Genomic DNA, 113,816 nt, shown 5'->3' with positions numbered 1-113,816 from the left:
AGGCCGACTTCGCCACCGTCTTCGCCCGGACGACCCGGGGCGCCGGAGCGCGCGGCGTCACCGCCTTCCTCGTCCCCGCCGACCGGCCCGGCCTCTCCGGCACACCCCTGGACATGCTCGCTCCGCACGCCATCGGCTCCCTGGTCTTCGACGGCGTCCCGGTCGGCCCGGCGGACGTCCTCGGCGAGACCGACCGGGGCTTCCGCGTCGCCATGACCACCCTCAACCGCTTCCGCCCCAGCGTCGGCGCCTTCGCCGTCGGCATGGCCCAGGCCGCCCTCGACGCGACCCTCGCCCACACCGCCGCCCGGCCCGCCTTCGGCGGCGTCCTCCGGGACCTCCAGGCCGTCTCCCACCAGGTCGCCGAGATGGCCACCCGCACCGAGGCCGCACGCCTGCTCGTGTACGCGGCGGCAGCGGCGTACGACGCGGGCGCGGCCGACGTGCCCCGGCGCTCGGCAATGGCGAAACTGCTGGCGACCGAGACGGCGCAGTACGTGGTCGACGCCGCCGTCCAACTGCACGGCGCACGGGCGCTGCAACGCGGCCACCTGCTGGAACACCTCTACCGGGAGGTGCGTGCCCCACGCATCTACGAAGGAGCGACGGAGGTCCAGCGCACCATCATCGCCAAGGAGCTGTACGCCACGGCCGAGGCGGTCGCGGGCCCGCCGCCACCCGTGACGCCCGGCCCGCCCGCCGAGGTGCCGCGTGCCGGAGGGTCGCGCACCGAGCCCGTCGTCGCCGCCGAGCCGAAGGAGCCGTCCCGATGAGCCTGCACCGGCACAACCCCGCGCAACTGTCCCCGCCCACCGGCTTCTCCCACGCCGTGACCGCCGTCGGCACCAGGCTCGTCTTCCTCGCCGGCCAGACCAGCCTGGACCGCGACGGCAAGATCGTGGGGGAGACCCTGCCCGAGCAGTTCGAGACCGCGCTCACCAACCTCCTCACCGCCCTCCGGCACGCCGGAGGCACCGCCCGCGATCTCGCCCGCGTCACCGTCTACGCCACGGACGTCGCCGACTACCGCGCCCACGCCCCTGAACTCGGCGCCATCTGGCGGAGGTTGGCGGGCCGCGACTACCCGGCGATGGCCGTGATCGGAGTCGTACGGCTGTGGGACGATCAGGCTCAGGTGGAGCTGGACGGCTTCGCGGTGGTGGAGTAGGCCGGGCGACAGGGGGGCCATGCCGGAGATCGAGCTGACCGCGGGAACCATCGCGTACGAGGACACCGGCGGCCCGGGCCCGGTGCTCGTCCTGCTGCACGGGCTCGTCCACGACGCCACCGTCTGGCGCGAGGTGATCGCCGAACTCGCCCCGGACCACCGGGTGGTGGCACCGACCCTCCCGTACGGCTCCCACCGCACCCCGATGAACCCCGAGGTGCCGCTCTCGCCCGACAGCGTCGTCGACCTGATCGCCGAACTCCTCGACCGGCTCGACCTCACCGACGTCGTCCTCGTCGAGAGCGACTGCGGGCGCGCCCAGACCGTGGCCGTCCGGCACCCCGAACGCCTCGCCGGGCTCGTCCTGATCTCCTGCGAGGCGTTCGACAACTACCCGCCCGGCACGCCCGGCAAGATGATCGACCTGGCCTGCCGCATCCCCGGTGGCGTCCTGCTGATGGCCCGTGTCCTCGGCCTGAAGCCGCTGCGCCGACTGCCCGTCGGCCTCGGGGCGCTCACCCGCCGACCGGTGCCCGAGGCGATCGCCGACGCCTGGCTGCGGCCCCTGCGCACCGACCCCGCGATCCGCCACGACTTCCGCCGCTACTGCCTCGCCGTCCGCAAGGACGAACTCCTGCGGGCCGCCGAGGGACTGCGGACGTTCGACCGTCCCGCGCTCGTCGTCTGGGCCGTCGACGACCTGATGATGCCGCGCGAACACGGCCGCCGACTCGCCGAACTCCTGCCCCGGGGGCGGCTCGTCGAGATCGCGGACAGCAGGACGCTCGTCGCCGAGGACCAGCCCGAACGGCTGGCGAAGGAGCTGCGCGCCTTCGTCGCGGAGACCTCCGCGGGCGGGTCTTGATCAACTGGTCAGCCGCCGGACCCGGGCTTAGTGTCGAAAGGGTGGACTGACCGGCCCACGGCTCCCCCACACCAGGCGAGGGGGCGCGATGCGCCATGAGTACCCCGAAGCCGACGTCTCCAGCGGAGACCACAGCGTCAAGGAAGGGCGGTGACGGCAAGGGCATCGCCCTTTTCGTGATCGCGTCCTGTCAGCTGATGGTCGTGCTCGACATCACGATCGTCAACATCGCGTTGCCGCACATCCAGAGCTCTCTCGACTTCTCCACGACCAGCCTGTCGTGGGTGGTCAACGCCTACACGCTGACCTTCGGCGGACTGCTGCTCCTCGGTGGACGAGCCGGCGACATCCTCGGCCGCCGCCGCGTCTTCATGTTCGGCATCCTGCTCTTCGGATTCGCCTCGCTGCTCTGCGGATTTGCCCAGAACGACTGGCAACTCCTCGCGGCGCGGGCGCTCCAGGGCGTCGGCGGAGCGATCGCCTCCCCGACCTCGCTCTCCCTGATCACCACGAACTTCGACGAAGGCCCGGAACGCAACCGGGCGTTCGGCGTGTTCGCGGCGGTCTCGGCCGGCGGCGGCGCGATCGGGCTCGTCGCGGGCGGACTGCTCGTCGAGTGGCTCGACTGGCGCTGGATCTTCTTCGTCAACGTGCCGATCGCGCTGCTCATCGCGTTCCTGACGCCCCGCCACATCAAGGAGTCCGAGCGGCACCCCGGCCACTTCGACTTCACCGGAGCGTTCACCTCGACCCTCGGCATGGTGGCGCTGGTGTACGGCTTCATCCGGGCCTCCCAGGAGGGCTGGCGCGACCCGTGGACGCTCGCCTCGTTCGGCGCCGCGGTCGTCCTGCTGCTCCTGTTCATCCTGGTGGAGCGCCGGTCCCGGCAGCCGATCACTCCGCTGCACATGTTCGCCGACCGCAATCGGGCGGGCACGTACGCGATCATGCTCTGTCTGGCCGCGGCGATCTTCGGCATGTTCTTCTTCCTGACGCTGTGGGTGCAGGGAGTCCTGCACTTCAGCCCGCTGAAGACCGGCCTCGCCTTCCTGCCCGTCAGCGCGATCATCGCGGTCGGCGCCGGCTTCGCCTCCCAACTGCTGCCCAAGTTCGGTCCGAAACCCTTCATGGTCGTCGGCTCGCTGCTGTCGGCGGCCGGCCTGTCCTGGCTGACCCTGACCAACGTCGACTCGACCTATCTGGGGAGCATCCTGGGCCCGATCCTCGTCTTCGGCCTGGGCATGGGCCTGATGTTCGTCTCGCTGACCATCATGGCGCTGTCCAACGTCGAGCAGAGGGAGGCGGGCGCGGCGTCCGGCCTGCTCAACGCCACGCAGCAGGTGGGCGGTTCGCTGGGTCTCTCGATCCTGGTGACGGTCTTCGGCACGGCCAGCCGCAACGAGGCGCAGGAACAGATACCGATCTTCCTGTCCCAGGCGGGCCCCCTGGAGAAGGCCCGGTTCGCCGAGACCGGCCAACTGCCCCCGCCCTACGCGGACGAGGTCCTCACCTCCGGCGTCTCGTCCGGCTTCATCACGGCGGCGGCGTTCGCCATCGTGGCGTTCTTCATCGCCCTGTTCGTCATCCAGGTCCGAGCCTCGGACATCGAACGCCTCAAGGGCGGCATGGGCCCCCCGGGCGTCGGCTGACCCGCATCCCGGGACGGGCACGCCGGACACCCGCCGTGCCCGCTCCTGGCTGCTCGTGGGGGATCGGACGGGGTGAGCGCCTGGAGGCTCGGTCAGTCCCTGCCGTACTTGCGGTGGTAGTCGTCGTCGTTGTCGTAATCGCCGTCGTAGTACTCGTCAGGGTTGCCGTGATCGCGGTGCCACTCGTCGTCGTTGTCGTAGATCCCGTCGTAGTAGCTGTCGTTGTCGCGAGAGTCGCGAGGCCGGCCGCCTTCCGTGTTCGGGGCGTTCCCGGGCTCGGGGGTGTACGCGGGGGACGAGGAGTCGAGAGGCGGCGGCGTCGTCGTGGTGGAGCCGGCCTCGGGTTCGGTGATCGAAGCGGTGGACGACTCGGAGGGGCTGCTCTCGGGCTCGGGGGCCAGGCCGGTGGACGACCCCGAGGGGCTGCGGTCGGGCTCCTCACCCCAGCTGACGGGAAGGGCGACGATGGCGACGGCCATCACGAGACCGGCGACGAGGTACAAGAGGGTGCCCGAGGGAGCCCGCCTCTCGGTCTTGCCGGTCTTCCTCACCGTTCCCTTGCCGGGGCGAGCAGCGCTGCTTTCCGACAGGCCGACGGAGTTGTGACGGGAGGCCGAGGCGCGTTCCGATCGGTCCGCGCGCTCGGACGGCGTGAGCCATGTCTGCTCGACGCCGGCGGCAGGTGTCCGCCGTGCACCGGTCCACGCGTGAACGGCTTCGCGCGAGTGGCGGCGCGTGGCGTCGCCCATCGACTCTCCGTCGGCGAACGTGATCGGCTTCTCGCACTTGGCGCACTGCCAGTCCATCGACTCCCCCGCTTCTGCCGGTGCCGACCGAGCTTACGGCTGCTCGAAGGGCCCGGATGGGCCCTTCGAGCAGAGAGGCTCGGGCGGACGTGGGGGAGGGGCGCGCGGCTCGGCTCCGAGCCCCGGCTTTCTAGATGTCCCGGAAGATCTCGATCTGCGCGCCCACCGAGTTCAGGCGCTCCGCCAGTTCCTCGTAGCCGCGGTTGATGACGTACACGTTGCGCAGGACCGACGTGCCCTCCGCCGCCATCATCGCGAGGAGGACGACCACCGCCGGGCGCAGGGCCGGGGGGCACATCATCTCTGCGGCGCGCCAGCGGGTGGGGCCCTCGACCAGGACGCGGTGGGGGTCCAGGAGTTGGAGGCGGCCGCCGAGGCGGTTGAGATCGGTGAGGTAGATCGCGCGGTTGTCGTAGACCCAGTCGTGGATCAGGGTCTTGCCCTGCGCGGTCGCCGCGATGGCCGCGAAGAAGGGGACGTTGTCGATGTTGAGGCCCGGGAACGGCATCGGGTGGATCTTGTCGATCGGCGCCTCCAGCTTGGAGGGGCGGACCGTCAGGTCGACCAGGCGCGTACGGCCGTTGTCCGCCGGGTACTCCGGCGAGCGGTCGTGGTCGAGGCCCATCTCCTCCAGGACCGCGAGCTCGATCTCCATGAACTCGATCGGGACCCGCCGGATCGTCAGCTCCGACTCGGTGACGACGGCCGCGGCCAGCAGGCTCATCGCCTCGACCGGGTCCTCGGAGGGGGAGTAGTCCACGTCGACGTCGATCTGCGCGATGCCGTGCACGGTGAGGGTCGTGGTGCCGATGCCCTCGACCCGTACGCCCAGGGCCTCCAGGAAGAAGCACAGGTCCTGGACCATGTAGTTGGAGGAGGCGTTGCGGATGACGGTCACGCCGTCGTGGCGGGCGGCGGCCAGCAGCGCGTTCTCGGTCACGGTGTCGCCGCGCTCGGTCAGCACGATCGGGCGGTCGGGGACGACGGACGACTCGACCCGCGCGTGGTAGAGGCCCTCGGTGGCGGTGATGTCCAGACCGAAGCGGCGCAGCGCGATCATGTGCGGCTCGATGGTGCGCGTACCGAGGTCGCAGCCGCCCGCATAGGGCAGCTTGAAGCGGTCGAGGCGGTGCAGCAGCGGGCCGAGGAACATGATGATGGAGCGGGTGCGGATCGCGGCCTCGGCGTCGATCGAGTCCATGTCCAGCTCGGCCGGCGGCACGATCTCCAGGTCGACGCCGTCGTTGATCCAACGGGTGCGGACCCCGATGGAGTTGAGGACCTCCAGGAGCCGGAAGACCTCCTCGATCCGGGCGACGCGGCGCAGGACCGTGCGGCCCTTGTTGAGGAGCGAGGCGCAGAGCAGGGCGACACAGGCGTTCTTGCTCGTCTTGACGTCGATGGCACCGGAGAGCCGGCGGCGGCCGACGACCCGCAGATGCATGGGGCCGGCGTAACCCAGAGAGACGATCTCGCTGTCGAGCGCTTCACCGATGCGTGCGATCATCTCAAGACTGATGTTCTGGTTGCCGCGCTCGATCCGGTTGACCGCGCTCTGGCTGGTGGCCAGGGCCTCCGCGAGCTGCGTCTGGGTCCAGCCGCGGTGCTGGCGGGCGTCACGGATGAGCTTGCCGATGCGTACGAGGTAGTCGTCTGCCATGCCGTCACGTTATCTCAGATATGAGATGGGTCCTGCGAGGGGGTGGGCCATCAGGGTGACGGAGTGTGCGCGGTGGGGTGGCGCGGTTCATAGAGCGGCAGTTCGGCGCCGCTCGGCATGCGTACGGCGGCGAGGAGTCCCCAGCCCTGGTCGCTGATGGGCCGTGAGACCTGCACCCCGCGGTCCTCCAGGGTGGTCAGCGTGCCGGTGATGTCCTCGCACATCAGGTAGAACTCGTGCTTCGGCCCGCCCTCCGTGGGGTGGACCGCGAGCTCCGCCGGAGGCAGCCGGAAGATGAGCCAGCCGCCGCCCGCGTCGACGTGGTCGAAGCCCAGGACGTCCTTGACGAACGCCCGGTCGGTCTCCGCGTCCGGGGTGTAGAGGATCACATGCGCGCCGCTGAACATGGTTCGATCCTCGGCCTCCCGTACGGCCCCGGCAATTCCTCCGCGGCCGTACGGGGGCCGGTGCGACCCGTCAGTTCTCGCCGCAGCCGCACGCCCGGTGGCGGCCGCCGTGGACCGCCGCGTACGCCGAAGGGCGCGGCGCCGACACCGCGCGGGCCAGGCCGGCGGCCGCGGTCCGGCCCGAGGCCGAGTCCGCGTCGTGGACCACGCGGCCCCCGACCAGCGTGAGCCGCACCTCGGTGTCGCTGATGTCCGCGACCGGACAACGTGTGACATCCCGGTCGAGAACCACCAGATCGGCGGCCCGTCCCTCCCGCACCGTCCCGGTCTCCCCGTCCATGCGCAGCTGCCATGCCGTGCCGTACGTGTGCATCCGCAGTGCCGAGGTGCGGCTCAGGCCCTCCAGCTCCCGGTAGAGCGGCCCGTCGCCGTGCGAGCCCTGCCGGTCGATCGCCGTCCGGATCTGGTTCCACACCTGGAGCGCGTCGACCGGCCAGTCCGAGCCGCCCGAGAGCAGGGCGCCGTGACGCTCCAGCGAGCGCGCCGGGTACATCCAGCGGTGCCGCTCGGGCCCGATGTGCGGCAGCAGCGCCTCCATCGTCCAGGTGTCCCGGGCCGCCCACTGCAGCTGCATGCAGGCCGCCACGCCCAGTTCGGCGAAGCGCCGCAGGTCGGCCGGGTCGACCAGCTGGAGGTGGGCGACGGCGTTGCGCGCGTCGCGCAGCCCCGTCGCGCGGCGGGCGTAGGCGTAGCCGTCGAGCGCGGTGCGCACCGCGCGGTCGCCGAGACCGTGGGCATGCAGCTGCCAGCCGGCCCGGTTGAAGGCGGCCGTCAGTCGCCCGTAGTCCCGACCGGAAACATAGAGTTCGCCCCGATTCGTCGTCGGGCGCCCTTCCCCGTCCAGATAGGGTTCGAGCAAGGCCGCGGTCTGCGCCGGGTACTCGATCACCCCGTCCAGGAACACCTTGATCATTCCGAACCGCAGCCCCCGCACGCCGCCGAACTCCCGGCGCAGCCCCCGCGCGTACGCGAGCGCGGCCGCCGGGTCCTTCGCCTGCTCCGAGTCGATCCGGATCGCCGGGACGATCCGCTGCGGCAGCTTCCCCGCCGCCGACAGGGCCTGATACGTGCTCAGCTCCCCGCGCCCGACCCAGGCGTCCATCATGGTGGTGACGCCGGAGGCCGCCGCCCGGCCGAGAACCCGGGCGCACGCCTCGACCAGCTCGGCCTCGCTCGGCTCCGGGATGTGCCGGGTCACCAGCGGCTGGGCGTCGTCCTTGAGCACCCCGGTCGGCCTGCCGTCCGCCCCCTTCACGATCTTCCCGCCCACCGGGTCCGGCGTCGTGGCCGTGATGCCGGCGATCTCCAGGGCGCGGGCGTTGACCCAGATGTTGTGGCCGTCGCCGCCGACCAGGGCGACCGGGCGGCGGGTCGGCAGGGAGTCGAGCAGCGCGTGGTGGGGCAGGGTCCCCTGCGGCAGCAGACCGACCGGATTCCAGTCCTCCACCACCAGCCAGCCGTCCGGCTCCTGGCCCGGGGTGTCCTTCAGGAACCCGGTCAGGATCGCCAGGAGCTCCTCCTTCGTCGTCTCCGCGCCTTCGAGGGAGGGCCGCAACGAGCGGCTGCCGGCACCCAGCGGATGGACGTGACCGTCGTGGATGCCGCTCATCACGGTCGCCCCGCGCGCGTCCACGACCTCGGTGTCGCGGCCGACGAGGCGGAGCAGCTCGGTGCCGCGCCCGGTGGCCAGGATCCGGCCGTCGCGCCCGACGGCCACGGCCTCGACGGGCCGGGCGCCGGGCCGACCGGTGAACACCCGCGCGTTGTGCACGACCAGGGCGGCGGACCGGGGGCGGGAGCCCGCCGCCGCGGGGCCGGCGGCGACCCCGACGAGCCCCGCCGCACCGGCGGCGGCGAGAACGGTGCGCCGGCTCAGGGAAGAAGTCATGACCACTCCAAACATTGGCTGTGGCCGGACGTTCGCTGATTAACGTCGTAACCAGTAGCCTCCCCGGGCCGCGAAATCCGTACGATGGCGCGCATGTCAGGGCCCACCCTCACCGACATCGCCCGCGCCGCCGAGGTGTCCACCGCGACGGTGTCGCATGCCCTCAACGGGACGGGCCGGCTCGGCGAGTCCACGCGCCGCAGGGTCCGCGAGGTCGCCGCGGCCCTCGGTTACGGATCGCGCCGTACGCCCCTGAGCCGCACCGGAACGCTCGGCCTCGCCGTCACCACCTTCGCCGGCGAGCCCTGGAACTACCTGGAAGTCCCCTACTTCTCCCGGCTGCTGACCACCGCCACCGCCACCGCGCACGCCCATGGCTACGCCCTCACGGTGCTGCCCGCGGCGCGCGGTGGGGAGACCCTGTGGCACACCCTGACCGTCGACGGCATGCTCCTGCTGGACAGCCCCGACGACGATCCGGTCCGGCGCGCCCTGCGGGCCCGGGGCATCCCCGTGGTCTTCGACGGCCGCCCCGCCGACCCGTGCCCCGACGACGTCTGGGTCGACAACGACCACGCCGCCACCACCCGCGAGGTCCTCGACCACCTGGCCACCGCCGGCGCCCGCCGGATCGCGCTGCATGCCGGGTTCGGCCGCGAGTACTACACCGGCGCGGTGACCAGGGCCTATGAGGAGTGGTGCCGGGAGCACGGGCACGACCCGCTGGTGATCCCCTTCGACCCGGACGACGCGCCCGGCCACGCCTTCGACCGGGCCTTCGCCGACCGCGCCTGCGACGCCGTCCACGCCGTCTACGACCCCGGCGGCCGCCAGGCCCACGCGGCCGCGGCCCGGCACGGCCTGCGGATCCCCGACGACCTGCTCCTCGTCTGCGCCAGCGAGGATCCCGCCTACGCCGAGACCGACCCGCCCGTGACCACCGTGACGCTGCGGCCGGAGGCGATCGCGGAGGCGGCCGTCACGACCCTGGTCGCCCGTCTCGACCCCGCCCTCCCCGATCCCGCGCCGGGCGGCCGGACGATCCCGGCCCGGATCCGCCCCCGCGCCTCGTCCCGCCCGAGGGGCGGGTGAGGGCCTACACCGTCGCCCGGGCCGCCGCGCGGTGCTGGGTGGGACGGATTCCGTACACGCGGTGGAAGGCGACGCTGAGTCCGAAGGCGCTGCCGTAGCCGACCTGTCGGGCGATCGACTCCACGGTGGCCTCGGTGCGCGCCAGCAGATCGGCGGCGAGGGCGAGCCGCCAGCCGGTCAGATAGGTCATCGGCGGCTCGCCGACCAGCTCGCCGAAGCGACGCGCGAAGGTCGCCCGGGACACACCGGTCTCCTCGGCGAGGGCGGTCACGGTCCACGGGCGGGCGGGACGGTCGTGGATCAGACGCAGCGCCCGGCCGGCGACGGGGTCGCCGAGTGCGCGGTACCACCCGGGCGGATCGGCCTCGGGGCGGGTGAACCACTCCCGCAGCGTGGAGAGCAGGAGCAGATCGAGGAGCCGGTCGAGGACGGCCTGCTGCCCGGGTTCGTCCCGGGAGACCTCCTCGGCGGTGAGGTCCAGGATCGGGCCGGGCCGCCCGTCGTTGCGCACCACGAGCACTCGGGGGAGCGCGCTCAGCAGCCGTTCCGAGACCCGGCCGCCGACCTGGTAGCTGCCGGTGAGCAGCACGGTCGGGCCGTCCAGGCTGTTCCGCAGGTGCGCATCCCCAGGACGATGTCCTCGCTGATCTCCTCGCCGTCGGCCGTGGTGCACCGGTCGGGACCCGCCAGGACGTACAGCGGCGGAGCCGTCGAGTCGGCGCTGTCGGCGAAGGAGAACGGCTCCGGGCCGACCACGATCGCCACATCGCCCCGCTCCAGCGGGACGGGCCCGCCGTCGGGCGTGCCGGAGGCGCCGTCGCCGGGGAGGACCCAGCCCGAGCCGCGCAACATGGTGACCAGGGTGATCGGTCGGCGGTCCGCGAACCGGATCGACCACGGCGGCGTGAGCACGTTCCGGCTGAACAGCGCTCCGTCGGACCGCACCTCGTACAGCAGACTCGCCAGCGCATCCATGGCGGCAAGGTTAGACGCTGAGACATCGGAATGAGCCGACAGGCCATTCCACGGCTCAGGGGGGAGCGGTTTGACTCCTCCCATGACGATCAACAACGTGATCACGACGAACGACACGACGAAACCGGTCCTGGTCCTCGGCGGCACGGGCAAGACGGGCAGGCGCGTCGCCGCCCGCCTCCGGAGCCGCGGTCACGAGGTGCGCGCCGTCTCCCGCGGCGGGCCGGTCCGCTTCGACTGGACGGACGAGAGCACCTGGGAGCCGGTCCTCACGGGAGCCCGTGCCGCCTACCTCGTCGACTCGCAGCGCGCCGACGCCGGGACGTCGATGCGTGGCTTCGCGAAGCTCGCCGCCTCCCTGGGCGTGGAGCGCCTGGTGCTCCTGTCGCACAGCGACTGGGTGGCGCCGGAGGGAGAGGAGAAGCTGCCGTGCGAGCGCGCGGTGCGGGAGTCCGGCGCGCGCTGGACGATCCTGAAGCCCGCCTGGTTCGCGCAGAACTTCAGCGAGGACCCCTTCTTCCTGCGTCAGGTCCTCGACGGTGACGTGGTGAGCTCGACCGGCGAGGGCGTCGAGCCGTGGCTCGACGTGGAGGACATCGCCGACGTCGCGGTGGCGGCCCTGACCGAGGACGGCCACGACGAGCAGGCGTACGCGCTGTCCGGGCCGCGGCTGCTGAGCATGGCGGAGGCGGTCGGCGAGATCGCCCGCGCCACGGGCCGCGATGTCGTCCACCGGGCCGTGTCGCCGGCCGACTTCGCCGCCCACGCCGCGAGGCAGGGGGTGTCGGAGGAGCACGTGGAGCTGCTGAACATGCTCTACGGCTGGATCAGGGAAGGCCGCTTCGCCCGGCTCGGCGACGGCGTCCGGCGCGCGCTCGGCCGCGAACCGCGCGACTTCACCGACTATGTCCGGACAGCGGCTGCTACCGGGGTCTGGCTCGGCTGACCGGACGGACATCAGGATGATGCCCGTCACAGTCATGCCGGGCATGACCGGGCCGCGGTGATGCACTAGAGTTATCTCGACATCGAGATAACTGCTTACGGCGCACCGCGGCCGCCCACCCGGTAAGGGTTACCTAACTAAGTCTTACCTTAGCGGATCGGCGAGGAGTCGTGGCGGCAGCATGGCGGTAGTACGCGCACATTGATGAAGGAGACTGTCGTGTCGGCGAACAGCTTCGACGCCCGCAGCACGCTGCGCGTGGGCGACGAGTCGTACGAGATCTTCAAGCTGGACAAGGTCGAGGGCTCCGCGCGCCTTCCCTACAGCCTGAAGGTGCTTCTGGAGAACCTGCTCCGCACCGAGGACGGCGCGAACATCACCGCCGACCACATCCGGGCCCTCGGCACCTGGGACTCCCAGGCCCAGCCGAGCCAGGAGATCCAGTTCACGCCGGCGCGCGTGATCATGCAGGACTTCACCGGTGTGCCCTGTGTCGTCGACCTCGCCACCATGCGTGAGGCCGTCGCCGCGCTCGGCGGCGACCCGGCGAAGATCAACCCGCTCTCCCCGGCCGAGATGGTCATCGACCACTCCGTCATCGCCGACAAGTTCGGCACCAACGACGCCTTCGCGCAGAACGTCGAGCTGGAGTACGGCCGCAACAAGGAGCGCTACCAGTTCCTGCGCTGGGGCCAGACCGCCTTCGACGACTTCAAGGTCGTCCCCCCGGGCACCGGCATCGTCCACCAGGTCAACATCGAGCACCTGGCCCGCACGGTCATGGTCCGCAACGGCCAGGCGTACCCCGACACCCTCGTCGGCACCGACTCGCACACCACCATGGTCAACGGCCTCGGTGTGCTCGGCTGGGGCGTCGGCGGCATCGAGGCCGAGGCCGCCATGCTCGGCCAGCCGGTCTCCATGCTGATCCCGCGCGTCGTCGGCTTCAAGCTGACCGGCGAGCTGCCGACCGGCACCACCGCCACGGACCTGGTCCTCACGATCACCGAGATGCTGCGCAAGCACGGCGTCGTCGGCAAGTTCGTCGAGTTCTACGGTGAGGGCGTCGCCGCCACCTCTCTCGCGAACCGCGCCACCATCGGCAACATGTCCCCGGAGTTCGGCTCCACCGCCGCGGTCTTCCCGATCGACGACGAGACCCTGAACTACCTCAAGCTCACCGGCCGCTCCGAGCAGCAGGTCGCGCTCGTCGAGGCGTACGCCAAGGAGCAGGGCCTCTGGCTGGACCCGTCCGCCGAGCCCGACTTCTCCGAGAAGCTGGAGCTCGACCTCTCCACGGTCGTCCCCTCCATCGCCGGCCCGAAGCGCCCGCAGGACCGCATCATCCTGGCCAACGCCGCCCAGCAGTTCGCCCAGGACGTGCGCAACTACGTCTCCACCGCCGACGAGGCCGGCGAGGAGTCCTTCCCGGCCTCCGACGCCCCCGCCGTCAGCAACGGCGTCCCGTCGAACCCGGTCCAGGTGACCGCCCCCGACGGCAGCACCTACACGATCGACCACGGCGCCGTCACCGTCGCCGCGATCACCTCCTGCACCAACACCTCGAACCCGTACGTCATGGTCGCCGCCGCGCTCGTCGCGAAGAAGGCCGTGGAGAAGGGCCTGACCCGCAAGCCGTGGGTCAAGACCACCCTCGCCCCGGGCTCGAAGGTCGTCACCGACTACTTCGACAAGGCGGGTCTGACCCCCTACCTCGACAAGGTCGGCTTCAACCTCGTCGGCTACGGCTGCACCACCTGCATCGGCAACTCCGGCCCGCTGCCGGACGAGGTCTCCAAGGCGGTCAACGAGCACGACCTCGCGGTCACCTCGGTCCTCTCCGGCAACCGGAACTTCGAGGGCCGTATCAACCCCGACGTCAAGATGAACTACCTGGCCTCCCCGCCGCTGGTCGTCGCGTACGCCATCGCGGGCTCCATGAAGGTGGACATCACCAAGGACGCGCTCGGCACCGACACCGAGGGCAACCCGGTCTTCCTCAAGGACATCTGGCCGACCGAGGCCGAGGTCAACGACGTCGTCGCCAACGCCATCGGCGAGGACATGTTCTCCAAGTCCTACCAGGACGTCTTCGCGGGCGACGCCCAGTGGCAGGCGCTGTCCATCCCGACCGGCAACACCTTCGAGTGGGACGCCGAGTCCACCTACGTCCGCAAGCCCCCGTACTTCGAGGGCATGACGATGGAGACCACGCCGGTCACCGACATCACCGGCGCGCGCGTCCTGGCCAAGCTGGGCGACTCGGTCACCACCGACCACATCTCCCCGGCCGGTGCCATCAAGGCCGACACCCCCGCCGGCAAGTACCTCACCGAGCACGGTGTGGAGCGTCGTGACTTCAACTCCTACGGCTCGCGCCGAGGCAACCACGAGGTCATGATCCGCGGCACCTTCGCCAACATCCGCCTGCGCAACCAGATCGCGCCGGGCACCGAGGGCGGCTACACCCGCGACTTCACCCAGGCCGACGGCCCGGTGTCGTTCATCTACGACGCCTCGCAGAACTACCAGGCCGCCGGCACCCCGCTGGTCATCCTGGGCGGCAAGGAGTACGGCTCCGGCTCCTCCCGCGACTGGGCGGCCAAGGGCACCGCGCTCCTCGGCGTCAAGGCCGTCATCACCGAGTCGTACGAGCGCATCCACCGCTCGAACCTCATCGGCATGGGCGTCCTCCCGCTCCAGTTCCCGGCCGGCCAGTCGGCCGACTCGCTCGGCCTGACCGGCGAGGAGACCTTCTCCATCGCGGGCATCACCGAGCTGAACGAGGGCACCACCCCGAGCACGGTCAAGGTCACCACCGACACCGGTGTCGAGTTCGACGCGGTCGTCCGCATCGACACCCCCGGTGAGGCGGACTACTACCGCAACGGCGGCATCATGCAGTACGTGCTGCGCAACCTGATCCGCGGCTGACGGATCCGGTAGCAGCGAAGGGCCGCACCCCCCTCACGGGGAGTGCGGCCCTCTCGCGTCCGCGCCTCGCTAACCGAGCAGCTCGACCTCCGCGAGCGTGCCGGGCGCGGCGGCCACCAGCCGGTACTTCGCGTACGAACCGGGTGCGGCGACCGAGAAGACCCGGGTCTGCCGGTCCCAGGCGAAGGACTCGCCGGCACGCCGGTCCAGGTCCTTCCAGGTGGTGCCGTCGGCCGAGCCCTGCAGGACCCAGCCGGCCGGAGCCTTGTCCCGCACGGACGAGGTCAGCGTGTACTGGACCGCCCGGACCGGCTTCGCCACCGGCAGCTCCACCGTGGCGACGGCGCCCTCCGTGGCCGAGGTGTCGTCGAAGAGCGGCCCGGCGCCGGTGATCGCGTCCGTCCGGGGGGAGGGCGTCCCGCCCACCGGAGTGAGGGAGACCGGGCCGGCGTTCGCGCCCGTGCCCCATGCCGAGGGCCTCGGCCCCATCTCGAACCGCAGCGTGCCGCCCTCGGCGAGCAGCTCGTGCGGCAGCGCGGTGGAGTTCCACCGCTTGCCGTCGACGGTCACGCCCTGCACGTACAGGTTCTTCGCGCTGTTGCGCGGGGCCTCGACGACCAGCTTGCGGCCGTTGTCCATGCGGACCGTCACCTTGCTGAACAGCGGCGAGCCGATCGCGTACTCCCCGCTGCCCATCACCAGCGGGTAGAAGCCGAGCGCGGAGAAGAGGAACCAGGCGGACTGCTCGCCGTTGTCCTCGTCACCGTGGTAGCCCTGCCCGATCTCGCTGCCGGTGTACAGCCGCGACAGCACCTCGCGGACCTTCTCCTGCGTCTTCCAGGGCTGCCCGGCCGCGTTGTACATGTACGGGACGTGGTGGGCGACCTGGTTGGAGTGCCCGTACATGCCCATCCGGACGTCCCGCGCCTCGGTCATCTCGTGGATGACGCTGCCGTACGAGCCGACGAACTCGGGGCTCGCGGTCTCCGGGGTGGAGAAGTACGTGTCCAGCTTCTGCCCGAGGCCCTTGCGGCCGCCGTACAACTGGGCGAGCCCGCGCGAGTCCTGCGGGGCCGTGAAGGCGTACCCCCAGCCGTTCGTCTCGGTGTAGTCGTACCCCCAGATCCTCGGGTCGTACTGGGCCGAGGGAACCCGCCAGTCGCCCTTCAGGTCACGGCCCTGGAAGAAGCCCGCCTCGGAGTCGAAGAGGGAGACGTAGCTCTGCGCGCGGGAGAGGAAGTACGCCGCCTCCTCCTGGTACCGCTTCTTGCCGGTCTTCTTGTGCAGCGCCTGCGCCATCTTCGCGATGCCGTAGTCGTTGAGGTAGCCCTCCAGCGACCAGGACAGGCCCTCGTGGGTCTCCGTCGACGCGTAGCCGAGGAAGGGAGAGGTCTCCATGCCCTTGCGGCCCACGCCCCGGCTCGGCGGCACGACCGTCGCGTTCTTCAGCGCCGCCTCGTACGCCGCCTCGGCGTCGAAGTCCACGCCCTTCACGAACGCGTCGGCGAACGCGACGTCCGAGGAGGTGCCGGTCATCAGATCGGCGTAGCCGGGGGAGGACCAGCGGGAGATCCAGCCGCCGTCCTTGTACTGCTGCACGAAGCCGTCGACCAGCTCACCCGCCTTGTTCGGGGTGAGGAAGGAGTACGCCGGCCAGGTCGTGCGATAGGTGTCCCAGAAGCCGTTGTTGACGTACACCTCCCCGTCGACGATCTTCGCGCCGGTACGGGTCGGGGTGTCCGGGCCCGTCATGGGGGAGAAGGGGCTGGCGTACCGGTTCTTCCCGTCGACCTTCTCGAAACCGGAGTTGGGGTACAGGTAGAGCCGGTAGAGGCTGGAGTAGAGCGTCACCAGCTGGTCGTGGGTCGCGCCCTCGACCTCCACCCGCTCCAGGATCCGGTCCCAGGCGGCCTGCGCCCGCTCCCTGACCTGATCGAATCGGGTCCCCTCGCGGATCTCCGCGGCGAGGTTGGCCTTCGCCTGGTCCACGGAGATCAACGAGGTCGCGATCCTCAGGGTGACCGTGCGGTCGGCGCCCGCGTCGAAGCGGAGGTGGCCCTTCACACCTTGTGCGGAGGAGCCGGTGACCGGCGCGTCGAAGACGCCGTACACGAACATCCGGGTGGCGCCGGTCGAAAGGCCGCTCTTCACGTCGGAGAAGCCGGTGAAGGAGCTCGTCGCCGGGTCGAGGGTCAGTCCGCCCTCCTCGGTGACGTTGTCGAAGACGACGCTCGCGTCCTCACCCGGATAGGTGAAGCGCATCATCGCCGCGTGGTCCGTGGGGGTGATCTCGGCCTTCAGACCGTTCTCGAAGGTGACGCCGTACAGATGGGGCTTCGCCGTCTCCTTCTCGTGGCGGAAGGCGAGGGCACGCTCGACCCGGCCCGTCGCCGGAGTGCCGGCCGCCGCCGAGGGCATGACCTGGAAGGTCTGTCGGTCGCCCATCCAGGGACTCGGCTCGTGGCTGACGGCGAACGCCTGCACGGTCGGCAGGTTGTCCGCGTTGTTGGCGCGGGCGTACTCGTACAGCCAGCTCTTGGAGGCGGCGTTGGTGACCGGCGTCCAGAAGTTGAAGCCATGCGGGACAGCCGTCGCGGGGAAGGTGTTGCCGCGCGAGAACGAACCGCTGGAGTTGGTGCCACGGGTCGTGGAGGCGTAGTCCGAGAGCCGGTCGAGGCGCTTCTCGGGAGCCTTGGCCTTCAGCGCGATGTCGTCGATCCAGCCCTGGAACTTCGCCGGACCCTTGGGGGAGTCGTACGCCACCAGGATCCGGTCCACGGTCTTCCCCGCCGCGACCGCGCCGATCCGGGAGCTCACCTGGTTCCACTGGTTCACGTACAGCCGCTTGGCGTCGCCCTGGCCCTGCGGGGTCAGCAGCCCGCCGTGGGAGTCGACGGCCCGCAGATCACTCAGATAGGTGCCGTCGGTGAAGGCCAGGTCCACCGAGACGTGCGTGGCGGGGTAGGTGAGGTCCGTCTCCGGCAGGGACGGGAAGACCCGGTACGACAGCTCGGTGTCCCGGGCGATCCGGGTGTCCACGTCGAAGATCTTGTTGTACGAGTACGCCCGGCCGTCGGCCTTGTGGGTGCCGGCGTAGCGCAGCGCCCGCTTGCCGGTGAAGCCGGCGTTCGCCTTGGCGGTGGGGGAGCCGCCGGGGCCGCGGTCGACCTGGCTGCGCATCTCCTCGGGTACGGGGGTCGAGGTGTTCCCGTCGGAGAACTGGACGTCCGCCAGCTGGGTGAGGCCCGCGCCGCCGTTCTTGGTGATCTCCAGGCGGTAGTGGGCGTAGGCCGTGTCGTTCGCGAAGTCGAAGGTCCTCGTCTCGAAGCGCTTGGCGAAGGTCTGCCCCGCCCGGCTGTCGAGGACCTTCCACTCCTTGCCGTCCGCCGAGCCCTTGAGCGTCCAGTCCCGGGGGTCGCGCTCGGCGGCGTCGTTCGCCGAAGTCAGTGCGTACGTCACCACCTTGACCGGCGCGTCCAGGTCGAACTCGATCCAGGCGGTCGGCTCGAAGACCAGCCATTTCGTGCCGGACTGGAGGTCGACCAGGTTCTCCTTGGTCTCACCCGAGCCCGCGTTCTCGCCGCTGGCCCGCAGCTCCGTCACCCGGTCGGTGACATTGCCCGGTATTCCGCTCGCGAAGCCGCCGTCGACCCCTGATGTCCGCTTGGTGCCGTCCGCGCCGACCTCCACCGTGTTGCGCCATGTGGGTTGAGTTTCGTCGGCTTCGAAGGAGGTGGTGAACTCCTGTGCGCGTGTGTCCGTTTGGCCGGGAAGTGCCTGTGCCACCGAGGGCACCGAGCCCAGTACCAATGCCGACGCGGCCATCAGGGAGACGGCCGCGAGGGGGTGGTTTCTGGACCGTGAACGGGTGCGAATTCTGGGCTCCATGCCGTGTCGCCGCTCCTGCCACTGGATCTAGACAACGTTGTCATCCGAATGAAGCACATCCAGTAGGGGGCCAAGTGGCCGATGGTGTCAAGGGTGTTGACGACAAGTCGGGGGATGAAACGGTACAGATACAGCGGGGGTATCCCCGAGGTCTCAACTCGGGAAAGACTGCCGCTCAAACCTGCTTTCGATCTTGCTCAGTCGAAGGGAAGTGGACTATACCTGTCGGCGTCCAGCCCGTCGTCCCACACACGCGACGGCACGACGCCTGTACGACCCAAGCTGCATTCGAATGCGGTGGCGGGGCCCTTCGCCTTGGCGAGCAGATAACGGGCGACCGGTACACCGCCTGAGTCCTGAATGAAGGCGAGGACTTGAGCATGGGATCCACCTCCGCGCACAACCACGAAGGCCCCGGCCGCCGCGATCTGATCAAGCGCTCCGCCGCTCTCGGTCTGCTCTCGGTGCCGACGATGAGCTTCCTCTCCGCCTGTGCCAGCGGCGGCACCGCCGAGGGCGGGGGCAAGGTCGAGAAGGGGACCAAGACCGAGAAGAACCCGCTCGGTGTCAACGAGTCGGCCCCGCTCGACTTCGTCCTCTTCGACGGCGGCTTCGGCCAGCAGTACGCCAAGGACGCGGTGAAGATCTACGAGGGCACGTATCCGAAGGCCAAGGTCAAGTTCACCGCCACCCAGAAGATCACCACCGAGCTGCAGCCGCGGTTCAACGGCGGCAACCCGCCGGACCTCATCGACAACTCCGGCGCCGAGCAGATGGACATGGGCGTCCTCGTCGGCCAGAAGCAGCTGGCCGACCTCACCGCGCTGCTCGACGCCGCGTCGATCGACGACCCGAGCAAGAAGGTCCGCGACACCCTGCGCCCGGGCATCGTGGAGATGGGCCAGTTCGACGGCGCCCCGGTCTGGATCCTCTACTACGCCTACACGGTCTACGGCGTCTGGTACTCCCAGAAGCTGCTGGACTCGCTCGACGCGAAGTACCCCGAGACCTGGGACGAGATGCTCGCGGTCTGCGAGAAGGCCAAGAAGAAGGGCATCGCGGGCTGGACGTACGCCGGCAAGCACCCCTACTACGTCCCCTTCTCGCTCTACCCGATGATCGGCAAGGTCGGTGGCCGCGAGGTCCTCGACGCCATCGACAACCTGGAGCCGAAGGCCTGGGAGCACCCGGCCGTCAAGACCTGCTTCGAGGCGTACTACGAGCTCCAGCGCAAGGGCTACATCCTCCAGGGCACCCCGGGCCTGGACCACATCCAGTCGCAGACGGCCTGGACCGAGGGCAAGGCGCTCTTCATCCCGAACGGCTCGTGGGTGGAGAACGAGGCGGCGAAGACCATGCCCGCCGACTTCAACCTCGCCGTCTCCGCCCCGACCGGCATCGACTCCTCCGACAAGATGCCGTTCGGTACGATCTGGGCCTCCGGCGGCGAGCCCTTCATCGTCCCGGCCAAGGCGAAGAACATCGAGGGCGGCATGGAGCAGCTGCGCATCATGCTCAGCGAGGCCTCCTCGAAGAACTTCACCAAGTCCGTGAAGTCGCTGACCGCGTTCAACGGCGGCACCGACGGCATCGAGCTGACCCCGGGTCTGAAGTCCGGTGTCGCGGCCCTCGACAAGGCCGGACAGAACGTCGTCAACCCGCGTCTGCAGGACTGGTACGTGGCGCTGCAGAAGGAGAAGATCGGCGTCGCCGGCATCGGCGAGATGATGGCCGGCCGGGCGACCCCGGCCGAGACGATCAAGAAGATCCAGAAGTTCGCCGACGAGGCGGCCAAGGACTCCTCCATCAAGCACTACAAGCACCAGTGAGCTGTGCCGGGGCCCCTTCCCGCCGACCGGGAGCGGGCCCCGGCTCCTTGCGTACGGCACTCACCGCACGCACGGCACCAGCGGCTACTCCGCGGGAAGATCGGGGTCGGTAGGAATGCAACACGGCAAGTACCGTTTCATCGTGGGGTTCCTGGCGGTTCCCCTGGCCATGTACGCGTTGTTCGTCATCTGGCCCTTCATCCAGTCCATCTACTACTCGTTCACGGACTGGAGCGGTCTCAGCCCCGAATTCCGGATGGTCGGTTTCGACAACTACAGCCGGATGCTCGACGACGAGGTGTTCTGGAAGTCGCTCCAGCACAGCCTGACCTTCGCGGTCGTGCTGCCGCTGGTCACCGTCGGCCTGGCGCTGTTCTTCGCGTTCATGCTCAATGTCGGCGGTCGGCGTCGCCGGGGAGCGGCCGTGGCCGGTGTGCGCGGCTCGTCCTTCTACAAGATCGTGTACTTCTTCCCGCAGGTGCTGTCCATCGCGATCGTGGCGCTCCTCTTCCAGTTCGCGTACAACCCCAACAGCGGCGCCATCAACTCGGTCCTCAAGGGGGTCGGACTCGGCAGCGTCCAGCCCGACTGGCTGGGCGACCCGAACCTGGCCCTGATCTGTGTGATGGTCGTCCTCGTCTGGTCCACGGTCGGCTTCTTCGTGGTCCTCTTCTCGGCGGGCATGGCCTCCATCCCGAAGGACTTCTACGAGGCGGCGCTCCTCGACGGCGCCAACCGCTTCACCACCTTCTTCAAGATCACGCTGCCGCTGCTCTGGGACACCGTGCAGTCCGGCTGGATCTACATGGGCATCCTGGCGCTCGGCGCCGAGTCCTTCGCGGTGGTCCAGATCATGACGGTCGGCCCCAACGGCGGCGGACCGGACTACTCCACCATCGTGATGCCGCTGTACGTGTACCAGAAGGCCTTCCGCGACGGTCAGGCCGCGTACGCGACCACGATCGGTGTCGCGCTGCTCGTCGTCACCCTGCTCTTCGCGGCGGTCGTGATGCGGTTCGGCCGGCGCGAGCGGCTGGAGTACTGATGCGGTGTCTTCCCGGGGGACAGCCCCCGGACCCCCAGCAGGAAAGCAGCTCGGTCGCGGTGGCCGGCACGACAGCACGAGGTGACCTCCGGTGAAAGCCATCGACACCCCTCCGGCCGGCGCGGCGCTGCCCGAGCCGCCCGAGCCCGGCGTCACGCAGGTGACGAAGCGCGCGCTCCCGGCTCCCCGCACGGAGAAGAGGGAGGGCGCGGTCCTCAACGTCTTCTCCCACGGCATCCTGATCATCTGGGCGATCATGGTGGTCATGCCGCTGCTCTGGGCGGTGATGACCTCCTTCAAGACCGACCGGGCGATCTTCACCTCGCCGTGGTCGTTGCCCGACAAGCTGCACTTCGAGAACTGGTCGCGCGCCTGGACCGAGGCGCACATGAGCGACTACTTCCTGAACACCATCCTGGTGGTGGGCGGATCGCTGATCGGGACGCTCCTCTTCGGCTCGATGGCGGCCTACGTGCTGGCCCGCTTCGAGTTCCCCGGCAACCGCTTCATCTACTTCCTCTTCATCGGCGGGATGAGCTTCCCGATCATCCTGGCGCTCGTGCCGCTCTTCTACGTGCTGCAGAACATGGCCCTGCTCAACACGCTGCACGGCCTGATCCTGGTCTACATCGCGTACTCGCTGCCCTTCACGGTCTTCTTCCTGACCGCGTTCTTCCGCACGCTGCCGACCTCGGTGGCGGAGGCGGCCTTCATGGACGGCGCCTCGCACACCCGGACCTTCTTCCAGGTGATGCTGCCGATGGCCAAGCCCGGCCTCATCAGCGTCGGCATCTTCAACTTCCTGGGCCAGTGGAACCAGTACCTGCTGCCCACCGTGCTCAACACCGAACAGGACCAGAAGGTGCTCTCGCAGGGCCTGGTCCAGCTCGCGGTCAGCCAGGGGTACAAGGGTGACTGGTCGGGTCTGTTCGCCGGCCTGGTGATGGCGATGCTCCCCGTCCTCGCCGCGTACATCGTCTTCCAGCGTCAGGTGGTCGCCGGACTGACGGCAGGCGCCGTGAAGTAACGGTCCCGTACACCTTCGAGGGCGGCCCCGAGCAGGGGCCGCCCTTCTGCGCATCATCTTCACGCCCCGGCCGTGATGCGGGATGATCGAGGAGACGGCGGCATCGCCGCGGGGCGGCGCTGGGCGCCCGTACCCACCGTGACCTGCGTGTTCACCTGCGGAGCCGGATGCCGAGGGCGCCGCCCGGAGCGTCGGTGTCCGCCCGTCCCGGCCGGAAGGGGTGGGTGTGCGCGCGGGGCTCATCCGAGCAGCCTCTGACTCAAGGTCTTGACGAGCGACCACCCCGAAGGCTCAGCTTAGAGTTCACAAGTTGGAGAAGCAGCCGGGGTCTCCATGGCATGGCCCCGGTCGGGGGCGGCGGACACGCCGTCCATCGCAGGCGGGAGTGGATGAGTCGATGGAGACTCCGGGGTCGCAGACATCTCTGCACAGGGCCAATCTCGAACGGGTGGTCCGTGCGGTACGCATGGCCGGCTCGCTCACCCAGGCGGAGATCGCCCGAGCGACCGGGCTGTCCGCCGCCACGGTCTCCAACATCGTGCGGGAGCTGAAGGACGGCGGGACCGTCGAGGTCACCCCCACCTCCGCCGGCGGGCGCCGGGCCCGCAGCGTCTCGCTCTCGGGCGACGCGGGCATCGTCATCGGCGTCGACTTCGGCCATACGCACCTGCGGGTCGCCGTCGGCAACCTCGCCCACCAGGTCCTCGCCGAGGAGTCCGAGCCGCTGGACGTCGACGCCTCCGCCGCGGAGGGCTTCGACCGGGCGGAACGGCTGGTCACCCGGCTGATCCAGGCCACCGGAATCGGCCGGGACAAGGTCGTCGGCGTCGGCCTCGGCGTACCGGGTCCGATCGACGTCTCCTCCGGCACGCTCGGCTCCACCTCGATCCTGCCGGGCTGGAGCGGGATCAATCCGGCGGACGAGCTCTCCGGCCGGCTCGGCGTGCCCGTGTACGTCGACAACGACGCCAATCTCGGCGCGCTCGGCGAGCTCGTCTGGGGCAGCGGGCGCGGGGTCAAGGACCTGGCGTACATCAAGGTCGCCAGCGGCGTCGGAGCGGGCCTCGTCATCGACGGACGGGTCTATCGAGGCCCCGGAGGCACCGCGGGCGAGATCGGGCACATCACGATCGACGAGTCGGGCCCTGTCTGCCGCTGCGGCAACCGGGGCTGTCTGGAGACCTTCACCGCCGCCCGGTACGTCCTGCCGCTGCTCCAGCCCGGCCACGGCCCCGATCTGACGATGGAACGGGTCGTCCAGCTGGCGCGCGAGGGCGACCCGGGCTGCCGGCGCGTGATCGCCGACGTGGGCCGCCACATCGGCAGCGGTGTCGCCAACCTGTGCAACCTGCTGAACCCCAGCCGGGTGGTCCTCGGGGGCGACCTCGCGGAGGCCGGTGAGCTGGTGCTCGCGCCGATCCGCGACTCCGTCTCGCGCTACGCGATCCCCAGCGCCGCGCGCCAGCTGTCGCTGGCTCCCGGGGCGCTCGGCGGACGGGCCGAAGTGCTGGGCGCGCTGGCGCTCGCGCTGAGTGAAATGGGCGATTCGACCCTGTTGGAGGGGGCCCTTCCCGGGGCCGCTCCCGCGGCCGCCCCGGCCTCGGTCCATGCCTTCACTTAGATAACGGATGGCACCGTTGTCATCTCGTTAAGGATTTACTCCTTGACGCCGGGGTTGCGGCCGAGTTGACTTCCAGCCACCTCGGCCGCAAAGTCGCGGCCTCGTCAGGGAGGCAACCCCACATGAACGCAATGACGCGTCGCGTCGTCATAGGCACGGCCGCGGTTTCCATGGCCCTCTCCCTCGCCGCCTGTGGCAAGGCGGGCGACAGCGGCTCGGGTTCGGGCGACGGCGCCGCTGGGAGCGGCGGCGACGGCAAGACCATCGGTCTGCTGCTGCCGGAGAACAAGACCACGCGTTACGAGACCTTCGACCGCCCCATCATCGAGGCGAAGATCAAGGCGCTCTGCTCGGACTGCGAGGTCAAGTACAACAACGCCGCGCAGGACACCGAGACGCAGAAGAAGCAGTTCGACGCGCTGGTGACGCAGGGCGTGAAGGTCATCATCCTGGACTCGGTCGACTACAAGGCCACCAAGTCCTGGGTCCAGCAGGCCAAGGAGCAGGGCGTCGCGGTCGTGGCCTACGACCGCCTGGCCGAGGGTCCGATCTCCGCCTACGTCTCGTACGACAACGAGAAGATCGGCCGCCTCCAGGGCGAGGGCCTCGTGAAGGCGCTCGGCGACAAGGCCAAGGACGCCAACGTTGTCATGATCAACGGCTCGCCGACCGACCCGAACGCCCCGCTGTTCAAGAAGGGCGCCCACAGCGTCCTGGACACCGGCGTCAAGAAGGTCGTCTACGAGCAGGACATCCCGGACTGGTCCCCGGACGAGGCCAACAAGAAGATGGGTGCCGCCATCGACTCGCTGGGCAAGGACGGCTTCCAGGGCGTCTACTCGGCCAACGACGGCATGGCCGGCGGCATCATCACCGCCCTCGCCAAGCAGGGCATCAAGGTCCCGGTCGGCGGCCAGGACGCCGAGCTCGCGGGTCTGCAGCGCATCCTGAAGGGCGACCAGGCCTTCACGATCTACAAGCAGATCAAGCCGGAGGCCGAGACCACCGCCGAGATCGCGGTCCGCCTCCTCAAGGGCGAGAAGATCGACGACCTGGTTCCCACCAAGGTCACCAGCCTGACCGGTGAGTTCAAGGACATCCCGGCGAAGCTGTACGACGCGCAGGTCGTCACCAAGGGCGACATCGCCGGAACGATCATCAAGGACGGCGTCTACAAGGCCGCCGACATCTGCACCGCCGAGTACAAGGCGGCCTGCGAGGCGGCGGGCATCAAGTAACACCCGCTGCCGGTACGGCCCTTCGGACCCACTGACCTCCCACCGAAGCGGCCCCCGGTCCGGTCCGGCGCACCCCGCCCCGTTCAACGCCCCGCAAGCGGGGGCGGGGCGCCGGACTCCTCTCACAGCCCCCTCTGTGCTCTTCGCACCACCATCCCCGCCGGTCAGGCGGCGAAGGAGATGATTCACGTGTCCGCTACGCCCGTGCTGGCGTTGCGCGGAGTCTCCAAGCGGTTCGGCGCCGTCCAGGTGCTCACCGACGTAGAACTGGAGATCCACGCCGGTGAGGTCGTCGCCCTGGTCGGCGACAACGGAGCCGGCAAGTCGACCCTCGTCAAGACGATCTCGGGCGTCCACCCGATCGACGAGGGCGTGATCGAGTGGGACGGCAGCCCCGTCCAGATCACCAAGCCCCACGACGCCCAGAACCTCGGAGTCGCCACCGTCTACCAGGACCTGGCGCTCTGCGACAACCTCGACGTCGTCGCCAACCTCTTCCTCGGCAGCGAGCTCCGCTCCGCGTCCGTCCTGGACGAGATCGCGATGGAGAAGCGCGCCAAGGAGCTCCTGGACACGCTGTCCATCCGCATCCCGTCGGTCCGCATCCCCGTCGCGGCGCTCTCCGGCGGTCAGCGCCAGGTCGTGGCCATCGCCCGCGCCCTGATCGGCGACCCCAAGATCGTCATCCTGGACGAGCCCACCGCCGCCCTCGGCGTCGAGCAGACCGCACAGGTGCTCGACCTCGTGGAGCGACTGCGCGAGCGCGGCCACGGAGTCATCCTCATCAGCCACAACATGGCCGACGTCCGCGCCGTCGCGGACAAGGTCGCGGTCCTCCGCCTGGGCCGCAACAACGGTGTCTTCGACGTGAAGGACACCAGCCACGAGACGATCATCGCCGCCATCACCGGTGCCACGGACAACGCCGTGACCCGTCGGCAGGCCCGTACGGCCTCGGCCACGGCCACGAAGGAGGACGCCAAGTGAGCGACCTCGCCAAGACCCCCGAGACGCCCGAGGCGGCCGGCACCGCGGCGGCCGAGGCCACGGGCACCACCGCCCCCGAGGCCGCGAGCACCCCGGCTCCCGAGGCCGCCGTGCCCGCCCAGGCCGCCCCCGTCGAGGGCTCCGCGGCCCCGATCCCCGCCGTCGACCCGCGCCTGCTCGTCCGCGAGCAGGGCATCAAGGGCTACTGGACCGAGTTCAACCGCAAGATCCGCGGCGGAGAGCTCGGCTCCCTCCCCGTCGTCCTGGGCCTGATCGTCATCGCGATCGTCTTCCAGGTCCAGAACGGCAACTTCCTCTCCGCGAGCTCCGTCGCCAACATCGCGGTCTACTCCTCCGGCCTCGGCATCATGGCCGTCGGCATCGTCTTCGTCCTCATCCTGGGCGAGATCGACCTGTCGATGGGCTCGGTCGCCGGTGTCGGCGCCGCCGTCTGGGCCGTGCTCAGCGTCACCAACGGCATGAACGACCTGCTCTCGGTCGTCGTCGCCGTCGCCTCCGGCCTCCTCATCGGCCTGCTCCACGGCTTCTTCTTCGCCAAGATCGGCGTCCCGGCCTTCGTGGTCACCCTGGCCGGCTTCCTCGGCTGGTCCGGCCTGCAGATCTGGCTGATGGGCAAGGAGGGGTCGATCAACGCCCCCACCGGCTCGATCGTGGAGAACCTCACGGCGTACTACTTCGAGGACAAGGCCGCCGCGTACGGTCTCGCCCTGGTCGCGGTCCTCGCCTACGCCGGCTCGCTGCTCCTCGACGCCAGGCGCCGCAAGGCCGCGGCGCTGCCGTCCCGCCCCACCAGCGAGATCGTGCTCCGCACGGCCGTGGTCGCGGTCCTCTGCTTCGTCGTCGCGTACGTCCTGAACGAGCCCCAGGGCGCCCGCGGCCTGCCGCTCGCCCTGGTCCTCTTCCTCGCCGTCCTGGTGATCGCGGACTTCGTCGCCCGCCGCACCCTCTTCGGCCGCAAGGTCTTCGCGGTCGGCGGCAACGCCGAGGCCGCCCGCCGCGCGGGCATCAACGTCGACCGGATCCGGATCCTGGTCTTCGGCCTCTCCGGAATGCTCGCCGCCTTCGGCGGCCTCTTCGTGGCCAGCCTCTCCGGCGGCGCCACCAAGAGCCTCGGCAGCGGCAACACGCTGATGCTGGTCATCGCGGCGGCCGTCATCGGCGGAACCAGCCTCTTCGGCGGCCGCGGCAAGGTCTGGTCGGCACTCCTGGGAATGATCGTCATCCAGTCGATCCAGCAGGGCCTGAACATGATCGGAATGGCCAACGAGATCCAGTTCATGATCACCGGCGCGGTGCTCCTCGCCGCGGTCGTGATCGACTCGGTCTCGCGCAGGACCCAGAAGACAGCGGGCCGCGCGTAGCCTCTGTTACGTACTGCACAGTGCTCGGCGCCGGAGAACCGGCGCCGGGCACTGCTGCGTCTGGCCCTGTGCACCGCCCGTAGGCTCAGCGGTGTGTCGGCCACAAGCGTGACGCGAACCCCGCCGCCCGATGACCACGGTCGGGGGCGGAACATTAGACTCGACAAATCGGCAAGCTCGACCAGCTCAATGGCAAGGAGGCACGGGTGGCATTGCTGACCCGTATCAGGGGACCGCGCGATCTGGACCGGCTCTCCCCGGAACAGCTGGACCAGCTGGCCGCGGAGATCAGGACGTTTCTCGTGGACGCCGTCTCCAAGACCGGCGGCCACCTCGGCCCCAACCTCGGCGTGGTCGAGCTGACCATCGCCCTGCACCGGGTGTTCGACTCCCCGAAGGACAAGGTCCTCTGGGACACCGGCCACCAGAGCTACGTCCACAAGCTCCTCACCGGGCGCCAGGACTTCTCGAAGCTCAAGATGAAGGGCGGCCTGTCCGGCTACCCCGCGCAGGCCGAGTCCGAGCACGACGTGATCGAGAACTCGCACGCCTCGACCGTCCTCGGCTGGGCCGACGGCCTCGCCAAGGCCAACGAGGTCCTGCGGAAGGACGACCACGTCGTCGCCGTGATCGGCGACGGAGCCCTGACGGGCGGCATGGCCTGGGAGGCGCTGAACAACATCGCCGCCGCCAAGGACCGCCCGCTGGTCATCGTCGTCAACGACAACGAGCGCTCCTACGCGCCCACGATCGGCGGCCTCGCCAACCACCTGGCCACGCTCCGCACCACCGACGGCTACGAGCGCTTCCTCGCCCGCGGCAAGGACATCCTGGAGCGCACCCCCGTCGTCGGGAAGCCGCTCTACGAGACCCTGCACGGCGCCAAGAAGGGCCTGAAGGACTTCATCGCCCCGCAGGGCATGTTCGAGGACCTCGGTCTGAAGTACGTCGGCCCCATCGACGGCCACGACATCGAGGCCCTGGAGTCCGCCCTGACGCGCGCCAAGCGCTTCGGCGGCCCGGTGATCGTCCACTGCCTCACGGAGAAGGGCCGCGGCTACCAGCCGGCCCTCCAGGACGAGGCCGACCGCTTCCACGCCGTCGGCAAGATCCACCCCGACACCGGCCTGCCGATCTCCTCCTCGGGAGCCGACTGGACCGGCGTCTTCGCCCAGGAGATGGTCGAGCTCGGCAAGGAGCGCGAGGACATCGTCGCGATCACCGCGGCCATGCTCCAGCCCGTCGGCCTGGACAAGTTCGCCAAGGAGTTCCCCGAGCGCGTCTACGACGTCGGCATCGCCGAGCAGCACGCCGCCGTCTCCGCCGCCGGCCTCGCCACCGGAGGACTCCACCCCGTCTTCGCGGTGTACGCGACCTTCCTCAACCGCGCCTTCGACCAGGTCCTGATGGACGTCGCGCTGCACAAGTGCGGTGTGACCTTCGTCCTGGACCGGGCCGGCATCACGGGCACCGACGGCGCCTCCCACAACGGCATGTGGGACATGTCGATCCTCCAGGTCGTCCCCGGCCTGCGGCTCGCCGCCCCGCGCGACGCGGACCAGGTCCGTGCCCAGCTGCGCGAGGCCGTCGAGGTCACCGACGCGCCGACCGTCGTCCGCTTCTCCAAGGGCGCCGTCGGCCCCGCCGTACCGGCCCTGCGCCGTGTCGGCGGCATGGACGTGCTCCGCGAGCCGGGCACGGACACCCCCGACGTCCTCCTGGTCTCCGTCGGCGCGCTCGCGCCGATGTGCCTGGAGATCGCCGACCTGCTCGACAAGCAGGGCATCACCACCACCGTCGTCGACCCCCGCTGGGTCAAGCCGGTCGACGAGGCGCTCGCCCCGCTGGCCGAGCGGCACCGCGTCGTCGTCACCGTGGAGGACAACAGCCGGGTCGGCGGTGTCGGTTCGGCCGTCGCCCAGGCCCTGCGCGACGCCGGGGTGGACGTACCCCTGCGCGACTTCGGCATCCCGCCGCGCTTCCTCGACCACGCGTCGCGCGCCGAGGTCATGGCCGAGATCGGCCTGACCGCGCCGGACATCGCCCGCCAGGTCACCGGCCTCGTCGCGCGCCTGGACGGCCTCACCGAGGACAGCGGCAAGGCCGTGGAGCCCGCCCGCGACTGACCACCGTCACCGCGCGTCACCATTGGGCCGGTCGGACCACCCCACGAGGTGTTCGACCGGCCCATTCGTGTGAACTCCGTTCCCTCGACAGGCGCCGACGCGCCCGGGTCTCGATCATGGGTGCTGGGACTGACGGCACGGAGGTACGAAGGTGAGTACGGACCAGCAGCCAAGCAGGTCGTCCGGAATGTTCCGGACGAAGACGGTCGAGCAGTCGATCCGGGACACCGAGGAGCCCGAGCACGCGCTCAAGAAATCGCTCTCCGCCTGGGACCTGATGGTCTTCGGCGTCGGCGTCATCATCGGCACCGGCATCTTCGTGCTCACCGGCAAGGTGGCCAAGGAGAACGCGGGGCCCGCCACCGCGCTGGCCTTCATCGCGGCAGGCATCGTCTGCGCCCTCGCGGCGCTGTGCTACGCGGAGTTCGCCTCGACGGTGCCCGTCGCCGGTTCGGCCTACACCTTCGCGTACGCCTCCATCGGCGAACTCCCGGCCTGGATCATCGGCTGGGACCTCGTCCTGGAGTTCGCGCTCGGCACGGCCGTCGTCGCGGTGGGCTGGTCCGGCTACGTACGCTCCCTGATGGACAACGTGGACTGGCACCTACCAGCCGCGCTGGAAGGGCCTGACGCGCCGGGCGGCACCTTCGACATCCTGGCCTTCCTCCTGGTCCTCGTGCTGACCGTGGTCCTCGTCCTCGGCATGAAGCTGTCCGCCCGCATCACGGCGCTCGTCGTGGCCATCAAGGTCACGGTCGTCATGATCGTGATCATCGCGGGTCTCTTCTTCATCGTCGGCGACAACTACGACCCGTTCATTCCTCCCGCGGTCACCCCGGAGGGCGGCGGCTCCGCATGGGACGCCCCGCTGGTTCAGACGATCTTCGGGTACGAGGCCACCAACTTCGGCGTCATGGGCATCTTCACCGCCGCCTCCGTCGTCTTCTTCGCCTTCATCGGCTTCGACGTGGTGGCCACCGCCGCCGAGGAGACCAAGCTTCCGCAGCGCGACATGCCCCGCGGCATCCTGGGCTCGCTCTTCATCTGCACCGTGCTCTACGTCGCCGTGGCGCTGGTCGTGACCGGCATGCAGCACTACTCCGAACTGTCGGTCAGCGCACCGCTCGCCGACGCCTTCAAGGCGGTCGGACATCCCTTCTACGCCGGTGTGATCAGCTTCGGCGCCGCCGTCGGCCTCACGACGGTCTGCCTGATCCTGCTGCTCGGCCAGACCCGGGTGTTCTTCGCGATGAGCCGTGACGGGCTGCTGCCGCGGTTCTTCTCCGTCACGCACCCGCGCTTCAAGACGCCCTACCGGCCGACCATCCTGCTCGGCGTGATCATCGCGATCGTGGCCGGCTTCACCAGCATCAACGAGCTGGCGACCCTGGTGAACATCGGCACGCTCTTCGCCTTCGTCGTCGTCGCCTTCGGCGTGATCGTGCTGCGCCGCACCCGCCCCGACCTGCACAGGGCCTTCCGCACGCCGTGGGTGCCGGTGCTCCCCATCCTGTCCATCGCCGCCTCGCTCTGGCTGATGCTCAACCTGCCCGGCGAGACCTGGTTCCGCTTCGCGGTCTGGATGGCCCTCGGCGTCATCGTCTACTTCCTGTACGGCCGCTCCCACAGCCGCCTGGGCCAGGCGGGCCGGGACGCGCAGTACTAGACCGTGTTGCTTGTCGGCGACGGCTCGGACCGCGTGGTCGGGGCCGTCGCCCTGTTGTCGGCCGACGCGGGTTCCGGCTCGGGCGGGGGGCGTCGGATCACGTCCGGGGGAGAGTAATGCCTGGCCCGGTGGAGTCCGGCCCGGCATCATCGCGGCATGGGCAAGGACATCTGGGGCTTCATCGAGTGCCACCGTGACTATCGAGACCATGAGGCAGACTCGTTCTGGCACGCCACCATCGACCTGGACCACCTCAAAGTGCCGCGGAACTACGACGCCTTCGGCTGTCTGTTCGGCGTCTGTGACAACGAGCAGTTCGTGCCCGTGGCCCCTGTCCGTGGGCTGCCGGCCGATGTGTCGAACCGTGTTCGGGACGGCCAGGAGACGACAGCCGGGCGAAGTGCGAGCTGGGTCAGCTGGGCAGAGATCAAGCGGGTCGACTGGGATGAGGAGTCCGCCGAGCCGGATGCCTGCATCCGCGAGTACTACCGTGATCAGCGAGGCGACTGGCAGTTTCTCCAGCGGCACCACTCCGCTCCCCAGCAATTCGTCGACCTCTGCGGACAGCCGGCTCATATCGCGGTCCGGCCCAGGAAGAACTTCCCGGAAGGCTCCCAGTGGATCGATGGAGACCAGATGTTCCGCGTTGAGCGCCTCAGGCGCCGCGACGCCGTGCCGGACCATGAGTGGGGCCCGGTCTGGACCGTCATGCGTACCCTCGCCGACCTGCACGGCGACGACGACGTCAGGCTGGTCGTCTGGTTCGACGACTGACGTCGCCTTCCGCCAAGAGCACGCGCGGGGTTGTACGGGTCGACCGTGAGCACGAGGCACTCGCAAGCGCGGCAGCACCCGAAGACCTTCTCCCCGGTCCCGTCGGAGGCCCACTTCCGCGGCCGGTCGTGGGCGCCCTTCCACGAGCCGAAGCACTCGGGCAGGTCCATCCACGGCGTCCCGGTGCGGTACGTGAACGCGACCGCGTCGATCGCCTGCCGGTGATCACGCCACACCCCGCCGAGGTGTCCGGTCCGGCAGCAACGGCTCGATCCTCGCCCACTGGGCAGCAGTCAACGACACACATCGCCCAGCGATCGGATGATCCGAGGGAAACGACCTAGGGCTCCGGCAGCGCGCGGGGGCCCACGCAGTGGGCCCCGTGCTCGCCCACCCGTCGACGCAGTTCACGGTCGGCCGTGACCACCAGGCACGGCCGACCTGCCGCGCTTTCGGCCAGTTCCACGACGAGGTCGTCCCCGCTGCCGGGCGCCTCCTCGACCCGTACCCCTGGCACGGAATCGACGCCGCGGGCCCGTCCCTCGACGACCAGCACGATCTCGAAGGGACCGCCCTCCGGCCCGCCCCCGGCCGCGAGCCGGTCCCGCAGCCGCTCCGCGGCCGCACGCCGGTCCCGCCACCAGCCGTCGGGCCGGGAGCCCACCACGTTGGCGCCGTCGACGATCAGCAGAGGCAGTGCGGGGTCCATGCGGACAGGATGTCACCCACCGGTCGCGGGAGACTTCTTCGCCGACTCGGGGATCGGGGAGTCCTCCCGGATCGCCTTCCACAGCTGCGCCGCGTTGGGCTCGTGGGCCACCACGCGGTTCGGGTCCTTCTTGTCGTAGGCCACCGGCAGCATGATCGTCTCCATGGTGCTCGGGTTCACCCCGTTCATCGACCGCGCGAAGTCGCTCAGGGCCGTCAGCGAGTCCAGCTCCGAGTCGGTGGTGAGCGCCTTGGTCGCCGAATCGGCGATCTCGTAGGTCTTGGCCGGGCTGCTCAGCAGGTCCTGCTTCTTGATCTCCGTGAGCAGCGCCATCAGGAACTTCTGCTGGTTGCCGATGCGGCCGAGGTCGCTGCCGTCACCGACGCCGTACCGGGTCCGTACGAAGGCGAGGGACTGGGTGCCGTCGAGCTTCTGCGGACCGGCCGCGAGGTCGAGTCCGGCCGCGCCGTTCCTGATCGGCTCGTCGAGGTCGACGGTCACTCCGCCGATGGCGTCCACGAGGTCCTTGAACCCGGCGAAGTCGATCTCCAGGTAGTGGTCGAGCCGCACACCGGACATCTTCTCGACGGTCTTCACCACACAGGCCGGACCGTGCTGGGCGTAGACCGAGTTGAACATGACGCGCTGGGCGGAGGGGGCGGTGCCGCCGCCCTTCCGCGGGCACTCGGGCCGGGTCACCAGGGTGTCGCGGGGAATGCTGATCGCGACGGCCTTCGTCCGGCCCTCGGGTATGTGGACCACCAGCGCGGTGTCCGACCGGGCGCCGGACACCTTGCCCCCGTCGAGCGTCGCGTTGGCCCCCGCCCGTGAGTCCGAACCGAGCACGAGAAGGTTCTGACCGCCGGCCGGCGGCTTCTGCGGCCGGTCGTCCCCGAGTTCCTTGTGCAGGTCCACGGCCTTGATGTTGCCGTCGATGCTCGTGTACATCCAGTACACGGTGCCGCCGGCGGCGAGGAGGAGGACGAGCAGCGTCAGCAGGACGATCCGCCCGGTCCGGCGCCGGCGCTTCGGGGCGGCGCTGCGCGCGGGCGCGGCGGAGCGATCGGAATCGCTGCCGGATTCCGGCGTGAATCTGTCCTGGTTCATCCTGCCTCAGTTCTCTGCTCCGTAGGGCGTGCAGTATAGGCAAGACGGTCGGACTGGCGTACGAGTTCGCCGGGTTGACGCCGTGTGAACGACGACTGCCGGCGGCGGCACCCGAAGGTGCCCCCGCCGGCAGTCGGCTGTCGCGTCGTTACGCGGGGACGCTCGCCACGCCCTGCGCGAGGAACGGCTTGCCGTTCACCCGCTGGGAGACGCCCTCACGGTCCAGGTACGGCGTGATGCCGCCCAGGTGGAAGGGCCAGCCCGCGCCCGTGATCAGGCAGAGGTCGATGTCCTGCGCCTCGGCGACGACACCCTCCTCCAGCATCAGGCCGATCTCCTGCGCCACCGCGTCCAGGACGCGGTCGCGGACCTGCTCCTCGGTCAGGACGACGTCGCCCTGCTTCAGGAGCGCGGCGACCTCGGGGTCCAGCTCCGGCTTGCCGGAGTCGTAGACGTAGAAGCCGCGCTTGCCGGCCTTGACCACGGCCGCCAGGTTCGGGGAGACGGTGAAGCGCTCCGGGAAGGCGCGGTTCAGGGTCTCGGACACGTGCAGACCGATCGCCGGGCCGACGAGCTCCAGGAGGACCAGCGGCGACATCGGCAGACCGAGCGGCTCGATGGCCTTCTCGGCCGTCTCGACCGAGGTGCCCTCGTCGATGACGTTCTGGATCTCGCCCATGAAGCGGGTCAGGATGCGGTTCACGACGAACGCCGGGGCGTCCTTGGTGAGGACCGCGGTCTTCTTCAGCTTCTTCGCGACACCGAACGCGGTGGCGAGAGAGGCGTCGTCCGTCTTCTCGCCGCGCACGATCTCCAGCAGCGGGAGGATCGCGACCGGGTTGAAGAAGTGGAAGCCGACCACGCGCTCCGGGTGCTGGAGCTTGGAGGCCATCTCCGAGACCGACAGCGAGGAGGTGTTGGTGGCGAGGATCGCGTGCGCCGGGGCGACCGCCTCGACCTCCGCGAACACCTTCTGCTTGACGGACATCTCCTCGAACACGGCCTCGATGATGAAGTCCGCGTCCGCGAAGCCCTCGGCCTTGTCCAGGACGCCGGAGACCAGGCCCTTGAGACGGTTGGCCTTGTCCTGGTTGATCCGGCCCTTGCCGAGCAGCTTCTCGATCTCGGCGTGGACGTAGCCCACACCCTTGTCGACGCGCTCCTGGTCGATGTCGGTCAGGACGACCGGCACCTCCAGGCGGCGCAGGAAGAGCAGGGCGAGCTGGGAGGCCATCAGACCGGCGCCGACGACGCCGACCTTGGTGACCGGGCGGGCCAGCGACTTGTCCGGGGCACCGGCGGGGCGCTTGCCGCGCTTCTGCACCAGGTTGAAGGCGTAGATGCCGGAGCGGAGCTCGCCGCCCATGATCAGGTCCGCGAGGGCCTGGTCCTCGGCGTCGAAGCCCTTCTGCAGGTCGCCGTCCTTGGACGCCTCGATGATGTCCAGGGCGCGGTACGCGGCCGGGGCCGCGCCGTGCACCTTGGAGTCGGCGATGAACCGGCCCTTGGCGACGGCCTGGTCCCAGCCCTCACCGCGGTCGATCTCCGGACGCTCCACCGTGACCGAGCCGTTGAGGACCGACGCGGTCCAGATCAGCGACTGCTCCAGGAAGTCGGCGCCCTCGAAGATCGCGTCGGCGATGCCGAGCTCGAAGACCTGCTTGCCCTTGAGCTGACGGTTCTGGTTCAGCGAGTTCTCGATGATGACCGTGACGGCCTTCTCCGCGCCGATCAGGTTCGGCAGGATCGTGCAGCCGCCCCAGCCGGGGACCAGACCGAGGAAGACCTCGGGCAGCGAGAAGGCCGGCAGGGCCTTGGAGACGGTGCGGTAGGTGCAGTGCAGACCGACCTCGACACCGCCGCCCATCGCCGCGCCGTTGTAGTACGCGAAGGTCGGCACGGCCAGCGCGGACAGACGCTTGAAGACGTCGTGACCGCCCTTGCCGATGGCGAGCGCGTCGGAGTGCTGCTTGAGCAGCTCGACGCCCTTGAGGTCGGCGCCCACGGCGAAGATGAACGGCTTGCCGGTGACACCGACGCCGACGATCTCACCGTTCGCGGCCTCGGCCTCGACCTGGTCGATCGCCTTGTCGAGGTTCGCCAGGGACTGCGGACCGAAGGTGGTCGGCTTGGTGTGGTCGAAGCCGTTGTCCAGCGTGATCAGCGCGAACCGGCCCGCACCCGCGGGCAGTTCGAAGTGCCGTACGTGGGCGCTGGTGACGACCTCGTCCGGGAACAGCTCGGCCGCACCCTTCAGAAGCTCGGCGGTGGTGCTCACTTGCCCTCCCAGTGGGGGTTCTCCCAGATGACGGTCGCGCCCATGCCGAAGCCGACGCACATCGTGTTGAGGCCGTAACGGACCTGCGGGTTCTCCTCGAACTGGCGGGCCAGCTGCGTCATGAGACGGACGCCGGAGGAGGCGAGCGGGTGACCGTACGCGATCGCGCCGCCGTACTGGTTGACGCGGGCGTCGTCGTCGGCGATGCCGTAGTGCTCCAGGAACGCCAGGACCTGGACCGCGAAGGCCTCGTTGACCTCGAAGAGGCCGATGTCCTCGATCGAGAGGCCGGCCTGGGCCAGAGCCTTCTCGGTCGCCGGGATCGGGCCGTAGCCCATGACCTCGGGCTCGACGCCGGCGAAGGCGTACGAGACGAGGCGCATCTTCACCGGGAGGTCGTTCTCGCGGGCGAAGTCCTCGGAGGCGATGATCGAGGCGGTGGCGCCGTCGTTGAGACCGGCCGCGTTACCGGCGGTGACGTTGCCGTGGACGCGGAAGGGCGTCTTCAGGTTCGCCAGCGACTCCAGGGTGGTGCCCGGGCGCATCGGCTCGTCGGCGGTGACCAGGCCCCAGCCCGTCTCGCCGCCCTCGGGGGAGGTGCGGCGGACCGAGATCGGCACCAGGTCCTGCTGGATCTTGCCGTCGGCGTACGCCTTGGCGGCCTTCTCCTGCGAGCGCACGGCGTACTCGTCGGCGCGCTGCTTGGTGATGCTCGGGTAGCGGTCGTGCAGGTTCTCGGCGGTCATGCCCATGAACAGGGCGGACTCGTCGACCAGCTTCTCGCTCACGAAGCGCGGGTTCGGGTCGACGCCCTCGCCCATGGGGTGGCGGCCCATGTGCTCGACGCCACCGGCGATGACGGCGTCGTACGCGCCGAAGGCGATGGAGCCGGCGACCGAGGTGACGGCGGTGAGGGCACCGGCGCACATGCGGTCGATGGAGTAGCCCGGGACGGACTGCGGCAGACCGGCGAGGATGCCGGCGGTGCGGCCGAGGGTCAGACCCTGGTCACCGATCTGCGTGGTCGCCGCGATGGCGACCTCGTCGATCTTCGCGGGGTCGAGGCCGGGGTTGCGGCGCAGCAGCTCCCGGATGGCCTTCACGACGAGATCGTCGGCGCGGGTCTCGTGGTAGATGCCCTTCGGGCCCGCCTTGCCGAACGGGGTGCGGACGCCGTCGACGAAGACGACGTCCCTGACGGTACGAGGCACGATGGCTCTCCTCCAGGGTGCGGGATGGCACTGCTGCGGCACGCGGCTAAGCGCGCGCTTGCTGCCCCCATGCTACTTGCGGGTAACCATGCTGCCCAGCCCCGGGGGCCGGAGCGGTGAAGGTCACACTGCGGGGAGGGTACGCCGAAGCGCCGGCCGGGGCGCGGGGGTGCGTGTGTGCGCCCGGCGCACGCCCGTCCGATCGGCGTGCTGCGGCTACCCGATCGTGTCGACGGCGCGGTCGACACGGTCACGTCAACCATGCGGGGCGTGGTTCCGAGCGGACGCTGATCGCACCCCGGGCGAACCGTCCCGGGACCGATCCGGAGAACGGAGCACCCCCATGGCTGTCACCGACCTCTATGTGGACCACGTGTCGTCCATCCCCGCGAACAAAGGGCTGAAGGTCAAGCTCTTCGTGCGGGAGCACGAGGCCAGGAACCCCGGCACTCCGCGCCGGCCCGTCCTCATGCTCCACGGCCGCAGCGTCCCCGCCGTGGCCGGCTTCGACCTGCCGTACAAGAAGTACAGCTGGGCCGCCGAGCTGGCGAAGGCCGGCTTCGACGTGTACCTGATGGAGCTGCAGGGCTCCGGACTGTCCACCCGGCCGCAGATGGACGACCCGCACAACGTCAGCCCCGCCCCCGCCCAGCAGCAGCTCCTCGTCCCCAACCCGAACGGGACCCTCTACAACGGCCCGGTGCCCTACCCGTCCCAGCTGAACAACTCCCGGAGCGACTGGGACGAGGTCGACACGGTCGTCGACTTCGTCCTCCAGCGCACCGGCACGACGAAGGTCGACCTGATCGGCTGGTCCGCGGCCGCCCAGCAGCTCGGGCCCTACAGCATCCAGTACTCCGACAAGGTGCGCAGCCTCCTCCTGGTGGCCCCGATCTTCCCGCCGGAGGGCAGGCAGAGCGCGCCAGGTACCGACTTCGACCCACCCGTGGCGCTGCCGGTGTCCACACCGGCCGGCGCCTTCGGCTTCCCGATGACCGTCGGCACCAAGGGCGGTCTCAACACCTCCTGGGAGAAGGACCTGGGCTGTCCGGACCAGCGCGAGGCCGGGATGGTCGAAGAGGTGTGGAAGGCGATCATGGCGGTCGACAAGGAGGGCGTGAAGTGGGGCGGCACCGTGCCCGGATCCCCCGAGGGGCTCAACCGGATCCGGAACTCCTACTGGTGGGGCTGGAACTCGACCACCGTGCCGCTGCACGGAATCCTCGGTGACAAGGTGCCCGTGTGCATCGTGTACGGGGAGCACGACACGATCATCAACACCTCGCCGGGTCTCGGACTCCTGTACTTCTCCACGTCCGAGCTCTACAAGAAGATCCCCGGGCCCAAGAAGCTGATGTTCCGGCTCTCCTGCGCGGGGCACCAGATCGTCTGGGAGCGCAAGGCGAAGCTGCTGCACACGATGTCCGAGCACTGGCTCAAGGACGGCAAGGTCTTCGGCGAGACGAAGGGCAGCTTCTACCGGGACGAGGACGAGATCCTCACGCCGATGGAGTGAGGATCCCGTCACGGGGCCCGGCGGAGCGGGTCAGGCCCCCGCGGCCAGCGCCGTCACCAGGAGCGGGGTCACCAGGCCCACCTGCCAGGGCCGGGCTCCGTGGCCCGTGAGTGCCTCGGCGACCGAGTCCTCGGTCGCCGGGGCCGGCGGCTCCCAGCAGACGCGGCGGACCGTGTCCGGCGTGATCAGGTTCTCCTGCGGGAGGTTCAGCTCCTCCGCGAGGGCCGAGATCGCCGTGCGCGCCGCCGACAGGCGGGCGGCCGCCGCCGGGTCCTTGTCCGCCCAGGCGCGCGGCGGAGGCGGGCCCGCGACCGGCTGGCCGGGCTGGGGGAGCTCGTTGTCCGGGAGGGCCTTGGCGCGGTCCACGGCCGTCTGCCACTGCTCCAGCTGGCGTCGGCCCATGCGGTGTCCGAAGCCCGGCAGCGCGGTCAGCGCGGCCACGTTCGCGGGCACGGCGAGTGCCGCCTCCACGATCGCGGTGTCACTGAGCACCTTGCCGGGCGAGACGTCCCGCCGCTGCGCGACGCGGTCCCGGGCCGTCCACAGCTCCCGTACGACCGCCATCTGGCGGCGGCGTCGCACCTTGTGCATCCCGGACGTCCGCCGCCAGGGGTCCTTGCGGGGCGGCGCGGGCGGGGCCGCGGCGATCGCGTCGAACTCCTGGCGGGCCCACTCCAGCTTGCCCTGCCGGTCGAGCTCCTTCTCCAGTGCGTCACGCAGGTCGACGAGCAGCTCGACGTCCAGCGCGGCGTACCGGAGCCAGGGCTCGGGCAGCGGGCGGGTGGACCAGTCCACCGCGGAGTGCCCCTTCTCCAGGGCGTAGCCGAGAACGGACTCGACCATCGCCCCGAGCCCGACCCGCGGGAAGCCCGCGAGGCGGCCGGCCAGCTCGGTGTCGAACAGCCGGGTCGGCACCATGCCTATGTCGCGCAGGCACGGCAGGTCCTGGGTCGCCGCGTGCAGGATCCACTCGGTCCCGGCGAGCGCCTCGCCGAGTCCGGAGAGATCGGGGCAGCCCACGGGGTCGACGAGCGCGGTGCCCGCGCCCTCGCGGCGGAGCTGGACGAGATAGGCGCGCTGTCCGTAGCGGTAGCCGGAGGCGCGCTCGGCGTCCACGGCGACGGGGCCGCGGCCGGCGGCGAAGGCGGCGATCACCTCCGCGAGCGCCTCCTCGGTCTCGACGACGGGCGGAATGCCCTCGCGGGGCTCCAGCAAGGGGATCGGCAGCCCGTTCGCAGGGACGTCGTCGTCCGGGGGAGCGCCCCCGGTGGTTCGCAGTGCTGTGTCTGCTGCGGTCTCTTGGGCGTCGGTCACGTGTCAAGGGTATCTGTGAACGGCAAGCGCCTGCCGACGGAACGTTCCGTCGACAGGCGCCGATCTTTCGTCAACCGTTCAGGGATCGCCGTGGGCCCGGTGACGCGGCTCGTCCGGGGCCCGCTTCCGGTCCGCTTCCGGTCCGGCGCGGCCTGCCAGGGTCAGTGGATGATCCCGGTGCGCAGCGCCACCGCGACCATGCCGGCCCGGTCACCCGTGCCGAGCTTGCGCGCGATCCGGGCGAGGTGGCTCTTCACGGTCAGCGCGGACAGGCCCATCGAGACGCCGATGGCCTTGTTCGACTGACCTTCGGCGACCAGCCGGAGCACCTCGACCTCACGGCCGGAGAGCTCGCGGTAGCCGCCCGGGTGGCTCGGGGCACCCGGGGGGCGGCGGTGGCCGAGACGGGCGGCCGCGGAGCCGATGGGGGCGGCGCCGGGGCGGGTGGGGTGCCCGATGTTCGTACGCGTACCGGTGACGACGTAACCCTTGACGCCACCGGCCAGTGCGTTGCGCACCGCGCCGATGTCGTCGGCGGCGGAGAGGGCGAGGCCGTTGGGCCAGCCCGCGGCGCGGGTCTCGGACAGCAGCGTCAGGCCGCTGCCGTCGGGGAGGTGGACGTCGGCCACGCAGATGTCACGGGGATTGCCGACGCGGGGACGGGCCTCAGCGATGGACGACGCCTCGATGACGTCACGTACTCCGAGGGCCCACAGGTGGCGGGTGACGGTGGAGCGGACGCGCGGGTCGGCCACGACGACCATGGCCGTCGGCTTGTTGGGGCGGTAGGCGACCAGGCTTGCGGGCTGCTCGAGGAGAACGGACACACGGCCTCCTGGGGAGATGCGGGACGGAGCCGGCTCGGGGAGAAGCCGGGGGCGAACCCGTGCGGTGAAGGGGTCAATGACTCCTTCGGCAGCTCGGGCGCCCGCCTTTAGAGAAAGATCACGATTTGGTGAGTAACAATTCGGGCAATTCGGACGAGTGATCGATCATCCTACGAGTGAGCCTCCGTCCGGACGGTCCCGGACGCGCCGTCACGGCTGCTGCGGACCCCGGCGCTGGGGCAGCGAGACGACCCCCGCACCCGAGATCGTCCCCGCCCCCGGATCGGGTGCGGTCGGCGGCAGACCGGCGATCTGGCACAGCAGATCGCACCAGGCCGTCAGGTGCGCCGCGGTGTCCGGCACGCCCCCCAGGCCCTCCTGCGGCGTCCACGAGGCCCGGATCTCGATCTGGGTCGCGGGACGGCGTTCGGCGAGCCCGCCGAAGTAGTGCGAGCCCGCCTGGGTGACCGTACCGCTCGCCTCCCCGTACGGCAGCCCGCGCGCCTCCAGCGCACCGGTCAGCCAGGACCAGCAGACCTCCGGCAGCAGCGGGTCCGACGCCATCTCCGGCTCCAGCTCCGCCCGTACCAGCGTCACCAGCCGGAAGGTGCCCTTCCAGGCGTCGTGGCCGGCCGGATCGTGCAGCAGGACGAGCCGGCCGTCGGCCAGATCCTCCTCGCCGTCCACGACCGCCGCCTCCAGTGCGTACGAGTACGGAGCGAGCCGCTGCGGCGGCCGGGTCGGATCGATCTCGACCTCCGGCCGCAGCCGGGCCGAACGCAGTGCCTCGACCGCCCGCCGGAACGCGGGCGGCACCGGGTTCGTCTCCGGTTTGCCCGCCGTGTCGCCCGCCTGTTCGTCGCCGTCGGAATGATCGGAAAAATGTCCCTGAGCCGCAGCCATGCGGGGAAGAGTAGGCGGAACGGGGGCCTCGCGCAGGGAGGGACACCCGGCCCGGACGAGCGGCTTCCCGCCACATGCGAAGATTCTGGGCGTGAGTGCCAATGACAGCCCCGAGGGCCAGCAGACGAAGCACCAGCCGCAGACGTACGACTCCGCGTTCCTGAAGGCGTGCCGGCGCGAGGCCGTGCCGCACACGCCCGTCTGGTTCATGCGGCAGGCGGGCCGCTCGCTGCCCGAGTACCTGAAGGTCCGCGAGGGCATCCCGATGCTCGAGTCCTGCATGCGGCCCGAGCTGGTCACCGAGATCACGCTGCAGCCCGTGCGCCGCCACAAGGTGGACGCGGCGATCTACTTCAGCGACATCGTCGTCCCGCTCAAGGCCATCGGCATCGACCTCGACATCAAGCCGGGCGTCGGCCCGGTCGTCGCCGACCCGATCCGCACCCGCGCCGACCTGGACCGACTGCGCGACCTGACCCCCGAGGACGTCCACTACGTCACCGAGGCCATCGGGATGCTCACCGGCGAGCTGGGCTCCACGCCCCTCATCGGATTCGCCGGCGCGCCTTTCACTCTCGCGAGCTACCTCGTGGAGGGCGGCCCGTCCCGCAACCACGAGCACACCAAGGCGTTGATGTACGGCGACCCGCAGCTGTGGGCCGACCTGCTCGACCGCCTCGCCGAGATCACCTCGGCCTTCCTCAAGGTCCAGATCGAGGCCGGCGCCTCCGCCGTACAGCTCTTCGACTCCTGGGTCGGAGCCCTCGCCCCCGCCGACTACCGCCGTTCGGTGATGCCGGCCTCCGTGAAGGTCTTCGAGGCCGTCGCCTCCTACGGCGTCCCCCGGATCCACTTCGGTGTCGGCACGGGTGAGCTGCTCGGCCTCATGGGCGAGGCGGGCGCGGACGTCGTCGGCGTCGACTGGCGCGTCCCGATGGACGAGGCCGCCCGCCGCGTCGGCCCCGGCAAGGCGCTCCAGGGCAACCTGGACCCGGCCGTGCTGTTCTCCACCCGCGAGGCCGTCGAGGCCAAGACGGACGAGGTCCTGGCCGCCGCGAGCGGTCTCGAAGGGCACGTCTTCAACCTGGGTCACGGCGTGCTGCCGACGACCGACCCGGACGCCCTGTCGCGCCTGGTGGAGTACGTCCACACCAAGACGGCCGTCTGAGCGACGCCCTCGGGTGACCGCGCCGTCGTTCCCCATGGGGGAGCGACGGCGCTCGCGCTCGCGCCGGGGAGCGCCGCACGCTCCCGGCGCACGCGCGCGTCCCGGTTCAGCCCGCCGCGCGCACCGCCGCCACCGCCTTGCGTGCCGCGACCAGCACCGGGTCCCACACCGGCGAGAACGGCGGCGCGTACCCCAGGTCCAGGGCCGTCATCCGCTCCACCGTCATCCCGGCCGTCAACGCCACCGCCGCGATGTCCACCCGCTTCCCCGCCCCCTCACGGCCCACGATCTGCACCCCGAGGAGCCGGCCCGTACGGCGCTCCGCGAGCATCTTCACCGTCATCGGCGCCGCGCCCGGGTAGTACCCCGCCCGGCTGGTCGACTCGATCGTCACCGTCACGTACCGCAGTCCGACCTCGCGGGCGTCCTTCTCCCGCAGACCGGTGCGCGCGATCTCCAGGTCGCACACCTTGGACACCGCCGTGCCGACCACACCGGGGAACGTGGCGTAACCGCCGCCCACGTTCGAGCCGATCACCTGCCCGTGCTTGTTGGCATGCGTGCCCAACGCGATGTGCCGCTCCCGGCCGGAGACCAGGTCGAGCACCTCGACGCAGTCGCCGCCGGCCCAGATGTTCTCGTGCCCCCGCACCCGCATCGCCAGATCGGTGAGGAGACCGCCGTACGTCCCGAGCGGCAGCCCGGCCGCACGCGCCAGGGTCGTCTCCGGGACCACGCCCATCCCGAGGACCACCACGTCCGCCGGATACTCCGCGTCCTCCGTCGCCACCGCCCGGACCCGGCCGTCCTCACCTGTGAGGATCTTCGTGACCGCCGAGGAGCCGATCGTCCTGATGCCGAGACCGTCCATCACCCGGTGGACCAGGCGCCCCATGTCCGGGTCGAGCGTCGCCATCGGCTGCTCGCCCCGGTTGAGCACCGTCACCTCGTAGCCCCGGTTCAGCAGCGCCTCGGCCATCTCCACGCCGATGTACCCGGCGCCCACGACCACCGCGCGCCGGCCCTGCGTACGCTCCAGCGAGTCCAGCAGCGCCTGCCCGTCGTCCAGCGTCTGCACCCCGTGCACCCCCGGTGCGTCGATCCCCGGCAGCGGCGGCCGCAGCGGCCGAGCACCGGTCGCGACCACCAGCTTGTCGAACCCCGTCCACGCCTCCGTACCGGACTCCAGGTCGCGCGTCCGCACCCGCTGCCCCGGCACGTCCACCTCGGTCACCTCGGTCCGCATCCGCAGATCGATGTCCCGAGCCCGATGCTCCTCCGGGGTGCGCGCGATCAGCTCGTCGCGCTCCTCGACGTCTCCGCCGACCCAGTACGGGATGCCGCAGGCCGAGTACGAGGTGAAGTGACCGCGCTCGAAGGCGACGATCTCCAGCTCCCCGGGCGTCTTGAGCCTGCGTGCCTGCGACGCGGCGGACATCCCCGCCGCGTCGCCGCCGATGACCACCAGTCGTTCGCTCATGACAACACGCTACGTCGGCTGGGCGGTTCAGTCCGTGGATGTGTCAGGTCCCTGCGCCGCCTCCGCCTGCGCCGCCTCCGCCCGTGCCCCGGTCGTGCGACGCCGCAGCCGTGGGCGGACGAGCAGGCGCCACAGCAGGTACAGGGCGAGGGCCACCGCCAGCCAGGGTGCCACCGCCGCCAGGACGATCACCACCCAGGCCAGCGCCGTCACCAGCGCGTTCCAGCCGCCCGCGAGCGCGTCCAGGAAGTCCGGACGGTCCTCGGAATCCGACGCCTTCTCCGTCTCCCTCTCGGTGAGTTCGAGGGTGATCGTCGCCAGCGTCGTACGGTCCTTCAGCGAGGACTGCTGGGCCAGCAGCGACTCCAGATCCGCCTGACGGCGGCTCAGCTCGCCCTCCAGGGTCACCACATCGCCCAGCTTCTCCGCCCGGTTCATCAGCGCGCGGACCCGTTCGACGCTCGCCCGCTGGGTGGCGATCCGGCTCTCCACGTCCACCACCTGCTCGGTGACGTCCTTCGCGTCCGCCTTCCGGGACAGCAGCCGTCCCGTGCCCGCCAGCTCCCCGAGCACCGCGTCGTACGAGCCCTGCGGCACCCGCAGCACGATCCGCGAGGTCAGATGCGTGTCGTCGATCCGCTCGGTCGACTCGCTCGCGACCTGACCGCCCGCGCCCTCGGTGACCCGGCGGGCGGTCGCCAGCGCCTCGGACGCGTCCTCGACCTCCACGCTCAGCTCGGCGGTACGGATGATGTGCTGCCGCGGGGCCGTGGGCGCGGCCGGCTTCTTCGCGGCCTCGTACCCCTGGTCCGCCGCGCCCGCCGCGCCCTCGGCGGGGCGCGCCGCGCTCTGCCCCTTGCTGTCGGCCGCCCGGTCGGCCGCGCCCCCGGCGCAGCCGGCCAGCGCCAGCGAGACCGCGAGCACCGCCACGGCCGCTCTCCGTGCCCCTCGAACTCCGCGCATGGGATCCCCCCTGGGGTGGTGGTGAGTGTCGCCGGTTCGACGTACGGGGAGGGGGCGCGGGTTGCCCCCCGGGCGGTAGCGAAGCGGTCACGTTCCGGCCTCGGAACGGGTTTTGAGAGAGTGGAGCCATGAACGCGCACGTTGTCGTAGTCGGAGGCGGCATCGCCGGCCTCGCCGCCGCCCACCGGCTGCTCTCCGCCGGAGCACGGGTGACGCTGCTCGAAGGCGGCGACCGGATCGGCGGCAAACTGCTCGCCGGGGAGATCGCCGGCGCCCCCGTCGACCTGGGCGCCGAGTCGCTGCTCGCCCGCCGCCCCGAGGCGGTGGCGCTCGCCCGCGCCGTCGGCCTCGGCGACCGGCTCCGGCCGCCCGCCACGACCACCGCGTCCGTGTGGACCCGGGGGACGCTGCGCCCGATGCCCAAGGGGCACGTCATGGGCGTCCCCGGCGACGCCGCCGCGCTCACCGGCCTCCTCTCCGAGGAGGGGCTCCACCGGGTCGAGCGGGACCGCGAACTGCCCCCGGCCGAGATCGGCGAGGACATCGCCATCGGCGCGTACGTCGCCGACCGGATGGGCCCCGAGGTCGTCGACCGGCTGGTCGAGCCGCTGCTCGGCGGGGTCTACGCGGGCGACGCCTACCGGATCTCGATGCGGGCCGCCGTCCCCGCGCTCTTCGCCGCCGCCCGTGCCCACGACACGCTCACCGACGCCGTCCACGCCGTCCAGCGCGCGGGCGCCGCCACCCCCTCGGACGCGGCGGGCGCGGCCACCGGACTCGGCGGCTCCCCCTTCATGGGCATCGAGGGCGGCATCGGCACGCTGCCCGACGCGGTCGCCACGGCGATCCGGGCCGCGGGCGGCGAGATCCTCACCCACGCTCCGGTGACGGAGCTGCGGCGGATCGCGGGACCGGAGTCCGCCGCCGCGTCCGCCACCCGGTGGCGTGTCGTGACCGGGGGGCGGGCCGTCGAGGCCGACGCGGTCGTCCTCGCGACCCCCGCCTGGGCCACCGCCGAGCTGCTCGGCCACGAGGCGCCCCGCGCCGCCGACGAGCTCGGGGCCGTCGAGTACGCCTCCATGGCGCTCGTCACCCTCGCCTTCCGCCGGACCGACGTCCAGGGCCTGCCCGGGTCCGGGTTCCTGGTGCCGCCCGTCGACGGGCACACCATCAAGGCGTCCACCTTCTCCAGCCAGAAGTGGCAGTGGGTCTCCGACGCCGCCCCCGACCTCTTCGTCCTGAGGACCTCGGTCGGCCGCTACGGCGAGGAGGAACAGATCCTCCGCGACGACGCCGACCTCGTCGAGACCTCGCTCAAGGACCTCGGCGCGGCCATCGGCCTGACCGCCCGCCCCGTCGCCACCACCGTCACCCGCTGGACCGGCGGCCTCCCGCAGTACCCCGTGGGCCACCTCGCCCGCGTCGACCGGATCCGCGAGGCCGTCGCGCACCTGCCCGGACTGCGCCTCGCCGGGGCCGTGTACGAGGGCGTCGGCATCCCCGCCTGCATCGCCTCCGGCCACCGCGCCGCCGACGAGATCGCCGACGAGATCATCGCCACGTCGGAAAGCACCCACCCTGGTGCGGGGCACTGTCCGTGACGGGCGAGAATAGGCGTATGAGTGCGCCCGAAAAGATCCCGAACGCCGGTAAGAAGGCGAAGGACCTCAACGAGGTCATCCGCTACACCCTGTGGTCCGTGTTCAAGCTGCGCGACAACCTGCCCGAGGACCGCGCCGGATACGCGGACGAGGTCCAGGAGCTGTTCGACCAGCTCGCCGCCAAGGACATCACCATCCGCGGCACGTACGACCTCTCCGGTCTGCGCGCCGACGCGGACGTGATGATCTGGTGGCACGCCGAGACGAGCGACGAGCTCCAGGAGGCGTACAACCTCTTCCGCCGCACCAAGCTGGGCCGCGCCCTGGAGCCGGTCTGGTCGAACATGGCGCTGCACCGCCCCGCCGAGTTCAACAAGTCGCACATCCCGGCCTTCCTGGCCGACGAGACGCCCCGCGACTACGTGAGCGTCTACCCCTTCGTGCGCTCCTACGACTGGTACCTGCTGCCGGACGAGGACCGCCGCCGGATGCTCGCCGACCACGGCAAGATGGCCCGCGGCTACCCCGACGTCCGCGCCAACACGGTCGCCTCGTTCTCGCTCGGCGACTACGAGTGGATCCTCGCCTTCGAGGCCGACGAGCTGCACCGCATCGTCGACCTCATGCGCCACCTGCGCGCGTCCGAGGCGCGGATGCACGTCCGCGAGGAGGTCCCCTTCTACACCGGCCGCCGCCGTTCCGTGGCGGACCTGGTGGCGGGCCTGGCCTGACGGCCCTACGAACTCGGTGACAGCCCGGCGACCGGCCGGACCGTCACCCCTCGACCCGGAAGATCAGACGGCGGACGGAGTTCCGTACGCCGCTCCAGCGACACCGGGTCCGGCTCCGGGTGCGGCGCGCACGACGCGCGCCGCACCGGCGTCCCTCCGGGCACGGCCCCGGTCAGCAGATACGTCTCCAGGTGCTCGTTGACGCAGGCGTTCGGGCCGCCCCCGATGCCGTGCGTCCCGGCGTCCCGCTCGGTCACCAGCGCGGACCCCCACAGCCTGCGCTGCAGCTCCAGCGCCCCCTCGTACGGTGTGGCCGCGTCCCGCTCGGCGGCCAGGATCAGCACCGGCGGCAGGACGCCGGGACCGCTCCGCACGTCCAGCGGCTCGCGCCGGGGTGCCTTCCAGTACGCGCACGGCAGGTTCAGCCACGCGTTGTCCCAGGTCTCGAACGGCGCGGTCTTCGCCAGCCGGGTGTTGTCCCGGTCCCAGACGGCGAAGTCCTCCGGCCAGGGAGCGTCGTTGCACTCCACCGCCGTGTAGACCGCCCTGGCGTTCCCGTCGTCCGGGGACGGCTCCCGTGCCGGCGCGGCCTGCTCGGTCAAGGGCCGCGGATCGCCCCTCAGATAGCGCGACAGCGCGGTGGCCCGCAGCGCCCAGAATCCGTCGTGATAGCCCACGTCGAGCATCGCCGCGTGCAGCTGGCCCTGGCCGACCCTCCCGCCCGCCGGGCTCGCCGCGAGTCCGGCGCGGACCTTCTCGTAACTCGCCTGGACCTCCCGCGCCGTGGCGCCCAGACCGTACACCTCGTCGTGCTCGGCGACCCAGGCGCGGAAATCCGCCCAGCGGCGCTCGAACGCGGGCGACTGGTCCAGGTTGTTGACGTACCAGATCTGGCGCGGCGCGGGGTTGACGGGCGCGTCGAAGACCATCCGGCGCACCCGGTGCGGGAAGAGCGTGGCGTACAGCGCCCCGAAGTACGTGCCGTACGAGGCGCCCATGTAGGTCAGCTTCGGCTCGCCCAGCGCCGCCCGCAGCACCTCCAGGTCACGGGCGTTGTTGAGCGAGTGGTAGTGGCGCAGGGCCGGGCCGGTGCGGGTGGCGCAGCCCTGGGCGTACGTCTTCGCGCGGGCGATCCGCTCCCGCTTGTAGACCTCCGAGGGGTGGGTGGGCGCCGGTGTGGGGCCCGTGGCGCGGTCCGCGGGGTCCTGGCAGGAGACGGGTGCCGAGCGGCCGACCCCGCGCGGCGCGTAGCCGACCAGGTCGTACGCGGCGGAGATCCGCTTCCAGGCGGGGAGCTCCGCGGCCAGCGGGAAGGACGTCGAGGAGGCGCCGGGGCCGCCCGGGTTGTGGACGAGCGCGCCCTGGCGGTCCGCGGCCGGGCCCGACGCCTCGACCCGGCTCACCGTCAGCGGGATCGAGGCGCCGTCCGGGTCGGCGTAGTCGAGCGGGACCCGGACCGTGCCGCACGTGACGTGCGGCGGCAGCTTCTCCTCCACCGGGCAGGTGGTGAAACGGATGCCCTCGACCGCCGCGCGCCGGGCCGCGAGCAGGGTGCCGCGCGCCTCGGAGGGCGGGGCGTCCAGCGCCCGGCCGGGCGGGGCGGCGAGTGACGTCAGGACGAGCGAGCCGACGACTCCGGACAGCACGAGGGCGTTCACGCCGGGATCGTCGGCACGCGTCGCGGGACCTGTAAAGGACCTTCGCGGGGTGTCGGGAGCAACCACCCGATCAGCCGCTGGAACCTCCGCAACTGGAACCGCCGCTGCTGGAGCTCCCGCAGCTGGACCCGCTGCTGCTGGAACTCCCGCAGCTGGACCCGCCGCCGCTGGAGCCTCCGCAGCCGCCGCCCCCGCCCCCACCGGAACAGGCGCTCGCGGAACAGCCACCGCCACCGGCACCGCTGTCGGACCCGCCGCCCGACCCTCCGGGAGCGCCACCGCAACCGCTCGGACTGCCGGGGGTGCCCGCGCACCAGTGCAGGGCCGCGAGCGTGAGCGCGTCCGTCCCCGCGGTGTGGGAGGAGTGCGCAGGGGACGGCCTGGGCATCCGGGCCGCCGCGATCAGCTGCGTCCGCAGCTCCGTGTCGGGCACGCCGCGCAGGCCGCGCAGCCCGACCTGGTGTCCGGCGTCGGGGAAGTAGACGTGGGCGGCCCGGTACTCGGCGGCGGCGCGACGGCCGGCCCGGGTCGTCCGCCCGGCGTTGTACGCGCCGCAGACGAGGGCGACGACGATGCCCGCGAACAGGACGGGCACGACCTTGAAGACGAACGGGACCTCGAACGCGTCGCGCGCGACGCCCACGGACAGGGCGATCGAGACGATGAGCAGAGCGAACGAGCCGAAGCCCAGGGCGAGGCAGGCCCGCTTGCCGGAGCGCCTGGCCTCCGGAGCCACCATCAGACCGCGCGCGGCCAGACTGTCGCCGATCTCCTGGACGGCGGGGCTGCGCATCACCGCGAGCCGCAGCTCGTGCAGGGCGCCACTGGGAGCGGCCGCGAGCTGCTCCAGGACGGCACGGCCGACATGGTCCCGGGCCCGCAGGTCCGGGCGGAGCACGACGACGAGGCCGGGGCCCCCGACGCCGATGAGTCCGTCGGCGTGCAGGGTCGCCAGGGTGGTGTCCACGACGCGGGGCGGTCCGCCGAGCAGGAACGCGGCCTCGGCGAGGTCGTGGACGGAGCCGCCGTGGTCGGCGCGGGCGGCGCGGAGCCGGGCGATCGTCAGGAAGAGGGCGACGAGGACGGCGGCCCAGACGATCAGGGCGAGGAGGTTCATGCGGCCCTCACTTTCCGTACGAGCGTGGCGCGGGCGGCGCGGATGAGCCGGGTCGCCCGGCCGGGCGGGCGGGTGTCGGCGCGCTCCTGCCACCAGCGGGTGAGCCGGCGGCGGGCGTCCGGGTCCTCGGGGCGGCCGGTGACGAGCAGGTTCTCGACGAAGGCGAGGGCGTCGCGGCGGTAGCCGCCGGTCATGGGGCGGGTCCTGGCGTACGCGAAGAACGCGCGGCGGTAGTCGGTCCCGAGGATCTCGGGCAGCTCGGGCGCGATCTTGGCGATCACGTCGGCCCGCTTGCCGACGAGGGCGCGGCTCTGCACGCCGAGCCGCCGCGTGTCGAACCCCTCGGGCGCGGGTGTCCCCGCGACGAGCGCGGACAGCAGCGCGGCCTGCGCCACGGCGACCCGCCCGCGGGCCCGCTCCGGATGGTCCCCGGTCGGCGGGGCCGGGAGCCGGCCGAGGGCCGCGTCGGGCGAACCGGGGGTGGACCCGGCCGTGACGGGCCCGCCCGGGGCCGCTCCCGCCGTGCCGTCCTCGGCCCGGCCGGCGGAGGATGCGTCGCTCTCGGCCACAGGAGCCGTCTCCGCCGGCTGCGGCATCGGGCCGCCGGAGACGCGAGCCCCCGCGCCGATGAGCAGCGGCCGCCCGACACCGGCGTCCTCGGCCTCGACGGCCTCGACGGCCTCGACGGCCTCGACGGCCTCGACGGACGGCGCCCCGGTCCCGGCGGACAGCGCCGCGGCCTCGGCGTCCTCCGTGATCCCGGTGGCCCCGGTCCCGGCCTTCTCCGTGAACCCGGTGGCCCCGACCTCCGTGGAGCGTGTTCCCGTCACGCCGTCCAGGCGTGCGCGGATCGTCGCGAGTTCCGACGACAGTTCCGCCTGGGGCGGGAAGCGGTCGTCCCGTTCCAGCAGGACGCCCGGCGGGGTGGTCCTCGACACCAGGTCCGAGAGGATGTCCAGGACCGGCTCGGGCACCGGGTGGGCGTGGGTGTCGTGCCAGACGCCGTCGCGTTCGAGGCCGCCCGCGACATGGACGTACGCGATCGCCTCGACCGGGAGTTCGGCGAGGGCCTTCGACGGGCACTCGCCACGGTTGACGTGGTTCGTGTGGAGGTTCGCCACGTCGATCAGGAGCCGTACCCCCGTGCGCTCCACCAGCTCCGCCAGGAACTGGCCCTCCGTCAGCTCCTCGCCCGGCCACGAGATCAGCGCCGCGATGTTCTCCAGCGCCAGCGGCACCGGCAGCGCGTCCTGCGCGATCCGTACGTTCTCGCACAGCACGTCCAGCGCGTCCCAGGTCCGGGGCACCGGCAGCAGGTGGCCCGCCTCCAGGACCGGCGTCGCCGTCAGGGCGCCCCCGGCCCGTACGAACGCGATGTGCTCCGTCACCAGCGGCGCACCCAGGGCCTCCGCCTTGGCCGCCAGCTCCCTCAGCCGTCCCGCGTCCGGCCGGTCCGCGCCGCCGAGGCCCAGGGAGACCCCGTGCGGCACGACCGTGACCCCGCGCGCCCGCAGCCGGTTCAGGGAGTCGGGGAGGTGGCCGACGCACACGTTCTCCGCGACGACCTCCACCCAGTCGATCCCGGGCAGCGCCTCGATCGCGTCCGCGATCTCCGGCCGCCAGCCGATCCCGACCCCGAGCGCGGTGCCGGGGCCCGTGCCGGGCGTCGTCGCGCGTGCCGTGCCGAGCGTCGTGCGGTGTTCCTTCATGTCCCCCTCCTTCGGTCCCCCAGGTGATGGCCCGGCCGGAGACGTTCGAATCCGGTCGGAGGGACGTTCAGAGGTTGATTTGAGGTTCCGGCGCCGCTACGGCTCCGAGTGCGGGGTCACGATCCCCGCCTCCGGGACGGGGCGCGAGGTGAACGACTGGTCCGTCCCCGAGGGCACCACCGGCGAGGGCGCCGCCGGCGAGGGCACGACCGGGGGACCGGTCGGCGGCGAGGTCTTCCGGCCCGCGGCCTCGTTGGCCAGCGCGTCGTGGTCGACCATTCCGGTCGCCTCCAGCATGGTGATGTGGTCGAGCACGGTCTGGTTCGCGTCGCTCGCCAGCTGCCGGATCAGCGTGTTGCGCGTGGTGTGCCGGACCTCGGCGATCAGCGCGAACACCTTGCCGTGCGCGTTGCGCAGCAGGTTCGCGAACTTGCGCTCGTACTCCTCGCCGCTCGCGGCCGTGAGCTCGCGCAGCCATCCCTGCTGCTGTTCGGTCGGCTGGTTCGGCAGCTCCACGCCCAGCTTCGCGGCCACCGTACGGGCCCGTCGGTCCAGGTCCGTGTGGCCGACGACGAGATGGTCGCCGCACTCCACCATCGCCTTGCTGGGGGCGCGCTCGATGGCCTGCTGGCCGGCCGGGAGCTCCCAGAGACCGGCCAGCCGCACCTTGACGAGGAAGTCACGGTCCGTGGCGGACAGCGGTCCCCACTGGGTGGCCACGCTCGACGCGTTCAGATTCGCCTGGCCCGTTCCGGAGCGGTCGGCGTAGGACCAGACGGGGAAGGCGAGCGCGCCGACCGTGGCGACGAGCGCCGCGATGATGAGGGCCGTCCCGTTGACGCGTAGCGACAAGGTGTCTCCCGTACGTTCGAAATTTCGGTCACCGCAGACTGAACCGGTAAGGAGGCTTCCGTTCAACCCACTTGGCGGTATCGGGAGATACGTACGAGAGGACGGGCGCGTTCAGTCGCCGTTCGGAACGAGCGCGGGGAATTCGGACACGACCGTGCACGAACCGGGCGCGATCTCCGTGAATCCGGCGTCCCGCACCACCGGCAGCCCACTCGTCGTCAGCTCCGTCCAGCGGGCCGGATCGGCCGTCCGCACGGCCAGCGGGAAGCCGGCCCCGCGCCACGTCTCGCGGTCCGCCGCCGACATCGCCCACCACGCCAGCTGCGCCCCGTGTCCCGCCTGGGCCATCGCCTTGCCCGCGGACATGTCCAGGTCCGGGTTGAGCCACAGCATCGCCGCGCCGGGCCGCGGCGCGCCCGGCGCGGCCGGGTCCTCCAGGTCGGTGCCCGACACCTGGAGCTTGGCCAGCTCCTTGGGCCAGCCGTCCAGCGGGATCGGCGGGAACACCCGTACCTCCGCGGCCTCACCCGTCACCGTGATCCCCGGGAGTGCCTCCGCGCGCCGCCACTCGGAGCCGCGTGCCCGTCGCACCACCTTGCGGATGCGGGCGTCCTGCCAGTCGGACATGGCCTGCGCCCACTCGCCTTCGCCGTGCGCCCGCTCGTCGGCGAGGATCGTCAGGACGGCGCGAGCGGCCGTCTCCAGGGCGTCGGTGCGCGCCGGGGGCCCGGCCTTCTCGATCCGCACCACCAACGGGAGGACGAATTGGGGCTTCTCATCGCGGATATCGGTTTCGTTGCTGCTCACGCGGCAAGTCTGCCACCGTCCCGAGAGGCGCTTCTTGTAGGAATCGGAGGTTCCGGGACAGGATGCCTGTCATGAAGAGCGATCTTTTTGCCAGCGAACACCTCGCCGAGACCGCGCCGTTCCCCGGTATGACCCTGCAGAACGCCAAATGCGTCAAGTACGCCGTCAACGGGGAGATGCAGGCGCGCCAGGGTTCGATGATCGCCTTCCGCGGCGACCTCCAGTTCGAGCGCAAGGGTCAGGGCATCGGCGGCATGCTCAAGCGCGCCGTCACCGGTGAGGGCCTGCCGCTGATGGCCGTCAGGGGCCAGGGCGAGGCGTGGTTCGCGCACGAGGCGCAGAACTGCTTCATCGTCGAGATCGAGCAGAACGACGCCTTCAGCGTGAACGGCCGCAACGTCCTCTGCTTCGACTCCACCCTGAGCTATGAGATCAGGACGGTGAAGGGCGCAGGGATGACCGGCGGCGGCCTCTTCAACAGCGTCTTCACCGGCTACGGCAAGGTCGCCCTGATGTGCGAGGGCACCCCGATCGTCATCCCCGTCACCACACAGGCCCCGGTGTGCGTCGACACCGACGCCGTCGTCGGCTGGAGCGAGCAGTTGCGCACCTCGCTGCACCGCTCGCAGTCCGTCGGCTCGATGATCCGCGGCGGCTCGGGCGAAGCCGTCCAGCTGAGGCTGGACGGCGAGGGCTTCGTCATCGTCCGGCCCAGCGAGCTCACCCCGCAGAAGACGTCGAACTGAACCTGGAACGGGTGGGGCGCCGGTACGGCCTGCGGGGACCCTGGGTGCTGCGCGAGGTCGGCCTCGCCCTGCCCGCCGGGGCCCTCGTCCGGATCACCGGCACCAACGGCACCGGGAAGTCGACGCTGCTCCGGCTCGTCGCGGGCATCGACGCGCCGAGCGAGGGCCGGATCTCCGGGCGGCCTCGGCGCACGGCGTACGTCCCCGAACGCTTCCCGGCCGCCCTGCCGTTCACCGCGCGGGGCTATCTGACGCACCTCGGGCGCGTTCAGGGGCTCGGCGGTGCGGACGCGGCCGCGAGGGCGGGGGAGTGGCTGGAGCGGTTCGGCGCGTCCCCCTACGCGGACACCCCGCTCGCCGAACTCTCCAAGGGCAGCAGCCAGAAGGTCGCCGTCGCCCAGGCGCTGCTCGCCGGCCCCGAGCTCCTGGTCCTCGACGAGGCGTGGACCGGCCTCGACTCCGGCGCGCGCCAGGAACTGGACCGCGCGGTCCGCCAACGCGTCGCGGCGGGCGCGACGGTCGTCTTCGTCGACCACGACCCGCGCCGGCTCGCGGGCGAGGCCGACGCCGTGTTCACCGTGGAGGCGGGGCGCGTACGGCCCGGGAGCACCCGACGCGACGACGGGGCACGGACCCGCGTGCGGATCGTGGCCTCCGGGGGCCACCCGCTCCCCGTGGGCCTGACGGGTTCCCCGTCGTACGAGCCCGGGTCCGACGGCACCACCACCGTGTACGCGGTCGACGCCGCGCACTCCGACGGGCTGCTCCGGGCCCTGCTCGACGCCTCCTGGCACATCCACGAGCTGAGCACCGAAGGCATCCGGGCAGGACGGGCATGACCTCACTGCTGCGCTATCAGACCGGCCTGCTGTTGCGCTCCCAGCGCTGGCTCGCCCCGCTGCTGCTGTACGCCGTGTTCCTCGGGGTCGGTGTGCGCAGCGGCGAGCCCGTGCTCGGCGCCCTCGGGTACGCGGCGGCCGCGCTGCTCCCCGTCACCGCGTGGGTGGTCCGGATCTGCCTGAACCAGGAACCGCCCGCCGCGCGCGACGTCGTGGCCGCCGCGGCCGGACGGGAGCGGGCCCACCACGCGGCGGTCCTGGCCGCCGTGGCCTGTGCGGCGCTCCTGGGCGCCGTCACCGTCCTCGGGGTGACGGCGGTGAGCGACCTGCGCCGGGTCGGCCCGTGGGAGGCCGGGACCTCGGGGCTCCTCGCCGCCGCGGCCTGCGTCCTGACGGGTGCCGCCGTGGGGGCCCTCACGACCCGGCCGCTCGTGCGGTCCCGTGGCTGGTCCCTCGCCGCGCTCGTCCTCGGCTCGCTCCTCGCGCTCGTGACGACCGGCTCACCGGCGCAGTTCGCGGTGCGGGCCCTGATCACCGGAGCCCGCACCGCGACCGTCACCCTGCCCTGGCTCGCCCTCGCGGGCGCCCTGGCCCTCGTCGCGGCCGCTTCGGCCCTGAGCGCCAAGGCCACGGCGTGGCGGGAATGAGTACGCTCGACGACATGGACGAGGACACGTCGTACCGCGCGCCCGCCGAGGCGGAGGCGACGGCTCCGGCCGCCGAGGAGCCGTACGCCGAGTGCGTGCTGTGCAGGAAGCCGACCGAGTACCCGGAGTCGACCCGGGGGATCACCCTCTGCCCGGTCTGCGCATGGCAGGAGGGCCAGCGAACGGCCTGCTCCGGTTAGGTTGGTGACACGGCGTCATGTACGCGCCGGGAGACACGGGGGGCACGATGGAACGACTGGGACCGCTCGAACTGGTCGGTGACCGATGGATCGTCGGAGACCCGAAACGGGCCGACGGCTCCTGCCTGGTCCTCACCGCCGACGGCATGGAGCACCACCGGAACGCGGTGGCCGAACCGCGGGCCGTCGTACCGTGGTCCAGGTTCATGCGGATGACGATGCGCGCCACCACGAAGGCGTGGATGGCGAGCCGGACCGTGACCGTGCTCGACACCGTGGCCGGCGGCCCCTTCTCTCCGCAGGGCCGCGACGGCTGCGCCGTCGTCGCGCTGCTGCGCCATCCGTACGAGGACTGGTCCGCGCGCTACAGCCACCATGAGCGTCCCTACACGTCGGCGGAGGTCTTCTGGCTGGGGCATCTCTTCCAGCAGACGGTCAAGGCGAAGGCGGCCCACCGGCTCGGCGACCGGGAGTGGATGGGCGCGGCGGTCGCCCGGCTGGCGGCGCTCCGCCCGATGTGGGGCTTCACGGTGAACCGGCGGGCCGCGGAGGTCATCGCGGACCTCCACGACGTCGCCGTCTAGGACGCCCGCTCCGCCATCAGCTCGGAGACCTTCACGAAGCGGTAGCCCTTGGCCCGCAGCTCCGGGACGATCCGGCGGATCGCGCGCTCCGTGGCGGGCGCGGCGCTGCGGGTGCAGTGCATGACCACGAGCGAGCCGGGCCGCACCCCGTCGAGGACCTGCCGGGCCACCGCGTCGCCGTCCTCGGCGAAGGCGTCGCCGCTGACCACGTCCCACTGCACCGCGGTGACCTTGGCGGGGGCCAGCGCCCGCAGCGCGTCGTCGTCGTAGCAGCCGCCGGGGAAGCGGAAGTACGGCACCACGTTGCGTGCCCCGGCCTTGTGGAACGCCGCGAACGCCCGTCGCACGTCCTTCGCCATGTCCTGTTTCGCCACCGTCGGCAGGCCGTAGCAGGGCGAGGCGAAGGCGTAGTGGCTGTACGAGTGGTTGGCGATCTCGAAGCGGGGGTCGGTGCCGATGGAGCGCGCCTGGTCCGGGTACTCCTCTGCCCAGCGGCCGGTCATGAACACCGTCGCGTCGACCTGGAGCCGCCGCAGCGTGGCGATCAGCCCGGGGTTGTCGAAGCGTTCGCCGCCCGCCGCCCGCGCACCCTGGTCGGCCGTCATGTCGGCGTCGAAGGTGAGGGCGACGATCTTGTCGCCGCCCTTGCGGGCCCGCTCGAAGACGGGAGTGAGTCCCTCCGGGCCGGGCGCCATGGTGGGGGGTGCCTTGCGCACGGTCGCCGGGCCGGCCGCGGCGCTCACGCTCGGCGCCACGCGCCCCGGAGCGCCGGTCGCGCCGGACGGGGTGTCAGGAGCCGTCGGCGAGCCGGCCGTGCCCCCGCCACAGGCGACGAGGACGGCGCCCAACAGCGCGAGCGCCGACATTCTTCGTGCAGAAATGGTCACTCACGGAAACTAACCGATCAGGAAGCGAGCAGCTGCCTCCGGCACTCGGCCACGTCGAAGTCGCCCGGCGGGTACCGCGGATCGAGCGCCTCCAGATGCTCCATGAGCAGCGTGCTGATGGCCCAGTTGCGGTACCACTTGCGGTCGGCGGGGACGAGGTACCAGGGCGCCTCCGACGTCGAGCAGCGCTCCAGCGCCAGCTCGTACGCCTCCTGGTACGCGGGCCACAGGGCGCGCTCCTCGATGTCGCCCGCGTTGAACTTCCAGTGCTTGTCCGGGTTGTCGAGCCGCTCCAGGAGCCGTGCGCGCTGTTCCTCGTACGAGATGTGCAGGAAGACCTTGACGATCGTGACGCCGTCGTCCGCGAGGGACTCCTCCCAGCGGTTGATCTGGCCGTAGCGGCGGCCGAGGTCCCGGCGGGGTACGAGGTCGCGGACCCGGGCGATGAGCACGTCCTCGTAGTGCGAGCGGTCGAAGATGCCGATCTCGCCCGGCACCGGCAGGGCGCGATTGATCCTCCAGAGGAAGGGGTGGCCCCGCTCCTCGGTCGTCGGTGCCTTGAAGGCCCGGATCCGGCAGCCCGACGGGTTGAAGTGGCCGATCACGTGTTTGACCGTGCCGCCCTTGCCGCTGGTGTCCATGCCCTGGAGGACGAGCAGCAGCCGGCGCCGGTCACCGGCCGTGCTCGCCGCGTAGAGGCGCTCCTGGAGCTCGGCGAGGCGCGGGGCCAGCCGGGCCGTGGCCTCGATCCCGGCCGCCTTCCCCGACGGGCCGGCCGGGATCTCCGAGGCGGAGTACGAGGAGAGGTCGACCGGCTTGCCGACGGGGACGCGCAGCAGCTCCCGCAGAGCCGCGGACCGCACCGGCGGGGACCCCCGCCGCTTCTTCCCGGACCCCTTGGCCGCCTTCCCGTCCTTCTTGTCGTCCTTCTTCTCTTTCGCCCTGGCCATCTGCGCCCCTTCGGGTCCGTCGCTCGCCTTCTCCGATCCTGCGACGGAATCGACGGACCCGCGAACGCTGCGACCGGGCGGCTAGCTCAGCACCACGGCCCCGTCACCGCGAACGTCGTCCCCGGGGTGTAGCAGTTGACGTACATCGTCGCTCCGTCCGGCGAGAACGTGACGCCCGCGAACTCGCCCCACTCCGGGGCCTGAGGAGTGCCGATGTTCTGGGCCCCGCGGGCGACCGCGTACACCTCGCCCTTCCGGCTCACGCCGTAGACGTGCTGGCCGCCCTCGCCGTCCTCGCTGACCATCAGACCGCCGCTCGGGGCGAGACAGATGTTGTCCGGCGACTCGCCAGGCAGCTGGATGTCGGTGCTCGGGCCGAAGACGACGACGAGCGTGAGCCGGCGCCGGTGCGGCTCGTACTTCCACACCTGGCCGTAGTGCGTGGCCCCCGAGCCGTCCGAGGCGCGGGCGAAGGACGAGACGAAGTACACGGCCCGCCCGCCCCAGTAGCAGCCCTCCAGCTTCTGCGCGTGCGTGATGCCCTTCGGCCCGAAGTCCTGGAGCCGGATGGGCGTCTCGACGGCCTGCGGATCCGGCACGGGGACCCACTCGACGCCGCCGAAGCTCGCCCCGGTCTCCTGCACCACGGAGAGGTCCGGCACGCCCGGCACCCGCATCGCCTCCAGGGCGCCGCCCGCGCGCAGCGAACCGTGGCCGCCCAGGGGCTTCTCCGGCAGGAAGCGGTAGAAGAGCCCGAAGGGCCGCTCGAAGGCGTCCTCCGTCTCGTACACGATCCCGCTGTGCGGGTCGACGGCGATCGCCTCGTGCTGGAAGCGGCCCATGGCGGTGAGCGGGACGGCTCCGGTGCGGTGCGGGTCGGCACCGTCGACCTCGAAGATGAAGCCGTGGTCCTTGGTGTAGCCGTTGGTCCCGGCCTTGTCCTCGGTCTCCTCGCAGGTCAGCCAGGTGTCCCAAGGGGTCGGCCCGCCCGCGCAGTTGACCGCGGTGCCGGCGATGGCGACGCGCTCGCCGAGGACGTTGCCGCGGCCGTCCAGCTCGATCGCGGTACAGCCCCCCTTGGCCGCGGGGTCGTACGTCAGGCCCGGCACGGTCGGGACGCCGATCTTGCCGGTCACCCGGTTCTCGTGGTTGCGCACCAGATGGACGCGGCCCCGGCGGCCGGCGAAGGCGGCCATGCCGTCGAAGTTGCTGGGGACCGGGCCCTCACCGGAGCGCAGGGGGTCGCCCTGGCGGGAGAGCACCTTGTAGCGGAAGCCCCTGGGGAGGTCGAGGAGCCCGGCGGGATCCGGGATCAGCGGGCCGTAGCCCGCGTGACCCCGGGCGGCCGCCGTACCGGCGAAGAGCTCGGAGAAGGCGCCCGCGAAGGCGATGCCGGCGACGGACGCGCCGGTGCCGGAAAGGATCTGACGTCGTGTTGCGGACATGAGGCAACCCACTTTTCCTGTTGGCGGACAGGTGTGTGCTGTGACGTGTGACCCGCATGTGTGTATCACGCACCCTGGTGGCAGGTGAACCATGCGGGGCACAACGGCCTCATGTGGCGTGAGCGATCAGGCGAGTTCGGCGGTCAGCGTGATCGTCGTGCCGGTCAGCGCCTGGCTGACGGGGCAGTTCTTCTTGGCGTCCTCGGCGGCCGCCTTGAACTGCTCGGCGTCCAGGCCGGGGACCTCGCCGCGCACGGTCAGGTGGATGCCCGTGATGCCCTCGCCGGGCTGGAACGTGACATCGGCCTTGGTCTCCAGCCGGGTGGGCGGGTTGCCCGCGCCGGCCAGACCGTGGGACAGCGCCATCGAGAAGCAGGAGGAGTGCGCGGCGGCGATCAGCTCTTCCGGGCTGGTCCTGCCGTTCGGCTCCTCGGCACGCGACGGCCAGGAGACCTGGTACTCGCCGAGGCCGGAGGAGTCGAGGGTGACGACGCCCTTGCCCTTGAGGAGGTCGCCCTCCCAGACGGTGTGGGCGTGACGGACGGTGGCCATGGTGAATCCCTTTCGATCGGGTATGGCCCCCAACCTACTGCTCCACCAGACCCTTTGCGTCCCGCGCCAGGGCGGTGAGCCGGGAGATCGCCCGGAAGTACTTCTTCCGGTACCCGCCCTTCAGCATCTCTTCACTGAACAGCCGGTCGAAGGGGAGCCCGGAGGCGAGCACCGGGACCTCACGGTCGTAGAGCCGGTCGGCGAGGACCACGAGCCGCAGCGCGGTCGACTGGTCCGGGACCGCCTGGACGTCGGTGAGGCAGACCGCGGACAGCCCGTCGGTCAGCGCGCCGTAGCGGCTGGGGTGGACCTTCGCCAGGTGGTCGAGGAGGTGCGGGAAGTCGTCGAGCGAGGAGCCGGGCGTCGCGTACGCGGCCTTCGTCACCTGCTCCTCGGAGTACGGCGCGGGCGCCTCGGGCAGTCCGCGGTGACGGTAGTCCTCGCCGTCGATCCGCAGCGGCCGGAAGTGGGCGGAGAGGCCCTGGATCTCGCGCAGGAAGTCGGCGGCGGCGAACCTGCCCTCGCCCAGCTTGCCGGGCAGCGTGTTCGAGGTGGCGGCCAGCGCCACGCCCTCCTCCACGAGCCGGCTGAGCAGGGAGGAGACGAGAACGGTGTCGCCCGGGTCGTCCAGCTCGAATTCGTCGATGCAGAGCAGCCGGTGTCCGCTGAGCGTCCGCACGGTCTGCTGGAAGCCCAGCGCGCCCACCAGGTTCGTCAGCTCCACGAAGGTGCCGAAGGCCTTGAGCCCCGGCTCGGCGGGCGTGGCATGCCAGAGGGAGGCGAGCAGGTGGGTCTTGCCGACGCCGTAGCCGCCGTCGAGGTAGATCCCGCGCGGGCCCGCGGGGGCGGCGGGCTTCCTGGCGAACCAGCGGCCGAGCGCCGGGCGCTTGCCCGCGCCGGTGGCGTGGGCTCCGCCGAGCCCCTCGGCGAACGAGCTCAGGGCCTTGACCGCGTCGGTCTGGCTGGGCTGGTTCGGGTCCGGGATGTACGTGTCGAAACGCACCGAGTCGAAGCGCGGCGGCGGGACCATCTCGGCGACGAGCCGGTCCGCGGGGACATGGGGCTCCCGGGCGCAGAGGGAGACCGGAGCGGCTTCGGCGGAAGAGGCTTCGGTTATGGCACGGGAGGTGTGGGAGGCACGGGTCGACACAGTTCCCCACTGTAAGCGCCGTGTCAGACTGCGAGGATGCGACGCCTGTTCCCTGTGACGGACATGACAGCCGACGACGCCCTCGCCGGGGACCGGGAGTGGTCCCTCGACGAGCTGGCCGACCTCTACGCGTATCCGGAACCGGTCCCGGACGGCGTCTGGCTGCGCGCCAACATGGTCTCCTCCCTCGACGGGGCCGGTCAGCACGACGGCCGCTCCCAGCCCCTCTCGTCCGATGCCGACATGCGGATCTTCGGCACGCTGCGGGGACTGGCCGACGTGATCGTGGTGGGGGCGCAGACCGTGCGCCAGGAGGGGTACCGGCCGGCCCGCGCCCGTGAGGCGTTCGCGGCCCGCCGCGCGGCCGCCGGACAGGGGCCGGCGCCGGTGATCGCGGTGGTCAGCGCCTCCCTCGACCTGGACTTCTCGGCTCCGCTCTTCGCCGAGCCGCTGGTGCCGACCCTGGTCCTGACGGGGGCATCGGCTCCCCCCGACCGCGTGGAGGCGGCCGTGAAGGCCGGTGCGGAGGTGGTGATCGCCGGCGACGGGCCCGGCGTGGAGCCGGACCGCGCCAAGGCGGCCCTCGTGGAGCGGGGCCTGCGGCGGCAGCTGACCGAGGGCGGGCCCCGGCTGCTGGGCCAGTTCGTGGCGGCGGGCGTGCTCGACGAGCTGTGTCTGACGGTGTCGCCGACCATGACGGCGGGCGCCGCGCAGCGGATCGCGGGAGGCCCCTCGGTGGACGTCCCGAAACGGTTCGCCGTGGCGTCGGTGTTGGAGGAGGCCGGGTTCCTTTTCACCCGCTACCGTCGGATCTGACAATCAAGCGGATTTTGTCGTTCCGGTTAGCTTCCGCTGGGCACACTTACCCCCGTAGACCCCGTGTGGGCACGGGGAAGGATGGTTTCCGCAGAAGGGCTCCTGAGGTGTTCACAAGCGTTCTGATGATCGAGAAGCCCCTCACGTCCGTCGACGTGGAATTCGTCACCACCCTGCACGGCGAAGAGGCGGTGTCCTTCATCGTGCTGATGCAGCCCCGTGGTGACCAGGCCGATGTACTGCTGCGTGCCATCGACGACGTCGCCATGGGCGAGCTGAAGGAAGCGACCAAGGAGGGCGGGGAGCCCGAGGGCAAGGAGGCCCGCGTCCCCGCCGAGCAGGCGCTGGAGTACTCCCTCCGGGCTCTGCGGAAGGCCGGCTGCGAGGCGGTCGGACAGGTGGTCGAGGACCACCCCCTCGACAAGATGAAGTCCGTCGTCGAGGAGTCGGACGCCGACGAGGTGATCGTTCTGACGGCCCCGCACTACGTGGAGGAGTTCTTCCACCGGGACTGGGCCTCACGGGCCCGCCACAAGGTCGGCGTCCCGGTCCTGAAGCTGTTCGCGCACAGCGAGTGACGGCGGCCGTCCGGACGGCCCCGGGCGCCATGCCCGGGGCCGTCCGGACGAGCCACTAGGCTGGGGCCTCCTGAACGTCGCACCCCGGGGAGAGATCCGCATGGCACCCGCCATCCCTGCCGCCATGGACCGGCCGCACTTCATCGGCATCGGCGGTGCCGGAATGTCGGGCATCGCGAAGATCCTGGCCCAGCGCGGGGCCAAGGTCGCCGGCAGCGACGCGAAGGAGTCCGCGACCGCCGAGGCGCTGCGCGCCCTCGGCGTCACCGTCCACATCGGACACGCCGCCGCTCACCTCGCCGACGACGCCACCGCCGTCGTCGTCTCCAGCGCCATCCGCGCCGACAACCCCGAGCTCGCCCGCGCCGCCGAGCTGGACATCCCGGTCGTCCACCGCTCCGACGCCCTCGCCTCCCTGATGGACGGCCTGCGCGCGATCGCGGTCGCCGGTACGCACGGCAAGACCACGACCACCTCCATGCTGGCCGTCGCCCTCACCGAGCTCGGCCTGGACCCCTCGTACGCCATCGGCGGCGACCTGGCGGGCCCCGGCACCAACGCCCGCCACGGCGCGGGAGAGGTCTTCGTCGCCGAGGCCGACGAGAGCGACCGCAGCTTCCAGAAGTACGACCCCGAGGTCGCGATCGTCCTCAACGTGGAGCTGGACCACCACGCGAACTACGCGTCGATGGACGAGATCTACGAGTCCTTCGAGGCGTTCACCGCCAAGATCCGCCCCGGCGGCACCCTCGTCGTCGGCGAGCACTCCGGCGCCCGCGAACTGGCCGCACGGGTCTCCGGCCGCGACGACCTGAGCATCCTCACCGTCGGCGAGGCCGAGACCTCCGACGTGTGGATCCGCTCGATCGTCCCGAACGGCATGACCAGCGAGGTCGTGGTCGTCCTCGACGGAACCGAGCACACCTTCACCGTCTCCGTCCCCGGCCGCCACTACGCCCACAACGCCGCCGCGGCCCTCGCCGCCGGTGCCCGTGTCGGCATCGACCCCGCCGAGCTGGCCCGGGCCCTCACCGCGTACACCGGGGTCGGCCGGCGCCTCCAGCTCAAGGGCGAGGCCGCGGGCGTCCAGGTCATCGACTCCTACGCGCACCACCCCACCGAGATGACCGCCGACCTCGAGGCCATGCGCGGCGCCGCCGGCGCCTCGCGCCTCCTGGTCGTCTTCCAGCCCCACCTCTTCTCCCGCACGCAGGAGCTGGGCAAGGAGATGGGCGACGCCCTCGCCCTCGCCGACGCCTCCGTGGTCCTCGACATCTACCCGGCCCGCGAGGACCCGATCCCCGGCGTCACCAGCGAGCTGATCATGTCGGCGGCCCGCGCGGCCGGTGCCGACGTGACGGCGGTGCACGACAAGGAGACCGTCCCGGAGGTGATCGCGGGAATGGCCAAGCCCGGTGATCTCGTTCTCACGATGGGCGCGGGCGACGTCACGGACCTCGGACCGCGGATCCTCGCCCACCTGTCGAAGTAGAGGGAGAGAGCCAATGTCGTACGACGTCGAGAAGCCGGACGAGCAGTGGCGTGCGGAGCTGACCCCGGCGGAGTACCAGGTGCTGCGCCAGGCGGGCACCGAGCCCGCCTTCCGGGGTGAGTACACCGACACCACGACCCAGGGCGTCTACTCCTGTCGGGCCTGCGGCGCCGAGCTCTTCACCTCGACCGAGAAGTTCGCGTCGCACTGCGGCTGGCCGTCCTTCTACGACCCGAAGGACAGCGACGCCGTCGAACTGATCGAGGACCGCTCGCACGGAATGGTCCGCACCGAGGTGCGGTGCTCGCGCTGCGGCTCGCACCTGGGCCATGTCTTCGAGGGCGAGGGCTACCCCACGCCCACCGACCAGCGCTACTGCATCAACTCGATCTCGCTCCGGCTGACGCCGGACGCGGACGCGTAGCCTTCGGGCGACACTCCCGGGTGCCCCCGGTCGACACGGTCGGCCGGGGGCACGTCCGCATCCGTTCGCGCGCCCCGGTGATCGCTCGGCGATCGCGCACGGTGTTCACGCGGGCGGGCCCGGAAACCGGCGGAAGGGGAGGGACCCGTGACCCACGTCCATGTCGTCCACGCGCACCCGAGCGCGCGGGGCTTCACGCGGGAGGTGCTCGACGCCTTCCTGGGCGGACTCGCCGACGCCGGGCACACGCACACCCTCTCGGACCTCGACGCGATGGGGTTCCGCTCCGAGCTCACGCGCGACGAGTACGAGCGCGAGTCCGGGCGCCGTGCCGACGCGCCCGTTCCCGACGACATCGCCGCCGAGCAGGCAAGACTCGCGGTCGCCGACGTGTGGGTGTTCGTCTACCCCGTGTGGTGGGCCGACTGCCCGGCGCGGCTCAAGGGCTGGTTCGACCGGGTCTGGACGGTCGGCTTCGCGTACAAGCCGGCCGGGATCGCCGTGGCGCGGAAGGCGCTCGTGCTGTGCACGGCCGGATACACCGTCGCCGAACTCGACGCCTCGGGATGCTACGAGGCGATGAGGACCGTCATGCTCACCGACCGGATCGGCGCGCGGGCGAGGACGAGCGAGTTCGTCGTCCTGGGCGGGTCGGCGGGGAGCGGGGAGGAGTGGGCCACGCTCAGAGACCGACACCTCGCCCGGGCGGCGGAGCTGGCGCGGTCGCTCTGAGGCCGTCCGGGGCTCGTCGCTGCTGAGGCTCGGCGATCCGGGGCCGGTTGTTCCGAGGCACAGCGGGGCCTGCGCCTCAGGGGATCGGTGCTCTGAGGCTGTCCGGGGCGGCCGGCGTCTTCGGCGGGGCCGGTCGCCCTCAGCGGGCCTTCGCCTCCTCGGCCGTCTCCCGGTGCGGCTCCTCGCCCGCCTTCCTCCGGGACCGGCGGGCGACGTCGCCGACGGCGAGCGTCACGACGCCCGCCAGCAGGCCCCAGAAGGTCGAGCCGATGCCGAAGAGCGTGAGGCCGGACGCGGTGGCGAGGAGGGTGACCACCGCCGGCTCGCGGAGGCGTTCGTCCACGAGCGCCGAGGTGAGCGAGCTGCCGATGGTCCCGAGGAGACCGATGCCCGCGATGCCCAGGACCAGGGCGGGCGGCATCGCGGTGAGCAGCCAGCCGACCGTACCGCCGAAGAGGCCGACCAGCAGGTAGAAGACACCCGCCCAGACGCCCGCGACATAGCGCTTGCGCGGATCGGGATGGGCGGTCTCGCCGCTGCAGATGGCCGCCGTGATCGCGGCCAGGTTCAGACCGAAGCAACCGAACGGCGCGAGAACGGTGTTGACCGCGCCGGTCCAGGTCAGCAGGGGCGAGACGGGCGTCGTGTAGCCGGCGTTGCGCAGCACGGCCACGCCGGGCAGGTTCTGCGAGGCCATCGTCACCGCGAACAGGGGCAGACCGACCCCGACGAGCACCTGCCAGCTGAACTCGGGCCTGACGAAGGCCGGTGCGGCCAGGGCCAGTTCGAAGCCGTCCAGCTTCCAGGAGCCCTGCCATGCCGTCGCCGCGACACCGGCGACGAGGGCGCCGACGACCGCGTACCGGGGGAACCAGCGCCTGCCCACGAGGTACGCCAGGAACATGGGGACGGCGATCAGGCCGTCCCGCTCCATCTGGGTGAACAACTCGGTGCCGAACTGGAGAAGCACCCCAGCGAGCAGCGCGGAGGCGAGCGGGACCGGAATCCGGTTCATGATCCGCTCGAACCAGCCGGTGACCCCGCTGACGACGATCAGCACGCCGGACAGCAGGAACGCCCCCACGGCCTGGGCCATCGTCACCCCGTGCAGCCCGGTGGCGAGCAGGGCGGCGCCCGGCGTCGACCAGGCCGTGACGATCGGCGCGCGGTGGCGCAGGGAGAGGGAGACACAGGTGACGCCGATGCCCACGCCCAGGGCGAAGACCCACGAGGTGAGCTGCGCGGACGTCGCCCCCGCCGCCTTGGCGGCGGTGAAGACGACGGCCACGGAGCTGGTGACGCCGATGAGCATGGCGAGGAAACCGGCCGACACCGCGGTCGGGGGCGCGGCGGACCGCAGAAGACGCGGGAAGGACATGGCAGGACCTCAGCGCAGCCGCTCGGCGAGCTCGGCCGGCCAGGCCCCGGGCGCCGGCGGCTCCGGCGGATCGACTCGCACCAGATCGTCCTCGGACACCTTCACGTGGGCGTCGATCGTCATGGCCCCCGCCTCTCGTCGCTCGGGCCACCCTAACAACGCGGTCCGAGGGCCTTGTCCCGCGGGCTCGCGTGACCGGAAGATCCATGAGTGATCGATTTCGGGGAGGGGAAATGATCAAGGGAGGCAATGCCTTCGTTCCGACGGTGCCGCTACGGATCGCGGTACGGAGCGGGGTCGATGTCGCGGCGCTGCTCCTGGCGGAGACGGGCCGGGTCCGGGGGGACGGGGACATCGTGTTCCACGGGGCTCCGGTCCATCCGTCGGGCGCCGTACGGCTGCTGGGGGAGGAGAACGGCACGGTGTGGCTGGAGGCGGGCCTCACCGCGGTCGAGGAGGGGGTCGTCCGCGTCCTCGTGGTCGCGTCGACGGAGAACGGCGCGATGCGGGACGTGAACGGGCTGTCCGTCGAGGCGTTCGCGCCCGACGGCACGTCCGTCGCGCGGTACGACGTGACCGACGCGGGCGGCGAGACGGCGATGGTGCTCGCGGAGCTGTACCGGCGGGCGGGGGGCTGGAAGTTCCGTGCGGTGGGCCAGGGTTATGTGAACGGCCTCGTGGGCCTGGTGACGGACCACGGCGTGGACGTGGCGCAGGAGGGCCAGGCGCCACCGCCGAGGGTCCCGTACCAGCCGCCGACGCAGCAGGCGGCGGCTCCCGTCCCGTACCAGCCGCCGACGCAGCAGGCCGCGGCGCCCGTTCCCTTCCAGCCGCCGGCTGCGGCGCCGCCCCCGTACCAGCCCCCGGCTCCGGCAGTGACGCCACCTCCGTTCCAGGCCCCGGCTCCGGCAGGGGTGCCGTCGCCGTACCAGCCGTCGGCTCCGGCTCAGGTGCCTCCGTTCCAGCCCCCGGCTCCGGCTGCCGCTCCGCCCCCGTTCCAGCCACCGGTGCCGGCCGCGGGAGTTCCGGTCCAGGACCAGGCATCGGTCGTGCCGCCGCCCGTGGGCGCGGGTGCGGAGGCGTGGTCGTTCGGAGCCGTCTTCGAGCCGTACACGCAGACCGGCCGGGACAACGACGTGATCACCGTGGAGGGTCTGCCGCCGGGCCCGGTCGTGGTCGACCTCGCGATCCGGGGCGACGGCTACACCGGACTGTGGCCGCTCACCCGTTTCAACAAGGAGGGGGACACCCTCGTCAACAGCACCGAGGAGGACTTCCGGGGCCGTCTGCTCACCCAGGTCCCCGGAAACGGCCGTCTACGGCTGCAGTTGAAGGCCGATGGCCCCTGGCAGCTCCAGGTGCTGCCGCTGGCCGCGGCGTCGCGCCTGACGGAGGGGGAACTGGAGTGCCGTGGACCCGACGTCCTGCTGCACACCGGTGGTACGGCCGACCTCGCCCTCCACTACCGAGGCGACGACAACCTCATCATCAACATCTTCGAACTGGCGGGGCACGACGACCACACCTGCCTGCCCACGGACGAGAACGTGGTCAACGAGATCGGCAAGCGGCGGGAGACCGTCCCCCTGCCGGAGGGGCCGGTCGTCGTGCAGTTGGAGAGGGCGGACGGTCCCTGGCGGGCCCGGTTGAAGCACCTGGAGCCGCACAGCCGGCGGTCGGCGGGTGACGGCCTCGGGAACGTGACGGACAGCCGCACGGCACAGGCCGGACGGGCGTGGTGGGCCAGGCGCTGACGCGTCAGCGGACCGGTGTGCCGCCCCGAAGGCTCTCAGGGGCGCACACCGGTCCGCGCCAGAGCGCGGGCGCCAGAAGCGTCAGCCGCAGGACCGCCGCGGCGGCCAGTGCCGTCGAGATCGCGTACCACCAGGCCCTCAGCCACCGCGCCTTCACGAACCGGAGGGTCGGCAGCGCGGTGACCACGGAGAGGGCCAGCGTGCCGGCGGATCCCCGACCGTACGCCTGGGCGTCGTCGCTCTCGTCGTAGGGACCGGCGTTGTATCGAGCGGCCGCTTCCCTCATCTGCTCGCGGTCGGGCGGGCGCGGGGGTCAGGACGTCGGCTGCAGGAGGTCCCAGCGGTTGCCGTAGAGGTCCTCGAAGACCGCCACCGAGCCGTACGGTTCATGGCGGGGGGCTTCCAGGAAGCGGACGCCCGCCGCCGTCATCCGGGCGTGGTCGCGGGCGAAGTCGTCCGTGTGCAGGAAGAAGCCGACGCGGCCGCCCGTCTGCGCGCCGACGGCGGACTCCTGGGCGGTGTCCTTCGCGCGGGCGAGCAGCAGGCCCGTACCCGCGGGGCCGCCCGCGGGGCGGACGACGACCCAGCGGGTGCCGTCGCCGCGGTTCGTGTCCTCGGCCAGGTCGAAGCCGAGGGCGTCGGTGTAGAAGGCGATGGCCTCGTCGTAGTCACGGACGACGAGGGTGATGAGGGCGATGGAGGACATGGGACAAGGTTATACGTATGACCCGAGCGTCGCCACACGGTGCGAGAATGCACCCCATGGACGCCCAGTCGCTCACCGAGCTCACCGACCGCGCTCGGCTGCTCGCCGTTCCCGGCCGGCGGCGGATCCTGGGTCTCGCCGGGGCCCCGGGAGCGGGGAAGTCCACGCTCGCGGCCCGGCTCGTCGCCCGGCTCGACGGGCTCGCCGCCCTCGTACCGATGGACGGCTTCCACCTCGCCCAGCAGGAGCTGGAACGGCTCGGGCGGGCGCGCCGCAAGGGCGCGCCCGACACCTTCGACGCCGCCGGCTACACCGCGCTCCTCACACGCCTGCGCGCCCCCGAGTCCGGCACCACCGTCTACGCCCCCGCCTTCGACCGGGCCCTGGAGGAGCCCGTCGCGGGCGCGATACCGGTCGCCCCGGACGTCCCGCTCGTGGTCACCGAGGGCAACTACCTGCTCCACGACGAGGGCCACTGGGCCACCGTCCTGCCGCTCCTCGACGAGGTCTGGTACCTGGAGCTCGACGACCACCGCCGCGTCCCCCGGCTCGTCGAGCGACACGTGCGCTTCGGCAAGGACCGCGCGCACGCCGAGCGCTGGGTCCAGGACTCCGACGAGTCCAACGCCCGGCTCGTCGCGCGCGGCCGGCACCGGGCCCATCTCGTCGTACGCATGAACTGACCCCCCTGGGAGCCGTCCGCCGCCCGTCGGACATGATCACCGCATGAACACGACCAGTCGCCGCACCATCCTCACCTCCATGGCCGCCGCTGCCGCCGGCCTCCCGCTGATCAACGACCTCGCGGGGAACGGTGCGAAGGCCGCCGCGGCCACCACCGCCGCCGTCGAGTTCCCCTCGAACACGGCGTTGTACAGCAGCGGTACCTACCAGGAGGGCGTCCACTGGATGCGGCGCTTCCGCCGCGGCGGCGCCCCGGCGGAGCTCCTCGACAACGCGAGCGGGACGAGCGAGCCCGTCCGCAGCACGGCGGTGATCGCCCCGCACGGCGGTGGCATCGAGGCGGGCACCAGCGAACTGTGCCTCGCCATCGCCGGGTACACGCTCGCCGGTGCCGGGACCGCGCCCGCCGCCGTGGCCGGTGTGCCGCAGCGCGACTACTGGATGTTCGAGGGGCTCGCGTCCTCCAGCGACCTGCACGTCACCTCGACCAACTGCGACGACCCGGCCGCGCTGGCCGTCTGCGGGAACAACCTGTACGCCGTCTCCCTCCACGGCTTCGCCCCGGAGACCGGCCCGGCCAAGCAGATCCTCATCGGCGGCCGAGACCAGCGCCTGATGCGCAACCTGGCGGCCGCCTTCGCCGCGCACGGCCTCACCACCGGGACCGGCACCTCCCGCCTGGACGTGACGGTGGTCCTCGCGGGCGTCAACTCCCCGCTGAACGGCGACGATCCCGCGAACATCGTCAACCGCACCAGCACCGGGGCCGGTGCCCAGCTGGAGATCTCCACCGAGCTGCGCAAGGCGATGTTCGGCACCTTCGGCAGCGCCGGCGACCGCAGGGCGACCGCGGGCAAGGGCACGGCCGACGAGGCCCACTTCTGGAACGCCTTCGTCGACGCGGTCCGCGAAGCCGTCGACCAGCACGAACTCGGCCGCGCCGCCGTGTAGGCGGCGCCGTCGCGCACGGCGCCCCGCCCCGCCCGGCCCGTCCCCGGCCGCCGGGGACGGGCCGGGCGGGGACGTTCCGGCGGGGACGGGCCGAGCGGGGACGGGCGAGCGGGGACGGGCCGAGCGGCAACGGGCCGGCGGCCTATCGCGCCCGCTCCGTCGCCGCTCGTGCCAGCGCCCGGACGATCGGGTGCGGGCGCGAGCCGTCGCCCGCGAGCTCCGGCTGGAACAGCGTCGCCAGGAAGAACGGGTGCCCGGGCAGTTCCGCGATCCGGACCCGGCCCTCCTCGTCCTCGCCCGTGAAGCGCAGGCCATGGGCCCGCAGCGTGTCCAGACGACGGCTGTCCGGGCCGTAGTCGCAGTGGTACCGCTCCGTCGTCCGCTCCGCGCCGAGCACGGACTCCGCGAGCGACCCCGGCGTCACCCGCACCGCCCCCTCGTGGCCCACGAGGGAACAGGCGAGCGGCGCGATCAGCAGGTCGTCGTCGGCCGCCGCCGGGTCGTTCTCGGCATGCGCGGCGCCGCTCAGACCACAGACGTCCCGGGCGAACTCGAGCAGCGCGTGCTGGAAGCCACCGCAGGTGCCGAGGAACGGAATCCCGTCCTCCCGCGCCGTGCGGACGGCCGCCAGCGCACCCGCCTCACTCGCGTACGGGCTCCCCGGCAGCACCCACACCGCGTCGAAGCCCTGCACGGCGCCGGGCGCTTCCGCGTCCCCGGTCGGGATCCAGTACGCGTCGAGCACGAGGCCGTCGCGTTCGGCCAGCGCGTCCAGCAACAGGGGGACACGGACATGGGACTTCACGTGCGGGGAACGGTCGCCGACCAGGGCGACTCGGGCGATCTTCGTCATGCCGACCATGCTGGTCGGACAGCCTGGTTCACGTCCAACGATGATTCCTGCACGCTCCATCGTGAATGCTTATGGCCATGGATCCGCACCTCCTGCGTACGTACGTCACCGTCGCCCGGCTCGCCTCCTTCTCCGAGGCGGCCCGTGAGCTCGGCTACACCCAGTCCGCCGTCTCCCAGCACATCGCCGCCCTGGAGGGCGACCTGGGCCTGCCGCTCCTCGGCCGCCGCCCCGTCGTCCCCACGCCCGCGGGCGAGCGCCTCCTCGAACACGCCGGGTCCCTCCTCCTCCGGCTCGACGCGGCCCGCGCCGACCTCGCCCGGTTCGCCGACGCGCCCCGCCGGACGGTGACCGTCGCCGCCGCCCCGCTCGCCCTGCGTCCCCGCGCGCTCGCCGCGCTCCCCGCCTCCGGCGTCACCTTGCGCACGCTGCCCCGCGACGAGGTGCCGGGTGTCGTCGCGACCGGAGCCGCGGATCTCGGTCTCGTCGACGGACTCGCCGCGCCCAGCGACCCGTTGAGGCTTCCGGACGTCGCCCCGCTCACCGCCGTCCGCGTCTTCGAGGAACCGCTCGCCGTGATCCTGCCCGCGGGCCATCCGCTGGCCGTCCGACCCGGACTGCGCCTCGCGGACCTCGTCGACGCGCGCTGGCTGGACGCCCCCGAGGCCGGGATCCCGCTCGACGGGCTGCGCGCGGCGCACGGCGGCCCGGCCGGCCACGGCTTCCGTACCGCACTGCGCTACGAGGGCACCGACACCCGTGCCCTCGTAGCGCTGGCCGCGGCGGGCCACGGCCTGACCCTGCTGCCCGTCTCCCTCGCCACGGGGATCGCGGGCGCCGTCGCCGTGCCGCTGAGCGCGCCCCGCCTGGTGCATCGGACCGAACTCCTCCACGGCGGGCTCGAACCCGGCCCGTCGGCGGCCGAGTTGGCGGCGTCCCTGGTCGCCGAGTCGACTTGGCGACTCGCCACCTGATCGACTCGGCACCCCCTAGGCTGTTCTCCAGGCGACGGAAGGCGGGCGGACGTGGGGTTGTTCCGGCGAGGACCCAGGCGTGACGGTGACGACGCTCCCAGGGACCCCGAGTTCTCGTACTTCTCCGAGCGTGAGGCGGCCCTCTTCCGCGGCCGGGTCCGCGAGGCGTTCGCCGAGCTCGGCCTCGAAGTCACCGTCTACGCCGACCTGGTGTGCGACGCCGACGGCCGCCGGTTCGGTCTCGGCAACCTCGCCGCCGTCTGCCACAACGACCGGCGCGGACCACGCGCCTGGCCCGCACTCATCCACCGTCACGTCGGCCTCGTGCTGCGCACCATGGACGGCCCGTCCGCGCTCGACACCCTCCCGCCCGAGCAGATCCGCTCCCAGCTCTACCCACGGGTGGTCAGCGGCGAGGGCATCGACCCCGGGACCTTCGGCTACGCACGGAGCGTCGCGCCGGGCCTGTACGAGATCCTCGCCCTCGACCTGCCGGAGAGCGTCATGATGCTCACCGACGAGGCACTCGCACCGCTGGGCGACGTCGACCGGTTGCGCGACCGGGCACTCGCCAACCTGCGCGGCCTGCCCGTCGAGGGCCACGAGACGGTCCGGGACGCCGACGGCATGTGCTTCGAGGTGCTCCTCGGCGACTCCTTCTACACCGCGAGCCGCGTCCTCGACCTGGACACCGTGGTGCGCCGCGTCACGGGACAGCCGCTCGGCGAACACGGAGCCCTGGTGGCGATGCCCTTCCGGCACCAGCTCGCCTTCCACCCGATCCGCGACACCACGATCGTGCCCGCGCTCGGTGCGATGGCCTCGTTCGCCGCCTCCGGCTACGAGGACACCCCCGGCGCGATCAGCCCGTACGTCTTCTGGTGGCGCGGCGGCACGCTCACCCAGCTGAGCGACCGGGACGCGGACGGCGGGGAGCTGCGGATCGTCGTCGGGGACGACTTCCACGAGCTGCTCGAACGCCTCATCGCCCAGGGACCGGGACCTGACAGGCGCTGAGCGGTCGCGTCCCGGAGGCTCGGCGGGCAGGATGATCCCATGTCGAGTACGCCCGAGTCCCGTACGCCCGCGCCCTTCACCGCCGACGACTACCGCGCCCGCATGGAGCGCGCCGCCGCGTCGGCGGCCGACGCCGGACTCGCCGGAGTCCTCGTCGCACCGGGTCCGGATCTCGTCTACCTGACCGGATATCAGCCGACCGCGATCACCGAGCGGCTCACCGTCCTCGTCCTCGCCGCCGGCCAGGACCCGGTCCTCGTCGTACCGACGCTGGAGGCCCCGGACGCGGAACAGGCCCCGGGCGCCGCCGCACTCACCCTGCGGGACTGGACCGACGGCAAGGACCCGTACACCGTCACCTCGCCCCTCCTCGAAGCCGAAGGCCGCTTCGGCGTCAGCGACAACGCCTGGGCGATGCACCTCCTCGGGCTGCAGAAGGCGCTGCCCGGCACCTCGTACGTCTCCCTGACCGAGGCGCTGCCGATGCTGCGGGCGGTCAAGGACGCCCACGAGCTGGAGCGGATCGCGGCCGCGGGCGCCGCCGCCGACCAGGCGTACGGCGAGATCCTCAAGGTCCGCTTCGAGGGCAGGCGGGAGACCCAGGTCGCCGCCGACCTCGCCGCGCTGCTCATGCGGTTCGGCCACTCCCAGGTCGACTTCACCGTCGTGGGCTCCGGCCCCAACGGCGCGAACCCGCACCACGAGGCGGGGGACCGGGTCATCCAGCGCGGCGACATGGTCGTCCTCGACTTCGGCGGGCTCAAGCACGGGTACGGGTCCGACACCACCCGCACCGTCCACGTCGGCGAGCCGACCGCCGAGGAACGGCGCGTGCACGACGTGGTGCGGGAGGCCCAGCAGGCGGGCTTCGAGGCGGTCCGCCCCGGGGCGGCCTGCCAGGACGTCGACCGCGCGGCCCGCAAGGTGATCGCGGACGCCGGCTACGGCGAGTACTTCATCCACCGCACCGGCCACGGCATCGGCGTCACCACCCACGAACCGCCGTACATGATCGAGGGGGAGGAGCGGCCGATCGTGCCGGGGATGTGCTTCTCCATCGAGCCCGGCGTCTATCTCCCGGGCCGCTTCGGGGTCCGCATCGAGGACATCGTGACGGCCACCGAGGACGGCCCGGGCGGCACCGGCGGAGGCCGCCGCTTCAACAACACGCCGCACGCGATGGCGATCGTGGAGTGATCAGGCGGTGCGCGTGCCGCCCTCGTCGCAGGGCGGCGCGCGCCACGGACAGGCCGGACCGTGATCCGTCACGGACAGGCCGGACCGTGATCCGTCACGGACAGGCCCGACCGTGATCCGTCACGGACAGGCCCGACCGTGATCCGATCGGCTCGGGACTCCACCCCGCCGGGCTCACCCGTCCGTCAGCACCACCGCGCACTCCGCCGGCAGCCGCAGCATGCCGTCCTCGCCCGGGGCGTCGACGGGCTCCCAGGCGGCGATGACCCGGTCACGGCCGTTCGTGCCGAGCGGGATCTCCACCGGCGCCTTGCCCAGGTTGACCGCGATCCGCAGCACCCCTCGGCGGAACGCCAGCCAGCGGGCCTCCTCGTCGAACGCGACCCGCACCGCCGCCAGGTCCGGATCGGTGAGGTCCGGCAGGGTGCGGCGCAGCGCGATCAGCTCGCGGTGCCAGGCGAGGAGCCGGTTGTGCGGGGCGCGTTCGCGTTCCGTGCGGTCCAGGACGGAACGGTCCCGGGTCGCGGGCTCCTGGGGATCGGGGATGTCCTCCTCCGCCCAGCCGTGCTCCGCGAACTCCCTTCGTCTGCCGCGCCGCACCGCCTCCGCCAGCTCCGGATCCGTGTGGTCGGTGAAGTACTGCCAGGGCGTCTTCGCGCCCCACTCCTCGCCCATGAAGAGCATCGGGACCGACGGCCCGGTCAGGACGAGCGTCGCCGCGCAGGCCAGCAGGCCGGGGGAGAGGGTCGCGGAGAGCCGGTCGCCCAGCGCCCGGTTCCCGATCTGGTCGTGGGTCTGGGCGTAGCCGAGGAAGCGGTGCGCGGGGGTACGGACCCGGTCCACCGGCCGTCCGTGGTGGCGGCCCCGGAAGGTCGAGTACGTCCCGTCGTGGAAGAAGACGTGGGTCAGGGTCTTGGCGAGCGCGGCCAGCGGGGCGCGCGCGAAATCGGCGTAGTACCCCTGGGACTCCCCGGTGAGCGTGGTGTGCAGGGCGTGGTGGAAGTCGTCGTTCCACTGGGCGTGGAGGCCGAGACCGCCCGCGACGCGCGGAGTCGTCGTCCGCGGATCGGCGAGGTCGGACTCGGCGATCAGGAAGTGCTGGCGGCCCTGCTCCCTGGCCAGCTCGTCCACCGCCTCCGACAGTTCCTCCAGGAACGTCAGCGCCCGGTCGTCCACCAGCGCGTGCACGGCGTCCAGCCGGAGTCCGTCGATCCGGTAGTCCTGGAGCCAGGCGAGCGCGCTGTCCCGCAGATACCCGCGGACCTCGTCCGAGCCCGCCGCGTCCAGGTTCACCGCCGCACCCCAGGGGGTGTGGTGCGTGTCGGTGAAGTACGGTCCGAAGGACGGCAGATGGTTCCCTGACGGGCCGAGGTGGTTGTGGACGACGTCCAGGATCACGCCCATCCCGAGTCCGTGCGCCGTGTCGACGAACCGCTTCAGCGCCGTCGGCCCGCCGTACGGTTCGTGGACCGCCCACGGCGCGACACCGTCGTACCCCCAGCCGCGGATCCCCGGGAAAGGACAGAGCGGCATCAGCTCCACATGGGTGATGCCGAGCCCGGCCAGCTCCCCGAGCCGCTCGGCCGCCGCGTCGAGGGTTCCGTCGGGGGTGAAGGTCCCGACGTGCAGCTCGTAGAGGACCGCCGCGCGCAGCCGCAGCCGGGGGGACTCGTTGAACCAGACGTACGCGGAGTGGTCGACGACCGCGCTGAGCCCGTCCGGCCCGTCCGGCTGGCGGCGCGACCGGGGGTCGGGCAGTACGGGACCGCCGTCCAGGGAGTAGCCGTACCGGTCGCCGTCCCCGGCCGCCGCCACACCGGTCCACCAGCCGGCCCGCTCGGGGTCCGGCTCCAGGGGCTGCTCGGTGCCGTTCAGCTCCAGCGTCACCCGGTCACGGGCCCGCGGGGCCCACACCTCGAACAGCACCGGTCGGATCCCCTCGTCGACGGACACCACGCAGCGACAACGACTACGGCGTCCATCCTGGCAGTCGGGGCCGGGGCGCGCCCGGTGTGTCCGGGAGGAAGTCGATCGCTCGCGCGGCCGTCGCGTCACCCACGTGGGCGAAGACGTCCGCCACGGCGACGTCCACCGGGCCGTTCGCAGCCCTGTCGGCCGTGCGACGAGCCCCGTTCTGGACACGTCCGGCCCATCGGACCGACAATCACGGTGTGACGACCCCTTTCGAGTTCTCCACGCACTCCGCGCGGCTCACCGACGCCGAGCGGGATCGTGCGCTGGTGCTGCTCCGTGAGGGTGCCGCGCAGGGCAGGCTCTCGCACGACACCTTCCTCTACCGGATGGAGCGCGCGCTCGTCGCGCGCCGGCCGGACGAACTGGCCCTGCTCACCGCCGATCTGCAGACCGAGTCCGGCTGGACCCGGCGGGTGGTGGGCGCGGTCGAGAAGATGTCCGCGTTCACGGCCAAGCTCGGCCGCGCCTGGCAGGCCGAGCGGCTGCCGAAGCTGCTGCTGCCCGAACCGGGTCCGCACCCGCTGCGGATCGGCCGCGACCCGGTGAACGGGCTGCGGCTGAGCCACGAGACCGTCTCCAGGCTCCACGCCGAACTCTCCCTCCAGGGCGGCATGTGGGTCCTGCGCGACCTCGGCTCGACCAACGGCACGAGCGTCAACGGCCGTCGGGTCACCGGAGCCGTAGCTGTGCGGGCGGGCGACATGGTGGCGTTCGGGCAGATGTCCTTCCGGCTCTCGGTCCGCTGACCGGCGAGAGACGGGCGCGACCCGGGACGTTCGACGGCGCGTCGCGCTCGACCGGCACGTGACATTCGACGGTGCGTGACGTTCGTTCGCGTTCGCGTTCGCGTTCGCGTCCGCGTCCGCGTCCGCGTTCGACCGCGGCGAGCGGACGGCCCGGCGCAGCCCGACGCGTCCCGGGCAACCACTGCAGCCGGTGGGGGACTTCCCCTACGGGTGGGGGTAACCCCCCGCCGGGACACCGGAGTCCACCAGTGACCGGGTGACGTCTCCGACGGGAGGCTGATCACCATGAGGACACCAGGTCAGCAGCCGCGAGGCAGAGTTCCGGTCACCGTCCGCACGGCGCAGTGGTGCGCCACGCACCCCTGGAAGGCCATCTCCGGCTGGGTGCTGCTGCTCGCGCTGTGCGTCGGCGCGGGGGCCGCCGCGGGCACGAACAAGGGCTCGTTCGCCGACTTCTGGATCGGTGAGGCCGGACGGGCCGAGGCCATGGCCTCCGACAGCGGACTGACGCCGCCTCCCGTCGAGCAGGTGCTGATCGAGCGCACGGCCCGTACCGCGGGCGACGAACCCACGGCCGCCGCGGGCGAGATCCGCCGCCGGATGGACGGCCTGCCCGCCGTCGAGTCGGTCGGCGCGCCGGTCGCGGCCCGTGACGGCGCCGCCCTGCGGATCTCCGTCACGCTGCGCGGAGACCGGGAGACCGCGAAGAAGGACGTCGACGCGCTGCTCGCGCAGACCGCCGCCGTCCAGCGGGCCCACCCCGGCCTGCGGATCGAGCAGACGGGCAGCGCCTCCATCTCCGTCGCCGTCAACGACAAGCAGGGCCAGGACCTCCAGCGGACCGAGATGATCAGCCTCCCGGTCACCTTCCTCATCCTCTTCGTCGTCTTCGGCGCGGTCCTCGCCGCCGGCATCCCCGTCCTCCTCGCCGTCTTCGCCTTCGCGGGCTCGGTCGGCCTGTACGGGCTCGCCTCCTGGGTCTTCCCCGACGCGGGCGGCGCGGCGCTCAGCGTGATCTTCATGATGGGCATGGCCGTCGGCGTCGACTACTCGCTCTTCTACCTCAAGCGGGCCAGAGAGGAGCGCGAACGCTCCGGCGGCACGATCTCCCACGCCCGCGCCGTCGAACTGGCCGCCGCGACCTCGGGACGGGCCGTCGTCGACTCCGGTCTCGCCGTCGCGCTCTCCCTCGCCGCCCTGTACCTCGTCGGCGACGTGATCTTCTCCTCGATCGCCACCGGCGCGATCCTCGTCACGCTGGTGGCCGTCGGGGGCTCGCTGACGGTGCTGCCCGCCCTGCTGTCCACGCTCGGCCACCGGATGGACGGCGGCCGGATCGGCCGCCGGCGGCGCGCCGGCGGCGAGGGGCGGCTGTGGGCCCGGCTGCTGCGGCCCGTCGTGCGCCGTCCGCTCGCCGCGCTGGTCACCGGCCTCGTCGCCACCGTCGCGCTCGCCGCGCCCGCGCTGGGGATGAAGCTCGGCACCGAGGGCAAGGAGACGTTCCCCGACAGCATCCCCGCCGTCGCCGCGTACGACAGGCTCGTGACGGCCTTCCCCTCCGAGGGGCCCGCACATCTCGTGCTGGTACGGGGCGAGGACCCCGCCGCGCCGCTCCGGAAGCTGGCCGGGGCCACGCGCGGCGACGCGCTGTTCGCGCAGGACCGTGCGCCGGTGGTACGCACGGCCGAGGACGGGCGCACGGCGCTGCTGACCCTGCCCGTCCCGTACGCCGCGAACTCGGCGGAGGCGGCCCGCTCCCTGGAGAAGGTGCGCGGGCAGCTGCTTCCGGCGGCCGTCGAGGGAGTGCCGGGGCTGCGGTGGGCCGTGTCCGGAGAGATCGCGGCCGGCGCGGACTACGCGGCGCACCAGCGGGAGCGGCTGCCCTGGGTGGTTCTCTTCGTCGCCCTCGCCACCCTGGCGATCATGTACGCCGCGTTCCGCTCGGTCGTGATGGCGGCCCTCGGCATGGTGCTCAACCTGGCGGCGGTGCTGGTGGCGTGGGGCGTCCTCACCCTGGTCTTCCAGGGGACCTGGGCGGAAGGACCGCTCGGCTTCGAGTCGCTGGGCTTCGTCGGCTCCCGTACGCCGCTGCTGGTGCTCGCGATCCTCGTGGGCCTCTCCACGGACTATCAGATCTTCGTGGTCAGCCGGATCCGGGAGGCGGTGGAGCGGGGGGTGCCGACGCGTCAGGCGGTGGTCGACGGGATCGCCGGCTCGGCGAGTGTGGTGACGAGCGCGGCGGTGATCATGGTGTCGGTCTTCGTCAGCTTCCTCTTCATCGACCGCGTCGAGATGAAGCAGATCGCGGTGGGCCTGACGGTGGCCGTCCTCTTCGACGCGATCGTGCTGCGCGCGATCATCCTGCCGTCGGCGATGGCCCTCCTCGGCGAGCGCGCCTGGTGGCCGCGGCACTCGTCGGAGGCGACGGTGGTCCGCACGGGGCGTGTCACGGCGTCCGCGAAGCCGGTGGAGCTCTGAGGTACGGCCACGGGCCGGTGGGACGTCGCACGGCCTCCCGCCGGCCCGTGGAGATCCGAACACCGCCGCGGGACCGGCCGGAGGTCGCACGACCGCCCACGCCCCGACGGAACGAGGGCCCCCGGGGGCAGGACGGCGCGGGGCCCGCTCGCGTATCCGGCCGACCGTCGTCATCACCCGTTCGGAGGAACGCGGGCTGCGCCGGCACCGGCGCGATGGTGGGGTGAGGAGACGCATCCACGCTGTTCCGACAGGTGTTCCGACAGGGGGCACGATGAACGACGAGCCGAACGCGGGCATACGGCCGGACGGCTGGGCGAGCGTGCCACGCATGGAGCCCGCACAGGCCCCGCGCGTATGGGCGAACGGCCCCGGCGCGGCACGGCTGCGGCCGGACACGCCGTTCGTCGGCGAGCGTTCGCCCAGTCGGACCGTCGCGCCCAGCCCCCTCGATCCCGGCGCCGGCCGTGACCCGCACCGGGTGCACCGGGTGCTGCGGGAGCAGTTCCCGCTCACGTACGACCCGCTGCTGCGGGCGTGGGTGCTGAGCCGGTACGCGGACGTCGCCACGGCCCTCACCGACTCCCGCTTCACCCACGGACACCGGCCCGGCGACCCGCCCTGCGCGCAGACGCACGTCGCCGTCGACGAGGCCGAACTCAGGAGCGCCGCCGCGCGCACCGCCTTCGTCCTCGCCCGGCGCATCGCCGGCCGTCGCCAGGCGGACCTGGTCGCGGACTTCTGCCACTGGCTTCCCGCCGGCACGGTCGCCGCTGCCGTCGGGGTGCCCTACCGGGACATGATGCGGCTGGTGCGCGGCCGCGCCGCCTCCGCGCTGGCGGGCCAGTGCACGGGCCAGATCGCGGTACGGGAGAAGGCCCTCGCCAACTTCCTCGCCAACGTGCTCGTCGACCGGGAGCACGCGCTCGCCCTGCTGGACGCCCCGGCGGGAGCCATCGCCCGCGCCTGGGCCGAGTCGCTGCGCCGGGACCCGCCCGTGCAGATCGCCGTCCGGCGCACGGGCGCCGAGGTACGGGTCAGCGGCGGCACGATCCCCGCCGGGGAGCCGGTCGCCCTCCTGATCGGCGCGGCGAGCCGCGACCCGGAACGCTTCCGCGACCCGGACCGCTACGACCCGCTGCGCGAGGACGCCGACCAGCTCACCTACGGCCGGGGCTCCTGCCCGGCGGTCCTCCTCGCGGGCCTGGAGGCGGAGTACGCCCTGCGGGCCCTGTTCCACGCCATGCCCCGGCTCCGCCTCGCGGAAGGCTTCCGCCCCGAACACGCGGGCGTCATCACCCGATTCCCGCGGAACCTGTTGGTACGACCGGGCGGCTAGGGCGCCTCCCGGCATCACTCCGCGAGCCCGGCACGATCCGGCGGACGCACGTTCACGGCGTGCCCTGGAAGTCCCCCCTGCGGGTGAGGAGCGCCACCGGGCGGTCGGCGAAGAGGGTGGCCAGCTCCACCGTGCCGCCCCGGAACTCCCGTGCCCCGTCCAGAAGGTCGAACCACGGCCCCGGCGGCAGCGGCAGTTCCGTGTCCTGCCAACCGCCCGCCTCCGCGAGGCGCAGGGGGAGCCGGGTGACCGCCGTGATCGCCTCCGGTGTCGCGCCGTCGCCCCGGGCGAAGGCCAGACAGTGGTGGGACGCGGAGCCCGACGCGGGCAGCGGCACGTAACTCCCGGCCGCGCCGAAGAGCTCCGGATGCCGACGCCGCAGCGCCAGCGCCACCCTGACCAGCGCCGTCTTGTCGTCGTCCGGCCCGATGGCGAACGGACGCCGGTTGTCCGGATCGACCAGCGCCCGGTACTCCCGCTCCGTCCCCTGGTACAGCTCCGGCACCCCCGGCATCGTCAGCTGCACCAGCGCCGCGCCCAGCATCTGCGCCCGGATGTGCGGCTCCAGGGCGAAGGCCGCCTCCGACGCGGCCCGCAACGGAATGCGGCCGGGCCCGGCCGCCACGAAGTCGGCCACGGCCCGCTCGTACACCGCGTCGGGCTCCGTCCAGCTGGTGTGCAGCCCCGCCTCCCGTACGGACTTCAGCACCGCGGGGCCGAGCCGCTCCGGATCGGGGGTGCCGAAGCCGAACGCCGTCTGCCACGCCGTCCACGCGAGATGGGGATCGGGGGCCGGCACACCCGACACCTCCTCCAGCAGCGAGGCCCAGACCCCCGGGCACTGGGACAGGACGGCGATCCCCGCCCGCACGTCCGCGCTGCGCTTGGTGTCGTGCGTGGTCAGCACCGTCCCGGTGGCGGGCCAGTCCCGGGCCAGCCGCATGCAGTAGGCGTGGAACTCCTCGGGCGCGACCGCCGGACGACCGGGATCGCCGCCCACCTCGTTCGCCGAGAGCAGCGGGGTGTAGCGGTAGAAGGCCGTGTCCTCCACGGACTTGGCCCGCAGCGCGGAGGACGTCTGCGCGAACCTCGCCCGGAACGCCTCGTGCTCCGGCCCGTCACCGAGCCGCCCGAGCGCCAGGTCCCGTACGGTGTCCACGGCCGCGGCCTCCTCCGGCACCGCGAAGGCCGCCTTCGCCCCGCGCGCCGCCTCGGGGGTGAGGACGGCCTCTCCGCCGTTCCGGTACGTGCGGTACACCGGCACCCGGACCAGCAGTTCACGGATCGCCGTGCGCAGCGCCCACGGCGCGTGGTCGCGCAGCCGCGGGTCGGCGGCGCAGATCCGCCCCGCGATCCGGGTGAGGGCGGTCGTCTCGGCGGACAGCTCGTGCGTCACGACCTTGTACGCGGCGCGACGGGCCGTCGCCTCCCAGATGCCGCCGCGGTCACCGGCGCGTCCGGCGAACTCCCGGTACACGTCGCGAAGTTCGTCGGCACCCGCGCCGTCGACGAAGACCCCGTCCACATAGCGCAGGGCGTCGTAGCCGGTGGTCCCGGCCACCGGCCAGGCGGGCGGCAGCGGCTCCGCACCGGTGAGGATCTTCTCCACCACCGTCCAGCACCGGCCGCCCGTCGCCTCGTGCAGCCGCTCCAGATAGCCCTCCGGATCGGCGAGCCCGTCGGGATGGTCGATCCGCAGCCCCTCGATCACCCCGTCCCGCACCAGCTCCACGATCTTGCCGTGGGTGTCGCCGAACACCTCGGGGTCCTCGACCCGCACCCCGATCAGCTCCGAGATGGTGAAGAAGCGGCGGTAGTTGAGTTCGGTACGCGCGAGGCGCCACCAGGCCAGGCGGTACCACTGGGCGTCGAGCAGTTCGGGCAGCGGCAGTCCTTCGGTGCCCGCGCGCAGCGGGAACGCCTGCCCGTCGAGGTGCAGCGCGCCGTCGGCGACACGCAGCCGCTCCCGGACGTCCGGCAGCCGGGCCGGCAGGACGGGCAGCAGCACCCGGCCGTCACCGGCCTCCCAGTCGATGTCGAACCAGCGGGCGTACGGCGAGTCCGGGCCCTCGCGGAGCACCGCGTGCAGCGCGTGGTTGTGGGCGGGCGACGCGGCCATGTGATTGGGCACCAGATCCACGACCAGACCGAGACCGTGCGCGCGGGCGGCCGCCGCGAGCGCCCGCAGCCCCTCCTCACCGCCCAGCTCCCGCCGGATCGTGCGGTGGTCGGTCACGTCGTAGCCGTGCGTGGAGCCGGGCACGGACTCCAGGACGGGGGAGAGGTGCAGATGGGACACCCCGAGGCCGGCGAGGTACGGAACAGCCCGCTCGGCCGCGGAGAAGGGGAACTCCGGCTGGAGTTGGAGCCGATAGGTGGCGGTGGGGACCGTCGGGACGGTGGACGAGGGCGTCATGCGAACGTACGTACCCGGCGTGGAGGCTTCTGTGTCATCGCCTCATGCGTCCGTTCGTGTGCATCGCGTTACGTTCGGCCGATGCTCCGTATGTATCGCGACACCCTGTCCCTGCTCGGGCCGGGGCTGCCGGTGGTCTCGTTCCTGGGGCGGCTGCCCACCGCCATGTGCCAGCTCGGCAGTCTCCTCCTGGTCTCCGAGACGAGCGGATCACTGACGACGGCGGGACTCGCGGGAGGAGCGCTCGCGGCGGGACAGACCGTGGCGGGACCGGTCATCGGCCGGCTGGCCGACCGTCGCGGCCAGCGCGGGGTGGTCCTGTCCGCCTCCCTCGCCAACGCGGTGGCCGTCGTCGCGCTCGTCCTCGCGGCGCTGGCGCACGCGGCGACGGGCTGGCTCATGGTCCTCGGCGCGCTCGCCGGGGCGACCGTTCCCCAGGTCGGGCCGCTCGCCCGGACCCGGTCGGTGGCGCTGGTCCGGCGCTCCGGCGCGGACGACCGGACGGTGGGGACGGTGCTGTCCTTCGAAGGGACCCTCGACGAGGTCTCGTTCGTCCTCGGCCCCGCCCTCGTCGGCCTCGCGGCGGCGCTGGCCCATCCGGCCGCTGCGCTGCTCCTCGCGGCGGCGCTCCTGGCCACGTGCGGCACGGCCTTCGCGCTGCACCCGTCGGCCCGCGCGGCCGAGGGCACCGCACGGGCCGTCACCACCCGGACGGGCGCCGCCGAACGGGGGCGGCTGCCGGGGGCCGCGTACGCGCTGCGGATCACGATGGTCCTTCAGGGCGCGATGTTCGGAGCCTCGCAGGCCGGGATCACCGCGCTCACCGAGCGGCTCGGGGCGCCCGCGCAGGCGGGGCTCGTCTACGCGGCGATGGGGGTGATGAGCGCCGCGGTGGGGCTGTCCATGGCCGCCGTGCCCGCCCGGATCGGGCCGGCGACGCGATGGCGGGTCGCGACGGCCGCGCTCGTCGTCCTGTCCGCCCCGCTCCTCCTCGTCGACTCGCTGGTCGCGCTGTACGGGGTCGTGATCGTCCTCGGCGCCGCGTACGCGCCGCATCTGATCACCGTCTTCGGTCTCACCGAGCGGTCCGTCCCCGCGTCGCGACTTGCCGAGTCCATGGCGTTTCTCACCAGCGGGATCGTCGGCGGACAGGCGCTCGCGCTGGCGCTCTCGGGTCGGCTGGCGGACACGCACGGGGCGGGGGCGGCGTTCGCCGTCGCCGTCGTCGCGGCGGCGCTGTGCGCGCTGCTCTCGTGGACGGTCCGGGTCGGCGCCCGGGAGCCCGAGCCCCGGGACCTGCTCCCGAGCCCCTGAGGAGCGGCCGGCGTCGGAGTGAGGAGGGGGCGGGCGCCGGGCCGACGCCCACCCCCCGGACTCTGCCGGCGCGCCCTACGCAGGGCGTCTGAGGACCGTCAGGCTCAGCGGCGCCAGCGTCACGCGTTCGCCCGCCGCCACCTTCGGGCCCTCCTGGGGCGGGATGCCCTCGGGGTGGGAGGTGTCCACCACGACCCGCCACGTCTGGCCGTGGTTGACCGGGACCTCGAACTCCAGCTCCTGCGACGACGCGTTGAACATCAGCAGGAACGAGTCGTCCGCGATCCGCTCGCCCTGCGGCCCCGGCTCCGAGATCGCGTTGCCGTTCAGGAAGACCGACAGCGCCTGCGCGTGCGCCGCCTGCCAGTCCCGCGCGGTCATCTCCTCGCCCTCCGGGGTGAACCAGGCGATGTCCGTGAGCTCGTCGTGCGTGCCCTCCACCGGCCGCCCGTGGAAGAAGCGACGGCGCCGGAAGACCGGATGGTCCCGGCGCAGCCGCGCCATCGCGCGGGTGAACTCCAGCAGCGTGCCCTCCTCCGAGGCGTCCGGATCCGGCCAGCGCACCCAGGACACCTCGTTGTCCTGGCAGTACGCGTTGTTGTTGCCGCCCTGCGTCCGCCCGAACTCGTCGCCGTGGCTGAGCATCGGCACGCCCTGCGACAGCATCAGCGTCGCGAGGAAGTTCCGCATCTGCCGGTTGCGCAGCTCGTTGGTGCCGATGTCGTCCGTCTCGCCCTCGGCACCGCAGTTCCAGGACCGGTTGTAGCCCTCGCCGTCCCGGTTGCCCTCGCCGTTCGCCTCGTTGTGCTTCTGGTTGTACGAGACGAGGTCGCGCAGCGTGAAGCCGTCGTGGCAGGTGACGAAGTTGACGGAGGCGAGCGGCCGTCGCCCGTCGTCCTGGTAGAGGTCGGACGAGCCGGTGAGCCGGGACGCGAACTCCGCGAGCGTCCGGGGCTCGCCGCGCCACAGATCTCGCACGCAGTCCCGGTACTTGCCGTTCCACTCCGTCCACAACGGCGGGAAGTTGCCCACCTGGTAGCCGCCCTCGCCCACGTCCCACGGCTCGGCGATCAGCTTGACCTGGCTGACCACCGGGTCCTGCTGCACCAGGTCGAAGAACGAGGACAGCCGGTCGACCTCGTGGAACTGCCGGGCGAGCGTCGCCGCGAGGTCGAAGCGGAAGCCGTCGACGTGCATCTCGGTCACCCAGTACCGCAGGCTGTCCATGATCAGCTGAAGCACGTGCGGGGACCGCATGAGCAGCGAGTTCCCGGTGCCGGTGGTGTCCGTGTAGTACCGGCGGTCGTTCGCGAGCCGGTAGTACGAGGGGTTGTCCAGCCCCCGGAAGGAGAGCGTCGGGCCGAGGTGGTTGCCCTCGGCCGTGTGGTTGTAGACCACGTCGAGGATGACCTCGATCCCCGCCTGGTGCAGCGCCCGCACCGCGGACTTGAACTCCAGCACCTGCTGGCCCCGGTCGCCCCAGGAGGCGTAGGCGTTGTGCGGGGCGAAGAATCCGATGGTGTTGTAGCCCCAGTAGTTCGACAGGCCCGCGTCCACCAGCCGGTGGTCGTTGACGAACTGGTGCACCGGCATCAACTCCAGTGCCGTGACACCCAGTTCCTTCAGATGGCCGATCACCGCGGGGTGCGCGAGCCCGGCGTACGTCCCGCGCAGCTCCTCCGGCAGCTCCGGGTGGAGCATCGTCAGGCCCTTCACATGGGCCTCGTAGATCACCGTACGGTGGTAGTCGGTGCGCGGGCGCCGGTCGTCGCCCCAGTCGAAGTACGGATTGACCACGACCGAGGTCATGGTGTGCGGCGCCGAGTCCAGGTCGTTGCGCGAGTCCGGCCGCCCGAAGTGATAGCCGTACACCGCCTCGCCCCAGTCGATCGAGCCCGAGACCGCACGGGCATACGGGTCCAGGAGCAGCTTCGCCGAATTGCAGCGCTGCCCGAGCTCCGGCGCGTACGGACCGTGGACCCGGAACCCGTACCGCTGACCCGGCATCACTCCCGGCAGATAGGCGTGCCGGACGAAGGCGTCCGTCTCGCGCAGCTCCACCGCCGTCTCCGAGCCGTCGTCATGGAGCAGACACAGCTCGATTCTGTGCGCGGCTTCGGAGAAGACCGCGAAATTGGTTCCAGCGCCGTCGTAGGTGGCGCCCAGGGGATACGCCTGTCCCGGCCAGACCTGCATAGATAAGACTCTTCCATTCTGATCCGGGTGTTGGGGTGCACTCCGGCCAGATCCTGCCCGAAAAGGGGGCAACCTCCTAGGACTTCGGCCCGTCCTACCGGGTGACCAGTACACAAGGGGGATACAGAGGGGGAAGTGTGTACGAAATTGTGCGCCGCCATCTGGGGAAAGTGATGGCGGGCGCGGCCATGGCGGTGACGGGGACCGCGGTCATGGTCGGGATCACCCTGCCGGGGAACGCCGGGGCCGAGGGCACCCGCGGGAACGACCTCGCCGGGAGCCGTGCCGCCGCGTCCGCACCGCCGGGAGCGGCGGACGCCGCCGGTGCGCCGCCGCAGCCGGCGACCCTGGCCACCGCACCGCCCGAGGGGGCGAAGGGAGTCGGCACCGACCCCCTCACCGACGACGAGCTGAAGCGGGCCGAGGCCCTGGCGCTGACCCCGCCGGCCGCCTCCGCGCAGCGCGACGTCGACGGGGGCAGGGGGCCACAGCACCTGGCCACCGAGCTCGCCGATCCGCTGCCCGACGAGATCGACAAACCCGGCTCGCCGCGCCGCGCCGAGGTCCGCTTCTACGACTACGGACGCGACGAGCTGATCACCCGGACCGTCAACCTGGACACCGGGAAGGTCGAGCGCGCCGGCGCGCAGCGCGGGGTTCAGCCCTCGGCACACCCCGAGGAGCTGCGTGAGGCCCTGGAGCTGATCCTCGCCGACCCGCTCGGCAAGGGGGTCCGCGAGGACTATCAGGACGCCACCGGCAAGGCGCTGACCTCGACCGGCCAGCTCTGGTTCAACGGCGACGTCTACCGCACCTACCGCGAGGCGAAGGTGCCCGCCCAGCTCGCCGCGTGCGGTGAGCACCGCTGCGTCCGGCTCGTCACCAAGATCCCCAACGGCTCGTGGATCGACACCAGGAACCTCATCGTCGATCTCAGCGCCAGGACCGTCACGCGCGTCGGCTGACCACCGACGCTCCCCCGGCCCGCGGCCGGGGGGACCCCCAACGAGGGAGTTCTCGACCCATGCCCCACCCGTTCCTCTCGCGCGCCCGCAAACAGGGCGCCGTCCTCGCCTCCGCCGCGCTCCTCGGCACCGCCACGGCGGCCGCGGGCCCGGTGAGCTCCGCCACGGCGGCACCCGCGCCGCCCCGCCCCGACTGCTCCGCCGCCTACCGGGTCGAGCAGACCCTCGACGGCGGCACCACCTGGCGCATGTGCTGGCGCTACGACACCGACTCCGGGCTCGTCCTGGACAAGGTGACCTACCAGCCCAAGAGCGCGGCCGCCCCGATCCGCGTCCTGAACAGCGCCAAGCTCGCGCAGATCCACGTCCCCTACGACGACGGCAACGCCGAGTACGACGACCTCACCGGCGCCGGCTTCGGCTGGGGGCTGCAGAACCTGAAGCCGGCCGAGTGTCCCGGCGGCACGATCACCGCCGTGAAGGTGCCGGAGATCGGCAAGGTCAACGGCCTGTGCACCACCACCCGGGCCCGCGGCCACGCCTACCGGATGGCCAACGACGAGGGCACGAAGGTCTGGCAGGCCCAGGGGAAGGACCTGCTCGTCTACACCGTGAACAAGGTGGCCTGGTACGAGTACATCACCGAGTGGCGGTTCTCCTCCGACGGCACGATCGCCGCCAACGTCGGCGCCACCGGCAGTCTGGCGCCCGGCGACTACAACGCGACCGACGGCCGCGGCTGGCCCATCGGCCCGGGCGCCCGCTCCTACGCGACCAGCCACGCCCACAACGTCTTCTGGCGGCTCGACTTCGGTCTCGACGGCAGCGTCCGGGACCGCATCGAGCAGTACGACTCCAAGGTCACGGCCCCCGCGGCCGGGGGCGGCGGGCCGACCGTGAAGACCACGCGGACCCCGGTGACGAAGGAGCTCGCGGGCGACGCGAAGAACATGCGCTGGTGGCGTGTGGTCAGCGCCAACGGAAAGAACAAGGACGGTCACGCCCGCTCGTACGAGATCGTCCCCGGCCCCTCCAACACCCACGCCGGGCGGGGCTTCACCAAGCACGACATCTACTTCACCCAGACCCGGGCCTGCGAGCAGTTCGCCAGCAACAACATCCTCGACTGCGGACGGAACGCGCCCGACAGCGTGGACAAGTGGGTCAACGGCGAGACGCTGACCGACCCGGCCGTGTGGGTCAACATCGGGTTCCACCACATCGCCCGGGACGAGGACCAGCAGCCGATGCCGGTCCACTGGCAGGGCTTCCAGCTCGCACCCAGGGACGTTACCGCTATGAATCCGCTCACTCCGGCCGATCTCGCCAACCAGAACGGCGCTCCGAATCAGGGGAGTTGAGCAAGCAGCCTGTCGATCCTGCTGCACCGCCTCCCGCTCGCGGAGTACCCTTCCTTGATCGTCGGCAGACGGTCGGAACGGGCGTCCAGAAGTAGAAGGCGGTGCGCGGGTGAGCTCGGGAGGTCTGGAGCTGCCCCCAGGTGACGCGGGTCACGAGGGGGGCTCCCCCGACCCCGTGGAAGTCCCGCCAGGAGCGGTGTCCGTCGCAAGGCCGATGGAGATCGGGGCGGAGCTCGACTGGGGCGCCGAAGCCTGGAGCGAGGTGCGCACGCGCGCCCAGCGGGCGGGCAGGGCCTACATCTGGCTGAATCTCGTCGAGCAGCGGCTGCGGGCCGTGGTCGCCGCGGTGCTGCGGCCGGTGTACGAACCGGTGCACGGCGAGGACTGGGTGGTCGCCGCCGCGGGTCCGGCGGGACAGGAGTGGGTGCAGCGCGCCGTCGCCGTCCGCGAGGTCTCGCGGCGCAAGGGCTACCTCCTCGACCCGGCCGACGACAACGTGCTGAGCTTCCTCACGCTGCCGCAGCTGAGGGAGCTGATGGTGCAGCACTGGCCCTGCTTCGAGCCGTACTTCGACGACCGCCGGGAGGTCGAGCTCGCGCTGGACGAGCTGGAGGTGACGCGCAACGTCGTCTCCCGCAACCGGGCCCTGTCGCTGACCGTGCTCGCCCAGTCCGAGCGGGCCTCCGCCCGGCTCCTGGAGATCCTCGGCAGCGGGGCCGCGGTGCCGTCCGCCGACCGGCTGCCGGTCGACGCCGTCGAGGACCTGGTGGGGGACCGGTACGCGGACGTCGTCTCCGTCCATCCCGACCGGGTGCGGCTGCAGCGGCAGCTGCCGGCCGAGGACCTCTTCGGCGGCGCCCGGCGCCTCGACGCCACCGGCATAGGTCTCAATCTCCTGGTGCAGAACTTCTCGGGGCGGCGGCTCGTACGGCTGGCCGAGTCGGGCTGCCGGATACGGCTGCTGTTCCTGAACCCGGCGAGCAGCGCCGTGAAGCGGCGCGAGCGCGAACTCGGGCTGAAGAAGGGCGAGCTGAGCCGCTCGGTGGAGATGAACATCCTCCACATGCGGCGGGTGCGCTCCCGGCTGCGCGACCCGGGCGCCTTCCAGATCCATGTCTTCGACGAGACCCCCCGCTTCACCGCCTACCTGGTCGACGGGGACGGGCCGGACGGCGTCGGCGTCGTCCAGTCGTACCTGCGGAAGGCGCGGGGGATGGAGGCGCCGGTCCTGGTGCTGCGCGGAGGCGGCCGGAACGTGGTGCGCTCGGGGCAGCAGCCACGCGATGGCGACTACGGACTTTTCGCGACATACCGGGACGAGTTCGAGTCGGTCTGGCTGGATTCCCGGCCGGTCTCCTGAGGCCCGGCGCCCTGGCTCGGGGGCCGTTGTCAGTGGCCCGTGCGAGGGTGTTCAGCACCACGGGGGAGATCACGTAAGGAGGCCCGATGGCTTGGCACGGGGAAGAGCTGGTCGGATTCGACCTGGAGACGACCGGCACGGAACCGCTCGAGGCGCGGATCGTGACGGCCTCGATCGTCGGCGTCCGCGGCGGACGCGTGGCGGGGCAGCGGGACTGGCTCGCCGATCCGGGGATCCGCATCCCGGCGCAGGCGTCCGCCATCCACGGCATCAGCAGTGAGCGGGCGGCCGCCGAGGGGCGGCCGGTGCGCGAGGTCGCCGACGAGGTCGCCGAGGAGCTGACGGGGTACTGGTCGCGGGGCGTCCCGGTCGTGGCGTACAACGCGTCCTTCGACCTGACGCTGCTCTCCGCCGAACTGCGACGCCACGGCCTCCCCTCGCTGAGCGAGCGGCTGGGCGGCGCGCCGATAGGTCCGGTCGTCGACCCGTACACGATCGACCGGGCCGTCGACCGCTACCGCCGCGGGAAGCGGACCCTGGAGGCGGTCTGCGCGGAGTACGGCGTCGTCCTGGAGGCGGCCCACCAGGCGGCGGCCGACGCGCTGGCCGCCGTGCGGGTGGCGGTCGCGATAGCCGAGCGGCACGGCTCGGTGGCCGAGCTGACGCCGGCGGAGCTTCATGAGCGTCAGATCGGCTGGTACCGCGCCTGGGCGGAGGACTTCCAGGACTTCCTGCGGCGCAAGGGCAGCCCGGAGGCCGTCGTCGACCCGACCTGGCCGCTGCGCGCGCCGGCCACCGTCGCCGGCTGACGAGGGCCGGACCGGCGCCCGGCCGCTCTCCGAGGGCGTGCCGCGATCGGTGACCGCCCGGCCGCGTCAGCCGATCGGATTCTCCGCGAGGAAGTCCAGGAGCAGCGCGTTGATCCGCTCCGGCTGGTCCAGCTGGAGCCAGTGCCCGGCGTCCTCGACGCGCTCGTAGCGCCAGGTTCCGTCCACGTGCTTGCCGGTGCCGGTCATGGACCGCTCGGTCATGAAGCGGTCGCCGGGGGACCACACACCCATCACGGGGCCGGGCAGCGGAGGGAGCGGAAGGGCCGGACCGAACTGCACCTCCACGGGGAGGCCCGCACGGTAGATGTTCAGCGCGGCCGTCAGCGCGCCGGGCGCCCGCAGCCCTTCGACGACCGCCTCCGCGTCGGGGTGCTCACCCAGCATCTCCCGGAGGTTGGCGAAGTCGTCCCGCGCGAGCCACTCCTCCGCCCGCCCCGGGAACTGGAAGAGCAGCATGTACCAGGACCGCTGCTTCTGTTCGGTGCCCGCGTCGAGGACGGACGCGATGTGGCCCACCGACAGGACGGTCAGACTCGCGACCCGCTCGGGCGCGCTCTGGGCGAGGCCCTGCGCGATGCCCGAACCCCAGTCGTGTCCGACGACATGGAGCCGGTCGATCTCCAGCCGGGCGAGGAGTTCCAGCAGGTCGCCGACGTGCCTGCCCGGGTGGTACGCCTCCACGCCGCCCTCCGGCCGGCCCGAGGCGCCGAAGCCGCGCAGCGTCGGGGCGACGCAGGTGTACCCGGCGGCGGTGAGGGCCGGCACCTGACGGCGCCAGAGGTGGTGGCTGTCGGGAAAGCCGTGCACCAGCAGGACGGCCGGACCCTGGCCGCTCACCTCGACGTCGAGCGTCACCTCGGACAGTTCCACGCGCATCACTCCACCCCGATCGTGAGTCGGCATCCGAGCGGCGTGCCCCGCGAAGCGGTCAGAAGGGGTACCACCGCACCTCGGGATCACCCTCTCGCAGCGAGGCCACCCGACGCTCGAATTCGGCCAGCGCGCGGGGGTTCGTCGGAGCGTGCTGGGCCACCCAGGCGCAGCTCGCCGTCTCCCGGGCCCCGCGCAGCACCGCGCACCCGTCCCACTCCCGCACGTCCCAGCCGTACGCCTCGGTGAACGCGTCGTACGCGGCCGGGTCCAGGCCGTACCGGTCCCGGGAGAGGGCGAGCACCACCAGGTCGTGCTCGCGCAGATCGCGGGAGAAGGTCTCCAGATCGACCAGGACCGGCCCTCCGGGGCCGACATGGACGTTGCGCGGCAGCGCGTCGCCGTGGATCGGGCCGGGGGTCAGGTGCGGGGTGAGAGCGGCCGCCGCCGGGGCGAAGGAGTCCCGCCGCTCGCGCAGGAAGGCGGCGTCGGCCGGGTCGATCGCGTCACCGGCCAGCCGCAGCCACCGCTCGACCCCGCCGAGCAGCTCCCGGCGCGGAAGGGGGATGCCGGTGGGCTCGGGCAGCGCGTGGATCCGCCGCAACAGCGGCGCCAGATCACGCGGCTCGGCCGGGCGCACGGCTTCCGGCAGCCGGTGCCAGAGGGTGACCGGGTGGCCCTCCACCAGGCGCGGCTCGGGCTCCGCCGCCCGCACGGCGGGGATGCCCGCCTCCTCCAGCCAGGCCGCGAGCGCCAGCTCCCGTTCGGCCCGGGGGAGCAGCTCCGCCTCCCGGCCGATCTTCACCACGAGATCGCCCACGGCGAAGACCGCGTTCTCGCCGAGCGCGAGGAGCGCCGCGTCGCCCGACGTACCATGCCCCGCGGCGGCCAGGATCTCTCGTGCCCGCGCCTCGTCCATCGCTCTCTCCCACCTGCCTGTGCGAATCAGCCAAAGTCTCGCATCCCTGCAGGTGGCCTTGACGGACCGACGGCCCGTCAGGAACATGACGAAGGCCGAGGCGGGCGTGGCAAAAGGCGCATAAGGGGTCGAATCTGTGAGTGTGCTGGCGACCGCGACGAAGCGGTCCGGCGGTCCGAGGACCACCGGCGGGAGACCGGATCGTGGGCGTGACCACAGCGCCTGGTTCCTGGTACTGCCCGCGCTGCTCCCCATCCTGATCCTCAGCGTCGGCCCGCTGCTCTACGGCATCGCCCTCGCCTTCACCGACGCCCAGTCCGGCCGCACCCAGGCCACCCGGTGGGTCGGCACGCTCAACTTCCAGGACCTGCTGCACGACACGCTCTTCTGGGACTCGTTCCGGATCGGCCTGCTCTGGGCCGTGGGCGTCACCCTGCCGCAGTTCCTGCTCGCCCTCGGCCTCGCGCTCCTGCTCAACCAGAACCTCCGCTTCCGCTGGCTGGCGAGAGCGCTCGCGATCATCCCCTGGGCCATGCCCGAGGTCGTCGTCGGCATCATGTGGCGGCTCGTCTACAACCCCGACGCCGGCATCCTCAACGAGACCATCCGCGATCTCGGCCTCGGCGACGGACAGGACTGGCTCACCGCACTCGGCACCGCGCTGCCCGCCGTGATCGTCGTCGGCATCTGGGCCGGGATGCCCCAGACCACGGTCGCCCTGCTCGCCGGACTGCAGAACACGCCGCACGAACTCCACGAGGCCGCCGCTCTCGACGGAGCGGGCGCCTGGCGCCGCTTCCGTACCGTCACCTGGCCCGCGCTCAGGCCGGTCGCCCTCGCCATCACCGCCCTCAACTTCATCTGGAACCTCAATTCCTTCGCCCTGGTCTACGTCCTGACCAGTGGCGGACCCGGCGGCCGCACCCGGCTCCCCATGCTCTTCGCCTACGAAGAGGCGTTCCGCTACGGGCAGTTCGGATACGCCGCCGCGATGGGCTGCGTGATGGTCGCCGTCATCTCCGTGCTTCTCGCCCTCTATCTCGTCGGACGGCTGAAGGGGGACCGGGACCGATGAGCGCGCTCCGCACCAGAGGGCCCGCGAGGTTCGGCCAGTACCTCGCGCTCCTCGCGTATCTGGGATTTCTCGCCCTGCCGTTCCTCTGGCTGATCTCCACCGCCTTCAAACCGGCGACGGAACTGGGTTCGCTGCACCCGACGTGGATCCCGAAGGACCCGACCCTCGCCAACTTCCGGCAGGCGTTCGAGGAGCAGCCGCTGCTCCAGGCCGCGGCCAACAGCCTGATCGCCGCCCTCTCCGCCGCCCTCATCGCCGTCGTCGTCGCCACGCCCATGGCCTATGTGATGGCCCGCCACCGCGGCCGGCTGTCCACCGCCGCCACCGGCTGGGTCGTGATCAGCCAGGCGTTCCCGTTCGTGCTGGTGATCATCCCGCTCTTCCTCGTCCTGAAGAACCTGCACCTGATCAACAGCCTCTTCGGCCTGGTGATGGTGTACGTCGTCTGGTCGCTGCCGTTCGCGCTGTGGATGCTCGTCGGGTACGTACGGGCCGTCCCGGCGGAGCTGGAGGAGGCCGCGGCCGTCGACGGCGCCGGGAGGCTCCGCACCCTCGTCTCGGTCACCGCTCCGCTGCTCGCCCCCGGCATCGTCGCCACCGCCCTCTTCGCCTTCATCACCGCGTGGAACGAGTTCTTCTTCGCGCTCGTCCTGCTCAAGACCCCGGAGAAGCAGACCTTGCCGGTCGTCCTGACCCATTTCCTCGGAGCGGAGGGGGTCGCCGACCTCGGACCGCTCGCCGCGGCCGCGTTCCTCGCCACGATCCCCTCGCTCGTCGTCTTCGCGGTCATCCAGAGGCGGATCACCGGCGGGATGCTGACCGGGGCGGTGAAGTCCTGATGCGCGGAAGGGTCTTCACGGCCGCCGCCGTGGCGCTGGCGCTGCTGCTCACCGGCTGCTCCGCCGGGGACGACCCCGACGGCGGCCCGATCCGGCTCCGCTTCCAGTCGCTGGCCTGGCAGAAGGAGTCCGTCGACGCCAACAAGCGCCTGGTGGAGGAGTGGAACGCGGCGCACCCCGGCGTCCAGGTCGACTACGTCCAGGGCAGTTGGGACTCCGTCCACGACCAGCTCCTCACCTCCTTCGAGGGCGGCGAGGCGCCCGACATCATCCACGACGCCTCCGACGACCTGGCCGACTTCGCCTACGGGGGCTACCTCGCCGATCTCCGTACCCTGCTGCCCGAACGGCTCATGTCCGACATCCCCGCGCGGAGCTGGCGGACGACGACCTTCGGCGACGGGATCTACGGCGTCCCCTTCCTCCAGGAACCTCGGATGATCATGGCGAACAAGCGGATCCTGGAATCCTCCGGCGTCCGGATCCCGACTCCGGAGAACCCCTGGACCTGGGCGGAGTTCCGGCAGATCACCAAGGACCTGACGGCGGCGATGGGCAAGGGCGGGTACGCGGTCGCCTGGCCCCTCAAGGAACCGGTCTCCGTCAGCCTCAACCTGGGGCTCTCGGCGGGCGGGCGGCTCTTCCACCGGGACGCCGACGGCAGGGTGACCATCGACTTCGGCGAGGAGGACGGTGTCGTCCCCGGCACCATCCACGACCAGGTGAACACCGATCTCAGCGCCTCGCGTTCCACCCTCGGCACCGGCGGATCGGACGCCCTGCCCGGTTTCTTCGGCGGCAAGTACGCGATGGTCCCGCTCGGTTTCTCGTACCGCCAGCAGATCACCCAGCAGGCGCCCGAGGGCTTCGAGTGGATCGTCCTGCCGGCACCCGCCGGCGAGGACGGGCTCGCGCAGGGGGTCAGCCCGCAGACGCTCTCGATCGCCGAGGACAGTCCGTACAAGAAGGAGGCGGCGCGCTTCCTCGACTTCTTCCTCCGGCCGGACAGCATGGTCCGGCTGGCGCGCGGCGACTGGATGCTGCCGACGGGCACGGCCGCGCTCGCGGACCCGTCCCTGCGCACCGCGAAGGACGGCTGGGCGACCGGAGTCGCCGTCGCCGAGTATTTGCAGCCCGCGCCCGCGCAATCCGTGCGCGGCTACCCGGAATGGAAGGACAAGGTGGCCACCCCGGCGTACCAGGAGTACTACAGCGGCGCGATCGACGCCGAGGAGCTGCGCGAGCGTCTGGTGAAGGACGGGAACCTGGGCCTCGCCCGCTACCAACGTCGCTAGCGGGTGTCCCGATCCACGCTCCGCGGGGAGAAGTGGATCCATCGGATTGGACGAGACGTCTCGTCTCGTTTACTGTGAGGGCATGACCGCCACTCCGCGTCCCGCGCACATCGCCATGTTCTCCATCGCCGCCCACGGCCATGTGAACCCGAGCCTCGAAGTGATCCGCGAGCTCGTCGCCCGCGGGCACCGTGTCAGCTACGCCATCCCCGCCTCCTTCGCCGAAAAGGTCGCCGCCACCGGCGCCACGCCCGTCGTCTACACCTCCACGCTTCCGACCGACGACGACCCGGACGCCTGGGGCACCGAACTCATCGACAACGTCGAACCCTTCCTCCGGGACGCGATCCAGGCACTGCCCCAACTCGCCGCGGCCTTCGACGGCGACCGTCCGGACCTCGTCCTCCACGACATCACGGCCTACCCCGCTCCGGTCCTCGCACACCGGTGGGGTGTGCCCTCCGTGGGACTCTGGCCGAATCTCGTCCCGTGGGAGGGGTACGAGGAGGAGGTCGCCGAGCCCATGTTCGCCGAGCTCAAGGCCTCCGAGCGGGGCAAGGCGTACTACACCCGCTTCGAGAACTGGCTGGCCGAGCACGGTGTCGACACCCATCCCGACCGGCTGATCGCCCGCCCCCGCCGGGCGCTCGTCCTCATCCCGCGAGCCCTCCAGCCGCACGCCGACCGGGTCGACGAGTCCGTCTTCACCTTCGTCGGCGCCTGCCAGGGCGACCGGGCCGACCAGGGGGAGTGGCAGCGGCCGGCGGATGCGGAGAAGGTGCTCCTGGTCTCCCTGGGGTCGGCCTTCACCAAGCAGCCCGACTTCTACAAGGCGTGCGTCTCCGCGTTCGGGGACCTGCCGGGCTGGCATGTCGTGCTCCAGATCGGCGCCTTCGTCGACCCGTCGGAGCTGGGGGAGATTCCGGCCAACGTCGACGTGCGCTCCTGGGTCCCCCAGCTGGCGATCCTGAAGCAGGCGGACGCGTTCATCACCCACGCCGGGGCCGGCGGCAGCCAGGAGGGGCTGGCCACCGGCACTCCGATGGTCGCGGTCCCGCAGGCCGTCGACCAGTTCGGCAACGCCGACATGCTCCAGTCCCTGGGGGTGGCCCGCCACCTGCCGATGGAGGAGGTGACCGCCGAGCGTCTGCGGGAAGCGGTGCTCTCCCTCGTCGACGATCCCGAAGTGGCCGTCCGTGCCGAGGAGATCCGCAAGCGGATGGCGGACGAGGGTGGAGCGCCGCGAGCGGCGGACCTGATCGAGGCCGAACTGGGCTAGACCGTCACGTCCTTGAGGGCCCCCGGGTGACCGGGGGCCCTCTGCGTGCGTCGAGTTGAGGCAAGTTGACCGATTTATTATTACGAAAGCTTGTTGTGTAAGTCACAGGTGCACGAAGGTCTTGATTTGCACTCGTCAATGAGCAAGGGTCTTGGAGCAGCTACCGGAGAGTTTCCTTCCAGTGGCGCATCCCCCCACAAATCCTGACGAGGAGACCCCTCTTCATGGCAATACACAAGCGTGTTCGTCGGACCAAGCTCATCGCCGTCTCGACCGCGATCGCGGCCGCGGCCGGAGTCACCGTCTTCACCACCCAGTTCGCCGGCGCGGCCCCCACGCCCGCCATGGGAACCGTCTACGGCCTCGGCGCGGAAGGCGCCGTCGCGGGCAGCTACGTCGTGCTGCTGGACGAGAAGGCCGACAAGGGCGACCTCGCGAAGGAGTACGGCGGCACCCTGCGCCGCAGCTACGACTCCGCGGTCAACGGCTTCTCGGTCAACGGCCTTTCGGAGACCGAGGCCAAGCGCCTCGCCGCCGACCCGGCCGTCGCCAAGGTCGTCCAGAACAAGAAGTTCTCCATCAACGCCACCCAGGACAACCCGCCCTCCTGGGGCCTCGACCGGGTCGACCAGGCCGAGACCGCCGGGGACAAGAAGTACACCTACCCCGACAAGGGCGGCGAGGGCGTCACCGCGTACGTCATCGACACCGGAGTCCGCGTCAGCCACGAGGACTTCGGCGGCCGCGCCGTCGACGGCTTCGACGCCATCGACAACGACAACACGGCTCAGGACGGCAACGGCCACGGCACGCACGTCGCCGGCACCATCGCGGGCACCGCCCACGGTGTCGCCAAGAAGGCCAAGATCGTCGCCGTCCGTGTCCTGGACGACAACGGCTCCGGCACCACCGAGCAGGTCGTCGCGGGCATCGACTGGGTCACCAAGAACCACCAGGGCCCGTCCGTCGCCAACATGAGCCTCGGCGGAGGCGCCGACCCCGCCCTCGACGACGCCGTCAAGAAGGCCATCGCCGCCGGCGTGACCTTCGGTGTCGCCGCGGGCAACGAGTCCTCCGACGCGGGCCAGGGCTCCCCCTCCCGTGTCCAGGAGGCGATCACCGTCGCCTCCTCCACCGAGGGCGACCAGCAGTCCGACTTCTCCAACTTCGGTTCCGTGGTGGACCTCTACGCCCCCGGCTCGGAGATCACCTCGGCCTGGAACGACAGCGACACCGGAACCAAGACCATCTCCGGTACGTCCATGGCGACCCCGCACGTGGTCGGCGCGGCCGCCGTCTACCTCGCGGGACACACGGACGCCACCCCGGCTCAGGTCGCCGAGGCGCTGGTCGCCGGAGCGACGCCCGACAAGATCTCCAACCCCTCCGAGGGCACCGCCAACAAGCTGCTCAAGATCGTCGAGTAGTGGCACAGGCCCGATGACCGGCGGCCGCCGCGCCCTCCCCCACGGGGCGCGGCGGCCCGCCTATCGTGGCGCCATGACGAAGACGTACGCCCTTCTGCTGCGCGGCATCAATGTCGGAGGACACCGCAAGGTGCCCATGGCGGAACTCCGTTCCCTTCTCGAGGGCCTCGGTCACCGTGAGGTCAGGACCTACCTCCAGAGCGGGAACGCCGTCTTCACCACCGACGCCGACGAGCGGGGACTCGCCGCCGGAGTCGAGGACGCCATCGAGCAGCGGTTCGGCTTCCGCGTCGACTGTCTCGTCCGCGACGCGGAGTACCTCGCCGCCGTCGCCGACGACTGCCCCTTCCCCGCCGCCGAGCTGGAGGGCAAGCAGCTCCACGTCACGTATCTCTCCGAGCGGGTCGACCCCGAGCGCTTCGCCGCCATCGACCAGGCGGCCTTCCTGCCGGAGGAGTTCCGGCTCGGCGACCGCGCGCTCTATCTCTACGCGCCCGACGGCCTCGGCAGATCCAAGCTCGGCGAGGCGCTCTCCCGCCCCGCCCTCTTCAAGGGGATCGTGGCCACCTCGCGCAACTGGAACACCGTGGTCAAGCTGGTGGAGCTGACCCGCGCGTAGAGGGGACCCCGCCGCCTCGTTCAAGATCATCCAGGTGCAGAATGACCTGTATGTCGATGACGAACATACCGAAACCGGCCACGATCGACGACGCCGCGCCGATCGGCCGCACCTTGACCCGCGCCTTCGACGACGACCCGATGATGCGCTGGTTCTTCCCCGACGACGCCTCGCGCGAGGCGCGAATGGGCCGCTACTTCACCACGATCTTCACGCGGCAGTACGCCCGGCACGGGGTGTGCGAGCGCACCGAGGCGGCGGCCGCCTTCTGGGCGCCACCTGAGGCGCAGGCCAAGGCCGTTCCCGACGCGGAGACCATCCGGGAGCTCCAGGACATCCTCGGTGACCGGGCCCCGCTCTTCAGGGACGCCGTCGAAACGGCCGCGGCCCACACCCCCGAGGAGCCGCACTGGTCCCTGGCGCTCATCGGTGCCGACCCGGCCGTCCAGGGGCAGGGGCACGGGTCCGCCCTGCTCCGCTCCGGACTCGCCAAGGCCGACGCGGCCGGTCTCCCCACCTATCTGGAGTCCTCGAAGCCGTCGAACATCGCCGTCTACGAGCACTTCGGCTTCACCGTGCGCGAGGAGCTGCGGCTGCCGGGAGGCGGACCGGTGCTGTGGGGAATGTGGCGCGAACCGCGCGCCCCCGGGACTCCGTGACCCGGGTCAGGCCGGTGGGGCGTCGTCCGCGGCGCCCCACGCGATCGCCAGGCCGTCCAGCCACGCCGGGGGCAACTCGGCGTCCTCCCACTCCGTGCGCAGCGCGGACGGAGTGGTGGTGAGGCGTTCGAGTACGGCGACGCTGGTGGGGGAGTGGACGAGGGAGTAGCGGCCGTGCATGGCGATGCGGCTGCCCGGACCGTACCGCGCGTACACCTGGGCGAGCCGGCTCCGGTGGGTCTCGGCGAACTCCTCGAGTCGTCCCGCGTATCCGACCCGCTCGACGACGCCCATCGTGCCGAGGACCGCGGTGAGGACCTCGTCCGACACCTCGGGGTCGAGGTCCGAGGCGTGGCTGAACGCGAGGTAGAGCGGTGTCACGGCGACCTTCGCCCGCTCCACGTCCACCATCCCGACCGGGGTGCGGACGCGCGCCGCGTCCTCCCGGCCGCTGCCGCGCAGGGGGTGGCCGGTCATCGCCGGGCCGATGGCGCGCCGCAGGGCCCGCTCGGCGAGGTGGGCGAGCTCGTCGTCGACGGCCCGGGCGCCGGCGAGCCAGCCGGAGGCGTACGGCTCGCCGCCCTCCGGCGGAACCTCCACGATCTTGCCGATCTCGCCGTGCGCCTCCGCGATCGCCCCGGCCTCGACCAGCGCGATCAGCTCTTCGGCGTCGACCTGGAACACTCCGGCGCGGCCGAGGAGTTCAAGGAGGGTCTTCTTCGCGTTCATGACGCTGGCGGAGTCCAGCGGGTGCTGGCCCTCTTCGGCGGTGTCGATGATGTCCTCCTCGTCGGCCTCGGCCTCGTGCGGAGAGGCTTTCAGCTGGGGGTGGCCCCCGTCCAGCTTCTCAAAGATCGCCGGACGGGGGGCCGTCTAGCCGAGGGCGCGCTCCACCGCCGCGTACGTGACACCGTGGTCCGCCAGGGTCTCGGCGACGACACCGGGCCGTGCCGTGAGGGCGAGGAGGAGGTGCTCGTCGCCGATCGCCTTCTCGCGGCGGCCGAGACAGACGCGCAGGGACCGCTCCAGCACCCCTTTCGCCTCGGTGGTGAAGGGCCGGTGCCCGGAGCGGCGGACCCGCTCGTCGCGGTCGTCGGCGAGTGCGCCCGGGCCGTGCGCCTCCTCGACCCGGGCGACGATCTCGGTCACGTCGATCCCGAGCCCCGCCAGCGCGTCCGTGTCCGCCTTGGACAGCCCGCCCCGCCGCCGGGCGTCCGCGAGAGCCGCCTCCAGCGACGCGCGCCGGTCCGTCGCTCCGAGGGCCCGCAGGACGAAGGACGCCTTGGTGTCCTCGGCGTCGAGGATCGCGAGCAGCAGATGCTCCTCGGTGACGACGGGGGCGCCCTGCCGTTCGGCCTGGAGCACCGCCCCCTTCACCACCGCCCTGGCCCCCTTCGTGAAGCGTTCGAACATCAATGCCTCCCGTGCTTCTTGTGGACCGCCTGGCGGCTGACGCCCAGCTCCGCGGCGATCTCCTGCCACGACCAGCCCTGGGCGCGGGCGCTGCGTACCTGAGCGGCCTCCAGCTGTTCGAGGAGCCGCCTCAGTGCGGAGACGGCGCGGAGCCCGACCCGGGGGTCGCGATCACCCGCCCGCTCGGCGAGATCGGTTGCATCGGTCATGATGTCAACCTACGTTGACACTTCTCGCGTGTCAACCATGGTTGACACGCGAGGGCGGCGGGGACCTGGGGCCCTGCCGGGCGGGGCCGCCGGCGAGTCCGTGGAGGAGGGGCCGTTCGAGCGTCGCGAGGCGGAGATCGCCACCGGGCTCGCCCCTCTCCGAGGGCGCGGGCGCACGCCGCGACGATCATGGACGGCGGCCGGAAGTGGCCCAGTTGACGGAGTCGCGATTGGACCGCCACCGACGGCCGCCTGCTGGCTACGCTCCTGCCATGACCACCGAAACGCAGCCCAGGACCGTCGTCGACTTCTACTTCGACCCCGCATGCCCCTTCGCCTGGATCTCCTCCCGCTGGATGCTGGAGGTCGAACAGCACCGGGACATCGAGCTGCGCTTCCGGGTCATGAGCCTGTACTTCCACAACGTCGGCAACGAACTGCCCGAGTGGTACCGGGAGCTCGTCGACAAGTCCATCGGCCCGGTGCGGGTGGCGGCAGCGGCGGCCGAGAAGCACGGCGACGAGGTCCTGCGCCCCCTCTACACCGCGTACGGCAACCGCATCCATCAGGAGAAGCGGAAGGACTTCGACGCGGTCGTCGCCGAGTCCCTGGCGGAGCTCGGCCTGCCCGCCGAGCTCGCCGAGGCCGCGCACGACGCCACCTACGACGAGGCGGTCCGCCGCAGCCACGACGCCGGCAAGGACCCGGAGGCGGACGGCTACGTCGGCACCCCCACCATCCATGTCGACGGCACGGTCTGGTTCGGCCCGGTCCTGCGCGCCATCCCGCGCGGCACGAAGGCGGCCGAGCTCTTCGACAGCTTCCGGGTCCTCGCCGGACACTCCGACCTCTTCGAGCTCAAGCGCACCAGGACGGGCGGACTCGACTTCGGCTGAGCACGCGGGCTGTCGCGATTCTTCAAGAGCGCGGAAGTCCCGCCGTCCGCCCGCAGGGCGTCGCGAGCCGGGCGAGACCTTCCGGACACGACCTGGGACCCACAGGGCCCGTCGCACTGTCAGTGCCCCGTGCTGGAATGCTCTTCGTCGCCCCGACACATGATCGAACCGGGGGAAGGGGAGCCATGTCCCGTACGTCCGCGAGCCCTGCCGGACTGCGCCGTCTGATCGTCGAGTTGACCGACGACGCCCGCCCCGGCGAGGACCCGTCGGTCCCGGGCGAGCCGGGCGGCCGCCACGCCGTCACCCTGGTGCGCTCGACCCGTCCCGCCCGCACTCTCACCCGCCATCTCGTCGGCACGCCCCCGCCGGCGAGTGAAGCCGCCCTGCTGCTGGCGGCCTTGATCGAGCGTCACCTCGCGGGGGCTCCGAAGCGGTGGCGCCGGCTCCACGACGCACTCGGTACCTCCCCCCACACGCTGCCGGAGCTGCTCGCCGATCTGCCCGAGCCGCGTGAGGGCGCCGACCGCCTGCCACCGAGGTCGGTCCCCGACACGCTCGCGCTGCTCCTGGAGCTGACGCCGCACGAGGAGGCGGCTGCCGCGCTCACCGCGCTGCCCGACCGGACGGTGGAGACCGTGCTCGCGGGCGGCACCCTGCCCGGCCCGGCACTGACCCTCGCCGTCACCCGCCATGGCGACAGCCGGACACGCGCCGCGCTGGCCCGGCACCCCCGGATCGACGCACGCGCCCTCAAGCAGCTGCTCGGCGCCGAGGATCCGACGGTGTACGCGGCCGTCTACCGCAACAACCGCTGCACCCCGTCCCTCCGCCGCGCGGTCGTCGACGCCCACGCCCGGAGCCGGGTCCTCCTGGACCCCACGCTCAGGGCCGAACTGCTCTCGTCGGCCGGCGCTTCCTCCCGCAGCCGCACGGCACCGCTGCTCGGCAGCGGGGATCCGCCACTGGTCGCCCAGGCGTTGGCCTGGGGGGTGCGCAAGGTGGCGCAGCGCCACGCACTCCTGCGGGTCCTGGAGTGCCGGGGCGCCGACGCCGTCCGCACCATGCTCGCCGACCCGGCCGTCGTTCCGTACGTGCATGCGGAGATCCGGGCCGAGGTCACCGCCGCGCTCGACGCACCCGACGCCGCGGCCAGGCTGCGCGCCGCGGGCGAACCGTACGAGGACCCGGCGACACTGCCCCGGCTCCTCGGCGTCAGCCGTGGCACCAGCACCCTGCGCGACCTGCTCAACGAGCCGTACGCGCACGACTTCCGGGCACTGGCGGCGGCGAACCGGAAGACTCCCTTCATGCCGAAGGCGGCGGAGGAGCTGATCCGCCACGAGGACGCCACGGACGCGGAGCGCGCGCAGTTCCAGCTGACCCTGCTCAACGCACCCTGGCGGGCGGGCGGACGGATCGCCGGGAACCTCACTCCACCGGCCGTGCGCCTCGCCGAGGAAGAGCTGGACGAGACGGCAGCGGACTGGGCCGTCGGCATGGTGGCGGCAGGACGACTGGACCCGGTCGAGCTCATCGCCCTGGCCCGGCCGGCGGTCCGCGGCCTGGAGGCGCTCCACGCCGTGGCCCAGCGGGACCCGCGGGCCGACGCCGCGCGCGAGGCCCGCGACCTGCTCGCCGACGCGTACCGGGAGAGCGTCGCGACCGGGCCGCACGCCGAGGAGGCACTGCTGCGGGCCCTCGCCGCCCACCGGGGCACGCTGAGCGAGGCCGTGCGGGACGCGGGCGCCGCCGACGGGCCGTCGAGCGACCGGCCGGCGCCGACCCGGGACACGGGCACCACACCCGCGGCGGTCGCGGATCCGCCCGGGGAGCCCGCCCCGGGCCCGGTGGGCGAGCGGGGGCGGGCCGCCCTCGGCGCGATCGATCTGCTGCGCTCGCTGGCCGGGCCGGGCACCGCCCCGCTCCCGGACGACCCGGCGGTCCTGCGTCACCTGTCCGCCCACGACGTGGCCGACGTGCCCGGCCGGCGGCACCCGGACTGGCTGGCTGAGGCGTGCCTCGCACAAGGGCTGACCGACCTGGCGCACCGGTGTGAGGCCCCCACCCGCGAGGAGGTCCACCGCCGGCTCGCGGAGACGCCCGAGCTCGCTCCGCTCGCCCGCATCGCCGAACGGGCCTATCTGCACGGCATCGTGTCGGCCGACGATCTGCTGCACCACCTGCCGGCCGCCCACCTGCTGCTCGTGCCCCACGACTGGAGGGGCCTGGCCTTCCTCACCGCGTGGCGGCGCGCCCTCGCCCGGTACCTGGAGCGCGAACTCGGGACCGACGCGGACGCCTGGCTGCGGCTCGCCGCCACCGCACGGCGGTCGATGGCGACGGACGGGGACACCGCGATCAGCTGGCCCGGACTGCTCGCCCGGTCACGCCTCGACAACGACACGACCGCCGCCGACACGCTCCACCAGGCGCGCACCCCCATCGGCAGGGCGTCCACCTTCGCGCCCACGGAACCGCCCACCTCGCCCGGGACGGCGGTGAACCTCCTCGCCCGTGGCAACCACCTGTGGGCGTGGCCGCTCGGCACCCTGCTCCGCGAGGCACGGCCCGACGCGCTCGCCGCGATCATGCCCCGCCTCGGCCCCGACGGCCCGTGGATGCTGGCCGCCCACCTCCTGCGGTCCACGCCTACCGCGCGGACGCCCCTCGACCACCTGCTGCGGCACCGCGACCGAGGCGCCCTGAAGGTGCTCTCGGAGCAGTCCCGGTGGCTCGACGACGCCGCCCTGCACCGCCTCGTCGACCTCGCCGACCCCGACGTGGACCTGGCGCTGCTGCGCACCCACGTCGACCTCGCGGTACGCCGACGCATCGCCGCACGACCGGGTGTCCTCGCCCCACGGCTCGCCGCCGACGTGCGGGCCGACCCGCTCGCCGAACTCCCCGGCGGCCGTACGGCCTGGCTCGAGTCGGCCGAACCCGCACTCATCGAGCTCGTCTTCGAGAGGGCGGGCAAGCACCTCACCCTGGCCCAGCAACTCGTCGGCAGCCTCAACCTGCTCCGCCACGGCGGACGTCGGCGACTGGCCGCACTCGTGGAGAGCGGACGGCTCGGGGCCGCCGCCACCCGGTTCTGTCAGAAGGCCCTGACCACCGACGACCCCGCCGCACCCCTCGCGGCCCGGGCCGCGAGGGAACTGACGGCGGACCGCCTCGCCAAGCGGCTGCGCCGGGCGCGGGGCCACTGGCAGACCCAGGACATCCTCGACAGCACCCCGGGCCCCGTGCCGTGGCAGGCCCTGGAGGCCGAGCACGCCGAGGACCCCATCCCCTTCTGGGAGCAGGTCGTCCGCCACCCCACGGCACCGCACGCGTTCAGACTTCGCAACGCGGCGCACCTCCACGGACTGTCGGTCACCACCCCGTTGGGCCCGGAGCTGACCGTGGCGCGCGCCCGGCACGGCGTCGGAGGGCACGCGCGCTCCCCGGTGGACGCCCTCCTGGACCATCTCCTGAGGACGGGACAGCTGACCGGTCGGGACCTCGTCCACGAGGTCGCCCCCGCGGCGGTCGTGCTGAGCTGTCTCAACCGCGCCCGCCGCCGTGCGGACGCGCCCGAAGCGGTCCACGTCGCGCTGGCGGAGGTCGCCCGGCTCGTGACCGAGCGGCTCGGCCACGACACCGGCGCCTGGCAGCGCGTCCATGCCCGTCTCACCGCACCGGCGGACGACAGGAGCGCCGCCGTCGCCGTACCCGAGCTCCTGTCCGTCGGCTGACGTCCGCGTCGGCACGTCAGCCGACGTACCCGAAGCCGTCAGCCTGCGAGCAGTCGCCGGGCCGTGAGGGCGACCCCGGCCCGGAGCCGTGCGTGGCGAGGCGGCGAAGAGGTCATGGCCCTGTGAGCGGCGGCGTGCGCTGGAGCCTGTCCGGCACTCTGCGCGCACGTACTCTGCCGGAATCCGGCATGACGGGAGCCGATGACGCCGCCGTAGCGTGGCGGGCACATCCGGTGCGGTTCCGGCCGGTCGGCACAGAGCGGAAAGAGGGTGCGATGTTCTCGGTGGTCTGGGGGGTGTTCGCGACGGCCTTGGGCTGGACCGTTGCATCGGACTTCCGGGGAGCCGCCCATCGCTTCCACGCGTTGTCCCACGCGGTCGTGCCCTTCGGCGGTGCCCGCGCGACCTACCTGGGCGTCGGCTTCTTCCGCCTGGCGGCAGGGGTGTTCGCTCTGGCCGGTCCGGTCGTCCTGGTCAGCGGGCTCGTGGAAGTGTGGCATGGCGGGGTAGGGCCGGACGGTCCGCTTCCGATCCCCGTCTGGTTCGTCGTGGCCGAAGCGATCGTCGTCGGTGCCGTCCTCTGGAGAACCTGGCGGTGTTCCGGAGTGCTGCGCCGCGAGTGGGATGCCGGCCACGGCCCGCGACGTGCTGCCGTGGCCGGGGTCACGGCAGCAGCGGCCGCCTTCGTCGTGATGTCGGGCCTCGGCCAGGGAACATGGATGACGGCCTGCTGGTCGGTCGGTGGCCTGTGTGGGCTCGTGCTCTTGCTGGGCGAGCCCACGGATAGGCCGTAGAACACCGGATCGGCGCCCGCGGCTCGTCGCACTCCTGGCCAGGTCATGAACCGACAGGTCAACCGCTGACGGCTCGGCAGGGTTCGGCCGGCTCCACGCGCGCGTTGTCGATGTAGAGATACCGTCCACCGTGCTCCGAGCACTTCAGGCCGACGGAGATGCGCCGCACCACATCGTCCTGGCCGAGCACGACGGCGACGGCCACGTGAAACAGCATGGTCCCGGTGGAACATCTGAAGTAGTCCGAGGGTGACGTCGAAGGAAGCGGGGCGGTGGACGCGACGAGTCTCCACGGAAAGGCTGCAGTCTTCAGGGGAAGGGTCTGAGGGTCGCCGCCGTCCCACACACCGATCGCCAGGAGACATCCCACGCAGTAGCAGTCCCCCGCCCACACCTGGAACTCGTCCACACCATCCGAACCGCAGTACCCACAGGCCACCGGCACGGTCACGACGTGCTCGCCGGTCCCCGCAGGTGTGGCCCGCGCCACCAGCGACACCAAGTCGGCGTCGCCCGCTCCCGGTTCGACCGACTCCGCGTCGCATCCGCCGCCGTGTTCCATTCCCGGATCTTCGCACGGGCGGTTTCCGGGCCTTAGCCCGCCCGTGACCTCAGGGTCTCCGCCCGGAGCGTCTCCGGCAGTTCGCCGGCCGTCGGCGCGCACTGCTGCTCGTACCTCTCGACCAGCAGCCGCGCCAGCTCCGCGGACGGGCCGAGGACGTCCGCCAGGTGGTCGGCCTCGGCCGAGCCCGCGACGATGCGGTCCGGCAGCCGGCCGGGGGCGATGACGTACGGGGCGACCGCCACGCGCCGCAAGCCGTCGGCGCGCAGCGCGCGGACGGCGTCCTCGGTCCGCGGGAGTGATGCGGAGGCGAACGCAGGCCGCACGGAGCACCAACCGGTGCGCCGCAGCTCCCGCGCCGTTTCTGCGATCGCTGCGATCGCCTCCGGGTCCGTGGAGCCCGCCGAGGCCAGGACGACCCCGGTCGAGCGCTTGTCGCCGGGCGTCAGCCCGGCCTCGTACAGCCGTCGTTCCACCGCCGCGATCAGCAGCGGCGAGGGGCCGAGCACCTCCGCGCGGCGGATCCGCAGGGCGGGAGGGGCCTGGCGCAGGACGGCGGGGATGTCGGCCTTCGCGTGGAAGGCCCGGGTCAGCAGCAGCGGCAGGGCCACCACCTCCCGCACCCCTTCGGCCGGGAGACGGTCCAGGACCCCCGGTACCGACGGCAGGTTGAAGTCCAGGAACGCCGTCTCCACGCGAAGGCCGGGCCGCAGCGACCGGACACGGCGCACCAGCGCGTGCACGGTCGCCGCATGCCGCGGATCGCGGCTGCCGTGCGCGATGACGAGAAGGACAGGCGCGAGGGGGGCTCCTCCGGACGGAGCCTGGGGGAGCTTCCTCGACAGGGTGGTGGTGGGCGACGGGCGGGCGGCGGCGGTCATGTCAGCTCTTCACCAGCAGGCCGCGACGGCGCAGCACCGCGCGCTCCAGCGGGCTGAAGATCAGCAGGTCGATGGCGACACCGACCAGCAGGATGAGGATGATGGCGAGGAAGATCCCCGGCATGTCGAAGTTGTTGCGGCCGTTCTCCAGCAGCTGTCCGAGCCCCAGGCCGAGGTCGGGCGAGGAGGCGATGATCTCGGCGGCCATCAGCGAACGCCAGGAGAACGCCCAGCCCTGCTTCAGACCCGCGAGATAGCCCGGCAGCGCGGCGGGCATCACGATGTGCCAGGCGCCCTTGAGCCCGGTGGCACCCAGGGTGCGGCCGGCCCGCAGGAAGAGCGGCGGGACCTGGTCGACACCGGCGACCAGGCCGTTGGCGATCGACGGCACGGCGCCCAGCAGGATCACGGCGTACATCATCGAGTCGTTGAGGCCGATCCAGAGCACGGCCGGGGCGACCCAGGCCACGGACGGCAGCGACTGCAGTCCCGCGAGGACGGGCCCGATGGCGGCCCGGACGAACTTCACCCGGGCGACGAGCAGACCCAGCGGGGTGCCGATCGCGAGCGCCATGAGGAAGCCGAGCAGGGCGCGCGACACGCTGGTCCAGAGCACTTCGAGAAGCGTGCCCTCCAGCCACATGGTGGTCACGCTGTCCCACACCGCGGACGGCGCCGGCAGCTTGGACTCGTCGGTGACCTTGGCCAGCACCAGCAGCTGCCAGACCACGAGCACCAGCACGACGGCGATGACGGGAGGCAGCACCTTGCCGGTGAGGACCTCGCGCACCGGGGTGCGGCGGACCTGCACCGCGTCCAGCGCGTCGAGCCCCGCTTCAAGACCCGCCAGGTCGTCGGCCTTGGCGGCCGTCGTGGTGGTCGTATCAGTGCTGGCCATGACGGCGGATCTCCCCACGCAGTTCTTCGGTGATCTCGACGGACAGTTCCGCCACGGCGGCGTCCTCGATGCGGCGCGGCTGCGGAATGTCGATGGTCCACTCCCGGGCGATCCGGCCCGGACGGGACGACAGCAGCACCACGCGCTCGGCCAGCCGCACGGCCTCACGCACGTTGTGGGTGACGAACAGCACCGACAGCCTGGTCTCCCGCCAGATCCGGGTCAGCTCGTCGTGCAGCACGTCACGCGTGATCGCGTCGAGCGCCGCGAACGGCTCGTCCATCAGCAGCAGATCGCTGGCCTGGGCGAGTGCCCGGGCCAGCGCCACACGCTGGCGCATGCCGCCGGACAGCTCGTGCACCCGCTTGTCGTACGAGCCGGAGAGCCGTACGAGTTCGAGCAGCCGCTCCGCCTCCGGGCGGCGCTCGGCCTTCGGGACCCCGCGCAGCCGCAGGGCCAGTTCGATGTTCTTGCCCGCGGTCAGCCACGGGAAGAGGGCGTGCTCCTGGAACATCAGGGCCGGCCGGCCGCCGGGGGTCTCGATGGACCCCGCGGACGGCCGGTCGAGCCCGGCGACCAGGTTGAGCAGGGTGGACTTTCCGCACCCCGAGGCCCCCAGGAGGGTGACGAACTCGCCCGGAGCGACATCGAGCGAGATGTCGTCGAGGACGAGCTGCCCGCCGGTGGGTCCGCCGAAGGACTTCGAGACATGCTCGATACGGGCGGCATGCGTCACCGCCGAACGGTCCTCGGCCTTGGCGAGCGTCGCGGTCGTGGCCATGGTCGTCACCTCCTGGGTATGCGCTGCGGACTTGTTACTTGACGCCGAGTCCGGCGTCGGACGCCTCGGGCTGCCCTGCGGCCTTGAGGACCTTGTTGAGCGGCTTCAGGTCGTAGATGCCGGCCAGGTCGGGCTGCTTGAGCAGACCGGCCTTCACCGCGTGGTCCGCCTGGGCCTGAAGCGTGGCGGCCAGCGGGTCGTTGGTGAACGTGATCGACGGCCAGGCACCGTCGATGACCTTGGCGCCCAGCGGCTTGCCGGTGAGCTCCTTGAGCTTGGCGTTCGCCGACTCCTTGGCCTTGGCCTGGTTGGCGTTGATCCACTCGTTGGTCTTCACCGAGCCGCGCAGCACCGCCTCGACGACGTCAGGGTGCTCGGTGAGGAACTTCTGCGACACGATGATGTTCGTGATCACGAACTTGTTGTCGGGCCACAGCGTGGACTCGTCGAGCAGGACCTTCGCGCCCTCGCTGACCAGCTTCGACGCGGTCGGCTCCGGCACCCAGGCGCCGTCGATCGAGCCGGACTTGTAGGCGTCCGGGGTCACCTTGTTGTCCGTGCGGAGTACGGAGACGTCGCCCTTGCCGCTCTGGGCGTCGACCTTCCAGCCCTTCTCCGAGATCCAGTTGAGGAAGGCCACGTCCTGGGTGTTGCCGAGCTGCGGAGTGGCGATCCTCTTGCCCTTGATGTCGTCGAGGGTCTTGATCTTCGCCGGGTTCACGACCAGCTTCACACCGCCGGAGGCCGAACCGGCGATGATGCGCAGGTTCTTGCCCTTGGACTTGCTGTAGCCGTTGATCGCGGGGGAGGGGCCGATGAAGCCGATGTCGATCGAATCGGCGTTCAGCGCCTCGATCTCGGAGGGGCCGGCGTTGAAGGTCGAGACCTTCAGCTGCGTGCCGCCCAGCTCCTTCTGGATGATGCCCTCCTGGTCGCCGACCAGGGCGGTGGCGTGCGTCAGATTCGGGAAGTACCCGAGCCGGACCGTGTCGGCCGAGAGCTTCTCGCCCTCGGCGGCCACCTTCTTCTCGTCGTTCTTGGCCTGTGAGCCGTAGCCGCAGGAGGCGAGCGCGCCGATCAGCAGTGGCAGAGCCGCGGCGGCGGCGAGTGAGCGGCGCAGGGTGGTACGGGAGGCAGGCACTGAAGTGATCCCCTCAGGGTCTTCGAAGTCTTCTTCGTCTATGTCGTTCGGAGTGGAGCGGGTGGAGCGCAATCGCGCCGCGTACGCGGCGCACCGGTGTCAGCACGCACATCGCGCGACACCTCCGCGGCCCGCGCCGAGGGCGCCGGAACCCACCCGGCCCCCCTCCTTGGCGAAGGTGCTGTAGACGTCGATGTTCATCTCAGAAGTCCCACCCTTCGTCGTCCGTGGTCTCCGTGCCGGCCGCCGCCGTGGCGCCGGCGAAAGCCTCGCCCGCCATGCCGGCCGCGAGCGTGGTGCCGTCCGCCGGGTCGATGAGCAGGAACGATCCGGTACGGCGGGAGTCGGCGTACGCGTCGAGCGCGAGCGGCTCGGCGGTACGGACCTTGACCCGGCCGATGTCGTTGGCGACCAGCTGCCCCGGCTCGGGGTGCTGGGAGAGGTCGTCCAGGGTCAGCCGGGACGGGATCTCCTTGACGATCGCCTTGACCGTGCGGGTCGTGTGCTTCAGGAGCACCCGCTGCCCGACGGTCAGCGGCTGGTCCGCCACGTGGCAGACCGTCGCCTCGACGTCCTTGCTGGTCGCCGGGGCGTCACCGCTCGGGGCGAGGAGGTCGCCGCGCGAGATGTCGATGTCGTCGGCGAGCCGGATCGTCACCGACTGCGGGGCCCAGGCGATGTCCACCGACTCGCCCAGCGCGTCGATCGCCGTGATCGTGGAGGTCCGGCCCGAGGGCAGGACGGTGATCTGCTCGCCGACCCGGAAGGCACCGGCCGCGATCTGCCCGGCGTAACCCCGGTAGTCCGGGTGCTCGGCGGTCTGCGGGCGGATGACGTACTGCACCGGGAAGCGCGCGTGGCAGGCCGTCAGGTCGTGGCTGACCGGGACCGTCTCCAGGTGCTCCAGGACGGTCGGACCGCCGTACCAGTCCATGTTGGCGGAGGGCTCCACCACGTTGTCGCCGGCCAGCGCGGAGATCGGGATCGCGGTGATCTCCGG

99 protein-coding genes and 1 pseudogene (2 of these 100 cut by a window edge) are annotated in these 113,816 nt (G+C 71.8%); 55 read left to right on the top strand and 45 right to left on the bottom strand.

Features of this window, described 5'->3' with window-relative positions:
* From AB0D99_RS12255 to AB0D99_RS12240, 4 genes are all read left to right on the top strand, one after another.
* Window positions 1–773: the 3' portion of an acyl-CoA dehydrogenase family protein gene (locus AB0D99_RS12255; protein WP_362359399.1), read on the top strand. 463 nt of this gene lie to the left of the window's left edge; the window shows 773 of its 1,236 coding nt (coding positions 464–1,236); its start codon lies beyond the left edge, outside the window; its stop codon occupies window positions 771–773.
* The gene (locus AB0D99_RS12250) at window positions 770–1,168 is read left to right on the top strand and encodes a RidA family protein (protein WP_362359397.1); all 399 of its coding nucleotides are present in this window, start codon (window positions 770–772) and stop codon (window positions 1,166–1,168) included. The genes AB0D99_RS12255 and AB0D99_RS12250 overlap by 4 nt, the downstream gene beginning before the upstream one ends.
* Window positions 1,169–1,187: 19 nt before the next feature.
* Entirely contained in the window at window positions 1,188–2,033 is an 846-nt protein-coding gene (locus AB0D99_RS12245) for an alpha/beta hydrolase (RefSeq protein ID WP_362359395.1), read from the top strand.
* A gap of 95 nt (window positions 2,034–2,128) precedes the next feature.
* Complete coding sequence (locus tag AB0D99_RS12240; RefSeq protein WP_362359393.1) at window positions 2,129–3,682, top strand: MFS transporter; 1,554 nt, start codon at window positions 2,129–2,131, stop codon at window positions 3,680–3,682.
* A gap of 92 nt (window positions 3,683–3,774) precedes the next feature.
* Here the strand turns inward: AB0D99_RS12240 and AB0D99_RS12235 are convergent, their stop codons facing one another.
* From AB0D99_RS12235 to AB0D99_RS12220, 4 genes are all read right to left on the bottom strand, one after another.
* On the bottom strand, window positions 3,775–4,488 hold the full coding sequence (locus AB0D99_RS12235; protein WP_362359391.1) for a hypothetical protein: 714 nt from the start codon (window positions 4,486–4,488) through the stop codon (window positions 3,775–3,777).
* A gap of 130 nt (window positions 4,489–4,618) precedes the next feature.
* Window positions 4,619–6,148 (bottom strand): UDP-N-acetylglucosamine 1-carboxyvinyltransferase, encoded by a 1,530-nt coding sequence (locus AB0D99_RS12230; protein WP_362359389.1) that lies wholly within the window; start codon window positions 6,146–6,148, stop codon window positions 4,619–4,621.
* Between the two features lie 50 nt (window positions 6,149–6,198).
* Window positions 6,199–6,555 carry a VOC family protein gene (locus AB0D99_RS12225; RefSeq protein WP_362359387.1) on the bottom strand — a complete coding sequence of 119 codons (357 nt, stop codon included), beginning with the start codon at window positions 6,553–6,555 and terminating at the stop codon, window positions 6,199–6,201.
* A gap of 70 nt (window positions 6,556–6,625) precedes the next feature.
* Entirely contained in the window at window positions 6,626–8,503 is a 1,878-nt protein-coding gene (locus AB0D99_RS12220) for an amidohydrolase (protein WP_362359385.1), read from the bottom strand.
* A gap of 93 nt (window positions 8,504–8,596) precedes the next feature.
* Between AB0D99_RS12220 and AB0D99_RS12215 the strand changes: the two genes are divergently transcribed.
* Window positions 8,597–9,595, top strand: a complete 999-nt coding sequence (locus AB0D99_RS12215; protein ID WP_362359383.1) for a LacI family DNA-binding transcriptional regulator — start codon at window positions 8,597–8,599, stop codon at window positions 9,593–9,595.
* 4 nt (window positions 9,596–9,599) lie between these two features.
* Here AB0D99_RS12215 and AB0D99_RS12210 read toward each other — a convergent pair whose 3' ends face one another.
* Window positions 9,600–10,211: an AraC family transcriptional regulator gene (locus AB0D99_RS12210; protein ID WP_362359487.1), complete on the bottom strand. Its 612-nt coding sequence runs from the start codon at window positions 10,209–10,211 to the stop codon at window positions 9,600–9,602.
* Window positions 10,130–10,570 carry a cupin domain-containing protein gene (locus AB0D99_RS12205; protein WP_362359381.1) on the bottom strand — a complete coding sequence of 147 codons (441 nt, stop codon included), beginning with the start codon at window positions 10,568–10,570 and terminating at the stop codon, window positions 10,130–10,132. Before AB0D99_RS12205 ends, AB0D99_RS12210 begins: the two co-directional genes overlap by 82 nt.
* A gap of 82 nt (window positions 10,571–10,652) precedes the next feature.
* On the opposite strand from AB0D99_RS12205, the gene AB0D99_RS12200 reads away from it, so the two are divergent.
* Window positions 10,653–11,516, top strand: coding sequence for an NAD(P)H-binding protein (locus AB0D99_RS12200; RefSeq protein ID WP_362359379.1), 864 nt, complete (start codon window positions 10,653–10,655; stop codon window positions 11,514–11,516).
* Window positions 11,517–11,720: 204 nt separating this feature from the next.
* A complete protein-coding gene (gene acnA, locus AB0D99_RS12195; RefSeq protein ID WP_362359377.1) occupies window positions 11,721–14,450 on the top strand; it encodes an aconitate hydratase AcnA in 2,730 nt (909 codons plus the stop codon).
* 69 nt (window positions 14,451–14,519) lie between these two features.
* Here acnA and AB0D99_RS12190 read toward each other — a convergent pair whose 3' ends face one another.
* A complete protein-coding gene (locus AB0D99_RS12190) occupies window positions 14,520–18,338 on the bottom strand; it encodes a GH92 family glycosyl hydrolase (protein ID WP_362359375.1) in 3,819 nt (1,272 codons plus the stop codon).
* A gap of 380 nt (window positions 18,339–18,718) precedes the next feature.
* Between AB0D99_RS12190 and ngcE the strand changes: the two genes are divergently transcribed.
* From ngcE to AB0D99_RS12140, 10 genes are all read left to right on the top strand, one after another.
* Window positions 18,719–20,167 carry an N-acetylglucosamine/diacetylchitobiose ABC transporter substrate-binding protein gene (gene ngcE, locus AB0D99_RS12185; protein ID WP_362359373.1) on the top strand — a complete coding sequence of 483 codons (1,449 nt, stop codon included), beginning with the start codon at window positions 18,719–18,721 and terminating at the stop codon, window positions 20,165–20,167.
* 115 nt (window positions 20,168–20,282) lie between these two features.
* The gene (locus AB0D99_RS12180; RefSeq protein WP_362359371.1) at window positions 20,283–21,212 is read left to right on the top strand and encodes a sugar ABC transporter permease; all 930 of its coding nucleotides are present in this window, start codon (window positions 20,283–20,285) and stop codon (window positions 21,210–21,212) included.
* Between the two features lie 160 nt (window positions 21,213–21,372).
* Window positions 21,373–22,239 carry a carbohydrate ABC transporter permease gene (locus AB0D99_RS12175; RefSeq protein ID WP_362359485.1) on the top strand — a complete coding sequence of 289 codons (867 nt, stop codon included), beginning with the start codon at window positions 21,373–21,375 and terminating at the stop codon, window positions 22,237–22,239.
* 397 nt (window positions 22,240–22,636) lie between these two features.
* A complete protein-coding gene (locus tag AB0D99_RS12170; protein ID WP_362359369.1) occupies window positions 22,637–23,860 on the top strand; it encodes an ROK family transcriptional regulator in 1,224 nt (407 codons plus the stop codon).
* 122 nt (window positions 23,861–23,982) lie between these two features.
* Window positions 23,983–25,098: a substrate-binding domain-containing protein gene (locus AB0D99_RS12165; protein ID WP_362359367.1), complete on the top strand. Its 1,116-nt coding sequence runs from the start codon at window positions 23,983–23,985 to the stop codon at window positions 25,096–25,098.
* 180 nt (window positions 25,099–25,278) lie between these two features.
* Entirely contained in the window at window positions 25,279–26,085 is an 807-nt protein-coding gene (locus tag AB0D99_RS12160) for an ATP-binding cassette domain-containing protein (protein WP_362359365.1), read from the top strand.
* Between the two features lie 110 nt (window positions 26,086–26,195).
* Entirely contained in the window at window positions 26,196–27,467 is a 1,272-nt protein-coding gene (locus AB0D99_RS12155; protein WP_362359482.1) for a sugar ABC transporter permease, read from the top strand.
* Window positions 27,468–27,673: 206 nt separating this feature from the next.
* Window positions 27,674–29,593: a 1-deoxy-D-xylulose-5-phosphate synthase gene (gene dxs, locus AB0D99_RS12150; RefSeq protein ID WP_362359363.1), complete on the top strand. Its 1,920-nt coding sequence runs from the start codon at window positions 27,674–27,676 to the stop codon at window positions 29,591–29,593.
* A gap of 187 nt (window positions 29,594–29,780) precedes the next feature.
* Window positions 29,781–31,259, top strand: a complete 1,479-nt coding sequence (locus tag AB0D99_RS12145) for an amino acid permease (protein WP_362359361.1) — start codon at window positions 29,781–29,783, stop codon at window positions 31,257–31,259.
* A 156-nt stretch (window positions 31,260–31,415) separates the two neighbouring features.
* Window positions 31,416–32,033 (top strand): hypothetical protein, encoded by a 618-nt coding sequence (locus AB0D99_RS12140; RefSeq protein WP_362359359.1) that lies wholly within the window; start codon window positions 31,416–31,418, stop codon window positions 32,031–32,033.
* Between the two features lie 140 nt (window positions 32,034–32,173).
* Here AB0D99_RS12140 and AB0D99_RS12135 read toward each other — a convergent pair.
* The 5 genes and pseudogenes from AB0D99_RS12135 to AB0D99_RS12115 form a co-directional block, all read right to left on the bottom strand.
* Window positions 32,174–32,269, bottom strand: a pseudogene (locus AB0D99_RS12135) (transposase); the annotation flags it as partial.
* Between the two features lie 104 nt (window positions 32,270–32,373).
* Complete coding sequence (locus AB0D99_RS12130; RefSeq protein WP_362359357.1) at window positions 32,374–32,742, bottom strand: NTP pyrophosphohydrolase; 369 nt, start codon at window positions 32,740–32,742, stop codon at window positions 32,374–32,376.
* Window positions 32,743–32,754: 12 nt separating this feature from the next.
* A complete protein-coding gene (locus AB0D99_RS12125; protein WP_362359355.1) occupies window positions 32,755–33,849 on the bottom strand; it encodes an LCP family protein in 1,095 nt (364 codons plus the stop codon).
* A 148-nt stretch (window positions 33,850–33,997) separates the two neighbouring features.
* A complete protein-coding gene (locus AB0D99_RS12120) occupies window positions 33,998–36,127 on the bottom strand; it encodes a 3-hydroxyacyl-CoA dehydrogenase NAD-binding domain-containing protein (RefSeq protein WP_362359353.1) in 2,130 nt (709 codons plus the stop codon).
* On the bottom strand, window positions 36,124–37,338 hold the full coding sequence (locus AB0D99_RS12115) for an acetyl-CoA C-acyltransferase (protein ID WP_362359351.1): 1,215 nt from the start codon (window positions 37,336–37,338) through the stop codon (window positions 36,124–36,126). Before AB0D99_RS12115 ends, AB0D99_RS12120 begins: the two co-directional genes overlap by 4 nt.
* Window positions 37,339–37,681: 343 nt before the next feature.
* Between AB0D99_RS12115 and AB0D99_RS12110 the strand changes: the two genes are divergently transcribed.
* Complete coding sequence (locus AB0D99_RS12110; protein ID WP_362359349.1) at window positions 37,682–38,854, top strand: alpha/beta fold hydrolase; 1,173 nt, start codon at window positions 37,682–37,684, stop codon at window positions 38,852–38,854.
* A 30-nt stretch (window positions 38,855–38,884) separates the two neighbouring features.
* On the opposite strand, the gene AB0D99_RS12105 is transcribed toward AB0D99_RS12110, so the two are convergent.
* From AB0D99_RS12105 to AB0D99_RS12095, 3 genes are all read right to left on the bottom strand, one after another.
* Window positions 38,885–40,168: a ribonuclease D gene (locus tag AB0D99_RS12105; protein ID WP_362359347.1), complete on the bottom strand. Its 1,284-nt coding sequence runs from the start codon at window positions 40,166–40,168 to the stop codon at window positions 38,885–38,887.
* Window positions 40,169–40,329: 161 nt separating this feature from the next.
* Entirely contained in the window at window positions 40,330–40,995 is a 666-nt protein-coding gene (locus AB0D99_RS12100; protein ID WP_017242457.1) for a response regulator transcription factor, read from the bottom strand.
* 210 nt (window positions 40,996–41,205) lie between these two features.
* On the bottom strand, window positions 41,206–41,898 hold the full coding sequence (locus AB0D99_RS12095) for a DUF3000 domain-containing protein (protein ID WP_362359344.1): 693 nt from the start codon (window positions 41,896–41,898) through the stop codon (window positions 41,206–41,208).
* A gap of 91 nt (window positions 41,899–41,989) precedes the next feature.
* Here AB0D99_RS12095 and hemE point away from each other — a divergent pair, with 91 nt between their 5' ends.
* Complete coding sequence (gene hemE, locus AB0D99_RS12090; protein WP_362359342.1) at window positions 41,990–43,066, top strand: uroporphyrinogen decarboxylase; 1,077 nt, start codon at window positions 41,990–41,992, stop codon at window positions 43,064–43,066.
* Window positions 43,067–43,172: 106 nt separating this feature from the next.
* On the opposite strand, the gene AB0D99_RS12085 is transcribed toward hemE, so the two are convergent.
* Both AB0D99_RS12085 and AB0D99_RS12080 read right to left on the bottom strand, forming a co-directional pair.
* Window positions 43,173–44,546 carry an FAD-dependent oxidoreductase gene (locus AB0D99_RS12085; RefSeq protein ID WP_362359340.1) on the bottom strand — a complete coding sequence of 458 codons (1,374 nt, stop codon included), beginning with the start codon at window positions 44,544–44,546 and terminating at the stop codon, window positions 43,173–43,175.
* 27 nt (window positions 44,547–44,573) lie between these two features.
* Complete coding sequence (locus AB0D99_RS12080; RefSeq protein WP_362359338.1) at window positions 44,574–45,476, bottom strand: DUF4349 domain-containing protein; 903 nt, start codon at window positions 45,474–45,476, stop codon at window positions 44,574–44,576.
* A 161-nt stretch (window positions 45,477–45,637) separates the two neighbouring features.
* Between AB0D99_RS12080 and hemG the strand changes: the two genes are divergently transcribed.
* Window positions 45,638–47,110, top strand: a complete 1,473-nt coding sequence (gene hemG, locus AB0D99_RS12075; protein ID WP_362359336.1) for a protoporphyrinogen oxidase — start codon at window positions 45,638–45,640, stop codon at window positions 47,108–47,110.
* A 17-nt stretch (window positions 47,111–47,127) separates the two neighbouring features.
* A complete protein-coding gene (gene hemQ, locus AB0D99_RS12070; RefSeq protein WP_362359334.1) occupies window positions 47,128–47,841 on the top strand; it encodes a hydrogen peroxide-dependent heme synthase in 714 nt (237 codons plus the stop codon).
* Between the two features lie 5 nt (window positions 47,842–47,846).
* On the opposite strand, the gene AB0D99_RS12065 is transcribed toward hemQ, so the two are convergent.
* The 5 genes from AB0D99_RS12065 to AB0D99_RS12045 form a co-directional block, all read right to left on the bottom strand.
* Window positions 47,847–49,499 carry an alpha/beta hydrolase gene (locus tag AB0D99_RS12065; RefSeq protein WP_362359332.1) on the bottom strand — a complete coding sequence of 551 codons (1,653 nt, stop codon included), beginning with the start codon at window positions 49,497–49,499 and terminating at the stop codon, window positions 47,847–47,849.
* Window positions 49,500–49,569: 70 nt separating this feature from the next.
* Window positions 49,570–50,616, bottom strand: a complete 1,047-nt coding sequence (locus tag AB0D99_RS12060; protein ID WP_362359330.1) for a TIGR04222 domain-containing membrane protein — start codon at window positions 50,614–50,616, stop codon at window positions 49,570–49,572.
* Window positions 50,613–52,325 (bottom strand): DUF692 family multinuclear iron-containing protein, encoded by a 1,713-nt coding sequence (locus tag AB0D99_RS12055; protein WP_362359328.1) that lies wholly within the window; start codon window positions 52,323–52,325, stop codon window positions 50,613–50,615. The genes AB0D99_RS12060 and AB0D99_RS12055 overlap by 4 nt, the downstream gene beginning before the upstream one ends.
* A 96-nt stretch (window positions 52,326–52,421) precedes the next feature.
* Window positions 52,422–53,177 (bottom strand): DUF4142 domain-containing protein, encoded by a 756-nt coding sequence (locus tag AB0D99_RS12050; protein ID WP_362359326.1) that lies wholly within the window; start codon window positions 53,175–53,177, stop codon window positions 52,422–52,424.
* Between the two features lie 111 nt (window positions 53,178–53,288).
* Window positions 53,289–53,984, bottom strand: coding sequence for a peptidyl-tRNA hydrolase (locus tag AB0D99_RS12045; protein ID WP_362359324.1), 696 nt, complete (start codon window positions 53,982–53,984; stop codon window positions 53,289–53,291).
* Between the two features lie 71 nt (window positions 53,985–54,055).
* Between AB0D99_RS12045 and AB0D99_RS12040 the strand changes: the two genes are divergently transcribed.
* From AB0D99_RS12040 to AB0D99_RS12020, 5 genes are read left to right on the top strand one after another with little or no spacing between them, the layout of a single operon-like run.
* On the top strand, window positions 54,056–54,730 hold the full coding sequence (locus tag AB0D99_RS12040) for an AIM24 family protein (RefSeq protein WP_362359322.1): 675 nt from the start codon (window positions 54,056–54,058) through the stop codon (window positions 54,728–54,730).
* Window positions 54,727–55,569, top strand: a complete 843-nt coding sequence (locus AB0D99_RS12035; RefSeq protein ID WP_362359480.1) for an ATP-binding cassette domain-containing protein — start codon at window positions 54,727–54,729, stop codon at window positions 55,567–55,569. Before AB0D99_RS12040 ends, AB0D99_RS12035 begins: the two co-directional genes overlap by 4 nt.
* Window positions 55,566–56,216: an ABC transporter gene (locus AB0D99_RS12030; RefSeq protein WP_362359320.1), complete on the top strand. Its 651-nt coding sequence runs from the start codon at window positions 55,566–55,568 to the stop codon at window positions 56,214–56,216. Before AB0D99_RS12035 ends, AB0D99_RS12030 begins: the two co-directional genes overlap by 4 nt.
* Window positions 56,217–56,230: 14 nt before the next feature.
* Window positions 56,231–56,416, top strand: a complete 186-nt coding sequence (locus AB0D99_RS12025) for a hypothetical protein (RefSeq protein ID WP_362359318.1) — start codon at window positions 56,231–56,233, stop codon at window positions 56,414–56,416.
* Window positions 56,417–56,463: 47 nt separating this feature from the next.
* A complete protein-coding gene (locus AB0D99_RS12020; RefSeq protein ID WP_362359316.1) occupies window positions 56,464–57,000 on the top strand; it encodes a hypothetical protein in 537 nt (178 codons plus the stop codon).
* Here the strand turns inward: AB0D99_RS12020 and AB0D99_RS12015 are convergent.
* The 5 genes from AB0D99_RS12015 to zapE form a co-directional block, all read right to left on the bottom strand.
* Entirely contained in the window at window positions 56,997–57,866 is an 870-nt protein-coding gene (locus AB0D99_RS12015) for a polysaccharide deacetylase family protein (RefSeq protein ID WP_362359478.1), read from the bottom strand. The two genes, AB0D99_RS12020 and AB0D99_RS12015, sit on opposite strands and share 4 nt — an antisense overlap.
* A 38-nt stretch (window positions 57,867–57,904) precedes the next feature.
* Window positions 57,905–58,837: a PPK2 family polyphosphate kinase gene (locus tag AB0D99_RS12010; RefSeq protein WP_362359314.1), complete on the bottom strand. Its 933-nt coding sequence runs from the start codon at window positions 58,835–58,837 to the stop codon at window positions 57,905–57,907.
* An 86-nt stretch (window positions 58,838–58,923) separates the two neighbouring features.
* A complete protein-coding gene (locus tag AB0D99_RS12005; RefSeq protein WP_362359312.1) occupies window positions 58,924–60,282 on the bottom strand; it encodes an alkaline phosphatase PhoX in 1,359 nt (452 codons plus the stop codon).
* A gap of 126 nt (window positions 60,283–60,408) precedes the next feature.
* Window positions 60,409–60,834: an OsmC family protein gene (locus AB0D99_RS12000; RefSeq protein ID WP_362359310.1), complete on the bottom strand. Its 426-nt coding sequence runs from the start codon at window positions 60,832–60,834 to the stop codon at window positions 60,409–60,411.
* Window positions 60,835–60,868: 34 nt separating this feature from the next.
* The gene (gene zapE / locus AB0D99_RS11995; RefSeq protein WP_362359308.1) at window positions 60,869–61,984 is read right to left on the bottom strand and encodes a cell division protein ZapE; all 1,116 of its coding nucleotides are present in this window, start codon (window positions 61,982–61,984) and stop codon (window positions 60,869–60,871) included.
* Window positions 61,985–62,020: 36 nt separating this feature from the next.
* On the opposite strand from zapE, the gene AB0D99_RS11990 reads away from it, so the two are divergent.
* The 5 genes from AB0D99_RS11990 to AB0D99_RS11970 all read left to right on the top strand — a co-directional run bounded on the left by AB0D99_RS11990 (window position 62,021) and on the right by AB0D99_RS11970 (window position 66,026).
* The gene (locus AB0D99_RS11990; RefSeq protein ID WP_362359306.1) at window positions 62,021–62,800 is read left to right on the top strand and encodes a pyrimidine reductase family protein; all 780 of its coding nucleotides are present in this window, start codon (window positions 62,021–62,023) and stop codon (window positions 62,798–62,800) included.
* 107 nt (window positions 62,801–62,907) lie between these two features.
* Window positions 62,908–63,378 (top strand): indole-3-glycerol phosphate synthase, encoded by a 471-nt coding sequence (locus tag AB0D99_RS11985; protein WP_362359304.1) that lies wholly within the window; start codon window positions 62,908–62,910, stop codon window positions 63,376–63,378.
* A gap of 100 nt (window positions 63,379–63,478) precedes the next feature.
* Window positions 63,479–64,870: a UDP-N-acetylmuramate--L-alanine ligase gene (gene murC / locus AB0D99_RS11980; RefSeq protein ID WP_362359302.1), complete on the top strand. Its 1,392-nt coding sequence runs from the start codon at window positions 63,479–63,481 to the stop codon at window positions 64,868–64,870.
* 13 nt (window positions 64,871–64,883) lie between these two features.
* The gene (gene msrB, locus AB0D99_RS11975; RefSeq protein ID WP_362359300.1) at window positions 64,884–65,294 is read left to right on the top strand and encodes a peptide-methionine (R)-S-oxide reductase MsrB; all 411 of its coding nucleotides are present in this window, start codon (window positions 64,884–64,886) and stop codon (window positions 65,292–65,294) included.
* Window positions 65,295–65,441: 147 nt separating this feature from the next.
* Window positions 65,442–66,026 carry an NAD(P)H-dependent oxidoreductase gene (locus AB0D99_RS11970; RefSeq protein WP_362359298.1) on the top strand — a complete coding sequence of 195 codons (585 nt, stop codon included), beginning with the start codon at window positions 65,442–65,444 and terminating at the stop codon, window positions 66,024–66,026.
* Window positions 66,027–66,165: 139 nt separating this feature from the next.
* Here the strand turns inward: AB0D99_RS11970 and AB0D99_RS11965 are convergent, their stop codons facing one another.
* Window positions 66,166–67,404, bottom strand: a complete 1,239-nt coding sequence (locus AB0D99_RS11965; protein WP_362359296.1) for a benzoate/H(+) symporter BenE family transporter — start codon at window positions 67,402–67,404, stop codon at window positions 66,166–66,168.
* Window positions 67,405–67,637: 233 nt separating this feature from the next.
* Between AB0D99_RS11965 and AB0D99_RS11960 the strand changes: the two genes are divergently transcribed.
* Window positions 67,638–69,158, top strand: coding sequence for a TerD family protein (locus AB0D99_RS11960; protein ID WP_362359293.1), 1,521 nt, complete (start codon window positions 67,638–67,640; stop codon window positions 69,156–69,158).
* Window positions 69,159–69,162: 4 nt separating this feature from the next.
* Here AB0D99_RS11960 and AB0D99_RS11955 read toward each other — a convergent pair whose 3' ends face one another.
* Window positions 69,163–69,444, bottom strand: a complete 282-nt coding sequence (locus AB0D99_RS11955; protein WP_362359291.1) for a hypothetical protein — start codon at window positions 69,442–69,444, stop codon at window positions 69,163–69,165.
* A gap of 27 nt (window positions 69,445–69,471) precedes the next feature.
* Window positions 69,472–69,864, bottom strand: a complete 393-nt coding sequence (locus tag AB0D99_RS11950) for a VOC family protein (protein ID WP_362359289.1) — start codon at window positions 69,862–69,864, stop codon at window positions 69,472–69,474.
* A gap of 56 nt (window positions 69,865–69,920) precedes the next feature.
* On the opposite strand from AB0D99_RS11950, the gene AB0D99_RS11945 reads away from it, so the two are divergent.
* Window positions 69,921–70,547, top strand: coding sequence for a nucleoside/nucleotide kinase family protein (locus AB0D99_RS11945; protein ID WP_362359287.1), 627 nt, complete (start codon window positions 69,921–69,923; stop codon window positions 70,545–70,547).
* 43 nt (window positions 70,548–70,590) lie between these two features.
* The gene (locus tag AB0D99_RS11940) at window positions 70,591–71,499 is read left to right on the top strand and encodes a poly-gamma-glutamate hydrolase family protein (protein ID WP_362359285.1); all 909 of its coding nucleotides are present in this window, start codon (window positions 70,591–70,593) and stop codon (window positions 71,497–71,499) included.
* A 142-nt stretch (window positions 71,500–71,641) separates the two neighbouring features.
* Here the strand turns inward: AB0D99_RS11940 and AB0D99_RS11935 are convergent, their stop codons facing one another.
* The gene (locus AB0D99_RS11935; protein ID WP_362359282.1) at window positions 71,642–72,352 is read right to left on the bottom strand and encodes a hypothetical protein; all 711 of its coding nucleotides are present in this window, start codon (window positions 72,350–72,352) and stop codon (window positions 71,642–71,644) included.
* 77 nt (window positions 72,353–72,429) lie between these two features.
* Here AB0D99_RS11935 and AB0D99_RS11930 point away from each other — a divergent pair, with 77 nt between their 5' ends.
* Genes AB0D99_RS11930 through AB0D99_RS11920 form a run of 3 tightly spaced genes read left to right on the top strand, consistent with a single transcriptional unit; the run spans window position 72,430 to window position 75,540 of the window.
* Entirely contained in the window at window positions 72,430–73,326 is an 897-nt protein-coding gene (locus AB0D99_RS11930) for a LysR family transcriptional regulator (RefSeq protein WP_362359280.1), read from the top strand.
* Between the two features lie 51 nt (window positions 73,327–73,377).
* Complete coding sequence (locus AB0D99_RS11925; protein ID WP_362359278.1) at window positions 73,378–74,343, top strand: hypothetical protein; 966 nt, start codon at window positions 73,378–73,380, stop codon at window positions 74,341–74,343.
* Window positions 74,344–74,382: 39 nt separating this feature from the next.
* Window positions 74,383–75,540 (top strand): aminopeptidase P family protein, encoded by a 1,158-nt coding sequence (locus AB0D99_RS11920; RefSeq protein WP_362359277.1) that lies wholly within the window; start codon window positions 74,383–74,385, stop codon window positions 75,538–75,540.
* Between the two features lie 174 nt (window positions 75,541–75,714).
* Here AB0D99_RS11920 and treZ read toward each other — a convergent pair whose 3' ends face one another.
* Window positions 75,715–77,466: a malto-oligosyltrehalose trehalohydrolase gene (gene treZ / locus AB0D99_RS11915; RefSeq protein ID WP_362359275.1), complete on the bottom strand. Its 1,752-nt coding sequence runs from the start codon at window positions 77,464–77,466 to the stop codon at window positions 75,715–75,717.
* Between the two features lie 245 nt (window positions 77,467–77,711).
* Between treZ and AB0D99_RS11910 the strand changes: the two genes are divergently transcribed.
* The 3 genes from AB0D99_RS11910 to AB0D99_RS11900 all read left to right on the top strand — a co-directional run bounded on the left by AB0D99_RS11910 (window position 77,712) and on the right by AB0D99_RS11900 (window position 82,077).
* Complete coding sequence (locus AB0D99_RS11910) at window positions 77,712–78,260, top strand: DUF1707 and FHA domain-containing protein (protein WP_362359273.1); 549 nt, start codon at window positions 77,712–77,714, stop codon at window positions 78,258–78,260.
* 285 nt (window positions 78,261–78,545) lie between these two features.
* The gene (locus tag AB0D99_RS11905) at window positions 78,546–80,738 is read left to right on the top strand and encodes an MMPL family transporter (RefSeq protein WP_362359271.1); all 2,193 of its coding nucleotides are present in this window, start codon (window positions 78,546–78,548) and stop codon (window positions 80,736–80,738) included.
* A gap of 274 nt (window positions 80,739–81,012) precedes the next feature.
* Window positions 81,013–82,077, top strand: coding sequence for a cytochrome P450 (locus AB0D99_RS11900; protein WP_362359268.1), 1,065 nt, complete (start codon window positions 81,013–81,015; stop codon window positions 82,075–82,077).
* A 52-nt stretch (window positions 82,078–82,129) separates the two neighbouring features.
* Here the strand turns inward: AB0D99_RS11900 and treY are convergent, their stop codons facing one another.
* On the bottom strand, window positions 82,130–84,493 hold the full coding sequence (treY, locus tag AB0D99_RS11895) for a malto-oligosyltrehalose synthase (protein WP_362359266.1): 2,364 nt from the start codon (window positions 84,491–84,493) through the stop codon (window positions 82,130–82,132).
* A 90-nt stretch (window positions 84,494–84,583) separates the two neighbouring features.
* On the opposite strand from treY, the gene AB0D99_RS11890 reads away from it, so the two are divergent.
* Window positions 84,584–85,807, top strand: a complete 1,224-nt coding sequence (locus AB0D99_RS11890) for an MFS transporter (RefSeq protein WP_362359476.1) — start codon at window positions 84,584–84,586, stop codon at window positions 85,805–85,807.
* Window positions 85,808–85,882: 75 nt separating this feature from the next.
* Here AB0D99_RS11890 and glgX read toward each other — a convergent pair whose 3' ends face one another.
* The gene (gene glgX, locus AB0D99_RS11885) at window positions 85,883–88,003 is read right to left on the bottom strand and encodes a glycogen debranching protein GlgX (protein WP_362359264.1); all 2,121 of its coding nucleotides are present in this window, start codon (window positions 88,001–88,003) and stop codon (window positions 85,883–85,885) included.
* A 137-nt stretch (window positions 88,004–88,140) separates the two neighbouring features.
* On the opposite strand from glgX, the gene AB0D99_RS11880 reads away from it, so the two are divergent.
* The 4 genes from AB0D99_RS11880 to AB0D99_RS11865 all read left to right on the top strand — a co-directional run bounded on the left by AB0D99_RS11880 (window position 88,141) and on the right by AB0D99_RS11865 (window position 92,498).
* Window positions 88,141–88,968: a Tat pathway signal sequence domain protein gene (locus AB0D99_RS11880; protein WP_362359262.1), complete on the top strand. Its 828-nt coding sequence runs from the start codon at window positions 88,141–88,143 to the stop codon at window positions 88,966–88,968.
* Window positions 88,969–89,027: 59 nt separating this feature from the next.
* Window positions 89,028–90,329: a copper amine oxidase gene (locus AB0D99_RS11875; RefSeq protein WP_362359260.1), complete on the top strand. Its 1,302-nt coding sequence runs from the start codon at window positions 89,028–89,030 to the stop codon at window positions 90,327–90,329.
* A gap of 109 nt (window positions 90,330–90,438) precedes the next feature.
* Window positions 90,439–91,689: an SAV2148 family HEPN domain-containing protein gene (locus AB0D99_RS11870; RefSeq protein ID WP_362359258.1), complete on the top strand. Its 1,251-nt coding sequence runs from the start codon at window positions 90,439–90,441 to the stop codon at window positions 91,687–91,689.
* Between the two features lie 86 nt (window positions 91,690–91,775).
* Complete coding sequence (locus tag AB0D99_RS11865) at window positions 91,776–92,498, top strand: 3'-5' exonuclease (protein ID WP_362359256.1); 723 nt, start codon at window positions 91,776–91,778, stop codon at window positions 92,496–92,498.
* A gap of 66 nt (window positions 92,499–92,564) precedes the next feature.
* Here AB0D99_RS11865 and AB0D99_RS11860 read toward each other — a convergent pair whose 3' ends face one another.
* A complete protein-coding gene (locus AB0D99_RS11860; protein ID WP_362359254.1) occupies window positions 92,565–93,395 on the bottom strand; it encodes an alpha/beta hydrolase in 831 nt (276 codons plus the stop codon).
* A 52-nt stretch (window positions 93,396–93,447) separates the two neighbouring features.
* A complete protein-coding gene (locus AB0D99_RS11855; protein ID WP_362359252.1) occupies window positions 93,448–94,308 on the bottom strand; it encodes an aminoglycoside phosphotransferase family protein in 861 nt (286 codons plus the stop codon).
* A 145-nt stretch (window positions 94,309–94,453) separates the two neighbouring features.
* Here AB0D99_RS11855 and AB0D99_RS11850 point away from each other — a divergent pair, with 145 nt between their 5' ends.
* The 7 genes from AB0D99_RS11850 (at window position 94,454) to AB0D99_RS11820 (ending at window position 101,501) form a co-directional block, all read left to right on the top strand.
* Window positions 94,454–95,383: a sugar ABC transporter permease gene (locus AB0D99_RS11850; protein ID WP_362359474.1), complete on the top strand. Its 930-nt coding sequence runs from the start codon at window positions 94,454–94,456 to the stop codon at window positions 95,381–95,383.
* Window positions 95,380–96,222, top strand: coding sequence for a carbohydrate ABC transporter permease (locus AB0D99_RS11845; protein WP_362359250.1), 843 nt, complete (start codon window positions 95,380–95,382; stop codon window positions 96,220–96,222). The genes AB0D99_RS11850 and AB0D99_RS11845 overlap by 4 nt, the downstream gene beginning before the upstream one ends.
* Window positions 96,222–97,517: an extracellular solute-binding protein gene (locus AB0D99_RS11840; RefSeq protein WP_362359248.1), complete on the top strand. Its 1,296-nt coding sequence runs from the start codon at window positions 96,222–96,224 to the stop codon at window positions 97,515–97,517. Before AB0D99_RS11845 ends, AB0D99_RS11840 begins: the two co-directional genes overlap by 1 nt.
* 82 nt (window positions 97,518–97,599) lie before the next feature.
* Complete coding sequence (mgt, locus tag AB0D99_RS11835) at window positions 97,600–98,796, top strand: macrolide-inactivating glycosyltransferase (protein WP_362359246.1); 1,197 nt, start codon at window positions 97,600–97,602, stop codon at window positions 98,794–98,796.
* Window positions 98,797–99,020: 224 nt separating this feature from the next.
* A complete protein-coding gene (locus AB0D99_RS11830) occupies window positions 99,021–100,223 on the top strand; it encodes a S8 family serine peptidase (protein WP_362359244.1) in 1,203 nt (400 codons plus the stop codon).
* A 73-nt stretch (window positions 100,224–100,296) separates the two neighbouring features.
* Window positions 100,297–100,842 carry a DUF1697 domain-containing protein gene (locus AB0D99_RS11825; RefSeq protein ID WP_362359242.1) on the top strand — a complete coding sequence of 182 codons (546 nt, stop codon included), beginning with the start codon at window positions 100,297–100,299 and terminating at the stop codon, window positions 100,840–100,842.
* Window positions 100,843–100,892: 50 nt separating this feature from the next.
* The gene (locus AB0D99_RS11820; protein ID WP_362359240.1) at window positions 100,893–101,501 is read left to right on the top strand and encodes a GNAT family N-acetyltransferase; all 609 of its coding nucleotides are present in this window, start codon (window positions 100,893–100,895) and stop codon (window positions 101,499–101,501) included.
* 6 nt (window positions 101,502–101,507) lie between these two features.
* On the opposite strand, the gene AB0D99_RS11815 is transcribed toward AB0D99_RS11820, so the two are convergent.
* The 3 genes from AB0D99_RS11815 to AB0D99_RS11805 all read right to left on the bottom strand — a co-directional run bounded on the left by AB0D99_RS11815 (window position 101,508) and on the right by AB0D99_RS11805 (window position 103,123).
* On the bottom strand, window positions 101,508–102,230 hold the full coding sequence (locus tag AB0D99_RS11815; protein ID WP_362359238.1) for a hypothetical protein: 723 nt from the start codon (window positions 102,228–102,230) through the stop codon (window positions 101,508–101,510).
* Window positions 102,231–102,374: 144 nt separating this feature from the next.
* Entirely contained in the window at window positions 102,375–102,914 is a 540-nt protein-coding gene (locus tag AB0D99_RS11810; RefSeq protein ID WP_362359236.1) for a Clp protease N-terminal domain-containing protein, read from the bottom strand.
* Complete coding sequence (locus tag AB0D99_RS11805) at window positions 102,914–103,123, bottom strand: helix-turn-helix domain-containing protein (RefSeq protein ID WP_362359234.1); 210 nt, start codon at window positions 103,121–103,123, stop codon at window positions 102,914–102,916. Before AB0D99_RS11805 ends, AB0D99_RS11810 begins: the two co-directional genes overlap by 1 nt.
* 272 nt (window positions 103,124–103,395) lie before the next feature.
* Between AB0D99_RS11805 and AB0D99_RS11800 the strand changes: the two genes are divergently transcribed.
* The 3 genes from AB0D99_RS11800 to AB0D99_RS11790 all read left to right on the top strand — a co-directional run bounded on the left by AB0D99_RS11800 (window position 103,396) and on the right by AB0D99_RS11790 (window position 108,553).
* A complete protein-coding gene (locus tag AB0D99_RS11800; RefSeq protein ID WP_362359232.1) occupies window positions 103,396–104,019 on the top strand; it encodes a DsbA family protein in 624 nt (207 codons plus the stop codon).
* A gap of 185 nt (window positions 104,020–104,204) precedes the next feature.
* Entirely contained in the window at window positions 104,205–107,759 is a 3,555-nt protein-coding gene (locus AB0D99_RS11795; protein ID WP_362359230.1) for a hypothetical protein, read from the top strand.
* 122 nt (window positions 107,760–107,881) lie between these two features.
* Window positions 107,882–108,553, top strand: coding sequence for a hypothetical protein (locus AB0D99_RS11790; protein ID WP_362359228.1), 672 nt, complete (start codon window positions 107,882–107,884; stop codon window positions 108,551–108,553).
* A gap of 58 nt (window positions 108,554–108,611) precedes the next feature.
* Here the strand turns inward: AB0D99_RS11790 and AB0D99_RS11785 are convergent, their stop codons facing one another.
* From AB0D99_RS11785 to AB0D99_RS11760, 6 genes are all read right to left on the bottom strand, one after another.
* The gene (locus tag AB0D99_RS11785; protein WP_362359226.1) at window positions 108,612–109,115 is read right to left on the bottom strand and encodes a hypothetical protein; all 504 of its coding nucleotides are present in this window, start codon (window positions 109,113–109,115) and stop codon (window positions 108,612–108,614) included.
* 32 nt (window positions 109,116–109,147) lie between these two features.
* Window positions 109,148–109,996, bottom strand: coding sequence for a sirohydrochlorin chelatase (locus AB0D99_RS11780; protein ID WP_362359224.1), 849 nt, complete (start codon window positions 109,994–109,996; stop codon window positions 109,148–109,150).
* Window position 109,997: 1 nt separating this feature from the next.
* Entirely contained in the window at window positions 109,998–110,894 is an 897-nt protein-coding gene (locus AB0D99_RS11775) for an ABC transporter permease subunit (RefSeq protein WP_362359222.1), read from the bottom strand.
* Window positions 110,881–111,675: an ABC transporter ATP-binding protein gene (locus tag AB0D99_RS11770; RefSeq protein WP_362359220.1), complete on the bottom strand. Its 795-nt coding sequence runs from the start codon at window positions 111,673–111,675 to the stop codon at window positions 110,881–110,883. The genes AB0D99_RS11775 and AB0D99_RS11770 overlap by 14 nt, the downstream gene beginning before the upstream one ends.
* Window positions 111,676–111,709: 34 nt before the next feature.
* A complete protein-coding gene (locus tag AB0D99_RS11765) occupies window positions 111,710–112,816 on the bottom strand; it encodes an aliphatic sulfonate ABC transporter substrate-binding protein (RefSeq protein WP_362359218.1) in 1,107 nt (368 codons plus the stop codon).
* A gap of 202 nt (window positions 112,817–113,018) precedes the next feature.
* Window positions 113,019–113,816 carry the 3' portion of a GTP-binding protein gene (locus AB0D99_RS11760; protein ID WP_362359216.1) on the bottom strand. 549 nt of this gene lie beyond the right edge of the window, so the window shows 798 of its 1,347 coding nt (coding positions 550–1,347); the start codon falls outside the window, past its right edge — the gene reads right to left on this strand; the stop codon is at window positions 113,019–113,021.

Source organism: Streptomyces sp. NPDC047971 (assembly GCF_040653355.1).
In the GTDB taxonomy this organism is placed as follows: domain Bacteria; phylum Actinomycetota; class Actinomycetes; order Streptomycetales; family Streptomycetaceae; genus Streptomyces.
This window is presented reverse-complemented; position numbering and strand designations above follow the sequence as displayed.

Excerpts from the sequence above, each read along its gene's own strand:
- AB0D99_RS11770 (WP_362359220.1), bottom strand. The coding sequence starts at position 111,675 with ATGGCCACGACCGCGACGCTCGCCAAGGCCGAGGACCGTTCGGCGGTG.
- AB0D99_RS11865 (WP_362359256.1), top strand. The coding sequence starts at position 91,776 with ATGGCTTGGCACGGGGAAGAGCTGGTCGGATTCGACCTGGAGACGACC.
- AB0D99_RS11845 (WP_362359250.1), top strand. The coding sequence starts at position 95,380 with ATGAGCGCGCTCCGCACCAGAGGGCCCGCGAGGTTCGGCCAGTACCTC.
- AB0D99_RS12110 (WP_362359349.1), top strand. The coding sequence starts at position 37,682 with ATGGCTGTCACCGACCTCTATGTGGACCACGTGTCGTCCATCCCCGCG.
- AB0D99_RS12165 (WP_362359367.1), top strand. The coding sequence starts at position 23,983 with ATGAACGCAATGACGCGTCGCGTCGTCATAGGCACGGCCGCGGTTTCC.
- AB0D99_RS11815 (WP_362359238.1), bottom strand. The coding sequence starts at position 102,230 with ATGAACGCGAAGAAGACCCTCCTTGAACTCCTCGGCCGCGCCGGAGTG.
- AB0D99_RS11875 (WP_362359260.1), top strand. The coding sequence starts at position 89,028 with ATGCCCCACCCGTTCCTCTCGCGCGCCCGCAAACAGGGCGCCGTCCTC.
- hemG (WP_362359336.1), top strand. The coding sequence starts at position 45,638 with ATGAACGCGCACGTTGTCGTAGTCGGAGGCGGCATCGCCGGCCTCGCC.
- AB0D99_RS11785 (WP_362359226.1), bottom strand. The coding sequence starts at position 109,115 with ATGGAACACGGCGGCGGATGCGACGCGGAGTCGGTCGAACCGGGAGCG.
- AB0D99_RS11860 (WP_362359254.1), bottom strand. The coding sequence starts at position 93,395 with ATGCGCGTGGAACTGTCCGAGGTGACGCTCGACGTCGAGGTGAGCGGC.
- AB0D99_RS12145 (WP_362359361.1), top strand. The coding sequence starts at position 29,781 with ATGTTCCGGACGAAGACGGTCGAGCAGTCGATCCGGGACACCGAGGAG.
- AB0D99_RS12230 (WP_362359389.1), bottom strand. The coding sequence starts at position 6,148 with ATGGCAGACGACTACCTCGTACGCATCGGCAAGCTCATCCGTGACGCC.
- AB0D99_RS11825 (WP_362359242.1), top strand. The coding sequence starts at position 100,297 with ATGACGAAGACGTACGCCCTTCTGCTGCGCGGCATCAATGTCGGAGGA.
- AB0D99_RS11940 (WP_362359285.1), top strand. The coding sequence starts at position 70,591 with ATGAACACGACCAGTCGCCGCACCATCCTCACCTCCATGGCCGCCGCT.
- AB0D99_RS12140 (WP_362359359.1), top strand. The coding sequence starts at position 31,416 with ATGGGCAAGGACATCTGGGGCTTCATCGAGTGCCACCGTGACTATCGA.
- AB0D99_RS12235 (WP_362359391.1), bottom strand. The coding sequence starts at position 4,488 with ATGGACTGGCAGTGCGCCAAGTGCGAGAAGCCGATCACGTTCGCCGAC.
- AB0D99_RS12030 (WP_362359320.1), top strand. The coding sequence starts at position 55,566 with ATGACCTCACTGCTGCGCTATCAGACCGGCCTGCTGTTGCGCTCCCAG.
- AB0D99_RS11810 (WP_362359236.1), bottom strand. The coding sequence starts at position 102,914 with ATGTTCGAACGCTTCACGAAGGGGGCCAGGGCGGTGGTGAAGGGGGCG.
- AB0D99_RS12060 (WP_362359330.1), bottom strand. The coding sequence starts at position 50,616 with ATGAACCTCCTCGCCCTGATCGTCTGGGCCGCCGTCCTCGTCGCCCTC.
- AB0D99_RS11840 (WP_362359248.1), top strand. The coding sequence starts at position 96,222 with ATGCGCGGAAGGGTCTTCACGGCCGCCGCCGTGGCGCTGGCGCTGCTG.
- AB0D99_RS12170 (WP_362359369.1), top strand. The coding sequence starts at position 22,637 with ATGGAGACTCCGGGGTCGCAGACATCTCTGCACAGGGCCAATCTCGAA.
- AB0D99_RS11935 (WP_362359282.1), bottom strand. The coding sequence starts at position 72,352 with ATGACGAAGATCGCCCGAGTCGCCCTGGTCGGCGACCGTTCCCCGCAC.
- ngcE (WP_362359373.1), top strand. The coding sequence starts at position 18,719 with ATGGGATCCACCTCCGCGCACAACCACGAAGGCCCCGGCCGCCGCGAT.
- AB0D99_RS12025 (WP_362359318.1), top strand. The coding sequence starts at position 56,231 with ATGGACGAGGACACGTCGTACCGCGCGCCCGCCGAGGCGGAGGCGACG.
- AB0D99_RS12240 (WP_362359393.1), top strand. The coding sequence starts at position 2,129 with ATGAGTACCCCGAAGCCGACGTCTCCAGCGGAGACCACAGCGTCAAGG.
- acnA (WP_362359377.1), top strand. The coding sequence starts at position 11,721 with ATGAAGGAGACTGTCGTGTCGGCGAACAGCTTCGACGCCCGCAGCACG.
- AB0D99_RS12225 (WP_362359387.1), bottom strand. The coding sequence starts at position 6,555 with ATGTTCAGCGGCGCGCATGTGATCCTCTACACCCCGGACGCGGAGACC.
- AB0D99_RS12190 (WP_362359375.1), bottom strand. The coding sequence starts at position 18,338 with ATGGAGCCCAGAATTCGCACCCGTTCACGGTCCAGAAACCACCCCCTC.
- AB0D99_RS12095 (WP_362359344.1), bottom strand. The coding sequence starts at position 41,898 with ATGGCTGCGGCTCAGGGACATTTTTCCGATCATTCCGACGGCGACGAA.
- AB0D99_RS12055 (WP_362359328.1), bottom strand. The coding sequence starts at position 52,325 with ATGAAGGAACACCGCACGACGCTCGGCACGGCACGCGCGACGACGCCC.
- AB0D99_RS11900 (WP_362359268.1), top strand. The coding sequence starts at position 81,013 with ATGAACGACGAGCCGAACGCGGGCATACGGCCGGACGGCTGGGCGAGC.
- AB0D99_RS12010 (WP_362359314.1), bottom strand. The coding sequence starts at position 58,837 with ATGGCCAGGGCGAAAGAGAAGAAGGACGACAAGAAGGACGGGAAGGCG.
- AB0D99_RS11780 (WP_362359224.1), bottom strand. The coding sequence starts at position 109,996 with ATGACCGCCGCCGCCCGCCCGTCGCCCACCACCACCCTGTCGAGGAAG.
- AB0D99_RS12205 (WP_362359381.1), bottom strand. The coding sequence starts at position 10,570 with ATGGATGCGCTGGCGAGTCTGCTGTACGAGGTGCGGTCCGACGGAGCG.
- AB0D99_RS11990 (WP_362359306.1), top strand. The coding sequence starts at position 62,021 with ATGCGACGCCTGTTCCCTGTGACGGACATGACAGCCGACGACGCCCTC.
- AB0D99_RS11795 (WP_362359230.1), top strand. The coding sequence starts at position 104,205 with ATGTCCCGTACGTCCGCGAGCCCTGCCGGACTGCGCCGTCTGATCGTC.
- glgX (WP_362359264.1), bottom strand. The coding sequence starts at position 88,003 with ATGCAGGTCTGGCCGGGACAGGCGTATCCCCTGGGCGCCACCTACGAC.
- AB0D99_RS12180 (WP_362359371.1), top strand. The coding sequence starts at position 20,283 with ATGCAACACGGCAAGTACCGTTTCATCGTGGGGTTCCTGGCGGTTCCC.
- AB0D99_RS11905 (WP_362359271.1), top strand. The coding sequence starts at position 78,546 with ATGAGGACACCAGGTCAGCAGCCGCGAGGCAGAGTTCCGGTCACCGTC.
- AB0D99_RS11775 (WP_362359222.1), bottom strand. The coding sequence starts at position 110,894 with ATGGCCAGCACTGATACGACCACCACGACGGCCGCCAAGGCCGACGAC.
- AB0D99_RS11945 (WP_362359287.1), top strand. The coding sequence starts at position 69,921 with ATGGACGCCCAGTCGCTCACCGAGCTCACCGACCGCGCTCGGCTGCTC.
- AB0D99_RS12020 (WP_362359316.1), top strand. The coding sequence starts at position 56,464 with ATGGAACGACTGGGACCGCTCGAACTGGTCGGTGACCGATGGATCGTC.
- AB0D99_RS11890 (WP_362359476.1), top strand. The coding sequence starts at position 84,584 with ATGTATCGCGACACCCTGTCCCTGCTCGGGCCGGGGCTGCCGGTGGTC.
- AB0D99_RS11855 (WP_362359252.1), bottom strand. The coding sequence starts at position 94,308 with ATGGACGAGGCGCGGGCACGAGAGATCCTGGCCGCCGCGGGGCATGGT.
- AB0D99_RS12040 (WP_362359322.1), top strand. The coding sequence starts at position 54,056 with ATGAAGAGCGATCTTTTTGCCAGCGAACACCTCGCCGAGACCGCGCCG.
- AB0D99_RS11965 (WP_362359296.1), bottom strand. The coding sequence starts at position 67,404 with ATGTCCTTCCCGCGTCTTCTGCGGTCCGCCGCGCCCCCGACCGCGGTG.
- AB0D99_RS12015 (WP_362359478.1), bottom strand. The coding sequence starts at position 57,866 with ATGTCGGCGCTCGCGCTGTTGGGCGCCGTCCTCGTCGCCTGTGGCGGG.
- AB0D99_RS12200 (WP_362359379.1), top strand. The coding sequence starts at position 10,653 with ATGACGATCAACAACGTGATCACGACGAACGACACGACGAAACCGGTC.
- AB0D99_RS12085 (WP_362359340.1), bottom strand. The coding sequence starts at position 44,546 with ATGAGCGAACGACTGGTGGTCATCGGCGGCGACGCGGCGGGGATGTCC.
- murC (WP_362359302.1), top strand. The coding sequence starts at position 63,479 with ATGGCACCCGCCATCCCTGCCGCCATGGACCGGCCGCACTTCATCGGC.
- AB0D99_RS12215 (WP_362359383.1), top strand. The coding sequence starts at position 8,597 with ATGTCAGGGCCCACCCTCACCGACATCGCCCGCGCCGCCGAGGTGTCC.
- AB0D99_RS12130 (WP_362359357.1), bottom strand. The coding sequence starts at position 32,742 with ATGGACCCCGCACTGCCTCTGCTGATCGTCGACGGCGCCAACGTGGTG.
- msrB (WP_362359300.1), top strand. The coding sequence starts at position 64,884 with ATGTCGTACGACGTCGAGAAGCCGGACGAGCAGTGGCGTGCGGAGCTG.
- AB0D99_RS11960 (WP_362359293.1), top strand. The coding sequence starts at position 67,638 with ATGATCAAGGGAGGCAATGCCTTCGTTCCGACGGTGCCGCTACGGATC.
- AB0D99_RS11820 (WP_362359240.1), top strand. The coding sequence starts at position 100,893 with ATGTCGATGACGAACATACCGAAACCGGCCACGATCGACGACGCCGCG.
- AB0D99_RS12220 (WP_362359385.1), bottom strand. The coding sequence starts at position 8,503 with ATGACTTCTTCCCTGAGCCGGCGCACCGTTCTCGCCGCCGCCGGTGCG.
- AB0D99_RS11950 (WP_362359289.1), bottom strand. The coding sequence starts at position 69,864 with ATGTCCTCCATCGCCCTCATCACCCTCGTCGTCCGTGACTACGACGAG.
- AB0D99_RS11830 (WP_362359244.1), top strand. The coding sequence starts at position 99,021 with ATGGCAATACACAAGCGTGTTCGTCGGACCAAGCTCATCGCCGTCTCG.
- AB0D99_RS11805 (WP_362359234.1), bottom strand. The coding sequence starts at position 103,123 with ATGACCGATGCAACCGATCTCGCCGAGCGGGCGGGTGATCGCGACCCC.
- hemQ (WP_362359334.1), top strand. The coding sequence starts at position 47,128 with ATGAGTGCGCCCGAAAAGATCCCGAACGCCGGTAAGAAGGCGAAGGAC.
- AB0D99_RS11955 (WP_362359291.1), bottom strand. The coding sequence starts at position 69,444 with ATGAGGGAAGCGGCCGCTCGATACAACGCCGGTCCCTACGACGAGAGC.
- AB0D99_RS11920 (WP_362359277.1), top strand. The coding sequence starts at position 74,383 with ATGTCGAGTACGCCCGAGTCCCGTACGCCCGCGCCCTTCACCGCCGAC.
- AB0D99_RS12005 (WP_362359312.1), bottom strand. The coding sequence starts at position 60,282 with ATGTCCGCAACACGACGTCAGATCCTTTCCGGCACCGGCGCGTCCGTC.
- treY (WP_362359266.1), bottom strand. The coding sequence starts at position 84,493 with ATGACGCCCTCGTCCACCGTCCCGACGGTCCCCACCGCCACCTATCGG.
- AB0D99_RS12250 (WP_362359397.1), top strand. The coding sequence starts at position 770 with ATGAGCCTGCACCGGCACAACCCCGCGCAACTGTCCCCGCCCACCGGC.
- AB0D99_RS12245 (WP_362359395.1), top strand. The coding sequence starts at position 1,188 with ATGCCGGAGATCGAGCTGACCGCGGGAACCATCGCGTACGAGGACACC.
- AB0D99_RS12160 (WP_362359365.1), top strand. The coding sequence starts at position 25,279 with ATGATTCACGTGTCCGCTACGCCCGTGCTGGCGTTGCGCGGAGTCTCC.
- AB0D99_RS12000 (WP_362359310.1), bottom strand. The coding sequence starts at position 60,834 with ATGGCCACCGTCCGTCACGCCCACACCGTCTGGGAGGGCGACCTCCTC.
- AB0D99_RS11930 (WP_362359280.1), top strand. The coding sequence starts at position 72,430 with ATGGATCCGCACCTCCTGCGTACGTACGTCACCGTCGCCCGGCTCGCC.
- AB0D99_RS11800 (WP_362359232.1), top strand. The coding sequence starts at position 103,396 with ATGACCACCGAAACGCAGCCCAGGACCGTCGTCGACTTCTACTTCGAC.
- mgt (WP_362359246.1), top strand. The coding sequence starts at position 97,600 with ATGACCGCCACTCCGCGTCCCGCGCACATCGCCATGTTCTCCATCGCC.
- AB0D99_RS12125 (WP_362359355.1), bottom strand. The coding sequence starts at position 33,849 with ATGAACCAGGACAGATTCACGCCGGAATCCGGCAGCGATTCCGATCGC.